The organism is Desulfomicrobium norvegicum (assembly GCF_900114595.1).
Classification (GTDB): Bacteria; Desulfobacterota; Desulfovibrionia; order Desulfovibrionales; family Desulfomicrobiaceae; genus Desulfomicrobium; species Desulfomicrobium macestii.
In genome coordinates, this window is record NZ_FOTO01000010.1 from 56,409 (window position 1) to 169,071 (window position 112,663).

The following is a 112,663-nucleotide window of genomic DNA, read 5'->3' on the forward strand; positions in this document are numbered from 1 at the left end:
GCTCGGACGTCCACACGACAGCGCGCAGGCGCGTCGTGCCGTGCACGCCGCCAGGGCTGCCGGTTTCTCGAACCTGAGCCTTGACCTGATCTGGGGCCTGCCCGGTCAGACTCTGGATCGCTGGATGAACGATCTGGCTGCGGTCGTGGAGTTGGCACCCGAGCATCTCTCCTGTTATGGGCTGAGCCTGGAGGACGGCACGGCTCTGACGCGCAAGGTCGAGGATGGGGCGCTGGTCCTGCCGGACGAAGAGACTGGAGCCCGGATGTATCTTGACGGATCGGAATTTCTGGAATCGAGCGGATACGCTCACTACGAAATTTCAAGCCATGCCCGTCCGGGCCGTGAGAGCCGCCACAACCAAGGCTATTGGGCCGGGCGTGACTATCTGGGGCTTGGCCCTGCGGCGGTTTCCACCATTGGGGGCCGCAGATGGTCGAACCCTTCGGCGTTTGAAGAGTATGCAGAGGTTGTGGCCAAGGGCGAGGCGCGAGACGAGGTGGAGGTTTTGTCGGCGCTGACCCGCCGGCTGGAAATGGTCATGCTGACCCTGCGCACGGGCGCCGGGCTTGACCTGGATAAATTTAAGGCAACGACCGGAACGGAATTTCCGTGGCGCCACCCGGCTGTCGAGCAATTGCGCTCCAGCGGGTTGGTTCGCCTCCGGACCGGTCATCTTCAACTGACACGTAAGGGCATGCTGGTCAGTAATTCCGTCATCGAAATGGTGCTAGGAGTTTTGGATCGCATGCACGCAGACACTGTGTAGGACACGTATGACAGACAACAATGATTTTGGTGACGCCCAAAACGAGGGCTCCCAAGCCGAGAATTTCGAAGGCAAGGCATTTTCCATGGCCGACCTGCCGCAGACACTGCAGGCTGCCGCGACCCGTTTGAACTGGGCCGAGCTCATGCCGGTGCAGGTGCAAACCATTCCGCACATGCTTGGCGGACAGGACGTCATGGTCCAGTCCCAGACCGGCAGCGGGAAGACAGGGGCCTTCTTGCTGCCCATTCTGGACCGCATCGACACCGGTCTTGGCGCGCCGCAGGCCCTGGTCCTGGTTCCCACCCGCGAATTGGCCGTGCAGGTCACTCGCGATGCCGAGGAACTGGGCCGGGAAGCGGGCATCAAGCCGCTCTCCATTTACGGCGGCGTGGGCTACAAGGGCCAGATCCAGGGACTGGAAGACGGGGCGCAGCTCATCATAGGCACGCCCGGCCGCATCCTGGATCATCTGCTCAAAGGGAACCTCAATCTGGACCGGTTGAAAATCCTGGTCTTCGACGAGGCCGACCGCATGCTGTCCATGGGTTTTTATCCGGACATGAAACAGCTTCAGCGCTACCTGCCGCGCGGGCTGCAGTCGACCATGTTCTCGGCGACCTATCCCGGGCACGTGAAACGTCTGGCCCAGCAGTTCCTGAAGGATCCGATCTTCGTGTCCCTGAGCCAGTCCCAGGTTCATGTCAGCGACGTCCTGCATGTGGTTTACAAGGTTCCGGCCATGCAGAAGAGCCGCATCCTGGTCAAGATCATCGAGCAGGAGAACCCGGCCTCGGCCATCATCTTCTGCAACACCAAGGCGGACGTGCATTTTGTCTCCACGGTGCTGCGGCGGTTCGGATACGACGTGGGCGAGATCAGCGCCGACCTGACCCAGGCCGCGCGGGAAGAGGTGCTTGAGAAACTGCGCCTGAACAAGCTCAAGTTCCTGGTGGCCACGGATGTTGCCGCACGAGGTATCGACATCCACGAGCTGTCCCATGTCTTTCAGTATCAGCCGCCCCAGGATCACGAGGCCTATGTGCACCGCACCGGTCGCACCGGACGGGCCGGCGCCGCCGGGGTCGCGATATCTTTTGTGTCGGGTATGGAAGAGATTGAGCTTGAGCAGATCGCCAAGAAATTCTCCATCCCGATGATCGAGCAGCCCCTGCCCGCCGACGAGGAGCTTGAAGCGCTCATCTCTCAGCGGGCCGTGTTCCTGCTTGAAGCCCGTCTGCGCAAGGCCGACAATATCCAAAAGGAGCGGATGCAGCGGTTCATGCGCACCGTGGGCGAGCTTGCCGCCAATGAGGAATCCCGCGCACTGTTAGCCATGCTGGTGGATGAATTCTATCAGGGTACATTTCATGCCCCGCTGGAGCAGCCCTCGGAAAAACTGGTCGACATGGTACGTCCCGCCAGGCCCCAATCCCGCCCTGCCCAGCCTGCCGCGCCCAGAGCGCCTAGGCAGCCCGCTCCCCAGCCGCAGTTGCGGGACGAGGCTGTCCAGGCCGAGCAGCCCGGAGATGAAGCCGTTCTGCCGGCCGAGGGCGTTCGGCCAGAAGGCGAGAAGCGCCGACGCAAGCGGTCCCGCAAGAAACCGGCCGGTGCCGCTGATGCCGCCCTGCGCGATCAGGCCCGTCCTGAGAAGTCATCGGAAGCGCCGGGAGTTCGGCAGACTTCATCCGAGCCGGTGGCGGCCTCTGAACCCGTGACGGCCTCCGAGCCGGTGGTGCCCTCCGCGCCTGTCTCGGCTCCTGCGGTTGCTCCCGAGCTGACCGCTGAGCCTGCGCCCTCTGCGCCGGAAGCCCGCCCGGAAAAGAGCCAGGCCCCCCGGACTCCCCGGCCGCCGAAGCCCGCTATGCAGCCTGCGCCCGCTCGGGTGGAACCCAAGGACGAGGCTCCGGCGGAGGACTCCCCGGCGCCTGTCGCGGCCACCGAAAATGTGGCTGGAGACGAGCAGCCGGCGGCCGCACCCAAGAAGCGTCGTCGCCGCCGTCCGCGCAAGCCCGCCGCTGCAAAGCCCGAGGGTGGCAATGATGTCGCGGCTGATGCGGGCTCATCCTCCGGGACTCCCGCCGCTGCGCCAAGCGTTGCGCCGGCTCCGGTAGCTCCCGCGCAGACTCCTCGCCCACCACGAGCGGAACCAAGGCCGAGACCTGCGGATGCTCCGGCCGAAGAAGGCGCCTCGCGGACCAGGGAGGTCCCACGCCCAAGTCGCAAGAAACCGGCCGAGGCCAAGACCGAGCCGCCCAGGCCCAAGAAAAAGATATTCCTGGAATAAACGTCAGCCCCGGCCAAGCTCCGGGGCTTTCTTTTGGGGGCCTGCGCGGCTGGTGCGACCGGTCGTGCGGTCATCCTTGTTGGCAGTTGCGCGAGGCTCGGGGTTGGGTGTCGACGAGGAGTTTAAATTCGCGTAATTGGCTTATGGTGTTGTCCGCGATGATTCAGCGGAAATTGCCGCATTCGCGGCCGACAAATCCGGATTTTTAGAGATGGTTCATGCATGGGCGGGAGGGAGCATGTCAGAAGAGCGACGTAAACGAAGCCGGGTCAGCCTTGAATTTCCGCTGACAATAGCATTTGAGGGCAAAAGAGTCCGGGGGAAGGTTCACGATTTGAGTCTGAAGGGCCTCTCGTGTTCCACGGAAGAGTGGATTCTGCCGGGCAAGGAATGCGATATCACCCTGGAACTTGAGTCTGGATTGCGCATGCACATCCATGGGCGAATCATCCGTGCCGGACAGGACGGGGCCATCGATTTCATCAGCATGGACGAGACGAGCTTCGCGCATCTGCGCAATCTGGTCAGGCTCTACGCCGAAGATGCGGATCAGGTCGACGAGGAGTTGCGTCGCCCTGCGTTCAAGTCGGAAGAGGAACCTTTTCCAGAGTGAGCAGGGTCTTTTTCAGTTCGATGCCGGGGCCGAATCCGCCAAGCCCCAGATTGGCCGCCAGCACCCGATGGCAGGGATAAAGCAGGGGCCACGGGTTTCTGGCCATGACCCCGCCAACAGCTCGCGCCGCCCGGGGCGAGCCGCAGAGGGCGGCCAGTTGCCCATAGGTCATGACAATCCCTCTGGGCGCGTGCAGGCGCAGGTTGTCCAGCACCTTCATGGTGAATTCGCTCAAGTTTCGGCTGTCCAGGGGCAGGTCCGGCCATTCGTCGACATGAAGGTCTCCGTACTGGGTCACTATTCGCTCCAATACGCTTCCGTAGGGTGATTTTGGCGGGGTGGCGGCCTTGAGTTCGGCGTTCAGGTCTGTCTGGACCAGAAGCCCGTCCTTCCAGACGAAGGTGACCGAAAACCAACGGTTTGCAAAGGTTTCTGAAAAATCGTTCATGGTTGTTTCCGTTTCTTCGGGGGGTTCATCCATTCCGGGCGATCTTGCCCCAGAGCCTTGCCTTGCCATGTGTCCGTGTCATGCAGGAACTGTGTGACCGCGTTCAGATACGCGGTTTTTTTGTTGGCCCATGCCGGGGCGAGCAGTTCGTCGTGCTCGGGGTCGCTGTTGATGCGATGGACGACCACGTCCTGTCGCAGGAGGGCCAGTCCGCGCACGAGCCAGGTCTGGGATTCTTCCTGCGAGAGGAGTTCGATCTTCCCGGCGCGCCAGGCTGATTCCAGCGGCGTGTCCCGGCAGACGTACAGATTATGTATTTTTATGCCGGACACGGGCAGACTGTTGACAAAGAGAATGGTTTGTTCGAAGTCCGCCAAATTCTCGCCCGGCAAGCCCGTGATGACATGGGCGCAGACCTTGATCCCCCGCTCCGCGGCTTTTCGTGCCCAGGTTGCAAAGCACTCTGCGTCATGCCCCCGGTTGATGCGTTTCAGGGTGGCGTCATGGGCCGACTGAAGTCCCAGGTCCAGCCAGATTTCCTCGAAGGGCGAATTTTGCAGGATGTCGAGTTTTTCCTCATCGAGACAATCCGGCCGGGTACCGATGGCCAGTCCGATGAGGTCCGGGACTTCCGCCAATTCCTCCAGCAGCGTCCGCAGTCGCGCGGCGGGTCCGTGAGTGTTGGAGAAGGACTGGAGATACCCCAGAAAACGCGTGCCTGTGTCGCGGTCCCTGGATAATTCCCGGTACGCGAAGTACTGCTCTCGCAAGGACATGCCGGTTTCGGCAAGGCCCGTCCCGGTTCCTTTCTGGTTGCAGAAAGCGCAACCGCTCCGGGAAAGGGTGCCGTCCCGGTTTGGGCACGAACTGCCGGCGTCCAGCGGTATTTTGCGGATTCGCTGACCGAAGCGTTGCTTGAAGTAGAGAGACAGTCGGTAGAATCTGTATGGAGACATGCTTGGTATGATTGAGGTTTGTGCATGGTCGCGGTGCGGGTTGCCTGCGCGTTGAAATTCAGATAAACAGTGCGGCTCATTACACATCTTTTTCGGGATCGCTCCATCCGTGTCCCGTGGTGGTCCGTGCTCCGGAACGGGCGACGCTTTTTCCAGCCTACAGCGCTGAACATGATAAAAGAGGAACTATATGTCCAGGATTTTGGATAAGATTTTGGGGTTCTTTTCGAACGATCTGGCGATCGATCTCGGCACCGCCAACACCTGCGTATACGTCAAGGGCAAGGGGATCGTCCTGAGGGAACCGTCCGTGGTCGCCGTCAAGCGCGACAATCGGGGCAACAACAAGGTTTTGGCCGTGGGCAGCGAAGCCAAGCGGATGCTCGGCCGTACCCCCGGCAACATCGTGGCCATCCGTCCCATGAAGGACGGAGTCATCGCCGATTTCGAAGTCACGGAAGCAATGCTTCGCCATTTCATATCCAAGGTGCACAACAGCCGGCGGCTGGTGCGGCCCCGCATAGTCATCTGCGTGCCCACCGGAATCACCCAGGTCGAAAAGCGGGCCGTCCGCGAATCCGCCCAGAGCGCTGGCGCGCGTGAAGTTTTCCTGATCGAGGAGCCCATGGCCGCGGCCATCGGCGCGGATCTGCCCATCACCGAGCCGACCTCGAACATGGTCGTCGACATCGGCGGTGGAACCACCGAAGTGGCGGTCATCTCCCTGGCAGGCATCGTCTATTCCAAATCCGTGCGCATCGGTGGCGACAAGATGGACGAGGCGATTCTTCAGCACGTCAAACGCAAATACAATATGCTCATCGGCGAGAGTTCCGCCGAGGACATCAAGACGACCATCGGTTCCGCGTATCCCATGGACCCGGAATTGGTCATGGACGTCAAGGGCCGCGACCTGGTTTCAGGCATCCCCCAGAACATCACCATCACCTCGGAGGAGGTCCGCAAGGCCATTTCCGAACCCGTCGATTCCATAGTTCAGGCCGTGCGCATCGCTCTGGAGCAGACCCCGCCCGAACTGGCGGCGGACATCGTCGACCGGGGCATCGTGCTGACCGGCGGCGGCGCTCTCCTTAAAGGGCTCGACAGCCTGCTGCGCGAGGAAACCTCCCTGCCCATCACCGTGGTCGATGATCCCCTGTCCACAGTGGCGCTGGGTTCCGGCAAGGTCTTGGACAATCTGGATGTCCTGCGCGAGGTAACCATCGAGTAGAGTGATGTCCCCTCGCTTCAAACGTCTGGTCCTGTTTTTCTTCCTCCCCCTGTTTCTCTATTTTTCCATGTACACATGGAACTGGAAGACGGGCTACCTCGATCGCCTGGCGGCCTTGACCGGGCTGGAGTTGACCGGATGGGTCCTGGCCCCGGGGAGATGGCTGCAAAACAACGTCGATGAATTCTGGTCGCGCTACGTCTATCTGGTCGGAGTGCGTCAGGAGAACGAGGACCTGGTCTTGCGGGTGCGGGAGCTCGAACAGGAGCTGACCCGCGTTTCCGAGAAGGCCAAGTCCGCCGATCGCCTGACCTCGCTTTTGCGTTTCAGCCCCGAGGCCTCCTGGGAGATGCGCGGAGGGCGGGTCATCGGCCAGAAGCTCGGTCCCAACGCCATTCTTGAAACCATACTTGTCGATGTGGGGCTGCGCCACGGCGTGGGACTCAACGACCCGGTCATCTCGCCCAAGGGCGTTGTCGGAAGAATCGCCAAGCCGGGTCTTCATTTTTCCTCCGTGGTTCTCCTATCCGATCCTTCCAGCCGGATTCCCGTGATCACCAGCGAGGGGCGTGTCCCGGCCATCGTGCAGGGGCAGGGCGCCGGAGCTTTCCTTGAAGTCAAGTTCATCCCCCGCAACGATCCGGTCAGCCCCGGGGAGATATTGCTCAGCTCCGGGCTGGGCGGTGTCTTTCCCAAGGGCATACCCGTGGCCCGGGTGGTGGAAGTCACTCCGGCGGATGTCTCCCTGTTTCAAAGGGTCTACGCCGAACCTCTTCTCGCCCTGCGCTATTACGAGGAACTGCTGGTCCTGAGCCGCACCGACGGATTCGATGCCGGCCAGCCCGTCATGACTCCGGCCGTGACCAATGCGTCCTCCCCGGATGTTCCCCCGGCGGACGAAAAGAGCCCGGAAGACAAGCCCGCTGCCCAAGCTCCTCCCGCGGCCGGTCCGTCTGTGACGCCTCCGCCCGTCCCGGAGCCTTCCACCATTACCCGGCACCCTGTGCGCAAGAAGCCGTGAGACTCTCAGCCGCGCATCCCTCGACTTCTAAAAAGGGTCAAATCCCCGCGATCATCTGGTGGACAGACTTTCTGATCATCGCCCTTTGGGCGCAGGAACTGTCCGGTGGACTTGATTTCCTTTCTCCCGGCGTGCTTATTTGCCTGCAAACCGGACAGTGGTGGACCGCGCTCTGGATGGGGGCGCTGTGGGTTCTTGTTCAGGAGGGAGGGGGAAATCTGGTTTTTGGCGTGAGCATTCTATTTTATGCCGGTATGTTGGTCTTTTTTCTGCTTTCGAAATGGCTCCTTGAGCCGGAGAATCCTCTTTTCATAATCCTGTTTTCCTTGCTGCTGGCCTGCTGGTCCTGGGTGGTGCTCAGCGGGGCGATCAGCTTTCAGGAACTGCCGGCCCGGCCGTATTCTCCCTGGTCCTGGATTGCCAGGCAGTGGGCCGCATACGTGTTTTTCTGGGGTACGGCCCTCTTGATTTACAGGCGCGGAGGCAGAAATGGGCGCGTTTAACTCCCCGGAGCGGCCCCAGATATTTTCCGGCCCGCCGCTGTTGCTCGTTTTTCTGGTGATCCTCTTTTGCATCTTCGGTATCCGGCTGTGGTACCTGCAGATTTACAAGAGTGATTTCTATCAGGGACGCGCCCAAGAGAACAGAACCAGACAAAGCACCATGTTTTCCCCAAGAGGCATCATCCGGGACCGTACCGGAGTGCTGCTGGCGGAAAACAATCCCGCCTACGCCCTGGCGCTGGTGCGCGAGGACTGTCCGGACATTCCTAAAACCCTGGACCAGATCAGCCGCTGGACCGGTCAGCCCCGGGACGAACTGCAAAAAGCCTTCGAGATCGGCCGCAAGCGGGTCAAGCATTTCGACGAACAGGTCATCGTGCCCAACATTCCGTTTGAGCTGGTGGCCCTGGTCGAGGCGCACCGGCAGGACTGGCCCGGGCTTGTCATTGCCGTGCGGCCCAAGCGTTCCTACGCCCATGGGGAGACCCTGGCGCATGTCCTTGGATATGTGGCTCGGGCCAACGAAGAAGAACTCAACAACGACCCTGATCTGCAACTGGGCGACAACGTCGGCAAGCAGGGCGTGGAGCTGATGCTCGAACGCAGGTTGCGCGGGACCAAGGGGCTTCAAGAGTTTGAAGTCGATGCCTCGGGCCGAGTGCTGTCCTCGCGGATTGTTTCTTCGCCGGTGATGGGCGAGGACCTCAATCTGAGCATCTCTTTGCCCTTGCAGGAAGTCGCGACCAAGGCGCTGGACGGCCGGGCCGGATCGGTCGTGGCCATGGACGCCGACACAGGCGAGGTGCTGGCGTTGGTCAGCCTGCCCAGCTACGATCCCAACGAGTTTGTTGTCGGCATCAGCCATGCGAAATGGAAGGAGCTGCTGGAGGATCCTTTGCATCCCCTGCAGAACCGGCCGGTGCAAAGCACCTATCCGCCCGGCTCTATCTTCAAGCTCGCAGTGGGCGGGCTTGGGCTTGAGAGTGGCACGGTCAAGCCTTCCTCGACGGTGTTTTGTTCCGGCAGCTACAAGCTCGGCAAGCGTGTCTTCAGGTGCTGGAACAAGGGCGGGCATGGAACCACAGATTTCAAGAAATCTCTGCGCGAGTCCTGCGACGTCTATTATTACCAGTTGGGAGAACAGCTCGGGGTGGAGGCTATCAGCGATTTTGCGACCCGCTGTGGGTTCGGGGCCAAGACCGGCGTGGAGTTGCCCCACGAGCGGGCCGGCAACATGCCCACCCCGGAATGGAAGTTGAACCGCTTCGGAGAGAAGTGGCAGGGCGGCGAGACCTTGAACTTCGCCATCGGCCAGGGATACACCTTGACCACCCCCCTGCAGGTGGCCAGATTTGTTGCGGCGCTGGTTAACGACGGGAAAATTTTGCGGCCGACGCTCCTTTTGTCCGAAGAGCCTGACGTGCTGGGTGAACTGCCCATGCGACCCGCGACCAGGAAGCTGGTTCTCGACGCCATGGTGGCCACGGTGGAGGAAGAACGGGGCACTGCCCGGGTTCTTCGCAGGCCCGGCCTGAGAGTCGGAGGCAAGACCGGCACGGCCCAGGTCGTGAAACTGCAGGAAAAATACGAGAAGAAAAAGACCCAGGAGATCCCCTACAAATACAGGGATCACGCCTGGATGGCCAGTTTTGGTGAAAAGGACGGAAAGCGTTTTGTGGTCGTGGCCATGGTGGAACATGGCGGTCATGGAGGCTCGGACGCGGGGCCGGTGGCCGGGGCAGTGCTCGATGTGCTTCTGGATGTGCGATCAGGGGACTGACCAGGAAAGAAAATGTTCGATAGACGACTCATATTTCATATCAATTGGGGTCTTTTGATCCTGACGGCGCTCCTTTTTCTTGTCGGGGTCATGAACCTCTATTCGGCCAGCACCCTGCGCCTTGCTTCCGGCCTTGAAATCGACACGTATTTCAACAAGCAACTGCTTTGGGGCGGGGTCGGCCTGTGCGTGATGACTGCGTTGGTGCTGATAGACTATCGTCATCTGAAATCTGTTTCGTGGCCGTATTTCATCCTTTGCCTGGTTCTGCTGCTCGGAGTCAGTGTTGCCGGGAAAACCATCTACGGAGCCAAGAGATGGCTTGATCTCGGGTTTTTCAATCTCCAGCCCACGGAGCTGACAAAAATCGCGGTCTTGATCCTTGGCGCCAGACTGATGGCGCGTATGGAAGGCAAGCTGGGCTGGCTCAACCTGGGTAAGGCGCTCCTTGTCGGGCTGGTGCCTGCTGTCCTGGTGGTCAAGCAGCCTGACCTCGGGTCGGCCTTGAACATCCTGCTCATTCTGGGGGGCATGATCCTTTTCAAGGGAGTCACCGGCTCCGTGTTCAAGGTGCTGGTTGTCGTGCTGCCGATCATGATCCCATTTGGCTGGTTTTTTCTGCACGACTACCAGAAGCAGCGCATAATGACTTTTCTTGACCCGGGTAATGATCCGCTCGGAGCCGGTTACCACATCATCCAGTCCCAGATTGCGATTGGCTCAGGAGGGTTCTGGGGCAAGGGCTTTTTGGAAGGCACCCAGAGTCAGCTGCGCTTCCTGCCGGAAAAGCATACGGACTTCGCTTTTGCCGTGTTCGGCGAGGAGTGGGGCTTCTTCGGGTCCATTATGCTGCTCATTCTATTCTGTTCCTTTCTCTATCAGATTTACATCGTCACCATGGAAGCCAAGGACGATTTCGGGAGCTACCTCGCGGCCGGGGTCTTCTTTTATTTCTTTTGGCAGATCCTCATCAATATCGGCATGGTGCTCGGGATCATGCCTGTCGTCGGAATTCCACTGCCCTTCATCAGCTATGGAGGCAGTGCATCCGTGGTCAACTTTTGCATGGTCGGACTCGTTCTCAATGTGGCCATGCGCCGTTTCGTTTTCAAAAAAGGCTGACAGTTTTTGGTGTTTTCATGCGGCCAGATTTTTTTTGGCCGCCAATCCGAAAGAAGGCGTGGACGCGACGTGAGCGACCCACTTTTTTTTCGAAAAGAAAAGCGCGAGCTAGACACGTGAAATTCCGAACAAACTACGAAAACCCATGCCATGCCAATCATTTTGCTGATGCTTTGTCCAAAAAGATTTTGACACGAAAATGGGAATCAGATAGAGGCCCTGTGACTTTGAACAAAAATTCACATACTTTTTAGGGGGCGGCATGATTGATCTAGATTACACTTTTTTTGTTCAGCTCGTGAACTTTATGGTCATCCTGACGGTCTTGAATTTGATCTTGTATCGTCCCATCCGAGGGATCATCAAGAAACGGGCCGAGGTCATGAGCCAGAAGCTGGGATCCATCGAGGATTTCGCCGCCAAGGCGGAGGCCAAGCTTGAGAGCTACAAGGTCGCACTGAGCGGAGCCCGTGTTGAAGCTCAGCAGATGCGGGTAGCCCTGAAGGCTGAAGGCGTCGCGGTGGAGTCTTCCGTTTTGGCCGAGGCCGGAGCCGAAGCCGCCGAAAAGATTGCCGCCGCCCGAAAGGAGATCGACGGTCAGAAGCAGACAGCCCTCAAGGCTCTGCGCCAAGAAGTCGCCACCTATGCCAAGAACGTCGCCAACAAGGTGTTGAGCAAGGCTTGATAGGTTCGGGATTTTCTTATGTGTCATAGATTTACTTTTTCATATAAGGAGGGCGGAATTTTGAAAAAGTTCAAGACTGTCGGATTGGTGACGGCAGCACTGGTTCTCTGCGCGGCGATAGCTTTCGCCAGCGAGGGAGATGGCGGGGGGCACAACAAGCTGCTCGACCTTCTCTATCGCGTAATCAATTTCGGCATTGTCGCGTTCTTGATCTATAAGTTCGCGGGCAAGCGTATCGCGGACCTGCTGTCCGGGCGCACCAAGCAGATCGAGACGGACCTTGCCGATCTCGACGAACGCAAGGAAGATGCCGAAAAGCGTTTGCTTGAAGTTGAGGCGAGTATCGCGAATCTTGAGGCGGAAAAAGCCAAGATTCTGGATGATGCAAAGGCTCAGGGTGAGGCCATGCGTCAGGCGATTATCGACAAAGCGGAGGCCCAGGCTACTCAGATCAGGGCTCAGGCTGAAGTATCGGCGGCCCAGGAAGCCAAGTTGGCTATCGACGCCATCCGTGAAGAACTGGCCGAAAAGATTACCACTGCCGCTGAAGATCTTGTCAAGAAGCAGCTCAAAAAGAAAGATCACGAAGATTTGGTCAACGAATATCTTAAAAAGGTGGTGCTCAATTGACTGGGAATATCGTAGCAAGACGGTATGCCAAGGCTTTGTTCGCCGTTGCGCAAGCGCAGTCCGACAAGGGTGCGATGGCGAAATACGGTGACGACTTGGCCAGGCTGGCTGGACTCCTGGGGAATGCGCCTGAGCTCACGAAGATCTTCCGCAACCCCATTTTTGGTGTGGAAGAAAAGAGAGGGGTAATCATCAAGATTCTGGACAAGGTGGCGCCCTGCGCCATGGTTCGGAATTTTTGTCTGCTGCTCGCGGACAAAAACAGATTGTCTTTTCTCCCCGAGATCAACGCATCCTATGGAACGCTTTTGGATTCAGCCCAGGGTGTTCTTCGCGGCAAGCTGGTGACGGCTGTAAAGCTTTCCGATGTTGTGCAGAAGAACGTTGTCGATAAATTGCAACGCGAGTCGGGCCAGCAAGTGGTCCTTGATTACGAAGTGGATCAGGAGATTATTGGCGGGCTTATGCTCAAGATCGGTGACAAGATCCTTGACGCCAGTATTCGCGCTCAGCTGCAAATTTTGAAAGAAAATATCAAAAGGGGTGAGTAGAGGCTATGCAGATTAAAGCAGAAGAAATTAGCCAGATCATCGAAGGCCAGATCAAGAATTACGAGAAAAAGGTTGAGATGAGCGAAACTGGCGTGGTCTTGTCAGTGGGTGACGGTATCGCCCGCGTTTACGGCTGCGAAAACGCGATGGCAATGGAACTCCTCGAGTTCCCCGGTAACGTCATGGGAATGGTCCTTAACCTTGAAGAAGATTCCGTAGGTGTCGCCCTGCTCGGCGAGACGGAGCACATCAAGGAAGGCGACATCGTCAAACGTACGGGCCGGATTTTCCAGGTTCCCGTCGGTGACGCTGTCCAGGGCCGGGTCATCGACCCTCTGGGCAACCCCATCGACGGTCTCGGACCGATCCAGACGGATCAGTTCCGTAACGTTGAAATCAAGGCTCCCGGCATCATCGCCCGTAAATCCGTACATGAGCCCATGTACACGGGTCTGAAGGCCATCGACGCCATGACGCCCATCGGCCGCGGCCAGCGCGAACTCATCATCGGCGACCGTCAGGTCGGCAAGACCGCGGTTGGCGTTGACGCCATCATCGCGCAGAAGAACAGTGACATTCACTGTTTCTACGTCGCCATCGGCCAGAAGCGTTCCACTGTCGCCCAGGTGGTTGAAGCCCTTCGTCAGAACGGCGCCCTGGAATACACCACCGTCATTTCCTCCACCGCCTCCGAGCCGGCTCCGCTGCAGTTCATCGCTGCCTACTGCGGTTGCACCATGGCGGAATTCTACCGTGACAACGGCAAGCATGCCCTGATCGTTTATGACGATCTTTCCAAGCAGGCCGTCGCTTACCGGCAGATGTCACTGCTTCTGCGCCGCCCTCCGGGACGCGAAGCTTTCCCCGGCGACGTTTTCTATCTCCACTCCAGACTTCTGGAGCGCTCCTGCAAGGTCAACGACAGCCTGGGCGCCGGTTCCCTGACCGCCCTGCCTGTAATTGAAACCCAGGCCGGTGACGTTTCGGCGTACATTCCGACCAACGTTATCTCCATCACCGACGGTCAGGTCTACCTTGAGCCCAACCTGTTCATGGCCGGCATCCGCCCCGCCATCAACGTCGGTCTGTCCGTATCCCGAGTTGGCGGCGCCGCACAGATCAAGGCCATGAAGAAGGTTGCTGGCACGCTGCGTCTCGATCTGGCCCAGTATCGCGAACTTGCCGCTTTCGCGCAGTTCGGTTCCGACCTGGACAAATCCACCAAGACCAAGCTGACCCGTGGCGAGCGTCTGGTTGAACTGCTCAAGCAGCCTCAGTACCAGCCAATGCCCGTCGAAGAGCAGGTTGCAGTTCTTTACGCCGGTACCCGCGGTTTCCTCGATGACATCGCAGTGACCGACGCCATCCGCTTCGGTGCCGAACTGGTTGACTTCATGCGCAACCAGAAATCCGACGTCCTGGCTGAAATCGTTCAGACCAAGGACCTTGGCAGTGAAACCGAAAAGAAGCTGGCTGATGCGATCAATGAGTTCAAAGCCGGTTTCAAAGCCTAGGATCGTTTAAGGAGTCGTAAATGGCATCACTCAGGGACATTCAGAACAAAATCGTCGGTGTAAAGAAGACCAAGCAGATTACGAAAGCGATGAACATGGTCGCTTCCGCAAAGCTGCGCGGTGCTCAGAGCCGCATCGAGCGCTTTCGTCCCTATGCTGATAAGTTCAATGACATTCTTATCGATCTGGCTTCCCGCGCCGACGCCAGCGCGCATCCCTTGCTTGAAAAGCGCGAGGTCATTCAGAACATCGGAATTGTACTGGTGACTTCGGACAAAGGGCTGTGCGGCAGTTTCAACGCGAACTTGTGCAATGCCGCCAACAGGCTGGCCAAGCAGAAGGAAGCAGAAGGCAAGACGGTCAAGTTTATCTGCATTGGAAAGAAAGGCAGAGACTTCATCCGCAAGACAAAATTCGAGATTACTACTGCTTACGCTGAAAACATGACTCATTTTGATTTTCAGTTGGCAAGCGAAACAGGAAATCTCGTCATTGACGGATACCTCTCTGGACAGTTTGACGAAGTGCACATTGTTTACGGAAAGTTCGTAAACATCGCGAAGCAGGAAGCGACATGGTCGCAGATTCTCCCCGCCGAAACGCCAGAAGTTGAGGCTACGGCCGGTGCTTCGAGCGAATACATCTTTGAACCGTCAGTGGAAGGCCTTTTGGCCGAACTGCTGCCTAGGTATGTCAAAGTTCAGATGTATCGCGGCCTGCTCGACACGTCGGCCAGTGAGCACGCAGCTCGCATGTCGGCCATGGATAACGCGACAAAGAACTGCGACGAAATGGTCGGCAGCCTGACCAAAGTCTACAACAAGGCGCGCCAGGCAAGTATCACCACCCAATTAATGGACATCGTAGGCGGTGCCGAGGCACTGAAAGGATAAGGGGGCATAACGCATGAGTGCTGTTAATACCGGTAAAATAGTGCAGGTCATCGGACCTGTTGTTGACTTGGAGTTTGCCGAAGGCAATCTTCCGAGTATTTTGAACGCTGTTCTCATTACGAACCCGACCATTGACGCCGAGGAAGACAACTTGGTTGTCGAAGTCGCGCAGCATCTTGGCAACAGCGTCGTCCGCTGCATCGCCATGGACAACACCGATGGTCTTGTTCGCGGTCAGATCGGCAAGGACACGGGCAAGCCCATTCAGGTGCCCGTCGGCAAGGCTTCCCTGGGACGAATCCTGAACGTCGTTGGTCGCCCCGTGGATGAAAAGGGTCCCATCTCCTCCGAGAAGATGTACCCCATCCATCGTCCTGCTCCCGGTTTCACGGAGCAGTCCACCAAGATTGAAGTGCTGGAGACCGGCGTCAAGGTTATTGACCTGCTCGTTCCCTTTCCCAAGGGTGGAAAGATGGGCATGTTCGGTGGTGCCGGCGTCGGCAAGACCGTTATTCTCATGGAAATGATCAACAACATCGCCAAGAACCACGGTGGCATCTCCGTGTTCGCCGGTGTTGGTGAGCGCACACGCGAAGGAAACGACCTTTACCATGAAATGATAGAAGCTGGCGTTCTGGATAAAGCCTGCCTCGTCTACGGTCAGATGAACGAACCTCCGGGAGCCCGTTCACGCGTTGCGCTGACCGCTCTGGCCGCTGCGGAATATTTCCGTGACGAAGAAAACCAGGACGTGCTGCTGTTCGTCGACAACATCTTCCGTTTCACCCAGGCAGGCTCCGAAGTCTCCGCGCTTCTTGGCCGCATGCCTTCCGCTGTTGGTTACCAGCCGACGCTGGGTACCGACCTTGGTGAACTGCAGGAACGCATCACCTCTACCAAAACGGGTTCCATTACCTCGGTTCAGGCCGTTTACGTCCCTGCTGACGACTTGACCGACCCCGCACCTGCAACGACCTTCTCGCATCTTGACGGAACCATCGTTCTGTCCCGTCAGATCGCGGAGCTTGGCATTTATCCTGCGGTGGATCCTCTTGACTCCACCTCCCGCATTCTGGATCCCAACGTCATCGGCATGGACCACTACATGACTGCCCGTGCCGTGCAGCGTCTGCTCCAGAAATACAAGGATCTGCAGGACATCATCGCGATCCTGGGCATGGACGAGCTGTCTGACGAAGACAAGCTGTCCGTCTCCAGAGCGCGCAAGATTCAGCGTTTCCTGTCCCAGCCGTTCTTCGTTGCCGCCCAGTTTACCGGCAAGGAAGGCCGCTATGTTAAGCTTGAAGAGACCATCAAGAGCTTCAAGGAAATCATTGAAGGCAAGCACGATTCTGTTCCGGAGTCCTGCTTCTACATGGTAGGCGGACTTGAAGAGGCATTGGAAAACGCCAAGAAACAGTAATTCTTGCTCTGGGGTATTGATATGGCTAAAACAATTACGCTTGAAATAGTGACACCAGACAAGATGGTGCTCAAGGAAGAGGTCGATTATGTCGGCGCTCCCGGCATCAATGGCGAATTCGGTGTCCTGCCCAATCATATCCCGTTTCTCTCTGCACTTGGTATCGGGAGCCTTTACTACAAACTCAACGGCAAGAAGTACTTCGTTTTTGTTGCCGGCGGTTTTGCCGAAGTCTCCCCTGCAAAGGTGACGGTTCTTGCCGAAGTTGCGGAAAGAGCTGAAGACATCGATCTGGAAAGAGCTCGCAGAGCTCAGGACAGAGCCGAGCAGCGCGCCAAGCAGCAACAGGAGAAATTGGATCACGCAGCCGTGCAGGCTGCATTGGCCAGAGCACTTCATCGCATGAAATGCCGGCAGACAGCTGTAAGTGAAGGCACTTGCCGCATGTAATGACCGACAATCACGGTATCTAGAAAGCAGGCTCTTCGGAGCCTGCTTTTTTTTACGACTATTCAATCTTGAGAATAATATAATATACCGATATCAAAGATTAAGAATTTTTGGACAGTTATCGAGAAATGGGCTCTCAGGGAACTTTGGCATTGAGCGCTTTTTTGTTGGTTGCGTGGCTCCAACGCCTGCGAGAGCATTATTTGAAAGGACAGAGCCGAATACTTTTTCGAGGAAAATCATGAAGCCAGAACTGGGATACGTCATCTTGGCCGCGGGCAAGGGAACGCGCATGCATTCCGATTCCCCAAAGGTTTTGCAGCAGGTTTTGGGAAAGCCGCTTCTTGGCTATGTATATGACGCCTTGACGCACGTGCCTGCGGCTCAGGTCTGGACCGTGGTCGGTTTTCAGTCCGCAAAGGTTGAAGACTGCTTTCCGGGGCAAAAGGGACAGTTTGTCCTGCAGGAGCAGCAACTGGGCACGGGACATGCGGTCATTCTCTCGTGGGAGCGCGTTGCCGCCTCCGGCATTTCATATCTTTGCGTACTCAACGGAGACACCCCGCACGTTCCGGTTGATGCCATAGCCGATTTGGTTGAATTATGCGCTGCCCAAAACGCGGGCATGGGTATGTTGACCTTGCGGCTTGAAAATCCCTTTGGGTACGGCCGAGTCATCCGCAATGCCGAGGGCTGCGTGGAGCGGGTGGTGGAAGAAAAGGATTTCTGTGCAGCGGATCATGGCGGTGAGGTTTTTGAGGTCAATTCAGGGGTCTATGTGTTCGACGTTATGCGCTGTGGGCCTCTGCTGGAAAAGATGGACCGCAACAATGCCCAGCAGGAATATTATCTGACCCAGATGATCGCCATCTGCGCTGCCGCAGGGTTGCCGGTCGCGGGATTGCCGTTTGGCAGCTCGGACCTTTTGCGGGGGATCAATTCGCCACGAGAGCTGGTTCGTTTTGAAGATTCCCTGCGTCGCCAGATCGTGGAAGGCTTGCTCGATTCAGGAGTCATCCTTCGTAATTGCGAGACAATTTTCATCGGGCCCGACGTTGCCGTCGCTCCCGGTGCCGAAATAATGGGGCCATGCGAAATTTACGGCTGTTCGCGAATCGAGCGCGGCGCGTTTATCTCTTCTCATTGCTGGATCAAGGATTCGATTCTTGGTCCTTGCCAAGTGAAATCCTTTTCTCATATTGAAGGATCTCACATCCGGGCGGGAGCGAGTGTTGGCCCGTACGGTCGGATCAGACCCGGCTCCGATATCGGAGAGGACGCGCGCGTGGGCAATTTCGTCGAAGTCAAGAAATCCGTGCTCCATGCCGGCGCCAAGGCTGGGCATCTTTCCTACCTGGGCGACAGCGATATCGGTCCTGGAGTGAATATCGGCGCGGGAACCATCACCTGCAATTATGACGGCGCGAAGAAACATCGCACCGAAATTCATGAAAACGCCTTTATCGGCAGCAACACGGCGTTGGTCGCTCCCGTGGTCGTGGGAGTCGGCGCTCTTGTCGCCGCCGGTTCAGTGGTTACTAAAAATGTTCCGGATGGTGCCCTGTGCGTGGCCAGGGCCAGACAGTCGAATTTGGACCGCAAGAAAAAATCACTTCAATCCTAGGATAACTTATGGATATTCTTAATCAGTTGACAGAGAAGATAACCCTCCTACTGGAGCGCCAGGAAGCCTTGAAACTTGAGAATATGCAATTAAAGGAGTCCCTTGAGCAGGAGCGGCAGACCAAGGAGGCCGTTCTGTCCAGGGTGGAAAATATCTTGAACAGCCTGCAAGAGGTTGATAGAAACTAAGTAATGCCAGGATACAATTTGACAGTGCTCGGCCTCGATCTTTCCTTCGCGGCCGACGTCTCGCCCGAGCGGATTCATAAAGCTGTTGACCTGGTTCATCAGCGCTACAAGGATCTCGAAGGGCGGGTCAGTCACATGAGCAAGGAGCGGCTTCTGACATACCTGGCGTTGAGTCTGGCCGACGATTATTTACATGATCAAGGGAAGATGTCGCAACTTGAAGGCACGTTGCAGCAGCTTCTTTCGAAGATAGATAGTCCTGAAGAATAGTGAACAAGTACCCTGGAGGGTCAGTGATTGGTGATGCGTTTTTGAGCCAATAAAGCGCAATACGGGTAGCTTACAACGGTCTTGTGTGCACGCTTCGGGCAGCCGAAGAAGCCTGATGGGCTGTAGCCAACCCCCTCTTAACTTAAGAGGTTCAAAATGATTCCCAACACTGCCTTCCGGGGCTTTTATCTGGTTCGCCCCTTCCAACAGCCAGTCTCTCATACACTCCTTGCCGATCGTAATTAAGCGCTCGCGCTGTTGTCTCGTCAGTCCGATTTAAGGACAGGGACGACGTATCATGGTCGTTGCGCAGCCATCTTAAATATATTGTGCCAAGGAGTTTCCATGACCAGCCAGATCATAATCACCGCTTTCATTTGCACCGGAATCGGTGCGGTTGCGGGTTTTTTGTTCAAAAAATACATCACCGATCAAGAGAACGACGACGCTCGCAAATTGTCCGAGCGGATTCTGGATGAAGCCAAGAAAGATGCGCAGGCGCACAAGAAAGAGGTTTTGCTCCAGGCCCAGGACGAGGTTTTTGCCCTGAAGAAGGAAGTCGAACAGGATGCCAAGGACCGTGAGCGCGAGCTGAAAAAGAACGAGGCCAGGCTGCAGGCCAAGGAAGAGCGTCTGGAAAAGAAGGTGGAGTCCCTGGCCTTGAAGGAAAGCGAGCTGGTCAGCCTTGAAAAGAAGGTTGCCAAGCAGGAGCGCGCCGTCGAGGAGAAGGAGGAGGGGCTGCAGGAGCTGATCGTTGCCCAGCAGACTCGCCTGGAGGAAATTTCCGGATTGACCGCCGAAGAGGCACGCGCCCGCCTCATGCAGGAAATTGAGAGCAAGGCTCGCCATGAGGCGGCCAAGATGGTGCGGGTGATCGAGGTCGAGGCGCAGGAGACCGCGCATCGCAAGGCGCAGATGATCATTGCCAGCGCGGTTCAGCGCTACGCAGGCGATTATGTCTCCGAGCATACGGTCAGTTCGGTGGAGTTGCCCAGTGAAGACATGAAGGGCCGCATTATCGGCCGTGAAGGTCGCAATATTCGGGCCATTGAAGCGGCTACGGGTGTGGACCTGATTATCGACGACACGCCGGAAACGGTCATTTTGTCCGCATACAACCCGTTGCGCCGCGAGGTGGCCAAGCGTTCGCTGGAGAGGCTGATCAGCGATGGCCGCATTCATCCCGCGCGTATCGAGGATATCGTCAAGAAGGTCGAAAAGGAGATGGATGTCCAGATCCGTGAAATCGGCGAGCAGGCCACTTTCGATCTCGGCGTGCACGGAATTCATCCCGAGATTGTCCGCCTGCTGGGGCAGCTGCGCTTCCGCACCAGTTTTACCCAGAATGTTCTGCAGCATTCACTTGAGGTTGCTTTTTTGTGCGGAATCATGGCCGCCGAGCTTGGGCTGGACATCAAGAAGGCCAAGCGGGCCGGCCTGCTGCATGATCTGGGCAAGGCCGTGGACCACGAAGTCGAGGGCCCGCATGCGCTCATCGGTGCCGATCTGGCCAAGAAGTACAACGAGTCCGCCGAAATCGTGCACGCCATCGCCGCGCACCATGAGGATGTCCCGCCAAAGTCCGTCTATGCCGTGCTGGTCCAGGCCGCTGATAGCCTCTCCGGAGCACGCCCCGGAGCGCGCAAGGAGCTTTTGGAGAGCTACGTGAAGCGCCTTGAGGAGCTCGAAGGGATCGCCACCGGATTTACCGGCGTGAGCAGGGCCTTCGCCATTCAGGCCGGCCGCGAAGTTCGCGTCATGGTGGATTGCGAGGCGGTCAACGACGACCAGATCTACATGCTGAGCAAGGATATCGCCAAGCAGATAGAGGAAAAGATGACCTACCCCGGTCAGATCCGGGTTACGGTCATCCGCGAAAAGAGGGCCGTTGGCATTGCCAAATAGTTCCCGAATGCGGATTCTCTTTCTTGGTGACATCGTAGGAAATAGCGGGCGGCAGATGGTCAAGGATCATCTGCCGCGTTTGCGTCGGGAATTGGAGCTGGACGTGGTCCTGGCCAACGGCGAGAACGCTTCCGGCGGACTTGGGCTCTCGGCCAAAAGCGCCCAGGAGCTGCACAGATGCGGCGTTGATGTCCTGACCACCGGCAACCATGTCTGGAAATTTCCCGACATCCGCCCAGCGCTTGAGAATGAACCGTGGCTGCTGCGTCCGGGCAATTATCCCGCAGTGGCGCCGGGACGTGGCGCGGGCGTTTACGAACTGGGTGAAAACCTGCCGCCGCTCATGGTCGTCAATCTGCAAGGCCGGACCTTCATGGAAGCCATCGACTGCCCGTTCGCGGTTGCCGAGACTCTGGTCGCAAAGGCTCCGCCCGAGGCCGTGATCGTGGTCGACATGCATGCCGAAGCCACCTCGGAGAAGCGCGCACTGGCCCATCTGCTGCGCGGGCGGGTTCAGGCAGTGGTCGGCACGCACACCCATGTTCAGACCAATGACGCACGAATTTTGGACGGAATGACCGGCTACATCTCCGATCTTGGGATGTGCGGTCCGGAAGACTCCTGCCTGGGCATGGACAACGACATAATTTTGCGCAGATTTCGGACAGGACTACCCCAGCGTTTTGAACTGGCCAAGGGGCCGTGCATGCTGAACGGGGCGCTTATGGAAGTGGATAACGGCCATTGCCGCGGCATTTCGGCATGGCAATACAGGGCATCTTAAAGAACAGGAACCGTCATGACAGATATGGAGCTTGCTCGGCAGCTTGAGCAGATCCGGCGCGGAAGCGTCGAGATCATCAATGAAGAGGAACTGATCACAAAACTGCGCAGCGGCACTCCGCTGCGGATCAAGGCCGGTTTTGACCCCACCGCTCCGGACCTGCACCTTGGGCATACGGTACTGATCCAGAAGCTCAAGCATTTTCAGGAACTCGGACATCAGGTCATTTTTCTGATCGGTGATTTCACCGGCATGATCGGTGATCCCTCCGGAAAATCCGAAACGCGCAAGAAATTGACCCGCGAAGAGGTTCTCCGCAACGCCGAAACCTACAAGAAGCAGATTTTCAAGATCCTGGATCAGGAACGAACCGAAATCGCTTTTAACTCCACCTGGATGGACACGTTTTCCGCTGCGGATTTCATTGAGCTCTGCTCGCGTTACACTGTGGCCCGCATGCTTGAGCGCGATGATTTCGAGAAGCGCTTCAAGGGTAACCAGCCCATCTCCATCCACGAATTCCTGTACCCGCTGGTCCAGGGATACGACTCCGTGGCCCTCAGGGCCGATGTGGAGCTTGGCGGGACGGACCAGAAGTTCAATCTGCTCATGGGCCGCCACCTGCAGCGTGAGCACGGTCAGGCATCGCAGATCGTTTTGACCATGCCTATTCTGGAAGGCCTCGACGGAGTCCAGAAAATGAGCAAGTCGCTTGGCAACTACATTGGCATAGACGAGGCTCCGGGCGACATGTTCGGCAAGCTGATGTCCATCTCCGATGAGCTCATGTGGCGTTATTACGAGTTGCTTTCCGACAGTTCCCTGGACCGGATTTCTACCCTGCGGGAGCAGGTTGCCTCCGGGGCCCTGCATCCCAAGACCGCCAAGGAGGATCTGGCCCAGGAGATCACGACACGGTTTCACGGGGCAACGGCCGGGGCGGCAGCGCGGGAGGCTTTCAACGCCGTTTTCGCCAAGCAGGGCATTCCTGAGGACATCGAGGTTTTCACGGTTCAGGCCGGGGCGCTGCTGGTGGATGTTCTGAGCGAGAGCGGCGTGTGCTCTTCCAAGGGCGATGCCCGCCGGATGTGCAAGCAAAACGCCGTGACCATTGACGGACGCAAGGAAGACGACGCTTCCTTCGCATTCGCGCCGGGGGAATATGTGCTGAAGATCGGCAAGAAAAGATTCCTGAAGCTCGTGGCGGCTTAAGGGGGCAGTCTGATGTTTTCGATCTGGCGTAAAACCGTTCTGCTGGCGCGCATGGTCAAGATAGAACATTCGATCTTTGCCCTGCCGTTCGCCTATCTCGGGATGCTCTGGGCTGCGGATGGCTGGCCGGGCTGGAAGATATTTCTGGCCCTGACCGTGGCCATGGTGGCCGTGCGCTCCTTCGCCATGGCCGTCAATCGCCTTGCGGATCTTCCCATTGATTCCAAAAACCCGCGCACCCTGACCCGGCCCTTGGTGACGGGCGAACTCAAGGTTTCTGAAACGCTGGTTTTCATAGCCGTCAGCGCCCTTGTCTTCGTCGGGGCGTGCTGGCAGCTCAACGCCCTCTGTCTGGCGCTTTCTCCCTTGGCACTGGTCTGGTCCGCACTCTACAGCTTTACCAAACGGTTCACCTTTCTGTGCCATTTTTTTCTGGGCACGGTGCTTGGGCTTGCACCCCTGGCGGGATGGCTCGCCGTGTCTCCGGAGATTGCGCTTGCTCCCGTCCTTTTGGGCCTTGGAGTGACATTCTGGGTGGCCGGATTTGATATCCTTTACGCCTGTCAGGACGCCGAATTCGATCGGGCCGAGGGCCTGCATTCCTTGCCGGCAGGCAAGGGGGTGCCGATCGCGCTGGCTCTTTCGACCTTCAGCCATGTGACAACAGCCCTCTTTTTTCTTCTGGCCGGCTGGTCTGCCGGGGCCGGGCTTGTTTATGCGGGTTTTTGCCTGGTCGTGGCAGTGATCCTGCTTTTCGAGCACCGCCTGATAAGTGCCGATGACCTGAGCAGGGTCAACCTGGCTTTTTTCACCTTGAACGGTTTTGTAGCGGTTTTCTTGTTTGCGGGCGCGGTCATCGACACGACGCTTGGGTAATTAATCTTCAGGGAGCATCTCATGCGCGAAGCCAACGTTTTTCCCACCTACAGAGGGGAAATGGAATATGTCTGCCTCGGTTGTAAGGCTAGGTACCCCATCGACGAATTGCATTACACGTGTCCCAGCTGCAAGGGTGTTTTTCTGCTGGAGGATACACGCTTTTCCGAGTTGGAAAAGACACCCGGCACTGCCTGGCGCGATATCTTCGACCTGCGCGCGGCGACAAAGAATCCAGCCCTGCGTGGCATCTTCCGGTTTTACGAGCTGATGGCCCCTGTCGTGGGCGAAGAGGACATTGTCTACCTCGGGGAGGGTAACACCCCTGTGACCCGCTCCTCGTCCGCCCTGGAGCGTCTGGTGGGGCAACCCATGGCCTTCAAGAATGACGGACAGAATCCGTCCGCATCATTCAAGGATCGCGGCATGGCCTGCGCCTATTCGTACCTGCGCCATCTGGTTGCCAGACACGACTGGGACAATGTTCTGACCATCTGCGCCTCCACCGGCGACACCTCGGCCGCTGCGGCGCTCTATGCGGCGTATGTGGGGGAGCCTTTGACCTCGGTCGTGCTTTTGCCGCAGGGCAAGGTCACCGCACAGCAACTGTCCCAGCCTCTGGGCAGTGGGGCGAAAGTGCTCGAAATCCCCGGCGTTTTTGACGACTGCATGAAGGTGGTCGAATATCTGGCCGATCATTATCGGGTGGCGCTCCTCAATTCCAAGAACGCCTGGCGCATCCTCGGGCAGGAGAGCTATGCCTTTGAAGTGGCGCAGTGGTATGATTGGGATCTGCGCGGCAAGGTTATTTTCGTGCCCATCGGCAATGCCGGAAACATCACGGCCATCATGAGCGGCTTCCTGAAACTCCTGCGGCTTGGGATCATAGAGACCCTGCCCCGCATCGTCGGAGTACAGTCCGAACATGCGGATCCGGTTTTCAGGTACTATGCCCAGGAGGCGGCGCAGCGCCGGTTTGAGGCGGTGAAGGTACGACCGTCGGTTGCCCAGGCGGCAATGATCGGCAATCCGGTGTCGTTTCCCCGGGTGGCGTATCTGGCCGAGCAGTACCAAAAGCTGGGTGGCGCGGGTTCGTTCCAGGTCGTGCAGGTCAGCGAACAGCGCATCATTGAGTCCATGCTGCTTGCCAACCGGCATGGCCACATCGCCTGCACCCAGGGCGGCGAATGCTTGGCCGGACTCCTGAAGGCCAAGGAACTCGGACTCATGGAAGAAGGCGAGCTTGCCGTGCTTGACGCCACGGCGCACGCTTTGAAGTTCGCCGGATTTCAGGACATGTATTTTCATGATGGCTTTGGTCCCGAATTCGAGATCACGCCGGACAGAAAACTGGCCAATGTGCCGCGCCTGGTCATTGATCAGGATGAGAAGGCGCGTCTGTCCGAGGATGCGTTTACGGTTCAGGCCGCCCAGAATGTGGTCGGCATACTGGGGCTCGACAAAAAATGACGGCGTGTGTCTGAAACGCTCGAAAACAAAAAATGGCCGGTGTGCGTAACCGGCCATTTTTTTTGAGGTAAGCGTATCTGCGCTAGATTCCAGGCGGAAGGCCGAGCAGGGCGATGCCGCGAGCGTTGGCAAAAGCCAGGGCCTGGTCCTGTTCGAAAAAGATGCACCCGCCAGCCTCAAAGGCCAGGCACGTCGCGCCGACATCGGCCATGGCTTGCAGCGTCTTCAGGCCAAAAGCCGGAAGGTCGAGCCTTTTATCCTGGGTCGGCTTTGGCCGCTTTACGACCACCGCGCCGGGGCCCCCGAGTTGGCCACCGCGTCGTATGGCTGCATCGGTGCCTTCAATGGCCTCGACGGCAAGAACGATTTTTTCCCGCACGACCAGGCACTGGCCGATGTCGAACTGTCCCAGGGATTGGGCCAGTTTCCATGCGAATTCCACATCCTCGCGTTCGGCCTGCGTGGGTTTTCTCTTGGTTAGCACCCCTTCGGGAGCGAGCAGGTCCGGCGAGTAGTGATGAGGCGCGACGACAGCGAGGCCTTCGCGTTCAAGTTCGGCAGTGAGCGCGCGCAGCAGGACGTCATCCCCGCGGGTCTTGATGGAAAAAAGAAGCCGTGCCGCTCGCCAGTCGGGCCGAAGATCAAGAGCCCTTGGTTTGTTGATGGGACCTGCCATGACCACGTGCGTGACGTGGTTAGCGGTGAAGAAATCGATGAGTTTGCCAAGCTGGCCAAGTTTGAGCCAGGAGAAATTGTCGCAGTGGGCTCTAAAGGCAGGGTCGGTGTCGGATGCGAAGCCGACACCGATGACGCGTTCGCCGCGTTCTTTAGCCGTATTGGCCACGGTGATGGGAAATGAGCCGCCGCCCGCGATGATGCCAAGCGTTCTGGTCATGGCCTGTCTAGATGCGTTCAGGCGTTATCGTGCCTCGTTTGCTGCTGCGGATGAAGTCGAGGAGCTTCATGACCTGGGAGAAGTTGCCAAGCTCCGTCTCGACCTGCTGCATGACTTCGTTGCGTTCCTGGTTGGAGCGCCAGATCAGCTTGTATGCGGACTTCAAGGCGTGAATCTCCTCGGAGGAAAACCCGTGCCTGCGCAAACCGATGAGGTTGAGTCCGCGCAATGTGGCGCGCTCGCCAACGGCCAGCATGAAGGGCGGTACATCCTGGGCGACACCGGTTTTCCCGCCGATGAATGCGAAGTCACCGATGTTCACGAACTGGTGCACGGCCGAAAGGCCGCCCACGACCACTTCATTGCCTACGACGACATGACCGGCAAGGGTCGCGGCGTTGGCCAGGACGTTGTTGTCACCAACCACGCAGTCGTGCGCGATGTGGGAGTAGGCCATCATCAGGTTGTCCGACCCGACCTGGGTTATTCCGCCGCCACCTTCCGTGCCACGGTGGATGGTTGAAAATTCGCGGATTCTGTTGCGGTCCCCGATGACGAGCCTGCTCTCTTCTCCGCCGAATTTGAGATCCTGTGGCTCACCGCCGACGCAGGCCATGGAATGGACATGATTTTTCGTGCCCAGGGTAGTAAAGCGCTTGATCTGGGCTCCGGCGTCGATGACTGTCTCGTCACCTATGTGAACCCCGTCTTCGATAACGGCAAAAGGGCCGACCGTGACTCCGGTGCCAAGGTACGCATCCGGATGAACTACCGCTGAAGGGTGTATGTTTGTTTGCATCAGTCTTCCCTCGGAACCACGGAAGCGGTCAGGATGCCCTCAGCCACGACCTTTCCGTCGACCATGGCCTTGCCGTTGGTTTTCCACATGCTCATCTTGTGACGTTCGTAGGTGACGTGCAGGTGCAGCTGGTCACCGGGAAACACGGGGCGGCGGAAGCGAACTTTCTCCATTCCGGTGAACAGAAAAATCTTGCCCACGGTGTCCGCCGGAGGAAGACTCTTTATGACCATGATTCCACCAGCCTGGGCCAGTGCTTCAAGAATGAGCACTCCGGGCATGACCGGATAGGACGGGAAGTGACCCTGAAAAAAAGGTTCGTTGATGGATACGCTTTTGATGGCGTGCACAGATTTCATGGGCTCGAAGGAGAGCACCCGGTCAACCAGCAGGAAAGGATAGCGATGTGGAAGCAGATCCAAAATGTCACGGCTTACGATTTCGCCATTCTCAGGTTTGTTGATCATATCATTTTCCTTTGTTCGCAAGTTCTTCCCGGAGTGCGGCCAGTTCCTTTTCAAGTTTGCCAAGCCGTCGCTTCATTTCCGGCAGCTTGGGCATGATGGCCGAGGTCCGAAGGAATGCTCCGTGGGACATGACTGGAATGCCGCTCAGGTCCTGGCCCGGCGGTACATCCTTGCCCACTCCGGATTTGGCGCCGATTCGGCATCCGTCGCCAAGATTGATGTGGCCGGCGACACCGACCTGCCCGGCCAGAACTACCCCGTTGCCCAGGGTGGTCGATCCTGCGATGCCGACTTGCGACACGATGATACAGTTTCGTCCGACCCGTACATTGTGGCCAAGCTGAACCAGATTGTCGATCTTGGTCCCTTGCCCCACACGGGTTTCTCCCAGGGCCGCACGATCTATGGTCGTGTTTGCCCCGATTTCCACATCGTCCTCGATCACGGTACGGCCAATCTGGGGAAATTTGGTCATCCCCGAGGCCGCCTGGGCGAATCCGAATCCGTCGCTGCCCAGAACCGTTCCGGCATGCAGAATGACACGTTTTCCGACCAGCGTGCCGGCCATGAGCGAGCAGTTGGGATAGATTATGGCGTCTTCGTCGACCACGCAGTCTTCGCCGATGTACGAGCCGCTGAATACGCGAACCCTCGCGCCGACCCTTGCCCCTCTGCCGATGAAAACAAAAGGGGCGATGGCGGCACTTGGGTCAATGCTTGCATCTTCATGCACAAAGGCCAGGGGGCTCATGCCTTCAAAAGAGCCCTGCGGCTTGGCAAAAAGCTGAACGGCGCGCGCAAAATCAAGATACGGATTGGCGCTGATCAGGCAGGATTTGGAATCCGGGGCCTGATCAGCGCTGACGAGGACTGCACCTGCGCCGGTCGTTTCGAGCTGCGGCGCGTATTTGGGATTGGCCAGAAAGGACAGTTCGGATTCTGAAGCCTCGGCCAGGGTGTTGACCCCGGAGATCTCCATGTCACTGCCCTTTAAGGATATACCCAGACGGGATGCGATTTCGGAAAGAAGCATTGCGGGCCCTGTTATTTGCCGCGCATGGCTTTGTTGAGTTCCGCAAGGATCGCATTTGTGAGGTCAACGCTGTCCTGCCCGTAAATCACTCCACTGGCCTGCTTGTCGAAAATGGCCGTGTATCCGTTTTTCTTTCCGTAGCTCTCAATGACTTCAAGGAGCTTGTCGATGATGGGCTTTGAGAGGCTCTGCTCGGCCTGCTGCAGCTTGCGCTGGTAGCTTTGGCCCATGTCCTGGAAGTCGCGCACTTTGCGCTTGTACTGGGTTTCCTTGTCCATTTTGGCTTCCTGGCTGAGCATCATGGACTGTTTCTGAAGTTCGTCCTTCAGTGTATCCAGGGCCTTTTTCTGGGTGTCGAGATTGTCCTTCATGTCCTTGAATTGGGACTTGAGCTGCTCCATGGCCTTGGAACCGGGCTCGGACTTGGCGATAACCGCCTTCATATCGATAAAACCGATTTTGGTTTCCGCTCCAGCCGTCAGGGCCATGCAAAATACGAGAAAAATTGTCAGGATAAATGCACGCATGTAAAACTCCTCACCAATAATGTGTAATTTGACTTGATGTTAAAAGAACTGTCCAACGGAAAATTCAAAGCGACCCTTTTTATCATCATCAACTTCGACCGTGTCCAGAGGATATCCATACTCCAGACGCAACGGTCCCAGAGGCGAGTACCAGCGCACGCCGGCACCGACGCTCTTGTAGAGATCCATGTCAATGGATTCGTCATCGTCCCACGTGTTTCCGGCATCAAAGAAGACCAGCCCCACGATGCCCATCTCCTTGTGCAGTGGCACCAGATATTCTGCGTTGAAGAAGAAGCTCTTGTTTCCGCCTTTCTCATCACCTTCATCATAGCCGTCCTGCCCTTCCTTTTGGTCATAGACGGGGGAGATGGTGCGTTCCTTGTAGCCGCGTACCGAATTCATGCCTCCAAGGTAGAAACGCTCGAAGGGCGGAATGCGGTCGCTGCCGTTCTGCATCACGTATCCGGCCTGTGCATGCAGGTGGATGATGGTTTCCAGGAAGATCGGAAAATAGTGATTGGCGTCGGCAATGTATTTGACGAAATCGTCATCGCCTCCAATCAGGCCGCCGGCGTATTCCACGGAAAATTGGTGGGTGACGCCCTTGGAGGGATTGATGCGCCTGTCGGTCGTGTCGCGCTTGATGGATGCGAACAGCGCACTGGCCCAGTTCTGCCCTTCGATGTCTTTGATGACCTTGTCGGCGTCATCGTCGACGTTTTCGATGGTGTAGCGCTCAAGTCGGTAGTTCCAGGACAGGTTGGTGTATTCCCCGAGCGGGTATCCGAAGAGCAGCCTGGCTCCCATGGCCTGCTTGTCGTAATCGGAGTACTCGTTCATCGTGTTGTAGAGGCTCATGCCGACGCCAAGGTCCGTGTCGTCGTAATGGGGGTTCCAGAACGTGGCGGTGTAATCGGCAGACTTTGCGCTGATGGTTCCCTTGAAACCAAGTTGGTAACCCATGCCGAAGAGATTGCGCTCCAGCACCTGACCCGAGAAGAACACCTGCGAATAGCTGGAATAGCCTACGCCCGCGGAAAACTGCCCTGTGGGTTTCTCCTTGACCTTGACGCGCAGGTTGAGGGCGCTGGGATTGGCCGTGGGTTCCGGGGTGATCTCGACGGTCTCGAAGAAGTCGAGCCTGTTGAGGCGGGCATTGGACCTGCGCAGCAGTGATCCATCAAAGAGGTCGCCGTCGACGAGACGCATCTCGCGGCGGATGACGTTGTCCCTGGTCTTGGTGTTGCCCTCGATCAGGACACGGTTGATGGAGATCTTGTTGCCCTTGGACAATATGTAGGTGATGTCCAACTTCTTTTCTTCTTCGTTGCGGGCCATGTTCACATCGGCTTCGGCGAAGGCGTATCCAAAGTTGGAGTAGTGTTCCACGAGCTTCTGCATGTCGGAGCGCAGAACCGAGCGGTCGAAAAATTCATTTTCGGCGGCCAGATCGTCCAGGGCGATGACGCTGTTCAGGTCTTCAGGGGTGGCGATCATCTCCCCTTCATATTTGACGGAAGCCACCGTGTAGCGCTCGCCTTCCTCGACCTGGAAGGTGACGGTGATGCCGTCGTCCAGGTAGCTGACTTCGGGCTGCCCCACCTTGGCGTTCAGGAAGCCGCGGTTGCCGTAATAGGCTTCCAGGGCCGCCGCGTCGCGGTCCAGGATTTCCTCGCGCAGCACGCCCGTCCCTGTCATCCAGGAAAGCATGCCGCGTTCGGTCAAGGCCAGTTCGTCCTTGAGGTCGGAAGGATCGAGCTGCTTGGCACCCTGAATGACGATGTCCGTCACGTAGAGCTTCTTGCCTTCCTTGACGAGGATGTTGAGCCGTGCGCGCTTGGCGTCGGCCTGGGTCAAGGTGTAGTCGATCTCGGCGTTGTAGAAGCCGTCTTTGCGATACAGTTCGCGTATCTTGCCCATGTCGTCAGCCAGGACCCGGGGGTTGAGCACCGCGCCGGTCTTGGTGGCGATGGTGGCCAGCAGGTCGTCGGCGTCAAGCTCTTCCGCACCCTCGACGCTGATGGCCGAGATGAGCGGTTTTTCCTTGACGGTTATGATCAGGCGCTTGCCTTCGGCCGTGTCTTCCAGCGCGATGGCGATGTCGTCGAAATATCCAAGTTCGTAGAGGCTCTTGAGCTCCGTGTTGACGGCTTTGGGGTCGTAGACGTCACCGGGCTGGATCTTGAGCCGCATCAGGACCACGTCGTCGTCGAGGATTTCGTTTCCGCGGACGTCGATGGACGCGATCCTGTCTTTTTGCTGCACGCCGGTCTGGATTTTGGCCGCCGTGTCTTCAATGGCCGGCAGGATGTTGATCACACCCTCCTTGACCACGAAAAACGGTTTCGGCTCACGGACGCCGTAGGCTTCCACAAGCCTGGTGTCGATGCTGATGGTCTCTCCGACCTGGCTGAAGCTGCCGTAGACGGCGTAAGCCGCGCCGGAGAGCAGCGCCATGTCCCTGGCGACTCCAAGATCCAGGTACTCGACCTGCTGTTCCTGGAGGAGACGCGTGGTTTCCTCTTGCGGAATCACTTCCAGGCCCAGGGCCACCAGGCGATCCTGAAGCAGCTTGGGCAGGCTCTCCTCCAGATAGGCCAGATCCGGCGCCGCGTTCACGGCAAACGGAAGCACGATGACCTTTTTCGTCGGTTCGGCGAACCCGGGAAGGGTACAGAAGAGACTCAGGATGACGATCAGACACAGCAGGGCATTACGCTTCATACAATTCTCCGGAACGCAGCTCCAATGTGCGGTGCATGCATTGGGCAAGTTCAGCATTGTGGGTAACGATGACCAGGGTGACTCCCTGATCCTTGTTCAGATGCAATAAAAGATCATTGACTTCCCGGCCTGTCCGTTCATCAAGGTTCCCGGTAGGTTCGTCGGCAAGCACCACGGCGGGTTCAAGCAGAATGGCCCGGGCAATGGCCGCCCTTTGTCTCTCTCCCCCGGACAGGGTGGTTACCCTGTGATGGCGTCGATGCGCAAGCCCCACCCGGGACAAAGCCGCATCGGCCTTTTCAAGGGCCAGGCTTCTGGCCATGCCGCCGATGATGCCCGGCATGGCCACGTTTTCGCGAGTCGAGAATTCGGGAAGCAGATGGTGGAACTGGAAAACAAAGCCCATGTTCCTGTTGCGGATACGGGCCCGTTCCTTCCAGCCAAGGGTTGAGATGTCCGCCCCGTTGAAAAGGATGGAGCCGCTCGATGGCACGTCAAGCGTGCCCATGAGCTGCAGCAGAGTGCTCTTGCCCGATCCCGAGGCTCCGACGATGGCCAGGGAATCTCCGCCGAGCACAGTGAGGTCGACGCCGGAAAGGACGGTGATGGTTTCCTCGCCCTGTTCATAGGCCTTGCCGACGCCTTGCAGACGGTAGACTTCACTCATAGCGCAGCGCCTCTGTCGGATGCATTTTCGCGGCCTGCCTGGCCGGGTACAACGTGGCCAGGAAGCATAGCGCCATGGCCGCGACGGCGATGAGGGACATGTCGAGAAATTCTATTTTCACGGGCAGATGGTCCAGATAATAGACATCCGCGGGAAGTTTGATGAACTGGTACTTCTGGAGCAGGGAGCAGATGGCAAGTCCCAGCCCGAATCCGATGCTCGTCCCTACGGCACCTATGAGCGAGCCCTGCAGGATGAAGATGTTGCGGATCTGGGGGGGCGTCGCGCCAAGAGCCATGAGCACGGCGATGTCCTTGGTCTTCTCCATGACCATCATGACCAGGGTGGTGATGATGGAAAAGGAGCCGACCAGCACGATCATGATCAGGATGACCGCCATGGCCGTCTTTTCAAGCTTCAGCGCCGCAAAGAGGTTCTGGTTCATCTCTATCCAGTTGCGCGAATAAAGGGGAAATCCGCCCAGCGCGCGGACCAGCGCTTCGCCGATCTTCTGCACGCCGTCTATGTCCGAAACCTTGTATTCGATCCCGGTCACGAAATCTCCGTCAAAGCCCAGGATTCTCTGTGCCTCGGGGATGGACACGAAAGCCAGCGACGAGTCGTATTCGAACATGCCGGAACTGAAGATGCCGACCACGTTGAAGAAAACGATCTTCGGAGAAAATCCGGCGGCCGATTTCTTTCCGCTCGGCGCAAGCAGACTTACCCTGCTGCCGATGGTCAGGCCCAGCCGTGAAGCCAGTTCCTTGCCGATGACGATGCCCGGGATGTCGCCCGTGTTGCCCAAATCCGCGAGGCTGCCGCTGATCAGATCCTTTTCGACGGTCAGGACCGTCCCGGCGCTTTGCGGGTCCACGCCACGCAGCACGACGCCTTTGACCCCCGAGGGAGTGGAGAGCATGACTTCGTAGTAGATGAATGGCGTGGCGGCGACGACGCCCTCGACCTTCAGGCTTTTTTGCACCAGACGATCGTAATCGCCGATGGTCTGTTTGACCGAGCCGAGGATGAGGTGGGAGTTGATGCCCAGAATCTTGTCGCGCAGGTTGTCGCTGAAGCCGTTCATGACCCCGAGGACCACGATCAGCGAGGCCACGCCAATGGCCACGCCCAGCACGGAGATGAGCGAGATGACGGAAATGAAGGCCTGCTTGCGCCGGGCCAGGAGATACCGCAGGGAAACGAACAATTCAAAGTGCATGGGTTCTCGCTCTGAAAGACCGGTGCCACACCGCGCCCAGGCCAGGTCGGATCTAGCCGACGATTTCAGGCCGTAGCAGCGGGAAGAGAATGACTTCCCGGATGGACGGAGAGTCCGTCAGCAGCATGACCAAACGGTCAATGCCGATACCCTGTCCGGCTGCCGGAGGCATGCCGTATTCCAGGGCGCGGATATAGTCTTCGTCCATGGCGTGGGCCTCGTCATCGCCGGCGGCTTTTTCCCGCACCTGTTCCTCGAAGCGATCCTTCTGGTCGTACGGATCGTTCAGCTCGGAAAAGGCATTGGCCATTTCTTGCCCGCAGATGAACAGTTCGAATCGGTCCGTGATTTCGGGATTCTGGTCGTTCTTGCGGGACAGGGGGGATATGTCTGTCGGGTAATGATAAATGAAATGGGGCTGGATCAGCTTGGGCTCGACCAGATTGTCAAAGAGCTTGGCCTGGAGTTTGCCGAGCTTCTCCTTGGGGTGCACGGCCTCGCCGAGCTTCTGGGCCAGATCCTTGCACTTGCCGTAATCGAGGTAGATTTCCGGGGATACGCCGCCGATGGTTTCCAGGGATTCATGAAAGGGCATGCGCACCCAGCCATCCTGAAGATCGATGACATTGCCCTGGTATTCAACCAGATGCGTCCCGCAGACGGACTTGGCCAGGCCGCAAAGGAGTTCCTGGGTCAGGTCCATGAGGTCGACGAAGGTTGCATACGCCCAGTAGAATTCGATCATGGTGAATTCGGGATTGTGGCGGGTGTCGATGCCTTCGTTGCGGAAGTTGCGGTTGATCTCGTAGACGCGGTCAAATCCGCCCACAAGCAGGCGCTTGAGGTAAAGCTCGGGAGCGATGCGCAGAAAAAGGTCCATGTCGAGCGCGTTGTGGTGCGTGCGGAAGGGCTTGGCCGTGGCGCCGCCGGCGATGGGCTGCATCATGGGCGTCTCCACTTCCAGGAACCTGCGTTCGTTCAGGAAGTCGCGGATGAACTGCACTATAGCCGTGCGTTTGCGGAAGATGTCGCGAGCCCGGTCATTCACCAGCAGGTCCACGTAGCGCTGGCGATACCTCGTCTCTACATCCTTCAGGCCGTGGTATTTTTCCGGCAGAGGACGCATGGACTTGGAAAGCAGCCGCACCTCGGAGGACTTGATAGTCAGTTCCCCGGTCTTGGTGCGGAAAAGGGCGCCGGTGACACCGACGATGTCGCCGATCTCGAATTTCTTGAATACGCCGTACTGCTCGACTCCCAGATCATCACGCTGGGCGTAGACCTGAATCTTGCCGCTGGTATCCTGAACATGGAAGAATGTCGCCTTGCCAAAGGAGCGATGGGCCATGATCCGGCCGCTCAGGGCAAAGGTCAGTCCTTCCTGTTCAAGGACGCTCTCGTCCTTTTCGCCGTGCGCTTCGAGAACGTCGCCAATTTCCGCGGAACGGCGAAAATCATTGGGATATAAGGGAATGCCCGCATCAAGCAGAAACTGCGCCTTTTCCTTGCGGTGGCGCAGCAGTTGCTTCTCGCTCGGGGCATTGGTCTGGTCTTTTGTCAAGGAAAGTCTCCGTTTCGGGAATGATAGCGTCAAACAAACAAATTCGGGTATTGGAAATTGGACCTATCGTCAAGAAAAGTCAATGCCCGGGAGGTGGCGCTAGATCTGGAAATCCGCCGGTTTGGAGTCTCCTTGCCAGGCTTGCGCCGTTTCTGAAGACCTTTTCGGAGGGCATGCCGATCTTCGCCAAAAGTCGACCCAGGGCTGCCTGCTGCTTATCGGGGGCGAAGAGTGGGTAATCGCTGCCGAAAAGAATCCGTTCGGGATCATGCCGCTTCAGGATTGCCGCGAATGCCGGTTCGGGAACCACCCCCGGGCAGCAGGACGTGTCCATGTACAGGTCGAGACCGGCGAGGTGGGCGAGAGTCTCTTCCCAAAGGTAAAGTCCGCCCAGGTGCGCGGCGATGACCGCAAGGCCGGGGAAGCGTTTCAAGATCACGGCCAGGTCGCGGGGGCGGGACAGGGTCGCGCCGTTCTCCCTGATCGGGCCCATGTGGATCATGAGCAGGAACCGCCCTTGCGCGGCTTCCCAGACAGGATTCCAGCGTGGAGAATCCAGCGCGATGCCGCAGAGGTCGGGGTGGATCTTGAGGCCCCGGATGCCGTTTCGTTCCAGCCGGTCCAGTTCGGTTTCCCAGGACGGATGGTCCGGGTGCACGGTGCCGAGGGGAATGAGCCGGGAGTGCGCGCGGCGCAGGGAAAGCATCCATGAATTGGCCGGAATCAGCTGGTCCGGGCGCAGTGCGGCGGTGAAGCACAGAGCATGGGACAACCCGGCGCGGTCCAGGTGCTTGAGGAGATCCTCTGCCGAGCCGTCTCCGGCCGGGTGTGTTCCAAACTCGTGGCCAATGGCCGCGGCAAGCTTGGGCGCAATCTTCGGCGGGAACACATGGGTGTGGCAGTCGACCATGCGCCGCTAGCCGAACAGGGCCGAGAGCCAGTCCGGAATGCGGACAGGCCTGCCCTGGGCGTTGACCACCGCATGCTGGGTCGAGCCACGGGTCAGGACCGCGCTCTGGTCCGCATTGGTGATTTCATAGACAAAGTTCAGGCTGGCCCGTGACTGACCAGCCAGACCGGTGCGGATGTGGATGATCTCGTCGTAGCGGGCGGGAGCGAGATAACGGCACGTGGCGTCGCGTACCGGCAGGAAGATGCCGCGTTCCTCCACGGTTGCGTAGCTGAAACCAAGGCCCCGGATCAGTTCTCCCCGGCCGCGCTCGAAGAGATGCAGGTAATTGGCGTAGTAGACCACGCCCATGGCGTCGGTTTCACCGTAAGAGACGCGGTGGGCGAGCCAGCACGAAGGCTGTGGAAAATCAGCCTTCATGCGCCGGGTTCCAGGCAGAAGTTCAGCAGATCGCGGCCTTCCTTCAGAAAAAGGCCCGCGCCCTGCGCCGTGTCCTCATTGAAGACGGCGGGTCCGTCGGTCCTTGGCGTCTGTGTCCTGTAGACCAGGAAGGGCACGGCATCCTCGGTGTGCGTCCGGCGGACGACGGGGGTGAAATGATCGCAGGTGACCACGATGGTCGCGTCCTCATGCGCAAGGGCGGCCAGAACCGGGGCCACGATGCGCTGGTCGAAAAGCTCGATGGCGCGTTTTTTCAATTCCGCGTCGCCCATGTGTCCGCATTCGTCCGGGGCCTCGACGTGCAGATAGACAAAGTCGCCGTGCTTCAGAAAATTCAGCGCAGCCTCGACCTTGCCCTCGTAATTGGTGTCGATGAGGCCGTTTGCGCCCTCGACTTCAAGAACATCCATGCCTGCGGCCCGTCCAAGTCCCTTGACCAGATCCACGGCCGAGACCACCGCCCCGCGCAGGCCGAACCGGTCGGCAAAGGCGGGCAGGGTCAGCGGCCGTCCCTGTCCCCATGGCCAGATCGATGTGGCTTGGGAGGTCGTGTCGGCGCGCAGATATTCGTGAGCCGACCGCATGAATTCAAGCATTTCCGGGAAGGATGCGTACGCATCAAGGTCCTGGGCGATGTTCTGGTCCAAGATGTCGTGTGGCGGACGAATGGCCAGATCCGCCGCATTCGTCAGCGCTCCGCCCCGTTGCACCAGAAGATGGCGGTACTGGATGCCCTGCACCGGCTGGAAAGAGCCGCCTTCGGCCATTGTCGCCAGTCGGGCGACCAGGGGGGCGGCCGTGGCGGTGTTTATATGTCCGGATGAATAGTCCTGCATCACGCCTTCGCCTGCGAGTTCAGTCAGGCGAACCAGGTTCATGCGCCAGACCAGGTCGTTTGGGTCGAGGGTCAGTCCCTGGGCGGCGGCTTCGATGGGCCCGCGTCCGGTGTGATGCGTTCGCGGGTCGTAGCCCAGCAGGCTCATGTTGGCCACGTCGGAGCCGGGCGGCATACCCTGGGGAACGGTCTGGCAGAGGCCGCAGCGGGATTTGGGCGCAAGAAGGTCGAGCGTCGGGGTGCTCGCGGCCTGCAGGGAGGTGCGCCCTCCCAGAATGTCGAGGGGCCAACCGGCCATGCCGTCGGCCACCAGAAAAACGGTTTTTGACATCAGATGATCCTGTAGTGCACCGGCGGGTCGAGCACGAAGCTGAATTTCTTGATGGTGTCCAGGGCCGCGGTCACATTCTGCATCTGCGCCGAATGGCTGATGAACACTATCGGAACGCCGTCGTTGGGCGCGTACTGGCGCTGCACGACCTGGGCGATGCTGATGTTGTACTCGCCCATGACCCCGGCGATGGAGGCCATGACACCGGGACGATCGACCACCGTGAAGCGGAAATAGTGGCGGAACACGGTCAGTTCGGGGGCCAGAATCTGCGCCTGGGGCAGCCTGGTCTCCAGGAAGCCCGTGTTGTTGGGTACGCAGTTGGTGCGGGCCAGGGCCAGAATGTCGGCCAGGACCGCGCTGCCCGTGGGTAGATCGCCCGCGCCCTGTCCATAGAGCATGACCGGTCCCACGGCGTTGCCTTCGAGCAGGATGGAATTGAAGGGGCCGTCGACCTTGGCCAGGATGTGATCCTGGCGCAGCAGGGCCGGGTAGACCCCGGCGTGCAGCATGCCGGACTTGTCGCGGACCTGGGCCAGGAGTTTTAAGCGGTAGCCGAATTCCTTGGCCAGGATGATGTCGAACTGCTCGACCTTGGAGATGCCTTCCACCGTGAGCTTGCTCATGGGGTAGTCCTGGCCGTAGGCCAGCCGGATGAGGATGACCAGTTTGTGGGCCGCGTCGATGCCTTCGACGTCCAGGGTCGGATCGGCCTCGGCGTAGCCCTTGGCCTGCGCCTTGCCCAGGACCGTGGCGAAGTCCTCTCCCTTCTCGGACATTTCGGACATGATGAAGTTGGCCGTGCCGTTCAGTATGCCGGTCAGTGCCTTGATGCGGTTCCCGGCCAGGCTCTCCTTGAGGGTCTGGATGATGGGAATGCCGCCCGCGACGCTGGCCTCGTAATAGAGGCCGAGGTTTTTGGCGGCAGCCAGCTCGAAAAGTTCCGGGCCGTGTTCGGCCAGAAGCGCCTTGTTGGCCGTGACCACGGATTTGCCGCTGCCGAGGGCGCGGGTGATCAGGGTGCGCGGAAATTCGATGCCACCGGCCAGCTCGACGATGATGTCGATTTCGGGATCGTTTATCAGATCGTCCATGCTGGTCGTGAAGGTCGTGTCCGGGGATGGGATGACGTTTCTGGCTTTGTCCAGATCGCGGACCATGATGGTTTTGACCTTCAGGGTTTTGCCAAGTCTGCGTTCGATCCAGTCGTTGTTTTCCTGGATGATCTTTATGAGCCCGGAACCAACGGTGCCAAGGCCGGCCAAGCCGAGATGGATGACAGAGTCTTTCAAGGAATTCCTCCACGCCGTAGCATTGAGAAAAAGATTGTGGAGCCAAAAAAAGCTATTTGCCGCATCCTTCACGCGCTGTCAAAATGACAAAGGTGCGAAGTCGGGTCATTTTTTGTTGACGCCCCATGTGCTTTTGGATAACTAGCCACTTCTTCAACGGACGGAGAGGTGGCCGAGCTAGGCTGAAGGCGCTCGCCTGCTAAGCGAGTATAGGGGCTTAAACCTCTATCGAGGGTTCAAATCCCTCCCTCTCCGCCATCCCCTGGAGGGTTGGCAGAGCTGGTTGATTGCACCGGTCTTGAAAACCGGCATGCCTTTGCGGGCATCTGGGGTTCGAATCCCTAACCCTCCGCCATTTGCACTTGTTCCGCTGGAATCCCAATGATTTCGGCGGTTTTTTATTTGGTTTCTCGTCCAATTGATAAATTGATAAAAGGTTCGGCTTTGCAGCCGGGCCTTTTCCTGTTTCTGGGGTGAAAATTCGGTGAGTCCGTTTTGGCCGATGCTGGACAAGGCGCTTGATACGCGTATTTTTTGGCGTCCGTCTTTTTTTGTCGGCCTGTCTGTGAGTTTCGGGTTTTGACGTGCGGGGTTGCGATCCTGGATGGCATTGTTTTCCGGTTGCGCTTGCGATACTTCAAAAAGCTCTCAATCTCCGACGACAAGGATGGCCGTATTATGGATGTGACCCGGACGAAGATTCCAGGAGTGCTGCTTTTTGAGCCCAAGGTTTTTGGCGATCACCGAGGTTATTTTTGCGAAACCTACAGCCGTCGCCAGTTTGCCGCGCATGGGTTGGATGTCGACTTCGTGCAGGACAACGAGGCTTTTTCCGCTCAGGCCGGGGTGTTGCGCGGACTGCACTTCCAGGCTCCGCCCATGACCCAGACAAAGCTGGTTCGGGTGGGGCGGGGCGCCGTCTATGACGTGGTGGTCGATATGCGCAAGGGCTCGCCGACCTTTGGCCAATGGCAGGGGTTCACTCTCAGCGCAGCCAATTTTCTGCAGTTGTTCATTCCGGCGGGGTTCGCCCACGGGTACATGACCCTGGAGGCGGACACGCAATTTCTCTACAAGGTCGACCAGTTTTACTCGCCCGAGCATGATGGCGGGATCTCATGCCTGGACCCGGATCTGGGCATTGATTGGCCCGGTCTTGCGCCGATCATGTCGGACAAGGATCTGCGATTGCCGCGTTTTGCGGATTTTGATTCTCCGTTCTCCATGTAGGGCGCTGAGCGATTGCCGAGCGGATTGGTATGGTAATACCCGCGCCGGCCGTGAATTTTCATGTATTGCGAGGGGGTTAGCTTGCGATGGAAGATCGTGATTTTTTTCATTATCTCTTGACACAGGATGACCCTCTTGAATACAGGTTGGCAATTATTCCGTGTCTGTTTTTTTCAAATTTCATCTCAACGCGGTAGGAGGAGAGGACTGTGGCAAAATGCAAAAGCTGCGTGGTGTTGCCATTCCTGGTCGGTTTGGTGGCATCGATCGTGCTTGGTTGGTGGGGCTTTCCCAAAGTCCTGTACAGTCAGAAGACCCAACCCATCCGGTTCGATCACGTCGTGCATGTGGAAGATCAGGCCATGGCATGTGAAGATTGTCATGCGTTTCGGGATGATGGCTCTTACGCCGGCATGCCCACCAACGCGAACTGTGTCGGATGCCATGAGGATGTTCAGGGGGAAGATCCTGATGAAGCTCGCTACGTGGCCGAGTATGTGCAGCAGGAAAAGGAAGTTGAATGGCTTGGTTATCAGAAACAGCCGGACAATGTGTACTTCTCTCACATCGCGCACAAGGAACTTGACTGCACATCATGTCATCCGGACGTGGCCAACATGAGCACCCCGCCTGTCTATTATGAAAACAGGCTTTCGGGCTACAGCAAGGACACCATGAAGATGTGGCAATGCGAAGAGTGCCATGCCCAAAGTGGCGCCAGCAACGCCTGTTTTGTCTGCCACAAATAAGAGAGGAGTGGATTTACGATGGGACTCGACAGAAGAAGCTTTATTTCTTTGGTGGCTGGCGGTGTAGCGGGCAGCCTCTTCACTCCCGTAATATGGAAAACCCTGGATGACGTGTCCATCTGGACACAGAACTGGCCCTGGATTCCGCGGCTGCAGTATGGCGAGGAACTGACGTTTCCCGCGCTGTGCAAGCTGGGCTCGGACGCCTACGGCGTCAAGGTCAAGACCGTGGGCGGAAGGCCCGTCACGGCCGAAGGCAATCCGGATCATCCGTTGAGCCTCGGCGGCATCTGCCCTCTGGGCGCGGCCAGCGTGCATCTTCTTTACAGCCCTTCCCGGGTCAAGAACCCCAAGCTCAAGGACGGCTCTTCCTTCAAGGACATCACTTGGGACGAAGCCGAAGAACTGCTTACCGGGAAGATCAGGGAAGCTGGATCGAACGTGGCCATGATCAGCGGTGACGAGACCGGTTCCGTGACGGATGTGCTGTCCGGTTTGGTCGGCAAGGCCGGTTCGGATAAATCTTTTTTCATGCCCGGCGAGAGCGCCCCGGCGGCAGCGGCCCTGGCCATGCTCGGTGGTGACGGCCAGGTCGGCTACGACATCGAAAACGCGAATTACGTGCTTCTGCTCGGCGCTGACGCGCTGGGTTCCTGGGGCAATGTGGCCCGCAACGGCAAGGCATTTTCCGCCAGTCGCGAAAAGGGCGTCAAATTCGTGTACGTCGGGCCTGCCCAGAACGGCACCTCCGCCGTGGCCGACAGCTGGGTTCCCTGCAATGCAGGCACCGAGCCGGTCCTGGCGCTGGGAATTGCGGCTGTCATAGCCGGCACGAGCCGTGACCGTTCGTCCTGGCCCGGTTTTGCCTCTTTCGCAAAATTTGTGCAGACGGCCTATCCGCTGGATAAGGTGGCCGAAATCACCGGTGTCAAGGCGGCGGTCATCACTGGCTTGGCTCAGGAACTGGTCCGGGCCGGACGGCCGCTGGTTCTGACGGCCGCCGAGGCCGGACAGGGCCTCGGTGCGTTCGAGCTTGCCGCCGGGATGAGCCTGAACATGCTTTTGCAGCGCGTCAACGCGGTCGGCGGCGTTCGGATTTTGCCCTGGGCCCCCAAGGTGGTCGAGGCTGCCGCGGACAGAAAGACAATGTTCGCCAATGATCTTGTCGCATACCTGAGCTCCGTGGCCGACGGCGGCGCCGAAGCTCCCGCGCTGCTCATGGTCTATGGCGCCAACCCAGCCTACGCCCTGCCGAATCTGACCAAGGCGCAGGCCGCCATGGACAAGGCCGGCTTCGTGGTTTCCTTCAGTTCGTTCATGGATGAAACGGCGGCCATGGCCGACCTGATCATGCCTGACAGCTACGCCTTTGAACGCCTTGACGACGCCTATTCCCCGTATGGTTCGGGCCAGCCCAACTATACCGTGGTAGCACCTGTCATCAAGCCGGTTTTTGACACAAGACCCGCCGGCGACGTTCTCCTGGCCGTGGCCGCCAAGGCCGAGCTGGACCTGGGCTTCGAGTCTTTTGAAGACGTGGTCAAGGCCAAGGCCGAAGCGCTGGGCGCGGACTTCGACGAGATGGTCGAGGGCGCGGCCTGGGTTTCGGAAGAGTTTCCGGCTCAGGACCTGGCGTTGTGGACGACTCCTCTGCAGGAACTGGCCGTTGCGGCCAAGGACGGCAAGAGCCTGGCCCTCGCTCCTGTGCAGCGGCTCAAGATTGGCAGCGCCAAGATAGCCATTCCTCCTTTCAACACCAATGCCATCCGCTTTGACGAAATGCTCGGCAACGACATGTACGTACTGCTCAACGCGGCCACGGCGAAGAACCTTGGGTTGAAAAAGGACGATGCCGTCAAAATCGCCAGTTCCGGCGGGGAATGCAAAGCCCGTGTGCGCATTTTTGAAGGCGTGATGAATGATACCGTCGTGGCCCCCCTGGGTCTTGGCCATACCGCCTGGGACGCTTTTTCCAGAGACAAGGGAGATAACGTTTACAAACTGCTGGCTGCCGATACCGAAGCAGAGTCCGGGCTGTCCCGGTTCGCAACGGTGCGTGTCACTGTCAGCAAGGCGTAGCACTTCCTTTGGGCACCTGGAGAAAATAAGAGGATATTCACAATGCAAGCAAAAGAATTCAAAGTAAAATGGGGCATGCTTGTCGACCTTGACAAGTGTACCGGGTGCGGTGCCTGCACCGTGGCCTGCCGGGCGGAAAACAACCTTCCCCCCGAGGCCGACGCAGCCAACAAACTGCGCACCAACGACTGGATGAACATATACGAACTGTCCAACGAGAAGCCTTTCCCCGACCATGAGGTCGCCTATCTGCCTCGGCCATGCATGCAGTGCGGTCATCCGTCCTGCTCCACGGTCTGCCCGGTAGTGGCCACCCTCAAGGACGAGGAAGGCGGCATCGTCAGCCAGGTCTATCCCCGCTGTATCGGTTGCCGGTACTGCATGGCGGCCTGTCCTTACCATGCACGTTATTTCAACTGGTTCGATCCAATCTGGCCCGAAGGCATGGAAAAGGTCCTGACTCCTTATGCTTCGGCCCGTCCGCGCGGCGTTGTCGAGAAGTGCACGTTCTGTCACCATCGATTCATGGCTGCCAAGGAGCAGGCTCGCATGAACGGCGAGGATCCGACGGAATTGGCCGAGGACGCATACATCCCCGCCTGTGCCGAGATTTGCCCGACGGGTGCGATCAAATTCGGGAATCTGAAGAATCCCGAGCATGAAGTCAGCAAGCTGGCCGCAAGCAAGTACGCTTTCCGCCTGCTGGAGAAACTCGGCACCGATCCGCAGGTCTATTATTATTCCAAGCGTGAATGGGTGAGGAAGCTCGGGGACAATTACCTGAAGAATGCCAAGGGGGGCGAACATGTCTGATAGAGCGTACTGGCCCGAAGGGGTGGAGCGTTGTTCTGTTGGGAAGTTCCTGGCCTGGTTGGGCGTGATCAGCATCTTCCTCGCGTGGGGAGGGTACGGCGCGTTCAAGGTCCTGGGAACCGGTATCGGCGTGACGGGCCTGGACAACTATTTCGGGTTCGGCCTGTGGATCACCTTTGACTTGGCGGTCATCGCCCTGGGCGCCGGAGCCTTTTTCTCCGGATTTCTGCGGTATATCGTCCGTATCGACGAACTCAAGAACGTCATCAACCTGGCTGTCATCGTCGGATTCCTTTGCTACTCCGGCGCCATGCTGATTCTGGTGCTCGACATCGGCCAGCCGCTCAGGGCCTGGTTTGGCTACTGGCATCCCAACGTTCACTCCATGCTGACGGAAGTCATCTTCTGCATCACCTGCTACTGCACGGTGCTGATCATCGAATATGTGCCGATCGTCCTGGAAAACCGCAAGATCAACCAGAACAGGTTCTGTCATCATCTTGCTCACAACTTCCATGTCTACATGCCGCTTTTCGCCGGCATCGGCACTTTCCTGTCCTTCTTCCACCAGGGTTCCCTGGGCGGCATGTACGGCGTGCTCTTCGGCCGTCCGTTCGTGTTCCGTGAAGGCTTCTTCATCTGGCCCTGGACCTTCTTCCTGTTCATCTCTTCGGCCATCGCCGCCGGACCCGGTTTCACCATGCTGTGTGCCGCGATGATGGAAGGCATCACCGGGCGCAAGCTTGTCAGCTATGACACCAAGAAGCTCCTCGGCAAGATCTCCGGTCTGCTTCTGTGCGTCTACATCTTCTTCAAGATCATCGACACCTACGCTTGGGCCAAGGGCATCCTGCCCGGCATGGGTCTGACCTTTGACGAGATGTTCAGCAGCGAGCACGGGTACGGCAAGATCTTGCTGTGGCTCGAACTCTTCTGGTTCGGCGTGATTCCGGCCGCGTTGCTGGTCACTCCTGCAGTGCGCAATCGTCCGTGGCTCATGTACAGCGCTGTCGTCATGGCCGCCATCGGCGTCACCATCAACCGTTTCGTCTTCACGGTTCAGGCCCTGGCCATCCCGGTCATGCCTTTCGACCGTTGGACCACGTACGTACCCAACTGGGCAGAATGGTCCACCTCGCTCATGATCGTCGCCTACGGATTCCTGGTCATGAGTATCTCCTACCGCTATCTGCCGATCTTCCCGCAGGAAGTGAAGCTCAATAAGTAGAGATGGTTGTCACAAGAAAAAGGCCCTTCGGGGCCTTTTTTTTTGGGGGATGACAAATGCTTGGCATCTGTGTTCATTACCTGTGTGCTGTCGAAATTTGATGGACCGGACATGAGGCGGCAGCCTCAAGGAGTTGTCATGAAGGATGCGGAAAACGGGCGCCAGGTCGCCATCGATGTTGCCAGGGCGCTTGGACTCTTGCTTGTCTATTACGGACACTTCGTCGAACAGATCATGTATCTGAAGAATCCTGCCGCCGCCGTGCATTACAAGTGGATCTATTCGTTCCACATGATTCTCTTTTTTGTCCTTTCAGGGTGGGTTAAGGGCGCGCGGCCAAGTGTTCCGCCCATTCGGAAATTCGTGCAAACGACCTTGGCCGGGAGGATCGCGCCTTACCTTTTTTTCAGCATCACGCTGGCGGCCTTGTCGCTGGTGTTCTCGGGCTGGTTCCCCATGCTCGATCTCTCCGGCGTGCTTGGTTACTTCAAGGCCGCCGTGTCCACGGCCCTGGGCTTCCCCCTCTTCAACATCCCACTGTGGTTCGTGGCTTGTCTGGTCAGCGTGGAGTGCCTGCATCGCCTTTTACAGCCGTATCTGGATTCTCCCTCGCGGATCATGGCGGTTGCCCTTGTCTGTTATGTCGGCGGTTTCGCCCTCAATGAGCAGTATTTCTTTTTCGGCCAGAACTTGAGCTTCTGGCTCATGCATGAAGTCCCCGTGGTGTATGCGTTCTATCTCGTGGGTGTGCTGCTTGGCAGGAGTGGACTTCCGGGTCGCGTTTCGGTGGGTGCGGCAGCGGCGATTTTCGTGGTGGCGCTGGCTGCGGTTCATTTCACCTATGACCTCAACCAAGGCCCGTTCAGGTACCTGCAGGCCGTGATCATCCTGCTTTCGGGGCATGGGCATTTCCTGTGGTTTCCTTTCACCGCCTTGGCCGGAACCGCCATGATCATGGCGTTGGGGCGTGTGCTGCACAACGTCTCCCTGCTCGCTTTTTTTGGGCGCAATGCCATCATATTGCTCGGTTTGAACGGGGTGTTCTATCATTTTGTCAATCCTCCCGTTGCCGCGTGGAGCGTTGCCAATCTTCCTCCGGATGGCTGGAGCGTATTTCTAGTGAGTGTCCTGGTGACGCTCGTGAGCTTTGGACTCAGCCTTCCGATCATTCACGCACTCAACCATGCCTTGCCTCAGCTGGTGGGCAAGCCTCGTACGGCGGGTCGTTTCTTTGGCCCTCTGATCAGGGAGTAGAGGCTCGTGCTCTTGCGTGGCAGGACGGGGAACGGCCATGGGCAGGACAGCGAGGATGGACTGCGGCGCACGCTGCTGACCCTCAACGTCTTCGCGGCGCTGAAGATGACCCTTTTCCCCATGGCCATCATCACCTTGTTCTGGAAGGACGAGATCGGCCTGACCCTGACCGAGATCCTGACTCTTCAGGTGTTTTTCTCGCTGGCCAGCGTGATCATGGAATATCCGTCCGGATACGTCAGCGACCGCCTGGGCTATCGGTGGGCGCTGATCACGGCCTGCGTTTTCGGCATTGTCGGGTGGGGCTGGTATCTGGTCGCGGCGACCTTCTGGGGAGTGCTTGTCGCCGAGTTGCTGCTGGGCGTCTCCTACGCCTTCATCAGCGGATCGGATACGGCGCTGCTTTTCGAGACCTTGCGCGCCAAGGACCGGGTGGACCTCTACACCCGCTGCGACGGGCGCATGGTCGGATGGGCCCAAGGGGGAGAGGCCGCGGGCGCGCTCTTTGCCGGACTCATGTACGCGCACTGGCCGCTGTTGCCCTTCGTCGCCCAGATCGGGATCTGGACCCTGGCCCTGGGTTTGTGCCTGACCTTGAAAGAGCCCAAGGCGGAAAGCGGCGGGCCGGTGGTATCGCATCTGGCCGAAGCTTTGGGCGTTTGCAGATTCGCCTTTCGGGAAAGCTCGGCCATCCGGGCGACCATCATGAACGGCATGCTTCTGGGGCTGGCTTCCTTCTACATGGTTTGGCTCATTCAGCCCTATATGCAGGAATGCCTGGTTCCCGTGACATGGTTCGGTCCGGCCTGGGCCGGGGCCAATCTGGTTGTGGCCCTGGCTGCCGCAAACAGCCATCGGGTCGAGGGCAAGCTGGGCGCGGGCGGCATGCAGACGCTCTTTTTCGTGCTGATCGTCGTGGCGTATCTTGGACTTGGAACCGTCACGGCCGTGGGAGGTTTTTTGTTCTATTATCTGCTTACGGCCATGCGAGGGCTGCAAGGGCCGCTCATGCGCTCGCGGTTGCAGGCCTTGAGCAGCCGGGCGAACAGGGCCAGCATTCTGTCGTTGCACAGCCTGGCCTTCCGAACGGGGTTCGTGGCCACCGGCCCGCTGGTAGGTTTGCTTGCCGACAGCTTCGGTCTGTCAACGACCTTCCTTGTACTGGCCGTATTTTTTTCGCTGGCTCTTCCCGTGGCAGGACTGAATTTTTTACGCCATAACCGCTCGCATTCATTGACCTGAATTCTTCTTCCACACGGTAAAGACGCCCCTGTGGAAAAGGTTTTGGTTGATCCCGATGTCTCGATGTCCTAATACTCGACCTGTTCTGCGAAACTACTTCAGGAGCAAGGGAACCCGGTGCGAGTCCGGGGCGGTCCCGCCACTGTAATCCCGATTTCGCGCGTTAAAGGCTGATCCCGCAAAGGGAGACGCCGCGTGCGGGGGCAAGCCAGAAAACCTGCCTGAAGCAATTCTCTTAACCCTCTGCACGCGGATGCAGGGCGTTGAGTTGTTCAGAAAAACGTCATCACAACTTCGAGCGAACATGACTGACACGATTCCTTCATGGGAACGCGTGCGCGGCATGGTGCCGGTGAGTCTTTGCGACTGGCCGGGCAAAATCACGTGCGTGCTTTTTGCCGGCGGCTGCAATTTGCGCTGCCCGACCTGCCACAACGCATCCCTGGCCTGGAAATGGGCCTTGTTGCCGAGTCTCGACCGGGACATTGTCCTGTCTGACCTGCGCCGCCGCAAGCGCTGGCTGGACGGGATCACCCTGTCCGGTGGAGAGCCGACCTGCCTGGCGGATCTGGACGGGCTGCTTGAGGATCTTTCCTCGACCGGCCTGCCGGTCAAGCTTGATTCCAACGGCTCCGCCCCGGATGTCCTGGAGCGCGTGCTAGCGGCGGGGCTTGTCCAGGCCGTGGCCGTTGACGTCAAGGGACCCTGGTCGATGTATCCGGAGCTGACCGGGCAGGCTCTGGCGACCGATACGGCCCGCGACGCGCTGGAAGAGGTTTTTGGCCTGGCCCGCGCGTATCCCGGACGCGTCTATTTTCGCTGTACCAAGGTCCCGAGCCTGACCCCCGAAGATCTGGAGACGACCCGGGCCCAGATGCCGCAAGGCCTGTCCTTGCATTTTCAGGAATTTGTGCCGCCTCGAAGCGATGATGATTTTTCCTGATTCTCAATTCGACCGAACTTTATTGGAGTATTCATGCCTCAGCAGATTGTGAAACGTGATGGCCGTGTTGAATCCTGGTCCGTGGACCGGATAGCCCAGGCAATTTTGAAATCCCTCAACGCCAGCGGCATCAAGGATCCCATCCTGGCCAAGCGTCTGGCCGGAAAGGTCGAGTCCAAACTCGAAGCCGAGGTCATGCCCGAGCAGGAGCTGGTTCAGGACACCGTCGAGCAGGTGCTCATGGAGTCCAGGCTTTATCAGGTCGCAAGGCGCTACATCGTGTACCGCGAAAAGCGTCGCACGATCCGCAGCCAGACCGAAACCTTCCTGGACGTGACCGAGACCATCGACAGCTATCTGGACAAGTCTGACTGGCGTGTCAGCGAGAACGCCAACATGGCTCATTCCTTTCAGGGCCTGATGCTGCATCTGTCCGGCTCCGTTCAGGCCCGCTATTCCCTTGAGAAATATCCCGAGGAAGTCCGGCAGGCCCATGAGCACGGCTATTTTCACATCCATGATCTTTCTTTTGGCCTGGCCGGGTATTGCGCCGGTTGGTCCCTGCGCGACCTCTTGCTTGAGGGGTTCAATCTCGAAGGGCGCTGCTCGTCCGGCCCGCCCAAGCATTTTGACGCGGCCCTTGGACAGATGGTCAATTTTCTGGGCACGCTGCAGAACGAATGGGCCGGTGCGCAGGCCTTCAACAACGTGGACACCTATCTGGCCCCGCTCGTCCGCCATGACAATCTGACCTACGAAGAGGTCAAGCAGGCCATGCAGAAGTTCGTGTTCAACCTGAATACGACCTCGCGCTGGGGCGGGCAGAGCCCGTTCACCAACCTGACCTTCGACCTGGCCCCGCCCACGCACATTGCCTCGGAGGCCGTCATCATCGGCGGCAAGCTTCAGGACAGCACCTACGGCGAATACGCGGCCGAGATGGAGATGATCAATCGGGCCTTCCTTGAAGTCATGTTGGTCGGCGATTATCACGGGCGGATTTTTTCCTTCCCCATTCCAACCTACAACATCACCCCGGACTTTCCCTGGGAGACGGAGGTTGGCGAGCTGCTCCTCAAGCTCACGGCCAAGTACGGCGTCCCGTATTTTCAGAACTTCATCAACTCCGACCTGAAGCCCGAGGACGTCCGTTCCATGTGCTGCCGTCTGCAGATGGACCTGCGCGAGCTGCGCAAGCGCACCGGCGGCCTTTTTGGCGCGGGGGATCTGACGGGATCCATCGGTGTCGTAACGCTCAATCTGCCCAAGCTGGCCTATCTGGCCCAGGGCGAGGAAGACTTTCTGGACCTGGTGGGCGAATATGCCTCCCTGGCCAAGGATTCCCTTGAGTTCAAGCGCAAGATGGTCACCGACAACATGGACAAGGGCATGTTCCCCTTTTCCAGCCGCTATCTCAAAAACGGCTTCCGCAGTCATTTCAGCACCATCGGCATTCTGGGTGGGCACGAAGCCTGCCTGAATCTGCTCGGCAAGGGCATCGATACCGAGGCCGGGACGCGACTCATGGTCCGGACCCTTGAACATCTGCGAGAGATCACGGTGCGCTTTCAGGAGGAGACGGGCAGCCTCTACAACCTTGAAGCCACTCCGGCGGAAGGGACCAGCTACCGTTTGGCCAAGATCGACAAGAAGCTTTATGCGGACATCCAGGCCTCCGGAAACGGGGTGCCCTACTATACCAACTCGACCCTGCTTCCCGTTGGGCACACCACGGATATCTTTTCCGCCCTGGAGCACCAGAACCGGCTGCAGCCCATGTACACCGGCGGCACCGTTTTCCATAGCTTCCTCGGTGAATCCGTGCCGGACACGCAGGCCCTGAAGAGTTTTTTGGTGCGCGCCCTGACCGAGACCAAGATTCCCTACGTGTCCATCACGCCGACCTTTTCGATCTGCAAGGATCACGGCTATCTGACAGGCGAGCAGATCACCTGCCCGCACTGCGGCCAGGAAACGGAAGTGTATACCCGCGTGGTGGGCTACTACCGTCCGGTCAAGATGTGGAATCGCGGGAAACAGGCGGAATACAAGGATCGAGTGGAATACTCCCAGGCCTCCTGCTTCGGGCAATAGGGGGGAGAGGCTTTTAACGCCAAAACGGCCGGACTGCGATGCAATCCGGCCGTTTTTTTTGCGACTTCAGGGCGTGGGTGGTCTTATTTTCCGAGCGCCGATCTGCGCAGCCCGTTCAGGACGCCGAGCGCCGAGCGCAGGCCGCCGGCCAGGCTCATGATCGCGGTGGAGATGATCGGTTTCGGGCGCTGGATTTTTTGGGAATGCAAAAACAATGTGATTTCACGCATGGCGTACCTCTATATTCGGAAATATGGCAAATTCTACGAACTTCGTTTTGAAACGAAAGCTAGCTAGGCGCGAAAAGTCTGTTCGTCAAGCAAAATGCTGACGATTATTTCTTGTGGATTAATTTTTTCGGCAGGGGCTGGCGCGGGGTCAGGAAGCGGGCAGCAGGGCGGCCTGGGTGGCCGAATCCCATTCGGCAGTGGCCGGCATGGCCAGGGAGGCGCGGAAGCGTGTCAGGGCGGCCTTGGATCTTTTGCCCCAGATGCCGTCGACTTTGCCTTTGTAGAGCCCCTGGGCGGCCAGGGCATGTTGTACGCGCTTGGCGTCGGCCTTAACCTTGAGGTCCAGGAGCACGGCGGGCAGGGTCAAAGCGGCGGGCGTGGGCTCGACTGTCGCAAGCAGGCTTCGGATTTCCTCCGACAAACGCAAGCGGCAACTGGCGGTGGCGAGAACGGCGTGATCCGTGGGCTGGACCAGGCGTGCGGAGATGCGCAAGCCTCCATCGGCCATGGCATAGGTGCCGGTCAGCATGGTGTGCAGTCCGGCCGTGGCTCCGGCCTGATCGGGTTCCGCGGAAAGGGCCGTCTCGCCCTGTTCCTTCAGCGAATAGGGCGTAGGCATGAACACGCGGGTGTCCGCCAAACGGTATCCGTGGAGGGTGAGCGCGTTGCCCAGTTCTTCGGCCAGAATCCGGCCCAGGGGGGAAGTACTCTTGACGTCATGCAGGTCGGCGAAGGGGGCGGTCATGATCAGCCCGGAGCGGTCCAGCCTGACCTGCAGGTTGGAGACCAGCTCCGCGGCCAGGGAGTCGCAGAGCATGTCGATGCGCGACGCTCCACACTGCGCCTGCCCTGAAATGGGGAAGACGCACAGGAGAAGGGCCAGGAAGATTGCCGGGCGGATCATCAGTTCACCAGGGAGTAGCGTTTGAGTTCCACGCCGCCCTGCGGCGTCTGCGGCTGGTAGTGGGCCCAGTCGGGGCTGCTGACGTAGAAAATGCTTGAGTCGCGGTACAGATAGGCGCCCTGATGGACCAGGGCCGAATTGATCTGGACTTCCGAGTCCGGAGTAGGTGCGTCAAAATAACCGCTTTCCTCCCCGATTTCCGGTACGGGCACGTAGTGCCCGGCACTGTTTTTGGCCTGTCTGAAGCCCGGCTCCGGAGCACGCCGCAAACCCTTGGACGTTTTGTCGAGGACTCGTCGGTGCGTGACGAGGCCCAGATTGGCCTCTAGCACGGCGGCTCCTTCCGGGGCAAAAGCCACCGGGACGCCGTAGTCAATGAGGTGGGTCAGCAGCGCTTCCCTGTAGGCCTTGGCGAAGGGCGTCGTGCCAAGAGGCGCGACATACACGCGTACATCTTGCTCGGGAAAGAAGTGATCAAGAGCTTTGCCGCAGTTTCGCGCTACCTTGTCGGCCAGCAGGTCCCAATGGGCCATGGCCTGCATCTTGGGCTGGGTGCTGAGCAGGTAGCCGCTTGAAATGGGCGCCTGAGCCGTGACCAGCTGGGAGGATTGGTCGGAATTGACGCTGACCGAAGAGCAGCCGGTCACGAGGCCAAGTGTTATCAGTGTGAGCAGGGCTGCGATGCGCATGGCGTGGTCCTTGATGTTGATTCTTTCCATGATCAGATTATCGGCCGCGGTCTGGAAAACTTAAGGCCGTTTGGGGAAATGTTGGCACGCGGCATGCTTCGCATTCTGCAGTCGGCATTTTTCTCCGGAGGATCGGCAATGTCCAAGCTCTATGTCCTGCTTTTTTGCGTTTTCATCGGCGGCTGCGTGCAACTGCCCCCCTTTTACGAGGTGGGTTCGCGTACCAAGACGCCGCCGCTCATCCCCTTGTCCTACAAGGCGGGCGATCACCTTCACCGGCAGCTTTCCGGGAGCGGGGTCGCGGGGTATCCGATGCTTGCGGCGTCCTTTGTCGATTCCACCAATGTGGAAAACACCAATGATCTTGGGCGGCTTCTCTCGGAGCAGGTTTCGTCCCGGTTGAGCCAGCTCGGATATTCCGTGACGGAAGTCCAGCTGCGTTCCGACGAGTTGCGGGTGCTGCCCGAAGGCGGAGTGCTCGCGCTCTCCCGGGACTTGTCGCGGATCAACACCGATGTGCCCGCCTATTCAGTGCTGGTCGGAACCTATACGGTCATCGAACGCCAAATTTACGTCAACGCAAGAGTGCTGCGCACGGGCGATGGGGTGGCTCTGGCCTCTTCGGATTTCACCCTGCCGTATGTGCGTCCGAAAAAAAATGACGGAGGCGGGAGCGCGGCTCGACCTTCCGTCAAAACCAGTCTCGATTGAAGAATAAGTAGGTCCTTCCTTCTTGTCCTGGTGTCATGTTTGACATATGGGAGTTCCGATATGTCGCTTTTCACTTAATAGGAGGAAGTATGAAGAAATTCCTGGTGTTGTTTGTTTTAATGGTCTTGCCGTGCGTGGGGCTTGCCCAAGACAAGGTGCTGAGCATGTCCACCACGACCAGCACGCAGTCTTCCGGCCTGCTTGATATTCTGCTTCCGGAGTTCAAGAAGGACACGGGAATCGAGGTCAAGGTCCTGGCCAAGGGGACGGGCGCGGCCATACGGGATGGCGTGGACGGAAATGTGGACGTGATTTTCGTGCATGATCCGGCCCGCGAGGAAAAATTCGTGGCCGATGGCTTCGGGACCAAGCGTTACTATGTCATGTACAACGACTTTTTGATCATCGGCCCCGAGGCGGACCCGGCTGGGGCCAAGAGTGGCGACGCGACTTTGGCCATGAAGAAGATTGCCATGTCGGAAGCAGTGTTCGTTTCCCGTGGCGATGACAGCGGCACCCACGCCAAGGAACAGGATCTTTGGAAATCCAGCGGCTTGGCCTTGAAGGAAGAGGATACCGTTTTCAAGTCCAAGACCAAGGAAGTGACCTTCAAGACCGTCCATCCGGAAGGGATGAAGAACTACATGTCCATAGGTCAGGGCATGGGCAAGACGCTTACCTTCGCCGAGGAGAAGCAAGGCTATACCATCACGGATCGCGGCACCTACGTTCAGTATAAGTATGGCCGCCCCGAGGGCTTGCAGCTTGTGCCCATAAGTGAAGGCGACAAGACCCTCTTCAATCCGTACGGCGTTATCCCGGTCAATCCGGAAAAACACCCCCATGTCCGTTTCGACCTGGCCGACACCTTCGCCAAGTGGCTGGTGTCCGAACGCGGCCAGAAGGTCATTGGTGATTACAAACTCCTTGACAAGCAGCTCTTCTTTCCGGACGCAAAGTAGCTTCGAGCGGATGTGAAGAGTCGACCCCGGGCCGTTTTTTTTGAGTCTTGGGGGTGCTCAACGTGAGGTTTGAGACGGCCCGCTCCGACAGCGGGCCTTTTTTTCAACGCCTTCTTGATTCGGGGGCTGCATGTTTTTTCTGGACAGTCTTTGGGCCGCGCTCAGGCTGCTGCTCGAGTTCGATGCCGAACTCCTGCATATCGTCGGCGTGTCCCTGAACGTGAGTTTCTGGTCCACGGCGGCCGCGTGCATTCTTGGAGTCCCTGCGGGATTTCTGATCGGGGTCGGGCGTTTTCGCGCCAAACAGGCCGTCATCACCTTTTTCAACACCATGCTGGCCCTGCCCACCGTGGTCATCGGCCTTTTGGTCTATTCCCTGCTTTCGCGGCGCGGCGTTCTGGGCTCCCTTGGCTGGCTGTACACGCAAAAGGCCATGATCTTCGGTCAGATCATCCTCATTACTCCCATTGTCATTGCCTTCACCATTGCCGCCGTGGGCCGCATCGATGACCGCTATCGCCGTACGGCCCTGACGCTGGGCGCTTCACCATGGCAGGTCGCGCTGGTGATCCTGCGCGAGGCGCGTTTCAGCATCATGGCCGCCATTGTGGCCGCCTTTGGCCGGGTCATTTCGGAGATAGGCATCTCCATGATGCTCGGCGGCAACGCCAAGGGTTTCACCCGGACCATGACCACGGCCATGGCCCTGGAATACGACAAGGGCGAATTCGTCCTCGCCCTGGGGCTGGGCATTGTGCTGCTGGCCATCAGCCTGGCCGTGAACGTACTGATGGGCTACGCACAGGGGAGGACCCAGCGATGAGTCTTTTCGAACTGCACGATGTGCGCGTTGTCTACGACGGCCGGGTAGTGCTCGATCTGCCGGGGCTGTGTATCAAGGAGGGCGAGGCCTATTCCCTGCAAGGGCCCAACGGTGCCGGAAAGTCGACCCTGCTCGGCATCCTTTCCTTCTTGAATGCTCCGCATCAGGGGCAGATCCGCTTCGAGGGCAAGCCCGTGGTCTGGAAAGAAACCGCGCTTCGCTCCCTGCGCCGCAATGTCGGCCTGGTCGAGCAGCATCCGGTCATGTTCAGCCGAAGCGTACGCGAAAATGTGGGCTACGGGCTCGCCATCCGGGGAGTGGAGAAGGGCCGACGCGAACATCTGGTCCACGAGGCCCTGGACCTTGTGGGCCTTGCCCATCTGGCCGACAGCCATGCTCCGCGCCTGTCCGGGGGAGAAACGCAGCGCGTGGCCATTGCCCGCGCCCTGGCTAGTCGTCCCAAGGTTCTGCTTCTGGACGAGCCCACAGCCAGCGTCGACACGCAGAACCGGGTCATCATCGAGCAGATCGTGGCCGATCTGCGCGACCGGGGCGACACCACCATCGTGCTCTGCACTCACAATCGATCCCAGGCCGCGGCTCTGTGCCCCGAGGTCATTTATCTGGAGGACGGCCGCCTTGCCGCCCGTCCCCTGAGCAACTCCTACGCCGGACAGTTCGCGGATGAAAACGGCCAGACCTGGTGTCGAATCGCCGCGGGCTTTCGCGTGCCGGTTCCACAGTGCGGACCGGGCCGGGCTCGGGTGGTCATTGAGCCGGGCGCGGTGCGTCTGGGAGTGGCCAGGGAGCCAGGGCCGAACCGTGGGATATTGACCCGGATCCGGCTTGAAGGCGACATGGTCAGCCTGAGCGTTGATTTGGGCAGGCCGCTGCATGTGCAGATGGCATTGAAGGAATTTTGGGGGGCAGGTCTTGAGATCGGGGCCTTGGTACGTGTCGACATACCGTCTTCCGCCGTGGAGTGTTTTTTGGACTGCCCGGGCCGGATGTCCGAGACCGCATGAACACGAGTCAGGAAGAAAGGGACGGGAACACGGCGCATTCGGAGTCTCAAGAAAAAGCCCTCGAAGCGCAATGGCGGGAACTGTGCCGCCGCTGCAACGAACTGCGCCGGGATCCCCGGAGCTGGTGGGCGCGGATCGTCGGGGATGCCGAGACGGTTCCGCGTGTGGATGAAACCGGGATCACCGTGCGTCTGCGCGGCAACGTCTTTGCGGAAGTATGCCTTCACGGCCCGGCGTTGCAGTGTCGCATTGCGCCGGAGCATCTGCTTCTGTCGCATCCCGGGACGAGGGCCGTGCTTGGCGATACCGACGCCGTGCCTCGTCAAAGGCAGGTCGAGTGCCTGGCCGATCTCGCCCGGTTCCATGACCGCGTGCGGCGCCGGGTCTGCCGGCATGAAGATCGGCGGGCGGCCATCCTCGACCGGCTCTTTCTGAGACATTCCTGCGTCCTGGCCGTGGACGCCGCCTTGCCTTCGGGACGGGCCGACCTGGTCGTTCTCTCTCCCAGGGGCACGGCCGTTTTTTTTCTGCTTCGCCGTTACCAGGACGGTGATCTGCGTCTTGCGGGGCGAGGCGGAATCGTCTGGCGCATGCACGAGCTCGGTCGCCTCCTCGCTGACAAACCGGTCATGGACTCCTGGTTTCATGATTTCCTTGAACGTTCCCGAGCACTTGAAACGCCGCACTTGAAACGGTATCGTTTCGCCGGGAATCCCGTCATCCATCCCCGTGTCCGTCTGCTGATCGTCGATTTCGATCATGCCCAGCGTCTTGGCGGATTGCCGTCCTTGCGCGCCGATCTCGAAGTCGGACTTGACCACACCGCCGCCCGGGGTGATATTCACTGCATTGGCGACGCCGGAAACATTTCGTACACTACCTTGTTTTCCGGCATTTGATTGGCCCACTTTTTTGCGGAGGGAAATATGTCCGATCTGCATTTGTGGCACCGCACCGAACTCGGCAAGCTCAAACAGGACATGGAGGAGCTTTTCGATTCCTTTGTGCGCGATTTCTGCAGTCCCATGGACCTGCGGCTGCTGCGTCACGAGCCGGATGTGCGCGTGCTCAACGAAAAGGATGCCGTCATCGTCTCGGCGCATGTTCCAGGCCTTGATCCGCAATCCATCAAGGTTTCGATCACCGGCCATCAATTGTCCCTGGCCGGAGAAAAGATCGAGGAGGTCCGGGACGGGCGGGGGCTGAGCATTTCCCATCAGGGATTTTCAAGCTCGGTGCGCCTGCCCGCGCCAGTGCAGACGGATCAGGTCCGCGCCAGTTATTCGGGTGGCGTGCTGCGCGTTGTCTTGCCCAAATGCAAGGACTGCACGCCCGTACAGGTGAGTACGGAAGAACACGAGCGAGGTAGGAATGAGTGAATCCTTACGATTGACGCCTGATGAGCTGCGGTGGACCCTCGACACCTCCACCCTGCCTTTTGCCACGACGGACGAGCTCGAACCCCTGGATGAAATTTTGGGGCAGGATCGGGGCGTGGACGCGCTCAGGTTCGGCATCGGTATCAAGCGCCCGGGCTACAACATCCTGGTCACCGGAGCTCCGCGCACCGGACGCATGGATGCGGTGAAGAAGGTTCTCGCCAAGGTCGTGCAGGACGGGGAAATCCCCGGCGATCTCTGCTATCTGAATAACTTCAAGGACCCCGAGGCGCCCATTCTGGTGCGTCTGGGCCCGGGCTTTGGGGCGAGACTGAAGAAAAACATGCAGCAGCTGGTCGAGGAGCTCAAAAAAGAGGTGCCCAAGCTCTTCGAGAGTTCGGAATATCTGGCGCGCAAGAACGAGATCAACGAGGTTTACGAGAAAAAGACCGCCAGTTTCTTCATGAACCTCGAAAAGCAGGTCAAGGAGGCTGGCTTTGCGCTGGTCACCTTTCAGGGCCGGCAGGGGCAGCAGCCGGAGGTCATGCCCATCGTCGACGGCGAGCCCACCCCGATCCTGAAGCTTGAACAGATGGTTGAAAAGGGGCGTTTTCCCAGGGAAGAATTCGACCGCATCAAGGCCAAGCATGTCGAGATCAAGACCGAGATAGATTCCATTTTTCTGCAGATCCGCGTTTTGCAGAAGGAAATCCAGGAGAAGAACCGGCAGGCCGACAAGCTCATGTTCTCAAACCTTGCAGGCGACCTCATCGCGCCGCTCAAAGCCGAATTCGCCTGCGCCGAGCTTGATGCCTATTTCCGGCACATGATCGACGACATGGTCGACAACATCGCCATCTTCTTCAACCAGGAACGCCCGCCGCACATGCCCGTGGGTGACCCTTTCGAGCAGTATTCGGTCAACGTGCTGGTCGACAACGGCGAGCAGCAGGGCCCGCCGGTCATCATCGAGGAGTATCCCACCTACCGCAATCTTTTCGGCAGCATCGAACGCATCGTGGATCGCAGCGGAGTCTGGCGCACGGACTTTTCCCGCATCAAGGCCGGCTCCTTCGTGCGCGCCAACGGCGGATATCTGGTTCTGAACCTGCTTGATGCCATCATGGAACCGGGCGTGTGGCAGTCTCTCAAGCGGGCGCTCAAAAGCCGCAAGATGGAGATTCAGACCTACGACCCTTTCTATCTGTTCACCACCTCATCCATGAAGCCCGAGCCCATCGAGATGGACATCAAGGTCATAGTTCTGGCCGACACTTATCTGTACCATCTGCTGCAGCATCATGACGACGATGTACCCAAGATTTTCAAGGTTCGGGCGGATTTCGACTCCACCATGGACAAGACCGGCGAGTCCGTGCTCCGCTTTGCACGCTTCATCCACACCCAGTCCGGGGAGCATGGCCTGCGGGCCTTCGACCGCTCCGCCGTAGCCGCTTTGGTGGAAGAGGCCGTGCGCATGGGCGGGCGACAGGAAAAGATGGCCGCAACCTTTCCGAAGCTGACCGACCTGCTCATGGAAGCCGATTATTTCGCCGGGCAGGACGGCCGCGAGACGGTGCTTCGCGACGACGTTGTCCGGGCCATCGAGGCCCGCATTCATCGGTCGAGCCTCATCGAGGAAAAAATCCAGGACATGATTGACCGCGGCTCGATCATGATCGATACCGACGGGGCCAAGGTCGGGCAAATCAACGGCCTGGCCGTGTACAACATGGGTGACGTGATGTTCGGGAAACCCAGCCGCATCACCGCCGCCACGTCCATGGGCAAGGCTGGAATCATCAACATAGAGCGGGAAGCCGATCTTTCGGGAAGCACCCACAACAAGGGCGTGCTCATCCTTGGCGGATACCTGCGCAAGATGTTCGCCCAGGACAAACCCCTGGCCGTCAGCGCATCCGTTGCCTTCGAGCAGAGCTATTCCGGCGTGGACGGCGACAGCGCCTCCTCCACCGAGATGTACGCGCTGCTCTCCAGTCTTTCGGGGGTGCCAATCAAGCAGGGCATCGCCGTGACCGGTTCCGTGAATCAGAACGGCGAGGTGCAGGCCATAGGTGGCGTCAATCACAAGATCGAGGGGTTTTTCGCCTGTTGCAAGGCCAAGGGGCTGACCGGAACGCAAGGCGTGATCATTCCAAAGGCCAATATCCCGGATCTCATGCTCAAGGCGGAAGTGGTCGAGGCCGTGCGCCAGGATCGCTTCAACATCTGGTCCGTGGCCAATATCGAGGAAGGCATCGGACTTTTGACCGGCAAAAAGGCCGGCACACGCAGAAAGGATGGCTCCTATCCCAAGGGCAGCATTTACGCCCTTGCGGACCAGCGGCTTAAAGAACTGGCCGAGGGCATGGCAAAATTCGGCAAGCAGGAAGATAAACAGGAACAGGCCTGACCAGGGGGCAACCTTGGGGCCAACCTTGAAGGAGAATGTCTTGGAAAACGAAATGTATGATCTGGTTATTGTCGGCGGTGGCCCGGCCGGGCTCTCCGCGGGAATCTACGCCATGCGCGCGGCTTTGCACACGGTTCTGATAGAAAAAGGCATGCCGGGCGGCCAGATCGCCCTGACCAAGGATGTGGAAAACTATCCTGGCATTGAAGAGGTCGGCGGTTTTGAGTTGTGCGAGAAATTCCTGAACCACGCCAAGCGGTACGATCTGGAAATTCGGGAAAACGAAGTCGCCCGGGTCGAGCCGGGGGTGGATTACCATGAGGTGGTCCTGAGCGACGGCACGCGCCTGCACGCGCACTCGGTCATTCTTGCTCCAGGCGGATCGGCCCGCAAGCTGGGCGTGCCTGGCGAGATGGAGCAGTACGGAAAGGGTGTGTCCTATTGCGCCACCTGCGACGGGTTCTTCTTTCGCGGCAAGATCGTTGTCGTGGTTGGCGGCGGAGACACGGCCCTTGAAGACGCCCTCTACCTGTCCAAGATTTGCGCCAAGGTCTATCTGGTGCATCGCCGTGACGAATTTCGCGGCAGCCGGATCCTGCAGCAGCGCGTTTTCGCCGAGCCGCGTATCACCCTGGTGCTTGATTCCGTGCTGGACGACATCGCGGCCGATGATCAGGGCGTGACCGGAGTGACCGTCAAGAACGTTAAGACCGAGGAGACCCATAAGATCGCCACCGACGGCGTGTTCATCTTTGTGGGCTTTATGCCCAACAACGCCCTTGTCCCTGCGGGCGTCAAGATGAACGCTGCCGGTTACGTCGTAACCGACGAGAAATGCGAAACCAGCCTGCCCGGCATCTTCGCCGTGGGCGACCTGCGCCAGAAGTACGCCAACCAGATCGTCCTGGCCGCGGCCGACGGCTGCGTGGCTGCGCTGGCCGCCGCTCACTATGTGGAAGCGCGGAAAGCCCAGGCTGCACGCAAATAGCGGTACGGACAAGGCACGCTTAACGGCGCGGGCTTCGGCTTTGCGCCGTTTTTTTTGGCTAGCCGCTCCTTGCGGGATTTTATGGCGACGCAGGCAGGCGTTTGTGAGGACGACAGTGTTTGCCCATGTGGTGGCGGTTGCAAGAATCGGGAACGAAAGTCTGGAAGGCAGTGGGCCTGATCCTGGCGGACATGTGACACGGCCAACAAAAAACCCCTTGAGAATTCAAGGGGTTTTGTCGCCGTATGGGCGGGAAATTCGTGGCTCCCCGGGACAGATTTGAACTGCCGACACGGTGGTTAACAGCCACCTGCTCTGCCAGCTGAGCTACCGGGGAACAAGAGCCAGAAAGCGCTTTTATGGAAAGGGAGGCGGACTGTCAACCATGTAGTTTTCCACTTCATTTCCAACAGGTTTCGTATCTAGAATGGTCGGGGATGGAACAATTCCCGGCGCTCCTGAGGATACAGCTTGCCATACGCGGGCAGGGTGAGGTGCGCTTTTCCGGGGGTGAGTTCCATGATGCGGACCAGCGTCGTGTCCACGGGCAGCCTGTCCAGAACCCGAACCCTGTACTCCGGCGCCGGAGTGAGGCCTGCCGCGCGGATTTTTTCAAAATACTGTCCGTATTCCGGATCGGTCGAATCAGAACTCAGTCCATAGGCGGCTTCGCGGTAGGGGTAGCCCTCGATGTCCTTCTTGTTCCCGCCAAGGTAACGGAAAATGTCGACCTGGCTGGTCTTGATCACCCGGGACAGGATCAGGATCGCGGGAGGCTCCTGCCCTTCACGCACAAAGATGAGGGACCTGACCTCATCCACCGGGGTCAGGATGGAATCCTGGATTTCGCCGCGTACGAAGACCTTCGCCTCGTCAAGATATCTCCACTCCGGTTCCAGGGGGATGGGTTCGTCCCGCCACAGGAAAATCGTCTCGGCTCCGGGCTGGTAGCGTTCGTTGAACGGAGTGTGCGAGCAGGCCAAGATCAGGGTCAGTACGGCCGACATCGCTGCGTATATGAAAATTTTGCGGGATGAGAGAATGTTCATGGCTCCTCCAGGAAAGAAATCAGGGAAAGCGGTTTTTTTCAAAAGTACACGCCAAGGCCCGGCGTGATCCATTCGCACGATTCCTCAAGACTGGGCTGATGGAGGCCCGCCGTGGCCGGATCCGCTCCGGGATGCTCGGCGAAGGTGTCCGCTGTCGGTCTTGCGGGATGGCGTTCCAGAAATACGGCAAAATCCACGGAGATGCGTATCTCCCGGTGCTGGAACTCCGGGTTGGCCAGGGGGCGCACAAAGGCGGCCGCGTAGGTCGGGCTGCCTGCACGGTTCATTCGGAGCAGCCTTTCGTCCTCCGGAGCCTGCGGGTTCGAGCCGGTCTCCGCTGTAGCCACGGCCGTCTGAGGGGTGCGAATGAAGCCGTTCTCGGTCAGCAATTCGCCGTTTTCAAGCAGGCGCACGCCAAATCGCCTGCGGCTTGCCGCAGCCTGAAAACGGTATTTGTAGACAAAAGAGCAGTAATTCACGGCCAGTTCCAGCTTGTGCGCGGCCGCATGGGCCACGAGCCCGAGGGCGCAGAGTTCCGACTCCAGCACCGTGACCTTGGGGCCATGAATGTACGTATAATCATGTTCAAGCAAATGTCTGGCATTGTGGGGAGTGAGGCGCAGCTGGTGCAGGTTCAGATGCGAAACTCCGATCGCCGACAGTTCGGGCAGCAATGCTTCAAGGAGTCCGGCTTCTTCCGGAACGGCGGGAATTTCCACCGTGACCGTGCCCACGATGCCTGCTGCCTGACGCACGAATTTGAGGTCATAGTCCGTGGCTCCGATGTCGAAACGGATCTCGTTCAGCCCGGCGGCCGCAAGTCTGGCGAGTTTCTCTTCCGTGACCAGCATGCCGTTGGTGTAGAGCCAGATGTGCAGCGCCGGGTCGCAGGTGCGGCGCAAGCTCTGCACGAAGGCGAGACTCTTGTCGAAGTCCAGAAAGGGTTCGCCGCCACTGACGCTCGCTCCTCCAAATCCGAAAAAGCGGACATAGTCGGCGTAGTCCTGGGCGCGATGAAACGGCACGCTCCCGGACATGGGCGGATCATCCATGTTTTGGGGCGTCGGGCAGTAGAAGCACCGCCCGTTGCATCGCCCGCTGATGAACAGGCAGGACCATGCCATTCCCGAGCACTGCAGGCATCCCGGCGACAACGCGCCGTGATGGATCTTGGTCCCAAGGCATGACACGCTGACGCCCGGCGCTTGCAGGAGCTGAATCCGCTCCTGATTCGCCAGCCTGGCGCGTTCCTCGGTGATCCAATTGATGTAATTGAAGATGGGGCCGTATTCACGGGCGTTCATCTCGATAAAGTGGTCTCTCGTCCGTTCATCGTTCATGGAATCAATGTCTCCTGGTTAAGACGATGCGACCTTGGACGGGTCAATCGACCCGCAGAATGGTGGCGTAACTGCCGAAAACTGCCCAGACAGAGTCCCTTTCCTGCAACTCAAGACGGCGCAGGCTGTCAGTGGTCGTGATCACGCACAGCTCCGTGTCCGGGCCGATGCGCAGCACGTACTCGGTGTTGACCCTGCCGCGCTTGATGCGGGTGATGACGCCGGGGATGCGATTTTCAGCGGTGCAGAGGGGCTCTTTTTCGGTCTTGTACAGGGTCACCCAGGGCGCCTTGACCTCCACCGTGGCCAGCCGTCCGGTCTTGAGCCCCAGACGGTGCAGGCTGTCCAGGGTGATGACCGAAGAGATGATCTGGCCGTCAAGGGTGGTGAGTTCCACCTCGGCCTGGATGTCGGCGGGACGGATGCCCGTGATTTTACCGAAAAATGAATTGCGCGCGCTGGTCTTGCGATGGCTTTCCCGTTGCAGGAAGGAAGAGGTGATGGCGCGGATCTCGTCTTCGGAAAAGGACACGAAGGCGGAGGTCAGGTTGGGCGTGGAGTGTCCGAGATACATTTGTACGGCGGGCAGGGGCATGTTGGACTGCATCAGCTCCACCCCCCTGGATTTGCGGATCATTTCCGGACTGCCAAGGGTTTTTGGAAAGCCGCAGGCCAGGGCCCGTTCATAGAATTTGCGCCTAACAAAGGCCGGGTCAACGCCGAGCGCTTGCCCGGCCGTGTTGCGAAAGGCGTCATCGGCAAACATGTCGCGGATTTCCAGGGCCAGGGGGTGCGCCAGAGGCACGGATCTGACCTGCTCCGGAATGGACTTGCCGAAAGTCACGATCAGGCGGTCATGGTCGATGTCCGCCAGGGGGTTAAGGTCCAGGACCTCGTGCAGTTTGGCTCCGGTGTGGCGGATGAGCAGAAAGATGAGCAGGATGCGCTTGCGGGATATGGTCACGTCCGCGCGTTTGGAATCTTTGGCCCAGGTCCGGAATTCGCGTTCCAGGTGTTCAAGCTGCAGGGAGTCGAGGCAGGGCTGGCCTTCCTCGACGATTCTGCCATGGTCGGCGTGTCCGGAGGAGGGGCGGGGGGCTGGAGTGTGCGAGGCTTTCATGATCTCCATCATGAACCGATGGGTGGCTTGAAGGCAAGCGTCTATTTTGGGTATTGCGCTGTGTTGTTTTTGCGGAACTACTCCGCGCCATCCCCTCGGCAATGCCACGTTAGCCTTTTGGCATAACGATGCGTCTGCTCCCGGTAGGTTCATGCGTCATCCCTCCGGTATGGCGACGTGTCATCCCCGCGAAGGCGGGGATCCAGGTTTTGTGTGTGGTTGGTTTTTCTGCTGGCCTGAGTGGCGGAGCGGGTTGGTCCGGTCAGGCCGCCTCGAAACTCCCTCGCGGGCCTCGTACGGCTGAATCGTTGCGTGCAGGGCGAATGAGGGTGGCGGAGCGGCCAGCAACGATTCCGCCAACGATGTCTGGCTCGGTCAGACAGTCGAGGCAACCTGCCCGGACCAACCCGCCCCACCACGGCACTGCGTGATATTGTCGGTATTGTGCTGAGGCGTGGGCGTGGAAAGCTGTGCGCGATCTCTTGGGTATTACCGAGGTGTCATCCCCGCGAAGGCGGGGATCCAGGCTTTGTGTGGAGGAGATGCTCGGTTTTTTCGTCTGGCCTGAGTGGCGGAGCGGGTTGGTCCGGTCAGGCCGCCTCGAAACTCCCTCGCGGGCCTCGTACGGCTGAATCGTTGCGTGCAGGACGAACGAGGGTGGCGGAGCGGCCAGCAACGATTCCGCCAACGATGCCTGGCTCGGTCAGACAGTCGAGGCAACTTGCCCGGACCAACCCGCCCCACCACGGCACTGCGTGATATTGTCGGTATTGTGCTGATGCGTGGGAGTGGAAAGCTGTGCGCGATCTCTGGCATTAGCGACGTGTCATCCCCGCGAAGGCGGGGATCCAGGCTTCATAGGGGAAGGCGTGCTTTTTTTGGGAGGCGAAATAGGAGGGCGTTTTATTGCGATTCGGCATAAAAAAAGGCCCTTCGAGTGAAGGGCCCTGAAAAGTCTGGCTCCCCGGGACAGATTTGAACTGCCGACACGGTGGTTAACAGCCACCTGCTCTGCCAGCTGAGCTACCGGGGAATGCGCGTGAGGAGCCTCTTTAGGCAAAGAGGGCTGCTCTGTCAACAGGTTTGAGCGGCGGCTCGAATTTTTGTCTGGTTCGCCTCTTCGGTTTTGCCTTGCTGTTCCAGGGCCGTGATCAGCACTTCCCAGAAGGCGGGGACGTCGGCTTTGAGGTGCACGCTCTGCCGGGCCAGGGACTCGGCGATTTCCGGATCGTCGCCGCGCTCCAGATAGATCGTGGCCAGAAGATGGAACGAGTGGGCGTCCTGGGGATTGGCGGTGATGGCCTGGTGCAGGTATTCGCGGGCCGTGTCGCGGTCGTCGCGGCGGAAAGCCAGCCTGGCCAGGTAGCGGTAGGCCAGATTGTGCGTGGAGGCGAGGTGCTCTCCGTCGGACATGGCCCGGACCTGCTCGTAGAGGTTCCAGGCGCGCTCGAAGTTCCCTTCCTCCTCCGCCATGAGGCCGAGCCGGATCATGGCGTAGACATGGTCGGGCTGGATTGTAAGCACCTGCTCGAAGGCCTGCCGGGCGGCCACGGGATCTCCATCCTTGAGACAGGCGCAGCCGAAATTGTAGAGCGGCATGATGTGGTCTGGATGGAGGGCGATGAGGTCTTGAAAGATGGTTCTGGCCGTGGCGTATTTGTTCAGCCTTGCATAGCAGACTCCAAGGGAGTTTCGGGCCAGCAGGTTGCCTTCGTCGACGGTCAGGGCTTTCTTGTACTCGGCGATGGCGTCGTAGGTTTCGCCCTGGGCGAAAAGGCGGTCGGCGCTGATGTTCAGCGAGACCGAGTCGAAGCAGGCGATTCTCTCCTCGTGCAGGAATTCGGCGTGGTCCAGGGCCTTGCGCGCATTCTCCAGGATGTCGGAGCGTGTGTAGTCCAGAAAGGGGAAGGCCGCGATGCCGACGGATTTCTCCAGTCCGGCGAAGCGTTCGTCTTCAAGCAGTTCGCGTACGATGCGTAGGCATTCTTCCTGGTCCAGCCCCGGCACATGATAGATGATGCAGTTCACGCTGAACCGTCCGCCAAGGGCTTCCGGACCGAACAGGGTTTCGACCCGTCCGGCGAGGGTCTGGAAGAACTGTTCTTCCTTCATCTTGTCCATGGGCGTGCGTTCCGCATGGGGAGTTTCGAGGCGCATGAGCACCATGCAGAAACTCTTTGCCTGGCCGCGGACGGATTGCCAGGCCTGCAGAAAATCCCGGTAGGGATAGAGGCCGGTGAGAGGGTCTTTTTGCGGGGTGCGGTCGCCGGGCTGGACTTCGCGCTGCTCCATGCGTCCGGCGTGGTCGTCGAGCAGGGTCAGCTTGTCGCCTTTCTCCACGGTCCAGTTCGGATCGCTCTGCACCAGCACTTCGGCGATGGACATCTCGTCCTGCACCTCGACCAGCGAGACCTCGGCCTTGTACATGGGCGGGTAGTGGCCGAAAATCGCATCGCCCTGCGTTCCGACAATGGTCTCGCTGCCGTTGAACCTGCGGGACCAGATCAGGAAGCGTTGCCCTTCGTGGGCGTCCATGCTCCGCCCGAGGTTTATGATCAGGCGGTTCATGGGCATCACGTCAAGGACCACGCCGCCCTGGGTGAGGATCTGCCGGAAGGAATAGATCTGGGAGCGGCCGCCGGCCTTGGCGGTGCTCAGGGCTTTTTCGGCCTTTTCCAGAACCAGCCAGGCCTGCTCCTCGGGAGCTTTTTGGAACTGCGCACCCTGAAGATCCTGCGGATAGTTGACGTATCCGATGCTGGCCGAAACGCCGACATCCTCGCGCAGGGGCGTGAAGCGCGCCGTGACCCGGGCCAGTTCGGCGCCGAGGCTCAACGCCAGTTCGCTCATCCTGGCGCGGGAGGCCTGCGGCCAGAGCACGCCGAAGGAGTCTCCGTCCAGGCGGCAGACCAGGGTCTGTTTGGGGCAGACGGCCCGCAGACGCTCCGCCGCCAGAACCAGGATCCTGTCTCCGAAATTGTGTCCGAAATTGTCGTTGATCTGGCGGAAGCGGTCCAGGTCCAGGATGATGAGGCCGAAACAGGCGCTGTGTCCCTGCAGGGAGTCGTCGGCCATGGCTTCTGGGCCGGGCATGATGGCGCCGACGATGCCGGAAATTTCCCGGATCAGGGCCTGATGCATGCAGTGGCGGTTGAAAAGGCCGGTCAGGGGGTCGGTGATGGCCGATTTGCGAATCTTGATCTGCTCCAGGCACAGGGAAGCCATGTGCGGCAGAAATGGCAATGCCCGGGCCGTTTCCTCGGGGTTTACGCCCCTGGCTTCAAAGACCGCGAGCAGCCTGTCCGAATGCGTCAGAGGCAGCGAGAGGCGATCATTCTCCAGCGCCGCGCGCCCGAAGGGATGCAGCGGATCCGCTTCCATGTCTTCTGGGGTTTTGGCCGGAAACATGAGGCTGTAGGAGGAAAAGGGGATGATGGCCCTCAGGGCCGTCTTGAGCAGGGGCTCGTATTCTATGATGTCCTGTCTGCGCAGCGTGCCTGTCTCGATGGAAGTGGCCGTGTTCATAATTGACCCCGGTTGTTTTTGAAGCCATTGCCTCATGCCGGAATCCTTGTCCAGAAAGCAGAATTGTGTTTTGGACCGAAGCTGGCTACATCTTGGGTTCAAATGTTTCTAAGGGAGGAATTGATGCTCAAAGTTACCGTCATGCCGCTTGGCCCGCTGGATACAAACTGCTACGTCGTGCACTCGGACCGTGAGGCCGTGGTCATCGACCCGGGAGGGGAGGCGCAGGAAATCCTGTCTTTTCTCGCTTCCGAAAAAGTGAGCCTGGCCGCGATTCTGAACACGCACCTGCATTTTGATCACATCCAGGGCAACGCGGACCTGGTCGCGGCCACGGGACTCCCGGTCATGGCCAGCGCCAAGGACGGATTTCTCCTTGAAACGGAGCTGGGCGGCGGCGGAATGATGGGCTTCCCGCGCACTCCGTCCTTTTCATTCACGCCGCTGGAGGAGGGCGAATTGCCCCTGCTCGGCACGACCTGCCGGGTGCTGGCCACCCCGGGGCATAGCCCGGGCAGTCTGTCCTTTTATTTTGAGGAGCTGGGCGCGGTTTTTGTCGGTGATCTGCTTTTTTACCGCTCCGTCGGACGGACCGATTTTCCCGGAAGCTCGGAGCGGGAACTGATCCGCTCCGTGCGCGCCAATATCTTCACCCTGCCCGAGGAGACCGTGGTGTATCCCGGTCACGGGCCCGAAACCACGGTCGGGCAGGAAAAACTCAACAATCCGTTTTTTACCGAATTCACCCGTTAGGAGTGGCCATGATCCCCGAAGGCGAACACGATTTCCGGGACAAGTGCTGACACGTGGGAGTGGATGCCAGTTGGCAGCTGCGTTTCAGCCGGACGGACAGGCAGGTTTTTTGGGTCAAGCCGAGCGTGGTGCCCCAGCTTGAGAACGCCCTTTATGTGGAAACCGATTGGACCCTCAGCCTGAGCGAAGTCGGCGAATTCGTACGGGCGGAGTTCGTTCGCAAGCCTCGCCCATGACTGAACCTCTGATCATGTCCATGAGCCCCCGGGCGGGCGGGAACAGCGATCATGCCGCCGCTCTTTTCGCACGCAGTCTGGTCCGTCCGTCCCGGCCCGTTTTTCTGCGCGATCACCGGATGGAGCCCTGCACCGGATGTGGATGCTGCGCTGAGGACGGCCAGTGCAGGATTGGCGCGGACGGGGCGGAGGAACTTTTTTCGCGGCTTGACCACGCCTCCGGACTGGTCCTGACCGCGCCGGTCTATTTTTATCACCTGCCAAGTCAGGCCAAGGCCTGGATCGACCGTTCCCAGTCCAGATACATGGCCAGGCAAAGCGGTCTGCGTGCGCCTGGCGCCGAGCGTCTGGCCTACGTCGTGCTGGTAGCGGGGCGGACTCGGGGCGAAAATCTTTTCACGGGAATCATGCCGACCTTGCGTTATTTCTTGCAGATTTTTGATTATCGCATCGAAAAGGCCCTCTTTCTGCGCGGTCTGGATGGCGCCGACGACTTTTCCCGGGACCGCGCGGCCGAGAACGCCGTGCGCGACCTGGCCGGGTGCAGCGGATGGTAGGGGCGGGACTGGCGCGCGGTCTGGCCGCCGTGCTGCATGTGGCCGGTCGCCGCTGCCAATTTTGCGCGGCGGTGCTCGAACATGCAGGCGACTTTCCTCTGTGCCCAGCCTGCCGGGCGCTCCTTGCCCCGCGTGTCGGGGGCTACTGTCCCGACTGCGGAATCTGCTACGCGGACTCCTCAGCATCCGCATATTCATGCCTCGCCTGCCGTCTGGGCAAGCCGCCGTGGTCGGGAGTGGCTTTTCATGGGCCCTACTCCGGAGCCCTGCGCGATCTCATCCATCAATACAAGTTCAGTCACGATCACGGCCTGGGGCTGCTGCTGCGCGACCTGATCCGTCAAGCCTGGGACAGGCACCGTCTGCCCCGTCCCGACTGCGTCGTGCCCGTGCCCATGCTGCCCGCAAGGGTGCTTGACCGGGGCTTCAACCAGAGCGCCGAGCTGGCGCGCATGCTCGGCAAGGTCATCGGCATCGCTCCCCTTCTTCGCGGTCTGTGCAAGATCCGGGATACCAGGGCCCAGTCGAGCCTGGGCCGGGCCGAGAGGCATCGCAACGTCGCGGGCGCGTTCGAGGCGTCCATGGACCTGTCCGGCCGGCATGTTCTGCTCGTCGATGACGTCATGACCACGGGCGCGACCCTGACCGCCTGCGCCAAAGCCTGCCTTGCCGCCAAAGCGCGGCGGGTGGACATTTTTTTTCTGGGCAGGGCGGTATGAAGAACCTTTCCTTCAGGAATTTCGGGCATCCGAATCAGCGGCGGGTTCTGGGGCTGCTGGCGCTCATGTTGCTCGGGATCATCTTGCTGGGGATCAAGGAAGCCTATCGCTACCGGGTCATTTGGGAACATCAGTTGCTGATGAAGGCCGAACAGGCCCATCTGGATCTGGTCCAGACTTTTCGCGTCGAAATGAGCGCGGCCCGTCTGGGTTTTGACCGTCTGCCTCACGTCTCGGACCTGCCTGGTCTTTTCACGCTTGAATCCGCGATCGACCGGGCGCTCATGCGCTCGCGGGGAGCCTTGGTCGTGATGCACCAAGGCGGCCGGCTCGGCGGGGACGATCCGGACGGACAGGTCGCGGATCAGGGAATACATCTGGCCCGGCCCATGCCCCCGGAACTTTTGAGCGAAGCCTCGAAGCTCGTCCCCGTGGTACGGGAAATTTCGGATCACGGGCATTTCATGGTCCGCAACCTCCTGCATGCCCTGGATGGGGCGGAAGCGGAGGAGGCGGACACCGACATGGCGCCCATCCACGAACAGGCCGAGGCCTTGTTCGATCAGGCGGAGACGACGGCCGACATTCTTCAGCGCGACATCAGGGCCCGGATCGCCTTGGCCATCGACAACCATAAGGCCAATGCCGACAGGCTTCTGGTCATGACCTGTGGGTTGGTCATCGTCCTGCTGACGGGCATGGTCGCGCTGTGCCTACGCATCATGTTCTCCTTTGCGGACATGCTTAGATCCCGGGAAAAAGACGGCGCGGCCGTGGTGGAAGCCAACGCGGGCATGGAAAGGATTCTGGAGGCTCTTCCGGTGGGCATTGCCATTCTGGGCCAGGATCGGATCATCCGCCGGGTCAACCTTGCCGCGACCAACCTCCTCGATATAGAGCCTGGCTGGTTTTTCGAGCGCCGCGTCCCGTGGGACATGTTTTATGAAAAACCGCAAGGCAGTGATCCCGAACGGCAGCCCCGAGTCGAGTTCGAGCACGAGGTGCGCATGCGCGCCCTGGAGGGGCGGACTCTGGACGTGATCAAGAGTTCCATTCCGGTCATCCTGCAGGGCGAGACCCTTATTCTTGAAGTTTTCATGGACGTGACCCAGCGCAAGCAGGCCGAGCGCGAACTTCTGCAGGAAAAATCGCGCCTTGAGTCGCTTCTCTCGGGGATAAACGAGGGTGTCGCACTGACCGACGAGCAAGGAGGCGTGCTTGAGGTCAACGACAGCCTGTGTCGCATTCTGGGCATTGAAGCCGCCAGCCTTCTGGGGCGGAACGTCCGGGATCTCTTTCCTGACGGGATTCTCGGGACGCAAATGGCGCAGGGCTTACGCGCCCTGCAGGAAGATCCTCGGACCCGCCTGCGGGAAATCCAGCTGGAATCCTTCCGGGACATGGCCCTGGTGGTGCGCATGCAGCCTGTCCTTGGCGCGGAGGCTTTTGGCGGCATGATCGTCAGCGTCATCGAGGTTACCGAAATTGTCGATGCCCGGCGCAGGGCAGAAGCCGCTTCCCAGGCGAAAAGCATGTTTCTGGCCAACATGAGCCATGAAATCCGCACGCCCATGAATTCCATTCTCGGTCACGGGGAATTGCTTGCCAGGACACGGCTCGACCCCGAGCAGACGGACTGCGTGCAGGGAATCCGCGTCTGCGCCGAGAGTCTCCTGGTCATCATCAACGACATTCTTGATTTTTCCAAGATAGAGGCCGGAATGCTGCGCATCGTGTCCGAGGATGTCGAGCTGGGCGAGTTGCTTGCGCGTGTGCGGACCATGTTCAGCGATCAGGCGCAGAAAAAGGGGCTTGACCTGCGTCTGGTCACTTCCGGATTGCCACGGGTCGTGAGCACTGATTCCGGGCGACTGACGCAGATTCTGGTCAATCTGGTCGGCAACGCCATCAAGTTCACGGAACAGGGCGGTGTGGAGCTTTCCGTTCGCGGGAAGATTGGCGCGGGAGGAAAGGCCTCGCTTGGTTTTTCCGTGCGCGACACCGGGATCGGCATTTCTCCGGACCGGCAACAGGGCATATTCATTTCCTTTGAACAGGCGGATGGCTCCCTGACCCGCGAGTACGGCGGAACGGGCCTGGGCCTGACCATCGCCAACAGCCTGGTGCGCCTGCTGGGCGGTAGCGGCATCTCGGTGCAAAGCCGGGTCGGGCAGGGCAGCACTTTCGCATTCACTCTGGACATGAACGTGTCCGCAGCCGCTCCTGCGCGGCAGCTTGCAGCCATTGACTCCGATGAACGTTCCTTCGGACACGTCCGGGTCCTGGCGGCGGAGGACAATCCGTTCAACCGAAGTTTGCTGATGAAGATGCTGAGCAGTCTGAACGTGAAGGATGTCCAGCTGGTCGAGAACGGGCGTGAAGCGGTGGAGGTTCTGGGGGCAGGGCAAGTTTTCGACATAGTGCTCATGGACATCCAGATGCCGGTCATGGACGGCCTTGAGGCCACCAGGAAAATCAGGGCCATGGGGCTGAGCGTGCCGATCATCGCCCTGACTGCCCACGCCCTGGAGTCGGACCAGCTCAAGAGCCTGGAGGCGGGCATGAACGGGCACCTCTCCAAGCCCTACTGCTTGCAGGATCTGGTCGAGACACTGGGAACCTGGTGTTCTTGAATTTTTTGTTGACGCTCATCAGGTTTCGTTTTATTTGCATCCTCCCTCTCGACAGCTGTCCTGCTCCGGACGGCTTTATAGCGTTATGAAAGTCTTGACGGGGCGTCTCGGAAGAGGTAGCCACGTCGTTCAATATTTTGGAGGACGCAAGATGTTTGCAATCGTGGAAACGGGCGGAAAGCAGTTTCGTGTGGAAGAAGGCCGCAGTCTGAAGGTAGCCAAGCTTGACGTGCAGGCCGGTTCAGAGCTCACTCTGGACAAGATCCTGCTTGTCGGAACAGGCGCCGATGTCAAGATCGGCCAGCCTTTCGTCGACGGCGCAGCCGTACAGTGCGAAGTGGTTGAGCATGGTCGTGACAAGAAGATCATCATTTTCAAAAAGAAACGCCGCAAGGATTATCGTAGAACCCAGGGTCACCGTCAGGATTATACAACCCTGAAAGTGAAATCCATTCAGGCCTAGTGTCGGGAGGAAATAATGGCTCATAAAAAAGCAGGTGGTAGTTCACGCAACGGGCGCGACAGTGCCGGTCAGCGACTTGGCGTGAAAAAGTTCGGTGGCCAGACGGTTTTGGCGGGCAACATTCTTGTGCGTCAGCATGGCACCAAGGTTCATCCCGGCGTTAACGTTGGCGTGGGCAAGGATTTCACTCTTTTCGCTCTGATCGACGGAGTCGTGAAGTTTGAGAAGTATACCCGCAAGAACAAGGTCAAGACCAGGGTCAATATCGTTCCTGCTGTCTAGGCTTTGTCCAGCACAAGCCTTTTTCAAGCCGCTTCAAGAGAGTGCTCTTGGGCGGCTTTTTTTGCTGTCCGGCGGTCTTGCGCCCCGGACTTGGAGAGAACATGAGATTTGTAGATGAGGCCAAGATCATCATCCGTTCCGGAAGCGGTGGTCAGGGCAGTGTTTCGTTCCGCCGGGAAAAATATGTGCCTCGGGGTGGTCCCGACGGAGGGGACGGGGGCAAGGGCGGCGACGTGATCATGCGCGCCAACAACAACCTGTTGACCCTTTACGATTATCGCCACGCTTCCTTCCAGGAAGCCGAAAGCGGGCGGCCCGGTGGCGGGCGGCTGTGCTACGGTCGCGCCGGCGAAGACAAGATCGTCGAGGTGCCCGTGGGTACCCAGGTTTTCGAGGAAGTGGACGGCCAGGAGCGGCTGATCGCCGACTTCACCAAGGACGGCCAGGAGATCGTCGTGGCCGAAGGCGGGCGTGGCGGCAAGGGCAATGCGCATTTCAAGTCGTCCGTCATGCAGGTGCCACGTTTTGCGCAGCCTGGAGAACCGGGCGTGGAAAAATACATTCGCCTCGAACTCAAGGTATTTGCCGATGTCGGCCTCCTGGGGTTGCCCAACGCGGGCAAGTCCACCCTCATTTCCCGCATCTCCGCGGCCCGGCCGAAAATCGCGGCTTACCCCTTCACCACGCTGGCACCCAACTTGGGAGTGGTCATCGACGAGCATGAGCGCAAGCTTGTCGTGGCTGACATTCCCGGCCTCATCGAAGGCGCCCATACGGGGCAGGGTCTGGGGCACACCTTTTTGCGCCACGTGGAGCGGTCCCGTTTTCTGGTTCATATCCTGAGCATCGAAGACGTGAACGTGGAAGATCCATTGTCCGGGTTCCACATACTTGACGACGAGCTGCGCATGTTCGATCCGGCGCTTGGCGAGAAGCCCCAGATTCGTGTCATCAACAAGATCGACCTGGTTGACGAGGCGCGTTTGGCCGAGGTGCGGGCAGCTTTTGACCAGCTTGGGCTCAAAGTGTACTTCATGTCGGCGTTGGACGAAACCGGAGTGGACGTGGTGCTGGATGCCATGTGGAATCTGCATCTGCAGACCGTCAAGGATGAAACCGAACATGGAACTATCGACTGATTGGCGCGAGCAGCGCCGCCGGATTCTGGAGAAGGCCAAACGGGTCATCATCAAGATTGGCAGCGCCGTGTTGACCACGGAAAAGGGTCTTGACCCGCGCGTGGTCAACCGTTTGGCCGATCAGATCGCGGGGCTTCATGACCGGGGGCTTGAAATAGTCCTTGTGACCTCTGGCGCCGTGGCCGCGGGCCGCTGCGTGCTTGGCGCGGACAAGGCCGCCGGGTGCATGGTCCACAAGCAGGCCGCCTCGGCCGTGGGCCAGAGCCGCCTCATGCACAGCTATGACGAAGCTTTTGCCCATTATGAGAAGATCACCGCCCAGGTCCTCCTGACCAAGGACGATCTGCGCAGCCGGGAGCGATTCCTGAACGCCCGCAACACCATGTGCCGATTGCTTGACTGGAAGGTCATCCCCATCGTCAATGAGAATGACACGGTGGCCGTGCAGGAACTCAAATTCGGCGACAACGACGCCCTTTCGTCCATGGTCGCCAACCTGGTCGGGGCCGATGTGATCATCAACCTGACCTCCGCCGATGGAGTCTTCGACGACAATCCGCTGGAAAATCCCGCCGCCCGCTTTGTGCCGATCATCGAAAACATTTCCGAGCTCAATCTGCAGTCCATGTGCCGGGGCAAGACCGGGGCCGGGACCGGTGGGATGCTGAGCAAGCTCATGGCCGCTCGCCGCGCCGCCACCATCGGCGTCCCGACGCTTATTGTTTCGGGTCGGCAGAAGCACGTGCTGGAGCGGGTGTTCGATCTGGAAGACCTGGGCACCTGGATCGCGCCGACGCAGAAGATGCTCTCGGGCCGCAAGTTTTGGCTGGCCTACCATCTGGACCCGGCCGGAACCATCGTGGTTGACGACGGGGCCGCGCGGGCGCTGACGGGCAAGGGCAAGAGCCTTCTGGCCGCAGGCATAGCCGGGGTGGAAGGCAACTTCGGCATGGGCGCCCTGGTCAGAATAGTGGGGCTCGATGGCGGCGCAGTGGGTGTGGGCCTCACGAACTTCAAGGCCGTGGAGTTGCGCAAGATCCAGGGCCTGAGCAGTTCCGAAATCGAAAAGATCCTGGGGCCCTGTCCGCATCAGGAGGTTGTGCACCGCGATAACATGGTGCTCGACAGTTCGCTCTGAAGAAAAAGACGAAGCGCCGCCGCGCTCCGGGAGAGAAGGCTTCTGCATGTTGCATGCACGAAGCCTTTTTTTGCGCGCGTCGGGCTCCCTGCGCTCCGTGCCAGTCGGTGCCGGTCCGTGTCAGTCCCTCTGTTCAGGTCCTGCGGGACAGTTTTGAGCAGGGCGGCTCAGGATCTGAAAAGATGGAACACGAATAGGCGACCGCTACCAATGGTTACGGTGACCCGGTTTTCCACAAAGACGTTGCTCATGCCCCAACTTGTGCCGAAGGTGAGTGTGGCGTCATGGAGCGGGTATTCAAGCCCCGTCAGGCTGACCCCGCGCGCCTCGGGCGTGGCGGGGAGCAGGGACAGGGTGTCGCCAACGGCGCCATCCAGGGTCAGGGTCTGGTCCGTCAGGTGAATGCATTGCTCCTGGTCCATGATGCAGGCCGGAATTCCGCCCGGCAGGCAGCGGGCCAGAAGAAAGAGATTGCCCAGGGTATGGTCGAGCCTGCCTCCGGTCCCGCCCAGTATCGAGATGCGCTTGGCGCCTCTCTCCAGAGCCAGTTCCAGGGCCAGTTCGAGATCCGTGGCGTCTTTTTTGGGAGGATGGAGATGCATCTCCACACCCTCGCTGCGATACTGCGCGAGCAGGTCGTCCGGGATGGAGTCCATGTCCCCGACGGCCAGATGCGGGAGCACGTCCATGGTGCGCAAATGCCTGCTGCCGCCATCGACTCCGATCAGCCTCTCGGCGGAAGAGATGAATCGGCGGATTGCGGGTGAGAGAGCGAGCGGCCCGTTGGCCATGAGAACCCAGTGCATTGTGCCTCCACGATCGAAAAGTGGCGTTCTTGCTGTTTCGGGCGCGTCCCGATAGGAAGCCCCTAGTTAATCATGCGTGCCGAACAAGGCAAGGCGCCGGATGGGCTGCCTTGGCGCGTTTTGGCGCCTTCTCTGTTCCGACAACTGGAAAGGAGCGATCCATGTTCGATTCCTCTGTCTACGCGGCCCGCCGTGCGGCGCTGGCCCGACTCGTAAGAAGCGGCTGCATTCTGCTGCCCGGAAATGATTTCATCGGCATGAACTATCGCGCCAACACGTTTCCCTTTCATCAGGATGGCTCTTTCCTATATTTCACGGGGCTTGATAGGCCTGGGCATTGCCTGTGGCTGGACTGCGAGAGCGGCGAGGAGATCCTTTTTGGTCCCGAGCCTGGCATTGAACACACCATCTGGAGCGGAGCGGCTCCTTCTCTTGCGGAGCTGGCGGATCTTTCCGGCATCGCCGTGAGCAAGGCCACGGAGAAACTGGCGCATACCGTCAGGCAGGCAAAAGGCCAGGGGCGCAGCATTCATTACTCCCCAACCTATCAAGGCGAGACGGCCCTGCTCTTGTCCGGCGTCCTGGGCATCCCGCCCTTGGAGTTGGAGGCTGGTTTTTCTAGCATCCTTGTGCAGGGCATCGTTGAATTGCGCAGCGTCAAGAGCGCGGCGGAAGTGGCGCAAATTCGTCAGGCCATCACGATTTCCGCTGAACTTTACGACAGCCTCATGCAATCCTGTGTTCCAGGCGCCAGCGAGATGGAACTGTACGGCCGCTCTCAAGGGCTGATTTTTTCGCATGGCAGCCGGGAAGCATTCCCCATGATCCTGTCCCGACGCGGGGAGGTGCTGCACAATCACACTCACGATCAGATTCTGCGCGACGGGGATCTGCTCCTGGTCGATTCCGGGGTGGTTTCGCCCTTGGGGTATGCCTCGGATATTACACGCACCCTGCCTGTTGGCGGGAGTTTTTCCAGCCGGCAAAAGGACATTTACGAGATTGTGCTCGAAGCGCTGGTTGCCGGGACCTTGAACATGGCTCCGGGCGTCCCCTTTGTGGAATGTCACCTTGCTGCGGCAAGGGTCGTGGCCAGGGGCCTGACGGACCTTGGGCTCATGCTGGGCGATCCGCTTGAAGCCGTGGACCGGGGCGCGCACGCACTCTTTTTTCCGCATGGGCTCGGGCACATGCTGGGGCTCGACGTCCATGACATGGAGGCGCTGGGTGAGGATTTCGTGGGGTATGACCATGAGTTCAAGCGTGCGGCCCAGTTTGGACTGTCTGGATTGCGCATGGCCCGCAGACTCAGGTCCGGTTTTGTCATGACCGTGGAACCGGGCATCTATTTCATCCCAGCTCTCATCAGACAATGGCGGGAGCAGCGGCGGCTTGAAGAGTTCATCAATTACAAGGCGCTGGATGCCTATCTGGATTTTGGAGGCATTCGCATAGAAGATGACGTGCTCGTTACCGAAGATGGCAGGGATGTCTTGAGTAAGGACATTCCCAAAAGCGTGGACGATATTTGCAGGCGAATGGGAAAGGCGTCGTGAGAAAGATCAGCCTGCACGGCGGACACAGCGGGCAATACTGCGATCACGCCCGCGACACACTGGCGGATATCGTGGCGGCCTACCATGAAGCCGGCTTTGAGTGTATCGGCCTAACCGAGCACATGCCGCCTTTTGGCGACTCCGGTATGTATCCCGATGAAATCGAATTGGGCCGGACAACGGGTTGGATGGAGGCTCGGTTTGACCTGTACGTGGCCGAAGCCAGATCCCTTGCACGCGCTTACCAGGATCGGATGCGGATTCTGGTGGGCATGGAGACTGAATGGTATCCGGGTTGCGCAATGTGGGTGAGAGAACTGCGCCAGTATCACGCGCTTGATTACGTGGTGGGCTCGGTCCACCACGTTCAGGGTGCTTGTTTTGATTTTTCCAAGGAAGCCTACGACAAGGTAGCCACAATGTGTGGCGGAACCAGCCGGATGTATGCGGCCTATTTCGACGAGCAGTTTGAAATGTTGCGGGAGATCAAGCCGGAGGTTGTGGGGCACTTCGATCTCATCCGGCTCCACGACCCGGACTATTTGCAAACCATTACGGAGCCGGAGGTCTGGAAACGGATCCTGCGCAATCTGGAATGGATTCGAGGTGCCGGCGGCATCCTTGATATCAACGCGCGGGCCCTGCTGAAAGGCCAGCCCGAACCATACGTTTGCGCCCCGATCCTGGACGCTGCGGCAAAACTCGAGATTGGCGCAGCCTACGGAGACGACGCTCACGGGGTGGCGGATGTTGGGTACGGGTTTGGGCAGGTAGAAAAATTGCTTTCAGTGCGAAAGATGATGCAAGGACCGGAGGCTTCAAGCGCCCTGATTTTAGGGAGTCTTTGCGGCTGAGTTCTTCCATGCACGCCAAAGAAGCCTGCTGGAATAGGCCAGGCCGCTGCCGACCATGACGTAGAGGCCGGTCTTTATTCCCGCTTCGATGGGTAGGACGCTCAAGGTCCGTCCGAATATGATCATGACCGCGATAAGCAACCAGTTCCGAACGGAAAAAAGCCCACCCAGGCAAGCCCGTGTGGGCTTTGCGCCAATATGAAGAATGATCTTGGCCGCGACCCGGTCCAAGATGAATCTGCCTTTTACCATCCCGAGCAGCAACCCGATCAAAATCACGGGTGCTACAATAGCCAAAGACCCTTCCCGAGAAAGATACACTCCTTTGACTGTAAGAAAAAAACCAACCGTCGCCCATACAATGGCTGCGGTCAGGAGACGGGTACGGGGATAGGCGCGGGGAGTGAGGCGGTCTAGGAAGCGGGATGGCATGTGAGGGGTGATAGGGAGGGAGCGGGGCAAAGTCAAATCCTGAGCGAAATCACTTGACCTGCCTTCGCAATAACGGACACGTTTGTCTTCCTGGGCGGCTACCTTGATAAACAGCTGGTCATATTCTTTAGGCGTCATATAGCCCATCGACGAATGCCTGCGCCGACGATTGTAAAAACTTTTTTTTAGGAGAGATGCGGCCCATAAATGGCGAGTCGTGATGGGCTCGATGCTTCTGCACCTAACCCGTCAAGCCGCCACACGTTATCGAGACTGTGTTCAACCACTCGAACGTCCATTTCATTTTCGACAACAAGCCGTACAGCCTTTCGCTTGAAGTCAGCAGCGTATAAGCGTTGACTATTTATAAACACACCTCTCCTTACAATAAGGATAATAGATGTGTCGGCAAAATGAAAATAGATTAATTTACAGAGCCAAGGTTTGACTTTGTTGTCATAAACATCGTGCGATCATGGAAAAATTCGTTCAAAGTCTAACAGATCTTGGTTAATTTTTTCCATCAATGGTAGCTCTTCATTGGGTTTGACAATATCAATATAGTAGCAATCTCCAAGTTCATCGCAGGAGTAAGAAATAGTCACCTCTGAGCCATGTATAATCCAGTTGGGAAGAGAAGATGCATATCCAGATGGGCTGAATTTTGTGTTTTTGATGATAATGGACCTGTCAAAGACTCGTTCAACTGTGCCGCTTTGTTGAAGGACTGGAAATGCATAAGCATGGATATGTATCAGTAAAACTAGAATAATTATTAAAATTTTTGACATGAAGAATCCTCCTTCAGTTGTAATCCCACCAGATAAGGCTAAGTCCTGAGGGGATTTCAATCGGGATATTGATCAGCTTGGACCCGACGCTGATTTTGCCTGCGGCCACGCCTTCTTTGGCCATGATACGCCATGACGAAGCCAGCGGACTGTTTTTGTGCAATTGGTAGCGTGTTGGCTTACCTGAACTGTCGACCCACTCGTAAGCAGGCATTCCGGAACAATATTTAATAGCATAGAGAAATGAGTCGCCATTGGGCGCGCAAACATCGTCAAAAGTAGGCTTGTAGGTAGAGAAGAAAATAATTTTATTGAATAATCGGGGCGAAGAAGTCATTTTCTCGCCAGTGTGATTAGACGCGTCATTTTGTTCGTCAAATTTTATGTACCATCCCTGAGCCGTAGCGTTGTATTCATCTCCAAGTTGTCGAGTTGGGTTAGAGCTATTGCTGGATACGTCACTGACATTTAATAAATCCGCTTCATTTAAAGCAAGATTATAGTATATGCTGTTCGTGTCATTTGTAGACATGTCGTATACAGCATAAAACCTGTGACTGACGGTAGTGTCAAGCGGATTTTCTCTGTCACCCGTCCCGAAATATATAACGGGATTGTCTGTTGCGCAGTCTCCTGCATACGATACGTCAGGTTGCGAAAAGCTTTTTCGGCCAATATCGGTTGAATCGAGTAAAGTTGCTGAATCAAGACCAGTATTTTCAAGTTTAGCTGAAAGGCCGCTGGCTACGTCTGCGCCGCCTTCAGTGTTGGTTGGGCCATTACTGTTGAATATCCTGTGCACTTGCCATTGTGGAGAGGCGTCTTTGTCGTAAAGCATTTTCCAAAGTTGACTGGCAACATCGACAGCGTAGATGACAAGATCGCCATCCTTATGCCCTTCGGGGAGCCTAATAACTCGAGGGTCCGCCGGGAAGGAGTACTTCATGTCTGTGCGGGTAAATGCTGTTGGGTCAGAGGTGCTGTTGGTTGTGTCGAAAGTGCACTTGAATACAAGTGAGCCATCGGTAGCGTTGACAACAAAAATGCCTCTGCCTTGCGAATCGCCTTGTGGGAGAAATGAGGTCGAGTTAGAGTCTTCCGTAGGGTCATATCCCCCTGTGAACACCCCAATGTCCAGGATGGTTCCGTTAGTCTGGGGCATGGTCGAGAAGTAAACTTTGGACCATGTTTGTCCCAATTCAGAAAAACCGGGTGTTTCGTTGTTGATCGACCACGCCATATCCCATGTGGAGGTTGCAGGATTCGAAATGTCAATGGCGTAATAGGCTCTACCGCCACGACGAAGCCCAAATACCATGAGGTCCGGGTTTCTGCCTGTCTGGAACTTGGCGATCTGGCCGTCAATACCGTAATAGTGTGTGTCAGAGAGTTCCGCAAAATATTTGAGCGAAGGTAAAAGGTTGGGTGGTATGAACCCGAATAGTTCTTCACCGGTTTCAGTGTCGAAAACGTGAAGCACACCGTGATTCGAGCCGATAACAATATAGCGGTTTGTCAAAACACGTTTTGGGCTGGAGTCAACGTAATCAATTACAAGGGGTTCCGAGTGGATGATATCGCCAAGAACCCAGTCTCTCACTGCCGTTGGGTTTCCTGAGGCGTCTGCGTCGTATGTATACCCGTAGATGAAGTTGATGATTTTCGCTTCTTGTTCATCGGTTGAAACGCCCAAGTCGGCGGGATCCATATTTAGTTTTGTAAGTGCTGTTAGCGCCCCGCCTTTGTGGGTATAGAGCATTCTATCGTATGGATTTGAAATAAAGTTGGCGGTAACTTTGTCTTGCAGGACACCACCGGCTCCTCCCCTGTTGATTTGTCCGCCGTCGTTTTCTGTTGACCAGTAAGATCTAGACGATTCTATGAAAGAGCCATCTGTGTCGGTTACGTCATTGCCAAATTGATCGACAATAGTTTCTTTTGTAGCGTTCCAGGAAATTTTGAAGCGTTTTAAATTGCCTTGCCAATAGTCTGCACGAGTCGGCCTGAAGAAAGCCATATAGAGCTCATCGCCGGCTTGCGCTCTATTCTCTTCGTCGACAGAGATCGCAGGTGCTGCAAAAGAGATGGCGTTTGTCATGGAGAGGCCTAAAGAATAAAAAGCATTCATGAGTTGCTCTTCATTGAGTGCAGTTATGTAAATTCCATTACTTGACTCTGCAATATCATTAAGCATTGGGTTGTCTAGTCCAAATGCTATAGAGTGTGTAGTATGAGTAAAATCAGCGCAATTATACATCCAATGAGCTACATCGTCGGTGAAGTTGTTTAAATTTCCATCTGAGTCTGGCCAAACATCAGCATCTCCGTAATTAGAAGCGCCACATAATGTTTGCCCTGAACTGATCTGTTTGAAGGTTTTGCCAGAAATCTTGCTCCAATTACCATCGTCTGATGGAAATCCGTCTGTTACAATAAGCATGAAATTTGCTGAGCACTCTGCAGCGTCTGGATTTGTTGAGAGGTATGTTTTGTTAAAATTGTATGCATCTTGAAGTGCCTCTCCTAGTGGAGTAGCTCCGCCTGGTTCAAGGTTTTCTAGATACTGCGTGACTGTTGTGGGAGACGTTCCAAGTGGTGCAAGTTCGGTTGCCCCTGCGCCTCCGTTAAATCGTGATAAGCCCCAATTGATCGTATCTTCAGTTTGTTCGACTGCGTTTATCATAGCAGCTTTGGCCACATCCATGCGTGATTTGATTTTGTAACCGGTCCCATCTGGGCCGCCGCAGCAAGTATAGCCTTCCCCTTTTGGAGTGTATTTGTATCCGGATATTTTAAATCCGAAATGTGGGGCGCCGAGCGAAATGTTTTTTATAGAGCCGTTACGCCATCTGATCCGCACTTTTTTTGTATTGAGTGTTGGTGTATATCCTTCGCTATCTAAAAACGAGTTGTTCAAGGTCCATCCGTAACGATCATCCCAAAGGTAAGTGTCAATGGAATTGCCTATTGTTCGGCCAGATATTTCATATAGAATTTTATTTTTGTCTAGATCATAGATTTCAATGTAATCATTTCCGGACTTATTTGTGTTTAGATCAAAATCAATATAGTCAAATTTGATTTTAATATTTTTTGCATAGGGGCCAGCGTCTATTGTGCCTCTTTCAGACCAACCCTCTGGACTGTTGCTGTAGTCCGAAGTTTGCTCAGTATTGTGAGACATTATGAGCTTCGGCTGAAAGTTTTGCGCTATAGTGTCTGTGAAGCAAATATATTTCCATGCGACATTGTTTAAGTAAGAGTAAGGCTTGTCGGTCGTTGTGCAACTGTAGTTGCTAGTTATGCGAAAGTCTTCTACAAGTTTAATAAAATTTAACCAGTTTCCAGTTGCAAAAATGTATACAGTGTCTGTGACCATGTTAGAGTGCAATGTAGTGAAATCAATGTCGCCATATTTTTTTTCAAATAATCCAGAAAAATAAAAGCCAGACGATTTCAAAAAGCCTATGAATCCATGGTCGAAAGTTTGGCCTGTGAGAGGGTCTGTGTAGGTCTTGCTAAGTTCTATGTCTTGATTGTTTTTAAGCCGTCCTGAAATTTCTGAGCCCACAGTTACTGATCCCGTAGGTATTAGATTGCTCAATGTCCCTTTAGGGAATACAATAAATTTTTTCCCTGCCAGCTCTTCTATATCTATGCTATCTGGTTCTGAAATTTTCCATTTTCCATTAGAATTATTTTTGCATTCAATTATCGCTCCTTGTAGCCAGTCGTCGATAAAGTTGTAATAATCCGCGTACATTTTGGTCATTACGTCGCCAATTGCAGACGCCTGTATGTCAGTGCCATTTTGGGCTTTATAGTTAATAAAATTATGGCCTACGGGCGATTTGACTAGATATATAGCATTTGGGTCAAGTTTGGTATAGTCATTATTATTTCCCCACCAATCATCAGATTGTGCATTTTCAGCATCTGTAGCGAGCCCGTTGCTTCTCATCCAACGCATAAACTCAGCGTAATCGATGTTTGGGTCATATACAGGCCATGACATGCTCCCTGATGTATCCATTATGATCATAGCATTGCTTTTTGCCAATTGTTTAAATGCATTTAAGTCGTCGGCATGACAAGGAATTGATGCCCCGAGCATACAAATAACTGTTGCTATAATTAGTGCTGAAAATCTCATAATGCCTCCAATTCCTTACATCCCGGTTGTCGTGCGGAAAAAACCTTCCCCGCGAACGGCGTTTGCTGCGTTTCTCTGAGTAAAAATACGATAAAATATGATGTCGGAAGACTCACCTTTGACGATCACAGGTTGTGACCTGCCACGAAAATCGATGGCGTAGTCGTAAAAATTGTTGATTACAAAATGATCGTCCCCAAGAGTAGCATTTGTGCTGGTGCAATTTCCATCAAATGGGCAGTCAGGGAATGTCCCGTTTGCAGCAAGTGCAATCCGGAAGGGGTCCATGACTCGCTGCTCTTCCGGTGTTGGATAAAGCGGGTAGCCAAGAGCGGATATGATTTCTCGGTTTAAGCCGCCGTCGGAAATGAAGAAATTTTCTTGGAAGTCTCTGGTGTTTCTGCTGGAGAAAAGCTCAATGTCGGTGGTGTTTAGAGCTGCAAAGCCAATCACCGCCAAAAAGACGAGCACAACTAGGGAAATGACAAGAGCGGATCCTTTTTCATTTTTCATATTTTAGTCTGCTCGCAGAATATACGGAAATTCTGCAATTCTGTTGTTATTATAGGTTACAATGACATTAATGGTTTTAACGTCGTCTATTGGATCATCTTCAGCGACATTTACGAATACGTTGAATGTGTGTCCGTTTTGCGTGTATGCAATGCTATCATCTGCGTCGTTTCCAATGTCAAACAATCCTCCTGCGCCGTCATTGTCGCTGTCTGTCGCATTGCTGTAGTCTATTCCGGCGCGGCGTTCTATTTCTCCGGAAGCAAAAAAAACGGATGTGCTGATCCTCTTGGAAATAAAGTTTCCTCGAATTGATTGATCTTGCATTTTTGCTGTTGCCATAATTCCGATACTTAATATGGCAACAGCTATGAGTGCTTCAATGAGGGTGAAACCCATTTGTTTTTTTCTCTTTATAGACCTAAATTTCTGCATTGCACTGTCTCCGAAAACATCATTCGGACTAAATTGTCATTTTGTGGGGGAAGAATTTCCGTTCCTTGGAGATTTATGAAGGCATTATTGTTCGTATATCTTGGGATCGGACGTTGCGATCTTCCGACAATGGAAATTTGGATGGTTCTTATTGCCCCTCTGTTGTTTACCAAATCGGCCACGACGTTTCCATCGCGATCAAGATACGCAAAATTTAAAGCTTCGATATTTTCAGCAATTGTTTCCCAAGCTCCTGTGCTTCGTTCTTCCAACTGGTTGCCCTGAACACGAAATGCCTTGATTTCTGAATTGGGTTCGAGCACCCCGGTTAGCCCGGTGTCTACCGTGTCAAAGCTGAATTCGATTGAGCTGTTTGTCGTGTCCCTTAGGCCAAAGAGTCCCGTTTGTTCAGGGTCTAGACCAGCTATACGAATAAATCTGCCCATGTATTCCGCTGCCGGGCGAATAGTTTGTTGAATACTAATAAGTTCGTCTTGCATCAAATATGTTCTTTGATTGCCAAGAAAGAGCATATATGCTGCTGTGATGATTATGCCGCCAACAACAAGCGCTACAAGAAGTTCAATTAAGGAAAATCCTGCGTTTTTCATTAATTCCACCCGCCTCCAGTCCATCTTCTAAGGAATATATTTCCAAATTTATTTGTTCCCACTGCATAGGATTCATTTCTGTTGTTCTGTATGTATATTTCCCCGTCGTTACTTATTCCTCGTGCATTGAACGTAAGGATGTCGTCCGCGTATGTAACGTCTTCTGCGCCTATAGCTCCGCCGATGACGCGAGTAGTGGCTGTCCCGTGGCCAATGGCGATTCCATATTTTGATGTGCTAAGGTTTATTGTTTTGTAGAGTGTATTGTCTCCAGTCGTGCTGAAGTCATTGTCTGGGCCACTTGAAGAGTAGATTGCGCATATGGATGCTGCTTCGTTGCATACAAACCCCCACGGGTTGCCTGTTCTGATTGCGTTTATTTTGGCGTTTTGCATTTCCGAGTAAAATGTCCTGGCGTTTGCGCGAAGCTCATACATCGGTCCATACTTAAATAAATTCAGACCAGTAACGCCAGCTACTATTCCAATTATTGCGATCACGACCAAGAGTTCAACTATGGTCATGCCTGCTTGATTATTGTTTTCAAAGTGCAAATCTGCCTCGCTTGTTTGTACTACAAATATCTTCAGGATAAATCTTCCATTTAGAACGTACTCGAGTCCTGATTCTTTTACGGATATTTTAGGTCAATAAATGGTACTTCTTTGTCAAAAAGCGTCACCCTGTGATGTTCACTCGTCAATGAGTTTTTCCATTCGGGAGGATCTATTCGGGTTCTCAAGAACTCCTTTTTGTCCTGTGCCCGATCCGCTTCGGGAAATCTGCGCAGTTCTTGATACTTTGTGCGCAATTATTTTCTCGGTTCAAGTTTGTCCTTAAGTATTTTATCCTTTTTAGTACCATAATATCGTATTTTAAAGGTGTCAAAGCCTAGTGTCTTCCAGTAGTGATCTTTTGGATTTATTATCAGCAGGAAGTATGCCGTGTCGAATGGCATGGAAACGTGTTTCGATATGCCGTGCGGATCGATTGGTATTACTTGGAAATACTAGACTGCGTGTGGCTAAGGCATGATCTTGGAATTGTTCGTGGATTTTGGGAAGAAGGGCGAATGTTTTTCGCAGGATGATTGGTTTGTTTTTCTAGTCCGTGTTTTTTCTCCAGAACAGACTGCCGGATTTGATGGCGAAAGGTGTGGTTATCTCGGACTTCAGAAGCGTGCTTGAGCTTGTATTGGTGACGGCCGTGACCGTTGCTTTTTCTCCGAGGTGCAGGGTTGGGTTTGAGGCCGGGCCTTGGCCGAGTTCGATAGCGGTGGGGAAGTCGCCGTTGTGGTTTGCCAGGATCGGCCAGAAATATGGCGTGCCCGTTTTGTAGTAGAGCGCCCACAGACGGCTTGATCCCTTGGAAGAGCAGGCTTCGCTCGATGGGGCGTAGCTCGTGAATATGACGGATCCCCCAAGAATGGCGGCCGGACTCAGAACCCTTTCGGTCGCAGCCGCGAACGTGTGTTTCCAGCCTGACGCTGAATTCATGCTGCTGCTCAGCCACGTCCAGTTCCTGGTGGAATTCGAATCCTCGTTTGTCTGAATTATCCTGACGCAGTTTTCAGAAAATTCTCCTTCGCCGCAGGTGCCTTTTGTCACGGCTATTTTGTTGCTCTCGAAGAGGTTGTGGCTCGCGATAGTTTCCCAGCTTTTGACTCCGTTCGTTTCGGGTTCCCTGACCCCATAGAAACTCATGGGCGAAGATTGCGGAATGTCGGCGCGGTTCAGGAAGCTTCCGGTACCAAAAAATATCCAGAGTCTGTCGGTCTCGTCCAATGCTGCCGTCGGGGCCGCGCTTACGGGGCCTGCCGCGTCGATGAGCGTCGAGGTTGCCCAGTCCCAGGGCTCTTTGTTCCCGGTTTGAAGCCTGTGCACTCTTCCGGCCGCAGAGGTTTGATCCCCGCCAACCGTTCCGTAATAGACAATGTCGGTCTTGAATTTTCCGGCTTGGCTATTGGGCCCGATGTCCAGATCCAGGCAAATGGGATCACTGATGAATGAGTTCTCTTCCGCGAAGGCAAAAGGTTTTGGTGTGGCCGTGATCACTCCGTCGCTGTCCACGGTCTTGACGACTTTTTCCGTGTAGAGCGCGCTGAGATCCAGGACGAAGAGCTGGCCTGGCTGCTCGCTGGTCTCGGCCCCGAGCTTTGACTGGGCGGCACGCCCATTGGAATCTGCCGGGCCGGAGCCGAAGACCATGTACCATCTGTTCTGCTCTGCGGCGCTTGCATCGGGGGTGCTCATGGGCATGACCGCAGGGGCGCAGGTCGTGAAACCCTGTCCGGGCAGGGAGATCTCAGCCAGCACTCTTGGCGGGGATTCCGGGTCGGTGATGTCCATGATCACGTAAGCCGAGGTCATGGTCCGGTCGATGTCCGCATTCAGGCCGTTGCCGTCGGTCTTGTCGATGTCCGCCTGGATGGCTGATCCGCCAAGGCGCATGCCCGCAACCAATATGGTTCCCCAACCGCCGGGGTAGGTTGTCTCGTCCACGGGCGTCACACCGTCGGACATGAAAAAAATCCGGGCATCGAAAATTTTGGGCGTAAGGTCCATGTAGGCGACATGAAGCTTCTCGCCGTAGTCCGGGTTCATGAGCCATTTGAGATGTGGCAGAAGATTGTAGGGGACGTAGGCCCAGAGTTCCATGCCCAGTGGAAATTGCGTTTGCGCGCCCAAAGTCAGGTCAAAGCTCCTGGTCTTGCGGTTCCAGAATCCTCCGTTGAAAGCGTGAAGCATGCCGTCATTGGCCCCGACATAAATGACCTGACGGCGGTCCAGGTATTTTTTCAGAAATTTTTCGTAGCTCATATCATTATAAATAAGGTGGTAGTTCTCGGCGGGTTGCCCTGCCACGATGGGCGAAGAGGAGATGATGTCGCCCAGTCTCCAGGTGGTATTGCCGTGCGTGCGGCTTCGCGCGGTATCGGCAATTCCTTCGATGGTCGCGTTGCCGACTTCTGCTCCGCGAATGAAGTCTACCTGCCGTTTGGCCAGAGTTGCCTGCAAATTGGAGAAGCCGGATGGATTGTCTTGCCGCAAGGCATTGATCGCACTCTGGCGCGGATCGAAAAGATCAAACCCGATCATCCCCGTTGCCGACTCGTACAGAGTCAGGAAATTGTAAAAAAATTCCGGAGAATTGAGCGTTGTCTCCACAGGTTTGGCGGCGAGTTCGAAGTGCTGGATTTCTCCGGCGCCTGCATCCGCGATCATGTCCTGATTCTTGTCCGCGAAGGTCATGATGTATCGGTTGGGCGCTACGCTGGCGTAACGCCCACGTTGCGTCACCACCTGCTGGTCGGTCAGGCTGCTCAGCCATGTGCTTGATGACCAAAGAGATTCAATATCCCCGATGTTGCCAAGCGCTGTGGCGTTTTTCTCTCCCGCATCGATTACCCCGTCGCCGTTGGCATCGACATGGGCATGGATCAGATCTTCGCCAAATTCGATAATCCTGTCGCTGGTCGGGTCCAGGCGCTGGTTGGCGTTGGTGTCCTCGCGCAGATTGCCTTGGGCGTCGATCAGGAAGGCATGCACCTGTCCTGCCCACGAAGGGGCGATTTTGTCTGTTCGACTCGGGGGAAAATAGATGGCCTGATAGGCGGCCCCCTCTCCGCCACGCGCGTGGGAAGAAATGGCCGTGGCCGTGCCGGATGCAATACTCCCCGTGCTCAATCGAAGGACGCGGGTGATTTGCGTTTCCAGGTTCCGCCCGGACCGCGCCGTGAAAAAGTTGTCAGGCAGGCCGTTTCCGTCGGCGTCGAATTCCGCCTGAAGGGAGGGCATCAGATCCCCGTCCAGATCGTTGAATTTTCCATGACGGGCGGCATCCTTCACGAGATAGCCGTCGTCTTCACCAAGGCAGACCGCGTAAAAATCCCAGTTCTGAACGCCTTTCATGTCGGGCTCGGGGCGCAAGTCCGTTGTGTGCCCTGTGTAGGCGACGTCGATGAGGAACGTGCTCCCGTTTGCGGACAGGTCATAGTCTTTGTCGGGGCGAGGGCGCGGCACAATGTTTTTCAAAAAGGCCGGGATGTTCTGATCCTGTGAACTCTTTCCGGCAGTCACCAGGATGACGTTTTGTTTTGAGCATGGCACGTTCTGCCCACGGGAAGGATCGTGGAATGGATCCGGCGCTTGAAGCCCGGTCTGGTCGTCGTGACCGAGATAACCAAGCACCTCATGTAGCGCCGTCGCCAGCGGAGCCCACCCCGTCGGTCGGACATTGTTTATTGTAATGATCATGTCATTGAAGCTTGCCTCGTCATCGCTCATGGGTTGCAGGATTCTGCTCGTGCCACCGAACGCGAAAAGAGCAATGCGCGCCTTGTTCCTGATGGAATGGAACAGACCCCTGTCCGGTTCACCTTTGACGCGAAGCGCGTATGCCGCTCCGGTATCGGGTCCGGACACCAGCATCATGTCGTTTTCATCCTGCTGCGTCATGGTGAGTTGGTGGTGATGGGGCGTCATGTGTGCGATTCGTCCGTCAAGATCGCTCTTGGGAGTCGTGTCGTCATATTCAAGGTGCTGCGCGTTGCCTTGAGTGTCTGGCGGCTCCATTTCAAGGCAGCCGTTTTCGGGATTGTATTTTCCGCCAGTCATCAGTTTGCGCGCGAGATCCATGCGCCGCATCGTTGCCCAGTTCAGAAAATTTCCATTCCACCGTCCCGTAACGTTGTTTGGATAAAAATGGGGAGCGGCCGCGTCAGCATCATGGCTGTAGTACGATCTGGAATCAAAATATCCGTAGTATTCGTCTGTCGAGTTGAACGGACCGGCATATGCCCGCTCAAGCATGTTTGCCGAAGTGTCCAGGACGAAGGTCACCGAGGGTTTTTCCTCCGTGGCCAGAAATGGAGGAACCCAATGGAAATCGCCGGCTTGGAAGGGGGCGCCCGTTGCCGGGAAAAGCAGGCACGCCGCAATGATCAGCAAGAATAATTTCTTCACGGCAGGCATCCCTCTGCTGCTTAATGGTTTATGTGCCACCAGCCCAGATCCACTTCGGCCGCGCTGCCGCGCAAACCTTGTCTGTGCGAGCGGACAAGATAAGTGGCGAAAGTGCCGCCCGTGGCCGCTCCCCTGCCGGTGCTTTCGTATCCCGAGGCCATCTGCATGGCGCTGCCCGGAACAATGCCCGTCGCAATGAGCCCGGCCCGGACATGAGTGGCCGCAGCCCCGTGCCGGTGCCATTTGATGGGATAATCATCGGGGTTGAAGGAGTTCTTTTTTTCCCAGACCGAGGCGTTGGTGGCGGAGGTTCCGTCATCGTAGAATGTCGAATTGGCGTCAGCGATGGCTCTTTCCAGGAATTCATGCCCTGCGTTCACGCCCGACTCCGCCAGGAAAAAGGCGCTTTTGGAGTCGCGGTCATTGGCGGCGATCAGGCTGTTCAGATGCGCGGTATCATGGGTCGCGAGTCCAAGGACTCCAAGCAGGGCAAGGGTGACGATGGCCAGGATGAAAACCATGCCGGATTCGTGGGCGCCGGATCTAGAATTTTGGAGATAAAACATGAATGTATCGGATGGTTGAGTGGTGTCCCTTGTTGTTAAAAGACAGATCGCAGGTCATTTGCCTGCACCTTTCCACGGGAGTGTCTTCGGCCAGGGCGCAGGTCATGGAAAATTGAATGCCATCAATGACGGTGCTTGCGTTCATGGCCGTGAGGGCGCGGAATGCTTGGGGCGAATATTGCGCGCGGGTCGCTTTTTCCAGAACGTCCTCGACCAGCAGGCTGCCTCGTGAGGCATGGTAAGCGCGACTGTCCTGGATGGCGGCGCGGCTGATCAGGGTTGCGACGGCCATCAGCCCAACACCCAAAATGGCAGTGGCTACCAGGACTTCGATCAAGGTGAAGCCCTGACTGCGTCGTTCTTTTTGGGTGCTGCCGTTCATGGCTTTCGGGGCGGCGATCCGATCACGGCGCATGGGCTTCGCTGCGCGAAATTTGGGCCTGTGCATTTTTCTGGCTACTCCGTCACCACGCTGCCCGAAGGCCGCACGATCACCGAACGGGACAGTCCGGCGCTGTTGTGGATGGTGATCGTTCCGGCCATGGAGGCTCGGCCCCGATCGTTGAAGTGGGTCGTGTAGGATCTTTCAAGGAAGTGCTGATGTTTCAACTCGGTGAGATTGAAGCGCCGCAGCAGCGAATTGTCTTTCTTGATTCTGACTTCGCATGTGTTTTGCCCCTTGTCGCATTGGAGGCGGATCTGTTCGTTTCGTTTTATGGCTTCGAATCTGGCGTGTCTGCACATGGAGACAATGGTCCTGGTTGCACGGTTCATGCTCGCTTCCGGCAACAGTCCAAGAAGCGTCGTGCCCGAAACGGCCGTGAGTACGGTCACGATGGCCAGGACAACCAGGGCTTCGACCAGGCTGAAGCCCGAACAGTCTCCAGGATGCAGGCCTTTGCGCACGGACAGTTGTGACACTGCGGGCAGTGCCGGGTCAGTATGCGCGGTCATGGGGCGCTGCTCGAAGCGACGACAGCCATGGCCGCATCCACGGAGCCGGTGCTCAAGGGATTCCTCTTGTCTGTTCCGAGATTTCTGCACCACACCATCGTGGACATGGTGCGATTGCCTATCTTGAGGCTGGCGCGCAATGGCGAGGGTATGGCCGTGATTTCAACCTTGACGCCGCGAATGATCCCGGGGTTTGCTTGCGGATCGGGGATGACAGCGCCTTCGGCGTTGAAATAGGTGAAACGCAGGGCGCCGATGTTGGTGCTGATCGGCTGCCAGCGTACGGCGCCCGTGTCGTATTTGCGCAGCACATTGTCGGCGACTGCTTTTGCGGAGCCATCATTGGCGACATTGAGCCTGAAGCCCGAGTGTTCGCGAAGGCTGCCGCTGCCGCTCTCGTTTATGAGGCCGTCATTGTTCCAGTCCCGGCGGCAATAGACGGCTGTCTGGTTCGTGGCTCGCCCATGATCCGGTGCGCCCGCCTCTGGCCTGTGCAGAAAACCGAACCCCAGCGTCCCTTGCGCCGAGTAACCGCACATGCGCAGCTCTTCCGAGATGAGCGACATGGCGGAAAGCAGCTCCTGCTGCATGAGGCTTGTCTGTTCCTGTTTGGCGGCGATGCGCTGGTGGGATTGAAAAATGGAGTAGATGGCGCCCATGACAAGGCTCGAGATGGCCATGGCGACCAGGACTTCGATGAGAGTCATGCCGTATTGGCCGGGGAGGCTTTGTTTGTTTTTGATCATGCATCGTACCTTTGAACGAGAGGGGATTTTGTTCAAAATCGAATGCACGATAGGCGGTGGATAATAAAAATCCAATAATGGTAAGAACTAGTATTGAAGGCTTGAGGTGTTGGTAGGGCTGGGGGGCAAAAAAAATGCGGTCTGGGCATCTTCTGCCCAGACCGCGCTTTTCTTGCCGTACGTGACAGCTATTTGTCCACGACCGCGCAATCCGGATTGGGACACCACCATTCCTCGCCTTCACCGGTGATGGCCTTGACCTCGTTTGATTCAAGCATGGCGGCTGTATGAGAGTCCAGCTCCTTGCATTTGCGGCCACTGAGTTTTTTTTGGGTGTCGCCGACCAGGGGCAGGGTGTTTTCCTGTTTGTCCGTCATGGTGGACCTCCTTTGGTTATTTCTGACAATATACCCGTGAGCGCGGCGACTGACAACAACCAGACCGGGGCAGTGCCGCACGGGAGCGCGAGTCGGCCCCCGGAACACGGCGCAAGGCCGTCCGCTCTTGTTTGAGTCTTCTTGAAGTTTCGGATATATCGGCGAAATGGAGATAATCGAACCTCGGATATTGATCGGGCTTTCAACGACTTGTCGCGTGGGCCGTGCTGTGGGCTCCGGCGAGCTTCTGCGGTGAATGCCGAAAAAATCGTTCTGGTCGTCGATGCCGATCAGGTCCGGCGGCAAGCCCTCATCGACCTGCTGGCCGCGGACGGTTACGCCGTTCCGGTCGCGTCCGATGGCGAAGAGGCCCTGCTTAAGCTTGAGGGCGGGCAGATCGACCTGGTCATCGCCGAAGAGGACATTCCGGGCATGACCGGCAGAGAGCTTTTGTGGGAGTGCGTCCGGCGCTGGCCGGGCCTGCCGTTCATCATGCTGACCGGCAACGGAACGGTGCGGGGCGCCGTCGCGGCCATCAAGGACGGAGCTACGGATTATCTGACAAGGCCCGTGGACGGACAGGATCTGCTCCGGGGAATTGCCCGGATTTTGGCCGCAAGCGGAGGGCGCGCCTGGGCTCGCGGCGGCAACCTGCTGACCGAGGAGCTTTGGGGCGGGAAAAGTCCTTCCATGCAACGCCTCTACAAGTTGATCGAGCGGGTGGCCCCGACGGAGGCCACGATCCTGCTTCTGGGCGAGAGCGGCACGGGCAAGGAAAAGATCGCCGGGCTCCTGCATCGCCTGAGTCAGCGCTCGCGGGGGCCGCTCGTGATCGTCGATTGCGGCTCAACTCCCTCCTCCCTGCTTGAGAGCGAGCTGTTCGGACATGCCAAGGGTTCCTTCACCAACGCCTACAAGGACAAGAAGGGGCTCGTGGCCGAGGCGCATGGCGGAACCCTGTTCCTTGACGAGATAGGCAACATCTCATCGGAAATGCAGCTGCGACTCTTGCGTTTCCTGCAGGAGCGAAAAATCCGGCGGGTTGGCGATCTGGCCGAGACCGCCATCAATTGCCGCGTCATCGCCGCGACCAACGCGGACCTGGCCGAGTTGGTGCGCAGCGGCGAGTTTCGCGAGGACCTGTACTACCGGCTCAAAGTCATCACCATTCAGGTGCCGCCCCTGCGCGAGCGTAAGGCCGACATCCCCGTTTTGGCCGAGCGTTTTCTCCAGCTCTTCGCCGAGGACGGGCCTTTGTCCCGGCTCGACGCAGAAGTCTCCGAGGCCATCCTCGACTACCCCTGGCCCGGCAATGTGCGTGAACTGCGCAACATGCTGGAAGCCGCGGTCATTTTGTCCTCTGACGGACTTATCCGGATGGAGGACATGCAGTTCGAGGACAGCTTTGATGACACGCCCCTTCCCGGCAATCTTCTTTCCCTGGCCGGAAGCGAGAAGCAGGTGGTCCTGAACGCTCTCGAGCGAAGCTCCTGGGTGGTCAAGGACGCCGCCGACCTGCTCGGGGTCAGCCGGCGGACCATGCACTACAAGATCAAGAAATTTCAGATTGATACGGCAAAACGATCAGCCTGACGAAAAGTTCCGTTTTTCGTTCTTAGCGTAAAGCCCAGCCTGGGCTCGGCAATCAAATTCCGACGTCCGGACGCATCGGTTCCAAGCCAGGGGTCTCTTTTTCAGGCCAATTCCCTTTTTAACGTTTGTCATCCCGTCCACAGTGATTAGCATGGGAAAAGACAGTTGAAGATGGGAGGGCCTATGAAGAATATGAATACCTTGTTGCACTTCATGCGTTATTTTGAACCGTATTGCATAGAGAAGAACGGTGAAAGAATCTGTTACGTCTCGGCTCTTGAGTATCCCGACGAAAACGAGGCGCTCGAAGTTCTGGGAGGAAATGGATTCTTTGCCCATGGACCGAAGAAGGTGATTCTGAGGTATGCAGGACGGAAAAATGTCGACGGAGAAGATCAGTGGAGGTTGTCTGATGAGCAGCTTCCAGAAACTTTTCCCGTTTGGGAAGCACGTTGAAGTATGTTATGATCCTGGTTTGAAGGGAGGGGAAATGAGACGTCTCGCGTTGTTTCTTGTAGTTTCTTTTTTTATTGCGATTTCCGGATGTGCCCATTTTGGGCAAAAAGTGGAGTCCCCAACGGTGAGACTGGTCAATGTGGTTCCCGCAAGCAGCACTCTCTTTGAGCAAAGAGTTGCTTTGACTTTGCGGATAGTAAACCCCAATCCTTTTGCATTGACCTGGACCGGAGTCAGGGTCAATGCACGTTTCAATGACATGAATCTTCTGCCCGCAGTGTCTTCGGAGAATGGGCGGGTGGAGGCTTTGAGCGAGGCGGTTTTCAAAGTCGAGGCCTCCGCCTCGACACTGGACCTGTTGCGTCAGATCATGACCTTTCAGAACGGTCCGGGCAAGCTGACCTACGCCCTGGACGGGGTTTTGTATCAGGGCGGGCTGAGTTCCGGAGGGATTCCTTTCCTTGCGGAAGGTGCGCTCTGGGATTCTGGAACGGAACTGTAAGGACGACACTGCAAAAAAGTCGCAAAAGAACCCGAGTGTCATTCCCGCGAAGGCGGGAATCCATTCTTTTCAGATAGTTAAAAAGGCATGGACCCCCTTCTTCAAGGGGATGACGACTTTTTGCAGTGACATCTGTAAGGAGGCCTCATGGGAAAATCATTGATTCTGGCCCTTCTGATTTCAGGCTTGTTTGGAGGTAACGTGGCTGCACAGACAAAAGAGGCGGTATTCGCGGGTGGATGTTTCTGGTGCCTTGAAGGACCCTTCGACGCCCTGCCCGGTGTCCTGGAAACCGAGGCGGGATACACGGGCGGACAGATCCCGAATCCGACCTACGAACAGGTTTCGTCCGGAACCAGCGGGCATATTGAGGCCATGCGGGTGAAGTATGATCCGGAGCTGGTCGATTTTGGGAAACTCCTTGACGTTTTTTGGCGCAACATAGACCCAACCGATGCCGGTGGCCAGTTCTGCGATCGCGGTCCTCAGTACCGGTCCGCTGTATTCTTTGCGGACGAGGCCGAGGAATCCGCCGCGCGGGCTTCCAAGGCCCAGCTTGAAGAGGCCCGGGGATTCAAGATCGCAACCGAGATTCTGCCCAGGGCTGAATTTTATGCCGCCGAGGAATATCATCAGGATTACTACAAGAAAAATCCCCTGAGATATCATTTCTATCGCCAAGGCTGCGGTCGCGACCAGCGCCTGAGGCAGCTCTGGGGAGCGGAAGCCAAAAAGTAGCCTAGGGGCACACCAAAAACGGGAAAGAAAACCCGACCGTTGCAATTCGCAATGGCCGGGTTTTCTTGTGTGCGTGTGGCAGCGTTCTTTAATCTTCCCGGAGTTCGGCTTCGCTCATGAAGTTGCGGTCGTAGCGCTCCCAGATGTCCAGCGCGATGCTGAGCGGTTTGACCATCGGCACGGTGTAGGTGTGGAACCGTTTGGCGTAGAGGGACTCCCGGAATCTGGTCACATGCGTGCACAGCCCGCGTGGGGAGACGATGAAGGGCTTGTCGATGGAACGCCTGAACTCGACCAGTCGTTCGGCCAGATACTCTGAAAGGTAGGGCACCTGCAGGTAGATGGCGGCCACGATAACGTCGGTGTCCGGGTCATCGGCGATGATCTCCAGCGCACGGATGAGCCTGCGATCATCGCAGTTGCCCAGAAGATCAAGTGGATTGTTGCCGACGTTGACGAGCATCTGCTCCAGATCGTCGGGATTCGAGGCCTTGATGTTTTCGCGCAGCAGGTCCTGCAGGCGTCTTCTGGTTTCCGGGGTGAACCGGGCCAGCTCCAGGCCTTCGGCCGTGATCTGGTCGGCCAGCAGCACCGCCGCGCCGCCGCCGACGCTGACCACCGCCGTGCGCTTGCCCTTTGCCTTGGGCTGCGTGGTCAGGATGGAGAGCACGTTGACCATGATCTTCGGGTCTTCGGTCAGGTCCTCGATGAGGTAGAATCCGGCCTGGGAGCAACAGGCCCGGAAGGCTTCGTGACTGCCCGCCAGCGATGCCGTGTGGGACATGGTCGCCTCCTTGCCGCCACCCGAGCCGCCCTTGATGATGACCACGGGCTTTTGGGCCGCCACCTGCCGTCCGATTTCCATGAGTTTGAGCCCCTCGGACAGCCCTTCCAGATAGATGGCGATGACCTCGATGCGCGGGTCCTGGCCCATGTGCGCCAGGATCTCCGCCACGCCGACGCTGCTGGAGTTGCCGCAGGACACCCATTTGCCCATGCCCACCCGGTCGGCTTCGAGCATCTCCATGAGCTCCATGCCGATGCCGCCGCTTTGGGAGATGATGCCGATTCCGCCCTGCTCGCGGATGACTCCCGTGCGATGGGGAGGAATGAACATGGTGTTCACTCCCGAAAAATTGTCGATGATCCCGAGACAGTTGGGACCGATGTAGCTGACTCCGTACTCCAGGCTGAGGCTGCGCAGCCTCTCTTCAAGCTCCCGCCGTCCGGATTCGGCAAAGCCGTCGCTGATGATGATGGCGCCCTTGCCTCCGGCTACGCAGAATTTCTCGAATTCGCGGACCACCGTTTCCGAGTTGATGACGAACACCGCCATCTCGGGCACCTCGGGCAGGCTTTCAAGGCTTGGGTAGCAACGCATGCCATGCAGCGTGGTCGTGCGCGGGTTGATGGGATAGATGCGGTCCAGGCGGCGCAGGTTCTGGAGCACGATGCCGCCCACCGTGCCGGTGTTGGAGGCGCCGTACAAAACCACGGATTTGGGATTGAAGATTGTGTGCAGGCTGCTCATTTTTTGCGGCGAGACATCGGTCTGACGGGGGTAATGGACCGGTTCGCCGGCAATGAGACGGGCGTCGACAATGGCGAAGCCTTCTTCGTAGACGATGACGGGATTCAGATCGAGCTCATGGATTTCGGGGTGTTCGGCCATGAATCGCGACACGTTCACGGCCAGCCGGATGGCGGCCTTTTTGTCCAGGGCCGGTCCGCGAAATCCGTCCAGAATGCGCCCGGCGCGAGTCCTGTCCAACATGGCCATGACCTCGCCTTCCTCCAGAATGCCGATGCCCGGTGCCACATCGCCCAGCAGTTCGACAAAGCGCCCGCCGGATCCGATCATGGTCATGGGTCCGAAGCTGGCGTCCTGGGTGGCGCCGATGAGCACCTCAAGACCTGGCCTCACCATGGGTTGGATCAGGATGCCGTCGATTTCCGTCACTCCGGCGGCGCGGACGTTGTCCATGAGCTGGGCGTATCCGGCTTCAAGCTCGGTCTGATCCTTGAGGTTCAGGAGCACGCAGCCCAGATCGGTCTTGTGGATGATCTGGCTTGAGACCGTTTTCATGGCCACCGGGAAACCGAGTTCCTGCGCGGCGTCCACGGCCTGTTCCGGTGTGCGGATCATGCGGCCCAGGACGGGGATGTCGTACGCATCCAGAAGGGTTCGGCTTTGTTCAAATCCAAGCTGTATCGGTTCCATGGGGGCTCCTGAGGTGCGGGTGTCGTTTTCGATTTTCATCATGAGGGGCGCGGCGTTTTTTTGCAAGAAGGTCCTGGGTGTGGCCAGGAGTGTGGCTGGGGATGCGGCGGGTCGGGTTGGCCCGGTCAGGCCGCCTCGAAACTCCCTCGCGGGCCTCGTACGGCGGAATCGTTGCGTGTAGGTCGCACGAGTGAGGCAGTGCGGGCGGCAACGATTTCGCCAACGATGCCAGGCTCGGTCAGACAGTCGAGGCAACCTGCCCGGACCAACCCGCCCCGCCACGGCACTGCGATGCTATGAATTACCGAAAGAACACTGCGATCCAAGCGGTACTTCCATGCTTCGGTCCTTCGGCATCACGATGCGTCATCCCCGCGAAGGCGGGGATCCATCCGGCGTTGTTGTGAGAGGGCGCGGTTTTTCGCTTGTTTGGAGTGTGACGGGTCGGGTTGGCCCGGTCAGGTCGTCTCGAAACTCCCTCGCGGGCCTCGTACGGCGGAATCGTTGCGTGCAGGTCGCACGAGTGAGGCCGTGCGGGCGGCAACGATTTCGCCAACGATGCCAGGCTCGGTCAGACAGTCGAGGCAACCTGCCCGGACCAACCCGCCCCGCCACGGCACTGCGATGCTATGAATTTCCGAAAGAACACTGCGATCCAAGCGGTACTTCCATGCTTCGGTCCTTCGGCATCACGATGCGTCATCCCCGCGAAGGCGGGGATCCATCCGGCGTTGCTGTGAGAGGGCGCGGTTTTTTGTTTGTTTGGAGCGCGGCGTGGCGGGTTGGCCCTCGCAAGGCTTCCGTTGAAATTACGGGAAACGTGCCGGTAATCCAGAGATTGTGCGAAACAGCGCTTCTTTTGCGAAAAAAACGCCGGACTCCCTTGACCTTGGCTTCGCTTGGGGGAAGAAGGGCGGCAAGGTTTTTTATGTTTTTTAGCCTCGAATGAGTACAGACCGAACATGCCTGCAACAGCTTACTTGCGGAGGACTTTCATGAGCATGGAGATTCTTGAACTGGTCAAGCGGCGGGACCCGGGCGAAGTGGAATTTCATCAGGCCGTGACGGAGGTCATGGAGTCCATAGAACCGGCGCTTGAGCGCAATCCCGAGTATCGCCGGGCAGGGATTGTCGAACGCATGGTCGAGCCGGAGCGCGTCATCATCTTCCGGGTTCCATGGGTTGACGATCACGGGGATGTGCACGTCAATCGGGGGTTTCGGGTTCAGATGAACAGCGCCATCGGGCCCTACAAGGGCGGTCTGCGTTTCCACCCTTCCGTAAATCTCGGCATTCTCAAATTTCTGGCCTTCGAGCAGGTCTTCAAGAATTCCCTGACCACCCTGCCCATGGGCGGGGGCAAGGGCGGTGCGGATTTCGACCCAAAGGGCAAGTCCGACAATGAGGTGCAGCGGTTCTGCCAGAGCTTCATGCTCGAACTCTTCCGGCATATCGGGCCGAACACGGACGTGCCTGCCGGAGACATCGGCGTGGGCGCGCGCGAAGTGGGCTTCATGTTCGGCATGTACAAGAAGCTCAGAAACGAATTCACGGGCGTGCTGACGGGCAAGGGCGCTTCCTGGGGCGGCAGCCTGGTCCGGCCCGAGGCCACGGGGTACGGGGCGGTCTATTTCGCGGGCGAGATGCTCGCGGCCCAGGGTAAGACGCTGGAGGGGACGCGCAGCCTGGTCTCCGGCTCGGGCAACGTGGCCCAATACACCATGGAAAAGCTGTTGCAGCTGGGCAGTTCCCCGATCACGTTTTCGGATTCGTCGGGCTACATCTACGACGAGGCCGGAGTCACGCCCGAAAAGCTCGCCTTCATCAAGCACCTCAAGAATGTGCGCCGGGGCCGGGTGCGTGAGTACGTGGACGCATACCCCGAGGCCGTCTTCACTCCGGCGGACTATGGGCTTGGATACAATCCGCTCTGGGCGCACAAGGCCGACTGCGCCTTCCCATGCGCAACGCAGAACGAAATAGGCAGGCTCGATGCGGAAAACATGGTGGCCGGCGGCGTGCGGGTCGTGACCGAGGGCGCGAACATGCCTACCTCGAACGAGGGCGTGCATATCTTCCTGGACAACGGCGTGCTCTTTGGCCCCGGCAAGGCCGCCAACGCGGGCGGGGTCTCGGTCTCTGGCCTGGAGATGACCCAGAACAGCATGCGCCTGAGCTGGACCCGGCAGGAAGTGGACGACAGGCTGAAGCTGATCATGAAGACCATCCACAAGGTCTGCATGGACACCGCGGCGGTCTACGGCAAACCCCTCAACTATGTCGTGGGCGCCAACATCGCCGGATTCGTGAAGGTGGCCGACGCCATGCTGGATCAGGGCGTGGTGTAGCCCTCGCTGGTCTATTCGCAATTCAAAGCCGGTCCGCCGGCTTTTTTCTTTGCCTTGCCGCGTTGCCCCGGATGAGCGCTTTGGTTACGTTTGCGTCTATCCAAGGAGACTTTCATGCCCAACACGCCGGATTTGCAACTTGTGGCCCAGGATTCGGAATTCAGAAAATTCCATGATCTCATGGCCAGGAAAGTCCAGAATATTCTGCTTGTGTCCACAGCCTATGACGCCTGGGTCATGGAGGAGGATTGCAAGCTCTCCGAACGCATCGTGTCCGAGTATCAGGGATTGAACCTGAGTCGGCCGCCGCGCCTGACGTGGGCGTCAGGCGCCGAGGAGGCCCTGGCCTTTCTGCGGCAGCGCCCGTTCGAGCTGGTCATCCTCATGCCGCAGCTGGCCGAGCGCGAGGCCTTGATCCTGGGACAGAAGATCAAGGAATTCGGGCTTGGCATCCCGGTTTATCTCCTGACGCACCGTGAGGTCTTTCTGCCGGGAGAGAACCCGGCCGACGGCATAGACCGCCAGTTCGTGTGGACCGGCAACGCCGATCTTCTGGTCGCCCTGGTCAAGAACGCCGAGGACGCCATGAACGTGGACTTCGACACGGTCAGCGTCGGCATCCGGGTCATCATCGTGGTCGAGGATTCCCCCCGCTATCAGTCCTGCCTGCTGCCCATCCTGTACCGCGAGCTTGTCGTCCAGACCCAGGACGTCATCCGGGAAGGGCTCAATCAGGAACACCGTCTGCTGACCATGCGCTGTCGGCCCAAGATTCTATTGGCCGACAACTACGAAGACGCGCTGGCCCTGTTCCAAAAATTCGAGCCGTATGTGCTGGGCGTGCTTTCCGATGTGCGCTTTCCCCGTGGCGGCAAGCTCGACGCCTCGGCCGGTGTTGATCTGCTTGGCGCCATCAAGGCGCAGCGTTTCGACATTCCGCTGCTCCTCATGAGCAACGAACCGGACAACGCCCGCAGGGCCATGGAGATTCCGGCCAGTTTCGTGGATAAGAACTCTCCCAGCCTGCTTGCGGATGTGCGCGCTTTCGTTCTGGAACGTTTGGGGTTCGGCGATTTCATTTTTCGCGGCCCGGAGGGCGAGGAGATCTCCCGGGCCGGGAGTCTCTATGCGCTGGAGGAGCGGCTAAAAACCATTCCGGCCGAGGCCCTGGTCCATCATTCCCGTCACAATGATTTCTCGCGTTGGTTTTTTGCGCGCACTGAATTTGAGCTGGCCAACCGTCTGCGGCCCATGAGCGAGTCGGACTTCGCTTCACCGGAGTTCCTGCGGCGCGGCGTCATCGAGATGATCCGGGACAGGCGGCAGCAGCGCCAGAAGGGCATCGTGGCGAATTTCAACGCCAAGGATTTCGATCCGACCACGGATTTCTTCAAGATCGGCCAGGGCTCCATGGGTGGCAAGGCGCGCGGGCTGGCGTTTCTGTTTTCGATCCTGAACAGGATTCCGGCCCTGGCGGTAAAATATCCCGGGGTAGATTTTTTCATGCCCAAGACGCTGGGTATTTCGACTGAAGGGTTTGATTCGTTTGTAAAAATCAATGATCTTAAATATTTGTCCAGTACGGATCTTGCCGACGACGAGGTCTTGAAGATCGTCGAAAAGGCCCGTTTCCCCAAGTGGCTCAGCCATCAGCTAAGGGCCTATCTGGCGCAGGTCCACCATCCTTTGGCCGTACGCTCGTCAAGCCTCCTTGAGGACGCCCAGTATCAGGCCTATGCCGGGCTGTACTCCACGATTATGGTCCCCAACAATCATCCCGACCCGGACGTGCGCCTTCAGGAATTGATCCTGGCCATCAAGCAGGTCTACGCCTCCACGTTCTATCAGGCGCCCAAGGCCTTTTCGCGCCGGGTCAGCCAGCGCACCGACGAGGAGAAGATGGGCGTGCTGGTGCAGCAGGTCATCGGGGACAAGTACGCAGGGTATTTCTATCCGGCCATTTCCGGAGTGGCTCAGTCCTACAATTACTATCCTTTCGGGCGCATGAAGCCCGAGGACGGGGTGGCCACCATCGCTTTCGGATTCGGCAAGATCGTGGTCGACGGCGGGCAGACCCTGCGTTTTTCGCCGAGATATCCGAACATCCTGCCCCAATGTCCGACCGTCGAACTGGCTTTGCGCACGGCACAGACCGAATTCTACAGCCTGTCTCTGGAGCATTGGCCTTGGGCGCGCACGGATTTTTCACTCTCCCGCCGCAACATCACCGAAGCCGAGGACGACGGGCCCCTGGCGCTGGTGGCCTCAACCTTTCTGCCGGAGGAAGGACGCATCCGCGATACCGCGTCCATCCCCGATCGGCCGCGTGTTCTGCTTTTCGCGCCGGTGCTGAAGCACAAGATTCTGCCTCTGGCGGAGATCCTGGCCGACGTCCTTGGAATCGCGGAATCGGCCATGGGCTGCCCCGTGGAGATCGAGTTCGCGTGCAGACTTCACCCGGACAAGGAGCACAGGCCCGTATTCTCCCTGCTCCAGTTGCGGCCCATGTCCGCCCGGGCGGATCTCAATCGGGTCACCATCACCGAGCATGACCGCGGGCGTGCCTTTTGCCTGTCCACCCACGCGCTTGGCAACGCCGAGAAGAGCGACGTTCAGGATGTCGTCTTTGTGCGACCCGATGCTTTCGAGGTCGAGAAAACAGTGCAGATCGCGGGGGAAATCAGCCGCATCAATGCTGCGCTCGTGGCCGAGGGGCGCAAATATCTGTTGGTGGGTCCCGGGCGATGGGGCACGGCGGATCGCTGGCTGGGCATTCCCGTGGCCTGGAACGACATCTGCGGGGTTTCGGCCATCGTCGAGACCGCTTCGGCGCAACTGCGCGTGGAACCGTCCCAGGGTTCCCACTTCTTCCACAACATCACCACTCTTGGGATCAATTACATTATGATGTCGGGCAAGGAAGGCGAGCGTTTCGACTGGGAGTGGCTTGAGGGGCACGACGTCGTGGCCAGGGAGGAGCATGTGGTTCATGTGCGCCTGTCGGCACCAATGATCATCAAGGTCGATGGCCGCAGCTCGCACTGCGCGATCACTCCCGGAAACGGGGCGGCGCAGGGGCGTGAGGTGGACCCGGAACCGCAGGGTGCTGGGTGCTGCACTCTGGGTTCCGGGGGATCAGGTTCGCCCGGGCAGTGCGCACTATGATTTCGGCGATGCGCCGGGAAAGGCTGCTCTGCAGGCTCCAGCACTGATAGAAATGGGGGACGCGCAAGGTTTCTCCCGGGGTGAGATCGACCAGCTCGCCTTTCTTCAGATACGGTTCGGCCAGGATGCTGGAGACCATGCCGTACGCTCCGCCTTGGAGGATGAGCCCCTGGAAGCTGATGTTGGACGGCATGACGTGTGCGGGCGGGGTGATTTCCTCACCGAAGTGCTGGCGCAGGAATTCGTGCTGCAGCGCGTCCTTGTGGTTGAAGATGACGATCGGCGCGGTGTCCGCGGTCTGTCGGTCGAAACCATGTGGGCAGTGGCGCGATCTGAACGCAGGTGTGGCCACGCACAGGTATTCCATGTCGCCAAGGTCGTGGGTGAGCAGCCCCTGAAAATTCGCCGGCGTCGAGGTGATGGCACCCTGGACTTCCCCCGAGCGCAGGTAGGCGTGGGTCACGGACTGGTCGTCGACCACGAGATCAAGGAGTACGTTCTCTTCCGCGAGGATGTCGGGAATGCTGCGCAGGAACCAGTTGTCCAGGCTGTCGGCGTTGACCGCCAGGGTCACGGTCGCCGTAGTGCTGCTTTCGCCCGGGGCCAATTCCTCGAAGAGCGATTCCTCCAGAACGGAAAGTTGCCGGAAGTGGCGCAGCATGGCCATCCCCGCTGATGTGGGCCGGATCGGCACCGAGCGCACCACGAGCATTTGCCCCACGTGCTCCTCAAGCTGACGGATGCGTTGGGAAATCGCGGACTGGGTCAGAAAGAGAGAGCGGGCGGCCTTTTCAAAGCTTTGCTCGGTGATGACAGCGGCCAGGGCCTGAAGGTGTTTGGTATCGATCATTAGTTTTTCTTATGGCTCAATAAAATTATTCGTTTTCCTTATGACCCATCCTCAATTATTCCCCGGTTCAACGTAACACAAGGGGAACCTGATGATTTTCACGCCATTTTTGCAGGGTCTGGGAACAGGCGCCGGTCTCATTATCGCCATCGGTGCGCAAAATGCCTTCGTGCTCAATCGGGGTCTGACCCGCAACCATCATCTCACCGTGGCGCTGATCTGCGCCTTGAGCGACGCCCTGCTCATAACCCTTGGACTGTCGGGGATGGGAATTGTCCTGGCGCACAGCGAGGCGCTGGCGGTATGGGCCACCTGGCTCGGAGTGGCATTTCTTTTCTGGTACGGGCTGCGCTCTTTTCGTTCGGCCATGCGCTCGGGAAGTCTCGAAGCCCAGGAACGGGCGCGGATGGGGCTTGGGGCCACGGTGGCCGCGACCCTGGCCGTGACGTTCCTCAATCCGCACGTTTACCTCGATACCGTGCTCCTGCTTGGCTCCATCGGTGGGCGCTATCCCGAGGCGCAGCGCTTTTTCTTCGGCGCGGGCGCGGTCACGGCTTCCCTGCTCTGGTTTCTCGCCCTGGGCCTTGGCGCGCGTCTGTTGCTGCCTTTTTTTCGTCATCCCAGATCATGGGCCGTGCTCGATGTTCTGGTGGGCCTGACCATGTGGAGTGTGGCCGCATCGCTGGTGGCGTCCGTATTTGCGGCCTGATTTGGGGTGTCTGAACTCTTTACCCCGCACCGTCCCCCGGCTATCAACCTCTCATCGGAGGAACGATGGCCAAAAATTACGATCCGCGCATGCACACGGCGGAGCACATTCTCAATCAGACCATGGACCGGCTTTTTGCCTGCGGGCGGTGCTTTTCCGCCCATGTGAACCCGGACAAGGCCAAGTGCGACTATCATTATGATCGTGATCTGACCGAGGCCGAGGCCCGGGACGTGGAGGCAAGGGTGAACGCCGTCATCGCCGCCGATCTGCCGGTCTTCGCCCAGGCCATGTCCCGCAATGAGGCCGAGGCACGCTTCAATCTGGAACGCCTGCCGGAAGACGCGTCCGGGGAATTGCGCATCATCCACGTCGGGGATTACGACGCATGCCCATGCATCGGTGAGCATGTGGACCGCACCGGTGCCCTGGGCACGTTCCGTCTGACCACGCATTCATTTGAGAACGGGGTGCTCAGACTGCGCTTCAAGCTCGGGAAAAACGCCTGATCATGGCGAATCTCCCCTCACACGGCGGCAATATTCGTTTCATGGCCGCGTCGCTTGGCTGTGCGCCCGAAGACATTCTGGACTTTTCGGCCAACATCAACCCCCTGGGGCCGCCCGCATGGCTGCGCCCCGTGGTGGCTCGCGCGCTGGCCGGGACGGCGCATTATCCCGAGCCCCGGGCCGAGGGCCTGTGCCGGATAGCCGCCTCGCGCATGGGTGTGCAGCCTCTCAACGTGGTCGCGGGCAACGGTTCGTCGGAACTGCTTTACGCCCTGCCCAGGGTCTGTGCCTCTCTTGGAATCGAGCGCGCCGTTTTGCCCGTGCCCTGCTACGCAGATTACGCGCGGGCTTGCGCGGTCGCCGGAATTACCTGTCAGACATTGACGCTGCGTCCCGACAACGGCTTCGCCATGGATTGGGCGGGACTTGAGGATTTGCTTCAGGAGCGGGCCCTGGTCATTCTCGGGCAGCCCGGAAACCCGGCCGGGACCCTGCTCGAACCCGAGCGCATCCTGGATTTGGCCGATCGGCATCCGCAGAGCTTCTTTCTTGTCGACGAGGCTTTCGCCGATTTCGTCCCGCGACTTTCCCGGCTGGGCGCTACGATTCGACCCAATCTGTTTGTCCTGCATTCCCTGACCAAATTCTATGCCGTGCCCGGACTGCGTCTGGGCCTTGGGTATGGCGGCGCGGATGTGTGTGCGGCGATTTCGGCCCTGCTGCCGGATTGGAGCGTCAACGCGCTGGCGCAGGCCGTGGGCGAGGAGGCCCTGCGTGACGACGTCTACGCCGAGCGCTCCATGGATGCGGTGCAGCCTCTGCGCACTCGGCTGGAAGCTGATCTTGTGGGTCTTGGGCTCACGGTTTTTCCGGGCAGCGCCAACTATCTGCTCTGCCGCAGTGAGCACCCGGACGCCTTTGCCTTGCAGGAAGTGCTTGCCAAAAGCCGTATTCTGATCCGCAACTGCGCCAATTATGAAGGACTCGACGCCCATTATTTTCGGGTGGCCGTGCGCGGCACCGAGGAAAACAAGCGCCTGGTCGAGGCTTTTTCAAAGATTTTCGAACCGGCCAGGTCCCGCGGCCGGGCCGTGCGCAAAACCCCAGCCATCATGCTTCAGGGGCTTTCGTCCAACGCGGGAAAGTCGGTCCTCACGGCGGCCCTGTGCCGGATTTTCCTGCAGGATGGACTTGGAGTGGCTCCGTTCAAGGCCCAGAACATGTCGCTCAATTCTTTCGTTACCCGCAGCGGCGGGGAAATGGGCCGGGCTCAGGTCCTGCAGGCCCAGGCCTGCAGGCTGGAGCCGGACGTGCGCATGAATCCGGTGCTCCTGAAGCCCAACTCGGAGACGGGTTCGCAGGTCATCGTCCTCGGCAAGCCCGTGGGCAACATGAGCGTGGGCCAGTACATCCGCTTCAAGCCGCAAATTTTCGAGACCATCGCCACGGCTTACGACGAGCTTGCCGCACGGTCCCGGGTCATGGTGCTGGAAGGGGCGGGCAGCCCGGCCGAGGTCAACCTGAAATCCCATGACGTGGTCAACATGCGCATGGCTCGCCATGCCGGGGCCAAGGTGCTGCTGGCCGGAGACATCGATCGGGGTGGCGTATTCGCCTCATTTGTAGGCACCATGGAGGTCATGGAGGAATGGGAGCGCGCGCTGGTGGCGGGTTTTGTCGTCAACCGTTTCCGGGGCAGACAGGATCTGCTCGGGGACGCCATCGACTATGTGCGCCGCTTTACCGGAGTTCCGACGCTGGGTGTGGTGCCGTTTCTGCGGAATCTGGGATTGCCCGAGGAGGATTCGGTCAGCTTCAAGGATGCCCGGCCGCTTGGCAGGCAAGCCGAGTTGTGCGTCGTGGCCGTGGACCTGCCGCATATTTCCAATTTCACGGACCTTGATGCGCTGGGCCTTGAACCGGATGTGGAGCTGCGCATTGCCCGCGCACCCCGGGATCTGGCCGGAGCCGACGTGATCATTCTTCCGGGTTCGCGCAATGTGTTCGCGGATCTGGACTATCTGTGGAGTTCGGGCATGGCTCAGGCGATTCTGGCCAGTCAGGCCGAAATCGTCGGGATCTGCGGTGGCTTGCAGATGCTCGGAACCGACGTCACGGACCCGGCCCTTGTCGAAAGCGCGGGAGCGTCCGCCCGTCCCTTGGGCTTTCTGCCATTGGCAACGCAAATGGTGGTGGACAAGGTCCTGTGCCAGGCGAGCTGCGTGCATCTGCCTTCAGGGGAAACGATTCGCGGGTATGAGATCCATCATGGACGCACGCGCGTGCTGGATGGACAGGTCGAGCCGCTCATGACCCGCACGGACGGAACCGTGATCGGATGGGCCCGGGCCGACGGCATGGTCTGGGGCACCTATCTGCACGGAGTCTTTGATGCCGACGGGTTTCGGCGTTATTTCCTGGACCGAGTGCGGATGCGCAAGGGGCTCGATCCTCTGAAGTCGGTGCAGGTGGCCTATGACCTTGAAGCCGCGCTGGATCGCCTGGCCTCGGTGGTGCGGGAGAGTCTCGACATGGAGCGAATCTACCGCCTTCTGGATTGAGGGCGTCGGTCAGGTGCCTTTGATGACGCGCACGCTTGTCTCGTAGTAGGGCGTGCCGCGTCCCACTGTGCTTGAAATGTCCTGGGTCAGTCGGTTCAGTCCGTGCCCGGCTTTGAGCCAGCCCCCGCGTTCAGACACCAGGATGTCTCGCCGCTGTCCGGCCTTCACTGCAAGTTTTGCCCGGACAGTTCCAGTCCGGCTTTCCACCACCACGTCTTCTCCATTTTCAAGATCCAGGCGGCGCGCTTCCTCCTCGGCCAGGGTGACCACGGGCAACGGATCGTGTCCGGTCATGGTCCGCTCGGAGCAGATGAACCCGTGGGGGGCGATGGTCAGTAGCCTGTAGGGGTATGCGGGGTCGCGGCGGTCGAGGTCCTCGGGCCTGAACTCGGTCATGAATTGAAACCTGCCCGAGGGCGTGGGGAAGCTTTTGTCCGCAAAGGGGACCATGGGAGCGTTCAGGCGGAAGGCCTTTTTTCGCAGGTCCGCCATGGAGCATCCCTGTTCCCGGATGGGCGCGCAGAGGTCGTGCAGCCAGTCCGTGACGCTGCGCTGGAAACGATCGGCAAAATCAAAGCGTCCGGCCAGGTCGTGAAACATCCGGAACTCGCTTTTGCACTCGCCCATGGGCGCGATGGCCCGGTTGACGGGGCCGACATGGTTGTGGCCGTAGCTGGCCATGACGTCCTCTTCTTCCAGAAACGTCGTGGCCGGCAGAAAGACATGGGCCTGGTCGGCGGTGTCGTCCAGAAAGTGCCCGGAATAGACCACGAATTCGGCGTGCCGGAACGCGGCGATCGTCTTGGCCGTGTTCGGGGCCATACACACGGGGTTGGCGGCCGTGACATATATCATGCGGATTTCAGGATCGCGGGCGTTCATGATCTCTTCTGCGATGCGCGGTAGGAGCAGGGTGCGTCGGCGCGGGTTCAGATCGTCGCCCCAGAATTTCTGGTCGAAGGGGCCATATTCCTCGAAGCCCTGGCTGACTCCGCCGCCGGAGACGCCGATGTTGCCGCTGATGGCTGCGAGGGCGTCAATGGCCCGGATGGACAGGTGGGCCTCCCTGTGACGGTGCATGCCCCAGCCAAGCAAAGTGGCCGTGGGTTTTTGGAGCATGAGGATTTCGGCCAGGAAGTGCGCATCTTCCACGGCTGTGTCGCAGCGCACGCACAATTCTTCCACGCTGTGCCGGGCCAGAATACGCAGGTAGTCGTTTGCGCCCAGCGCATGGTTTTCCAGGAAGTCGCGGTCTTCGGCCTCCCGGGCCAGGATGAGCTTGGCCACGGCCATGGCCAGAAAGGCGTCGGAGCCGGGCTTGGGCGCGATGTGCCTGTCGGCGAGGGCCGCCGATCTGCTGGGCACCGGATCGATGAGCACAACCCTGCCGCCGCGCCGGCGGATTTTGCGGATGACGGGGACAAGGCTGATGTTGGTGGAAACGGGGTTGCGGCCCCACAGGATCATGGATCTGCTGTTGGCGTGGTCCAGGGGATCGTGGGACACGCGCCTGCCGAAATCGAGGTCCTGGGCGCGCTGCCCCGTTCCGCCGCACAGCGATCCCGCCGGCGTGGTCACCCCTCCCAGAAGATTGAAGAAGTAGCGGTTCAGGAGTTTCAGGGCCGTGCGCTCCCCGTATCCCTGATAGTAGAGAATGGCCTCGGGCCCGGACTCCGCTGCGATGGACTTCAAACGGCTGGCGACAGTGTCCAGCACTTCGTCCCATCCTGCCTTTCTCCACGGAAGCGAGCGCCGGTCGCGGATCAGCGGGTGGGTGATGCGCTCCGGACTGTAGACCCGCTTGATGTACCGCGCCGCCTTCACGCAAGTCAGCCCCCTGGTAATGGGGTGTCCGGGATCTCCTTTCAGGGTGACCAGACGGCTGTCGCGAATTTCGGCCAAAAGGCCGCAGGTATTGGGACAGTCTCGGGTGCAGGTGGTCACGATTGTTTCATTCATTATGTAAAGGGGGGGTGAAGATTTTGAAGGATGGCGCCCAGTTTTTCAGGACGTGCGGCATATTCCGCCACATGCCCGTCGTCGTCAACCTGGGTCCGGTCCGCTTGACAATTCTCATCCCCCGTGCTCCCGAAGACAGCCATGAAGTCCTTCGCTCCCAACCCCGAAACACCTGTGCGTGGGCGGCTTGCCCCCAGTCCGACCGGACATCTTCATCTCGGCAACGCCTGGTCCTTCCTGCTGTGCTGGCTGGCTGTGCGGTCTGCCGGAGGGCGACTTGTGCTGCGAATGGAGGATATCGACCCGGAGCGTTCGCGCCCGTACTTTGCCGAGGAGATCATGCGCGATCTGGCATGGCTCGGCCTGGACTGGGACGAGGGGCCGGATCTCGGCGGCCCGTATGCCCCGTACACTCAGCAGGAGCGACTGGAGCGCTATGCGGAGGTCATTGAGGCCTTGACCCGTCTTGGGCGCACCTATCCATGCTACTGCACGCGCAAGGAGCTCAGGACCATGGCCTCCGCGCCCCATCTTGAGAACGCCGGCCCCGTCTATCCGGGCACCTGCCTGGGGCTTGACGTTGCGGCATGCAGGGAACGGGAGGCGGAGGGCAGGCGCCCGGCTCTGCGCTTGCATGGCGCGGGGGAGACTCGCTTCGATGATCTGCTGCATGGCGAGGTCCGTCTGGATTGGGCGCAGTGCGGCGGAGATTTCCCGCTGCGCCGTTCGGACGGGGTCATATCCTATCAACTGGCCGTGGCCCTGGATGACATGGACCAGGCCATCAATCTGGTGGTCCGGGGCGCGGACATCCTGCCGTGCACGCCACGTCAGATCTTCCTCTTTGATCTTCTGCAGGCGCCGGTTCCACGCTATGCCCATGTGCCCTTGCTGTTTGATCATGAGGGGGTGCGTCTGGCCAAGCGTCATCAGTCGCTTGAGTTGCGCGCGCTGCGTGAGATGGGGATATCGCCGAGGGCTGTCGCGGGGTATCTGGGACATCTGGCAGGCTTGCTGCCCGAGGGCGTCGCGGTGGCACCAGCGGAGATCGTATCTGAATTTGCATGGGAGAAGATCCCCCAGGGACCCGTGGTCTTGCAGGATCAGGCCGAAATCGTATTGAAGGGTATTTTGTGAAAAGTCTTTAATTTCAGTATTTAAGAATGAAATCCGCGGATTGGTTTCAATAAATTTTATAAAACTGTGAATTTTTAGTTGACGGGCGTCGATGAGTTCACATAGAGGCTTCTTCCGCGATGAGGAACGCCTCTTCCGGACAAAGCAAAGTTCATTGATATTTTCATATATTTCGTCCTGGTGACCACGGCGGAGGGGAACCACCCGATTCCATTCCGAACTCGGAAGTTAAGACCTCCAGCGCCGATGATACTGCAAGTTCACTTGTGGGAAAGTAGGTCGTCGCCAGGACTTTTTTATTCTCTTCTCTAGGTTGGAAAGTCATTAAAAAAATGATTGACCTTTTGAAGACAGCGGGGTTAGAAGATTAACCCTGCCTTTGCGAAGAACGCTTCGCGAAGGAAATTTGAAAAAGCTTGAAAAAAGCGCTTGACGGTGGGTGAGGGAGTCGATAGAGACGTTTCCTCTTGCCGGAAGGCTAAAGGATCTTTGACAAATAAATAGCGAGTTGGAGCAAATAGAACTGATTTAGATA

General features: G+C 58.0%; 99 protein-coding genes, 4 tRNA genes, 1 rRNA gene, 1 other RNA gene and 1 riboswitch (1 of these 106 running past the window's edge). Of the genes, 64 read left to right on the forward strand and 41 right to left on the reverse strand.

Annotated elements, in window-relative coordinates:
- The 3 genes from hemW to BMZ24_RS13870 form a co-directional block, all read left to right on the forward strand.
- Positions 1 to 769, forward strand: partial view of a radical SAM family heme chaperone HemW gene (hemW, locus tag BMZ24_RS13860; protein ID WP_092193259.1) — the 3' portion only. 386 nt of this gene lie to the left of the window's left edge; the window shows 769 of its 1,155 coding nt (coding positions 387–1,155); its start codon lies beyond the left edge, outside the window; its stop codon occupies positions 767 to 769.
- A gap of 7 nt (positions 770 to 776) precedes the next feature.
- A complete protein-coding gene (locus BMZ24_RS13865) occupies positions 777 to 3,056 on the forward strand; it encodes a DEAD/DEAH box helicase (protein ID WP_092193261.1) in 2,280 nt (759 codons plus the stop codon).
- Between the two features lie 238 nt (positions 3,057 to 3,294).
- A complete protein-coding gene (locus tag BMZ24_RS13870) occupies positions 3,295 to 3,669 on the forward strand; it encodes a PilZ domain-containing protein (protein ID WP_161949166.1) in 375 nt (124 codons plus the stop codon).
- Here BMZ24_RS13870 and BMZ24_RS20380 read toward each other — a convergent pair.
- Positions 3,638 to 4,117, reverse strand: coding sequence for a methylated-DNA--[protein]-cysteine S-methyltransferase (locus BMZ24_RS20380; protein ID WP_279625541.1), 480 nt, complete (start codon positions 4,115 to 4,117; stop codon positions 3,638 to 3,640). The two genes, BMZ24_RS13870 and BMZ24_RS20380, sit on opposite strands and share 32 nt — an antisense overlap.
- A complete protein-coding gene (gene mnmL / locus BMZ24_RS13880; protein ID WP_092193265.1) occupies positions 4,114 to 5,073 on the reverse strand; it encodes a tRNA modification radical SAM protein MnmL/YtqA in 960 nt (319 codons plus the stop codon). Before mnmL ends, BMZ24_RS20380 begins: the two co-directional genes overlap by 4 nt.
- 190 nt (positions 5,074 to 5,263) lie before the next feature.
- Here mnmL and BMZ24_RS13885 point away from each other — a divergent pair, with 190 nt between their 5' ends.
- From BMZ24_RS13885 to thrC, 21 genes are all read left to right on the forward strand, one after another.
- A complete protein-coding gene (locus BMZ24_RS13885) occupies positions 5,264 to 6,304 on the forward strand; it encodes a rod shape-determining protein (protein WP_015775515.1) in 1,041 nt (346 codons plus the stop codon).
- Between the two features lie 4 nt (positions 6,305 to 6,308).
- The gene (mreC, locus tag BMZ24_RS13890; protein ID WP_092193267.1) at positions 6,309 to 7,325 is read left to right on the forward strand and encodes a rod shape-determining protein MreC; all 1,017 of its coding nucleotides are present in this window, start codon (positions 6,309 to 6,311) and stop codon (positions 7,323 to 7,325) included.
- Complete coding sequence (locus tag BMZ24_RS13895; RefSeq protein WP_092193269.1) at positions 7,322 to 7,828, forward strand: hypothetical protein; 507 nt, start codon at positions 7,322 to 7,324, stop codon at positions 7,826 to 7,828. The genes mreC and BMZ24_RS13895 overlap by 4 nt, the downstream gene beginning before the upstream one ends.
- Entirely contained in the window at positions 7,815 to 9,608 is a 1,794-nt protein-coding gene (gene mrdA, locus BMZ24_RS13900) for a penicillin-binding protein 2 (RefSeq protein WP_092193271.1), read from the forward strand. Before BMZ24_RS13895 ends, mrdA begins: the two co-directional genes overlap by 14 nt.
- Before the next feature lie 12 nt (positions 9,609 to 9,620).
- Positions 9,621 to 10,730 carry a rod shape-determining protein RodA gene (gene rodA, locus BMZ24_RS13905; protein WP_092193273.1) on the forward strand — a complete coding sequence of 370 codons (1,110 nt, stop codon included), beginning with the start codon at positions 9,621 to 9,623 and terminating at the stop codon, positions 10,728 to 10,730.
- Between the two features lie 262 nt (positions 10,731 to 10,992).
- Positions 10,993 to 11,415, forward strand: a complete 423-nt coding sequence (locus tag BMZ24_RS13910) for an ATP synthase F0 subunit B (RefSeq protein WP_092193275.1) — start codon at positions 10,993 to 10,995, stop codon at positions 11,413 to 11,415.
- Positions 11,416 to 11,475: 60 nt separating this feature from the next.
- Positions 11,476 to 12,045, forward strand: coding sequence for a F0F1 ATP synthase subunit B family protein (locus BMZ24_RS13915; RefSeq protein WP_092193277.1), 570 nt, complete (start codon positions 11,476 to 11,478; stop codon positions 12,043 to 12,045).
- Positions 12,042 to 12,596, forward strand: coding sequence for an ATP synthase F1 subunit delta (gene atpH / locus BMZ24_RS13920; RefSeq protein WP_092193279.1), 555 nt, complete (start codon positions 12,042 to 12,044; stop codon positions 12,594 to 12,596). The genes BMZ24_RS13915 and atpH overlap by 4 nt, the downstream gene beginning before the upstream one ends.
- A gap of 5 nt (positions 12,597 to 12,601) precedes the next feature.
- Positions 12,602 to 14,110, forward strand: a complete 1,509-nt coding sequence (gene atpA / locus BMZ24_RS13925) for a F0F1 ATP synthase subunit alpha (RefSeq protein ID WP_092193281.1) — start codon at positions 12,602 to 12,604, stop codon at positions 14,108 to 14,110.
- Positions 14,111 to 14,130: 20 nt separating this feature from the next.
- Positions 14,131 to 15,003, forward strand: a complete 873-nt coding sequence (locus BMZ24_RS13930; RefSeq protein WP_092193283.1) for a F0F1 ATP synthase subunit gamma — start codon at positions 14,131 to 14,133, stop codon at positions 15,001 to 15,003.
- 13 nt (positions 15,004 to 15,016) lie between these two features.
- Positions 15,017 to 16,426, forward strand: coding sequence for a F0F1 ATP synthase subunit beta (gene atpD, locus BMZ24_RS13935; RefSeq protein WP_015775525.1), 1,410 nt, complete (start codon positions 15,017 to 15,019; stop codon positions 16,424 to 16,426).
- 21 nt (positions 16,427 to 16,447) lie between these two features.
- The gene (locus tag BMZ24_RS13940) at positions 16,448 to 16,876 is read left to right on the forward strand and encodes a F0F1 ATP synthase subunit epsilon (RefSeq protein ID WP_092193285.1); all 429 of its coding nucleotides are present in this window, start codon (positions 16,448 to 16,450) and stop codon (positions 16,874 to 16,876) included.
- 241 nt (positions 16,877 to 17,117) lie between these two features.
- Positions 17,118 to 18,500, forward strand: coding sequence for a bifunctional UDP-N-acetylglucosamine diphosphorylase/glucosamine-1-phosphate N-acetyltransferase GlmU (gene glmU, locus BMZ24_RS13945; protein WP_092193287.1), 1,383 nt, complete (start codon positions 17,118 to 17,120; stop codon positions 18,498 to 18,500).
- Between the two features lie 8 nt (positions 18,501 to 18,508).
- Positions 18,509 to 18,688 carry a hypothetical protein gene (locus BMZ24_RS13950; RefSeq protein ID WP_015775528.1) on the forward strand — a complete coding sequence of 60 codons (180 nt, stop codon included), beginning with the start codon at positions 18,509 to 18,511 and terminating at the stop codon, positions 18,686 to 18,688.
- A gap of 24 nt (positions 18,689 to 18,712) precedes the next feature.
- Positions 18,713 to 18,958 (forward strand): cell division protein ZapA, encoded by a 246-nt coding sequence (locus BMZ24_RS13955; RefSeq protein ID WP_244150375.1) that lies wholly within the window; start codon positions 18,713 to 18,715, stop codon positions 18,956 to 18,958.
- Positions 18,959 to 18,964: 6 nt separating this feature from the next.
- Positions 18,965 to 19,145, forward strand: a non-coding RNA gene (gene ssrS / locus BMZ24_RS13960) — 6S RNA.
- Positions 19,146 to 19,303: 158 nt separating this feature from the next.
- A complete protein-coding gene (gene rny / locus BMZ24_RS13965) occupies positions 19,304 to 20,863 on the forward strand; it encodes a ribonuclease Y (protein ID WP_092193290.1) in 1,560 nt (519 codons plus the stop codon).
- Positions 20,864 to 20,870: 7 nt separating this feature from the next.
- Positions 20,871 to 21,647 carry a TIGR00282 family metallophosphoesterase gene (locus BMZ24_RS13970; RefSeq protein ID WP_092193292.1) on the forward strand — a complete coding sequence of 259 codons (777 nt, stop codon included), beginning with the start codon at positions 20,871 to 20,873 and terminating at the stop codon, positions 21,645 to 21,647.
- A gap of 15 nt (positions 21,648 to 21,662) precedes the next feature.
- Positions 21,663 to 22,859 carry a tyrosine--tRNA ligase gene (tyrS, locus tag BMZ24_RS13975; protein ID WP_092193294.1) on the forward strand — a complete coding sequence of 399 codons (1,197 nt, stop codon included), beginning with the start codon at positions 21,663 to 21,665 and terminating at the stop codon, positions 22,857 to 22,859.
- Between the two features lie 12 nt (positions 22,860 to 22,871).
- On the forward strand, positions 22,872 to 23,735 hold the full coding sequence (locus BMZ24_RS13980) for a UbiA-like polyprenyltransferase (RefSeq protein WP_092193296.1): 864 nt from the start codon (positions 22,872 to 22,874) through the stop codon (positions 23,733 to 23,735).
- 21 nt (positions 23,736 to 23,756) lie between these two features.
- A complete protein-coding gene (gene thrC / locus BMZ24_RS13985; protein WP_092193298.1) occupies positions 23,757 to 25,205 on the forward strand; it encodes a threonine synthase in 1,449 nt (482 codons plus the stop codon).
- Positions 25,206 to 25,287: 82 nt separating this feature from the next.
- Here the strand turns inward: thrC and BMZ24_RS13990 are convergent, their stop codons facing one another.
- From BMZ24_RS13990 to BMZ24_RS14050, 13 genes are all read right to left on the reverse strand, one after another.
- A complete protein-coding gene (locus BMZ24_RS13990; protein WP_092193300.1) occupies positions 25,288 to 26,100 on the reverse strand; it encodes an LpxI family protein in 813 nt (270 codons plus the stop codon).
- Positions 26,101 to 26,107: 7 nt separating this feature from the next.
- Positions 26,108 to 26,899, reverse strand: a complete 792-nt coding sequence (lpxA, locus tag BMZ24_RS13995; protein WP_092193302.1) for an acyl-ACP--UDP-N-acetylglucosamine O-acyltransferase — start codon at positions 26,897 to 26,899, stop codon at positions 26,108 to 26,110.
- Positions 26,899 to 27,363, reverse strand: coding sequence for a 3-hydroxyacyl-ACP dehydratase FabZ (fabZ, locus tag BMZ24_RS14000; protein WP_371877443.1), 465 nt, complete (start codon positions 27,361 to 27,363; stop codon positions 26,899 to 26,901). The genes lpxA and fabZ overlap by 1 nt, the downstream gene beginning before the upstream one ends.
- A gap of 4 nt (positions 27,364 to 27,367) precedes the next feature.
- Positions 27,368 to 28,399, reverse strand: a complete 1,032-nt coding sequence (gene lpxD / locus BMZ24_RS14005) for a UDP-3-O-(3-hydroxymyristoyl)glucosamine N-acyltransferase (RefSeq protein ID WP_092193306.1) — start codon at positions 28,397 to 28,399, stop codon at positions 27,368 to 27,370.
- Positions 28,400 to 28,410: 11 nt separating this feature from the next.
- A complete protein-coding gene (locus tag BMZ24_RS14010) occupies positions 28,411 to 28,926 on the reverse strand; it encodes an OmpH/Skp family outer membrane protein (protein WP_092193308.1) in 516 nt (171 codons plus the stop codon).
- A gap of 39 nt (positions 28,927 to 28,965) precedes the next feature.
- Positions 28,966 to 31,653, reverse strand: a complete 2,688-nt coding sequence (bamA, locus tag BMZ24_RS14015) for an outer membrane protein assembly factor BamA (protein WP_092193310.1) — start codon at positions 31,651 to 31,653, stop codon at positions 28,966 to 28,968.
- Positions 31,643 to 32,320, reverse strand: coding sequence for an ABC transporter ATP-binding protein (locus tag BMZ24_RS14020; protein ID WP_092193312.1), 678 nt, complete (start codon positions 32,318 to 32,320; stop codon positions 31,643 to 31,645). Before BMZ24_RS14020 ends, bamA begins: the two co-directional genes overlap by 11 nt.
- Positions 32,313 to 33,542, reverse strand: a complete 1,230-nt coding sequence (locus BMZ24_RS14025; protein WP_092193314.1) for a lipoprotein-releasing ABC transporter permease subunit — start codon at positions 33,540 to 33,542, stop codon at positions 32,313 to 32,315. The genes BMZ24_RS14020 and BMZ24_RS14025 overlap by 8 nt, the downstream gene beginning before the upstream one ends.
- A 52-nt stretch (positions 33,543 to 33,594) precedes the next feature.
- The gene (gene lysS / locus BMZ24_RS14030) at positions 33,595 to 35,103 is read right to left on the reverse strand and encodes a lysine--tRNA ligase (protein WP_092193315.1); all 1,509 of its coding nucleotides are present in this window, start codon (positions 35,101 to 35,103) and stop codon (positions 33,595 to 33,597) included.
- A 79-nt stretch (positions 35,104 to 35,182) separates the two neighbouring features.
- A complete protein-coding gene (locus BMZ24_RS14035) occupies positions 35,183 to 36,013 on the reverse strand; it encodes an amidohydrolase family protein (protein ID WP_092193317.1) in 831 nt (276 codons plus the stop codon).
- Positions 36,014 to 36,019: 6 nt separating this feature from the next.
- Entirely contained in the window at positions 36,020 to 36,433 is a 414-nt protein-coding gene (locus BMZ24_RS14040; protein WP_092193319.1) for an acyl-CoA thioesterase, read from the reverse strand.
- Positions 36,430 to 37,620: a cofactor-independent phosphoglycerate mutase gene (locus BMZ24_RS14045; protein ID WP_092193321.1), complete on the reverse strand. Its 1,191-nt coding sequence runs from the start codon at positions 37,618 to 37,620 to the stop codon at positions 36,430 to 36,432. Before BMZ24_RS14045 ends, BMZ24_RS14040 begins: the two co-directional genes overlap by 4 nt.
- Positions 37,620 to 38,912, reverse strand: coding sequence for a homoserine dehydrogenase (locus BMZ24_RS14050; RefSeq protein ID WP_092193323.1), 1,293 nt, complete (start codon positions 38,910 to 38,912; stop codon positions 37,620 to 37,622). The genes BMZ24_RS14045 and BMZ24_RS14050 overlap by 1 nt, the downstream gene beginning before the upstream one ends.
- A 162-nt stretch (positions 38,913 to 39,074) precedes the next feature.
- Between BMZ24_RS14050 and BMZ24_RS14055 the strand changes: the two genes are divergently transcribed.
- The 11 genes from BMZ24_RS14055 to BMZ24_RS14105 all read left to right on the forward strand — a co-directional run bounded on the left by BMZ24_RS14055 (position 39,075) and on the right by BMZ24_RS14105 (position 50,544).
- Positions 39,075 to 39,170 (forward strand) — tRNA-Ser (locus BMZ24_RS14055).
- A gap of 6 nt (positions 39,171 to 39,176) precedes the next feature.
- Positions 39,177 to 39,267 (forward strand) — tRNA-Ser (locus BMZ24_RS14060).
- Positions 39,268 to 39,590: 323 nt separating this feature from the next.
- Positions 39,591 to 40,142 carry a dTDP-4-dehydrorhamnose 3,5-epimerase gene (gene rfbC / locus BMZ24_RS14065; RefSeq protein ID WP_092193325.1) on the forward strand — a complete coding sequence of 184 codons (552 nt, stop codon included), beginning with the start codon at positions 39,591 to 39,593 and terminating at the stop codon, positions 40,140 to 40,142.
- Positions 40,143 to 40,351: 209 nt separating this feature from the next.
- The gene (gene qrcA / locus BMZ24_RS14070) at positions 40,352 to 40,891 is read left to right on the forward strand and encodes a menaquinone reductase multiheme cytochrome c subunit QrcA (protein ID WP_092193327.1); all 540 of its coding nucleotides are present in this window, start codon (positions 40,352 to 40,354) and stop codon (positions 40,889 to 40,891) included.
- 18 nt (positions 40,892 to 40,909) lie between these two features.
- The gene (qrcB, locus tag BMZ24_RS14075; protein ID WP_092193329.1) at positions 40,910 to 42,970 is read left to right on the forward strand and encodes a menaquinone reductase molybdopterin-binding-like subunit QrcB; all 2,061 of its coding nucleotides are present in this window, start codon (positions 40,910 to 40,912) and stop codon (positions 42,968 to 42,970) included.
- A 42-nt stretch (positions 42,971 to 43,012) separates the two neighbouring features.
- On the forward strand, positions 43,013 to 43,783 hold the full coding sequence (gene qrcC / locus BMZ24_RS14080; protein ID WP_092193331.1) for a menaquinone reductase iron-sulfur cluster-binding subunit QrcC: 771 nt from the start codon (positions 43,013 to 43,015) through the stop codon (positions 43,781 to 43,783).
- Positions 43,776 to 45,011: a menaquinone reductase integral membrane subunit QrcD gene (gene qrcD, locus BMZ24_RS14085; protein WP_092193333.1), complete on the forward strand. Its 1,236-nt coding sequence runs from the start codon at positions 43,776 to 43,778 to the stop codon at positions 45,009 to 45,011. The genes qrcC and qrcD overlap by 8 nt, the downstream gene beginning before the upstream one ends.
- Before the next feature lie 138 nt (positions 45,012 to 45,149).
- The gene (locus tag BMZ24_RS14090) at positions 45,150 to 46,265 is read left to right on the forward strand and encodes an acyltransferase family protein (protein WP_161949168.1); all 1,116 of its coding nucleotides are present in this window, start codon (positions 45,150 to 45,152) and stop codon (positions 46,263 to 46,265) included.
- 6 nt (positions 46,266 to 46,271) lie between these two features.
- On the forward strand, positions 46,272 to 47,507 hold the full coding sequence (locus BMZ24_RS14095) for an MFS transporter (protein ID WP_244150370.1): 1,236 nt from the start codon (positions 46,272 to 46,274) through the stop codon (positions 47,505 to 47,507).
- An 83-nt stretch (positions 47,508 to 47,590) separates the two neighbouring features.
- Positions 47,591 to 47,746: riboswitch (cobalamin riboswitch) on the forward strand.
- Between the two features lie 65 nt (positions 47,747 to 47,811).
- Positions 47,812 to 48,450, forward strand: a complete 639-nt coding sequence (locus BMZ24_RS14100) for an anaerobic ribonucleoside-triphosphate reductase activating protein (RefSeq protein ID WP_092193337.1) — start codon at positions 47,812 to 47,814, stop codon at positions 48,448 to 48,450.
- Positions 48,451 to 48,483: 33 nt separating this feature from the next.
- Positions 48,484 to 50,544: a ribonucleoside triphosphate reductase gene (locus tag BMZ24_RS14105; RefSeq protein WP_092193339.1), complete on the forward strand. Its 2,061-nt coding sequence runs from the start codon at positions 48,484 to 48,486 to the stop codon at positions 50,542 to 50,544.
- 83 nt (positions 50,545 to 50,627) lie between these two features.
- Here BMZ24_RS14105 and BMZ24_RS19710 read toward each other — a convergent pair whose 3' ends face one another.
- The 3 genes from BMZ24_RS19710 to BMZ24_RS14115 form a co-directional block, all read right to left on the reverse strand.
- Positions 50,628 to 50,774 carry a hypothetical protein gene (locus BMZ24_RS19710; protein WP_153304614.1) on the reverse strand — a complete coding sequence of 49 codons (147 nt, stop codon included), beginning with the start codon at positions 50,772 to 50,774 and terminating at the stop codon, positions 50,628 to 50,630.
- A gap of 148 nt (positions 50,775 to 50,922) precedes the next feature.
- Entirely contained in the window at positions 50,923 to 51,678 is a 756-nt protein-coding gene (locus tag BMZ24_RS14110) for a FlgO family outer membrane protein (RefSeq protein WP_092193341.1), read from the reverse strand.
- Positions 51,678 to 52,397, reverse strand: a complete 720-nt coding sequence (locus BMZ24_RS14115) for a hypothetical protein (protein WP_092193343.1) — start codon at positions 52,395 to 52,397, stop codon at positions 51,678 to 51,680. Before BMZ24_RS14115 ends, BMZ24_RS14110 begins: the two co-directional genes overlap by 1 nt.
- A gap of 108 nt (positions 52,398 to 52,505) precedes the next feature.
- On the opposite strand from BMZ24_RS14115, the gene BMZ24_RS14120 reads away from it, so the two are divergent.
- From BMZ24_RS14120 to trxB, 8 genes are all read left to right on the forward strand, one after another.
- Positions 52,506 to 53,078, forward strand: a complete 573-nt coding sequence (locus BMZ24_RS14120; protein ID WP_143077921.1) for a FlgO family outer membrane protein — start codon at positions 52,506 to 52,508, stop codon at positions 53,076 to 53,078.
- An 89-nt stretch (positions 53,079 to 53,167) separates the two neighbouring features.
- Complete coding sequence (locus BMZ24_RS14125; RefSeq protein ID WP_092193347.1) at positions 53,168 to 54,040, forward strand: ABC transporter substrate-binding protein; 873 nt, start codon at positions 53,168 to 53,170, stop codon at positions 54,038 to 54,040.
- A 130-nt stretch (positions 54,041 to 54,170) separates the two neighbouring features.
- Positions 54,171 to 54,863 (forward strand): ABC transporter permease, encoded by a 693-nt coding sequence (locus BMZ24_RS14130; RefSeq protein ID WP_092193349.1) that lies wholly within the window; start codon positions 54,171 to 54,173, stop codon positions 54,861 to 54,863.
- Positions 54,860 to 55,888 carry an energy-coupling factor ABC transporter ATP-binding protein gene (locus BMZ24_RS14135; protein WP_092193351.1) on the forward strand — a complete coding sequence of 343 codons (1,029 nt, stop codon included), beginning with the start codon at positions 54,860 to 54,862 and terminating at the stop codon, positions 55,886 to 55,888. The genes BMZ24_RS14130 and BMZ24_RS14135 overlap by 4 nt, the downstream gene beginning before the upstream one ends.
- Positions 55,885 to 56,787 carry a hypothetical protein gene (locus tag BMZ24_RS14140; RefSeq protein WP_092193353.1) on the forward strand — a complete coding sequence of 301 codons (903 nt, stop codon included), beginning with the start codon at positions 55,885 to 55,887 and terminating at the stop codon, positions 56,785 to 56,787. Before BMZ24_RS14135 ends, BMZ24_RS14140 begins: the two co-directional genes overlap by 4 nt.
- A gap of 27 nt (positions 56,788 to 56,814) precedes the next feature.
- Positions 56,815 to 57,267 carry an Hsp20/alpha crystallin family protein gene (locus tag BMZ24_RS14145; protein WP_092193355.1) on the forward strand — a complete coding sequence of 151 codons (453 nt, stop codon included), beginning with the start codon at positions 56,815 to 56,817 and terminating at the stop codon, positions 57,265 to 57,267.
- Positions 57,260 to 59,680: a Lon protease family protein gene (locus BMZ24_RS14150; RefSeq protein ID WP_092193357.1), complete on the forward strand. Its 2,421-nt coding sequence runs from the start codon at positions 57,260 to 57,262 to the stop codon at positions 59,678 to 59,680. The genes BMZ24_RS14145 and BMZ24_RS14150 overlap by 8 nt, the downstream gene beginning before the upstream one ends.
- A 40-nt stretch (positions 59,681 to 59,720) precedes the next feature.
- On the forward strand, positions 59,721 to 60,668 hold the full coding sequence (trxB, locus tag BMZ24_RS14155; RefSeq protein ID WP_244150371.1) for a thioredoxin-disulfide reductase: 948 nt from the start codon (positions 59,721 to 59,723) through the stop codon (positions 60,666 to 60,668).
- 261 nt (positions 60,669 to 60,929) lie between these two features.
- Here trxB and BMZ24_RS14160 read toward each other — a convergent pair.
- From BMZ24_RS14160 to BMZ24_RS14185, 6 genes are all read right to left on the reverse strand, one after another.
- A tRNA-Asn gene (locus BMZ24_RS14160) sits at positions 60,930 to 61,005 on the reverse strand.
- Positions 61,006 to 61,090: 85 nt separating this feature from the next.
- Positions 61,091 to 61,717: a hypothetical protein gene (locus BMZ24_RS14165; protein ID WP_092193362.1), complete on the reverse strand. Its 627-nt coding sequence runs from the start codon at positions 61,715 to 61,717 to the stop codon at positions 61,091 to 61,093.
- Between the two features lie 38 nt (positions 61,718 to 61,755).
- Positions 61,756 to 63,057 (reverse strand): radical SAM protein, encoded by a 1,302-nt coding sequence (locus BMZ24_RS14170; protein WP_092193364.1) that lies wholly within the window; start codon positions 63,055 to 63,057, stop codon positions 61,756 to 61,758.
- 43 nt (positions 63,058 to 63,100) lie between these two features.
- Positions 63,101 to 64,177 carry a TOBE domain-containing protein gene (locus BMZ24_RS14175; RefSeq protein WP_092193366.1) on the reverse strand — a complete coding sequence of 359 codons (1,077 nt, stop codon included), beginning with the start codon at positions 64,175 to 64,177 and terminating at the stop codon, positions 63,101 to 63,103.
- Positions 64,178 to 65,134: 957 nt separating this feature from the next.
- Positions 65,135 to 65,210: transfer RNA gene (locus BMZ24_RS14180), tRNA-Asn, on the reverse strand.
- Between the two features lie 41 nt (positions 65,211 to 65,251).
- Positions 65,252 to 67,702, reverse strand: coding sequence for a diguanylate cyclase domain-containing protein (locus BMZ24_RS14185; protein WP_161949169.1), 2,451 nt, complete (start codon positions 67,700 to 67,702; stop codon positions 65,252 to 65,254).
- Positions 67,703 to 67,825: 123 nt separating this feature from the next.
- On the opposite strand from BMZ24_RS14185, the gene BMZ24_RS14190 reads away from it, so the two are divergent.
- The 8 genes from BMZ24_RS14190 (at position 67,826) to proB (ending at position 75,622) form a co-directional block, all read left to right on the forward strand.
- Positions 67,826 to 68,455 (forward strand): MBL fold metallo-hydrolase, encoded by a 630-nt coding sequence (locus BMZ24_RS14190; RefSeq protein WP_092193370.1) that lies wholly within the window; start codon positions 67,826 to 67,828, stop codon positions 68,453 to 68,455.
- Between the two features lie 232 nt (positions 68,456 to 68,687).
- Positions 68,688 to 69,248, forward strand: coding sequence for a flavodoxin family protein (locus tag BMZ24_RS14200; protein ID WP_092193374.1), 561 nt, complete (start codon positions 68,688 to 68,690; stop codon positions 69,246 to 69,248).
- Complete coding sequence (locus tag BMZ24_RS14205) at positions 69,242 to 69,967, forward strand: ComF family protein (RefSeq protein ID WP_092193376.1); 726 nt, start codon at positions 69,242 to 69,244, stop codon at positions 69,965 to 69,967. Before BMZ24_RS14200 ends, BMZ24_RS14205 begins: the two co-directional genes overlap by 7 nt.
- Positions 69,964 to 72,600 (forward strand): hybrid sensor histidine kinase/response regulator, encoded by a 2,637-nt coding sequence (locus BMZ24_RS14210; protein ID WP_092193378.1) that lies wholly within the window; start codon positions 69,964 to 69,966, stop codon positions 72,598 to 72,600. The genes BMZ24_RS14205 and BMZ24_RS14210 overlap by 4 nt, the downstream gene beginning before the upstream one ends.
- 151 nt (positions 72,601 to 72,751) lie before the next feature.
- Complete coding sequence (gene rplU / locus BMZ24_RS14215; protein WP_015775576.1) at positions 72,752 to 73,063, forward strand: 50S ribosomal protein L21; 312 nt, start codon at positions 72,752 to 72,754, stop codon at positions 73,061 to 73,063.
- 15 nt (positions 73,064 to 73,078) lie between these two features.
- A complete protein-coding gene (rpmA, locus tag BMZ24_RS14220) occupies positions 73,079 to 73,345 on the forward strand; it encodes a 50S ribosomal protein L27 (RefSeq protein ID WP_015775577.1) in 267 nt (88 codons plus the stop codon).
- Positions 73,346 to 73,446: 101 nt separating this feature from the next.
- Positions 73,447 to 74,484 carry a GTPase ObgE gene (gene obgE / locus BMZ24_RS14225; RefSeq protein WP_092193442.1) on the forward strand — a complete coding sequence of 346 codons (1,038 nt, stop codon included), beginning with the start codon at positions 73,447 to 73,449 and terminating at the stop codon, positions 74,482 to 74,484.
- A complete protein-coding gene (proB, locus tag BMZ24_RS14230) occupies positions 74,468 to 75,622 on the forward strand; it encodes a glutamate 5-kinase (protein WP_092193380.1) in 1,155 nt (384 codons plus the stop codon). Before obgE ends, proB begins: the two co-directional genes overlap by 17 nt.
- A 167-nt stretch (positions 75,623 to 75,789) precedes the next feature.
- Here the strand turns inward: proB and BMZ24_RS14235 are convergent, their stop codons facing one another.
- Positions 75,790 to 76,428 carry a thiamine diphosphokinase gene (locus BMZ24_RS14235; protein ID WP_092193382.1) on the reverse strand — a complete coding sequence of 213 codons (639 nt, stop codon included), beginning with the start codon at positions 76,426 to 76,428 and terminating at the stop codon, positions 75,790 to 75,792.
- A gap of 161 nt (positions 76,429 to 76,589) precedes the next feature.
- Between BMZ24_RS14235 and BMZ24_RS14240 the strand changes: the two genes are divergently transcribed.
- Both BMZ24_RS14240 and BMZ24_RS14245 read left to right on the forward strand, forming a co-directional pair.
- Positions 76,590 to 77,984 carry an aminopeptidase P family protein gene (locus tag BMZ24_RS14240; protein WP_092193384.1) on the forward strand — a complete coding sequence of 465 codons (1,395 nt, stop codon included), beginning with the start codon at positions 76,590 to 76,592 and terminating at the stop codon, positions 77,982 to 77,984.
- Positions 77,981 to 78,838 (forward strand): histidinol-phosphatase, encoded by an 858-nt coding sequence (locus BMZ24_RS14245; protein ID WP_092193444.1) that lies wholly within the window; start codon positions 77,981 to 77,983, stop codon positions 78,836 to 78,838. The genes BMZ24_RS14240 and BMZ24_RS14245 overlap by 4 nt, the downstream gene beginning before the upstream one ends.
- On the opposite strand, the gene BMZ24_RS14250 is transcribed toward BMZ24_RS14245, so the two are convergent.
- The 13 genes from BMZ24_RS14250 to BMZ24_RS14310 form a co-directional block, all read right to left on the reverse strand.
- Complete coding sequence (locus BMZ24_RS14250; RefSeq protein WP_143077922.1) at positions 78,818 to 79,408, reverse strand: hypothetical protein; 591 nt, start codon at positions 79,406 to 79,408, stop codon at positions 78,818 to 78,820. The genes BMZ24_RS14245 and BMZ24_RS14250 overlap by 21 nt on opposite strands.
- Positions 79,409 to 79,743: 335 nt before the next feature.
- A complete protein-coding gene (locus BMZ24_RS14255; protein ID WP_092193388.1) occupies positions 79,744 to 80,061 on the reverse strand; it encodes a hypothetical protein in 318 nt (105 codons plus the stop codon).
- 13 nt (positions 80,062 to 80,074) lie between these two features.
- Positions 80,075 to 84,214, reverse strand: a complete 4,140-nt coding sequence (locus tag BMZ24_RS14260) for a pilus assembly protein (protein WP_092193390.1) — start codon at positions 84,212 to 84,214, stop codon at positions 80,075 to 80,077.
- A 15-nt stretch (positions 84,215 to 84,229) separates the two neighbouring features.
- A complete protein-coding gene (locus BMZ24_RS14265) occupies positions 84,230 to 84,727 on the reverse strand; it encodes a pilus assembly PilX family protein (RefSeq protein ID WP_092193392.1) in 498 nt (165 codons plus the stop codon).
- Positions 84,728 to 84,730: 3 nt separating this feature from the next.
- Positions 84,731 to 85,162 (reverse strand): type IV pilus modification PilV family protein, encoded by a 432-nt coding sequence (locus BMZ24_RS14270; protein ID WP_092193394.1) that lies wholly within the window; start codon positions 85,160 to 85,162, stop codon positions 84,731 to 84,733.
- Entirely contained in the window at positions 85,141 to 85,773 is a 633-nt protein-coding gene (locus tag BMZ24_RS14275) for a PilW family protein (RefSeq protein ID WP_161949170.1), read from the reverse strand. Before BMZ24_RS14275 ends, BMZ24_RS14270 begins: the two co-directional genes overlap by 22 nt.
- Positions 85,773 to 86,327: a pilus assembly FimT family protein gene (locus BMZ24_RS14280; RefSeq protein WP_092193398.1), complete on the reverse strand. Its 555-nt coding sequence runs from the start codon at positions 86,325 to 86,327 to the stop codon at positions 85,773 to 85,775. Before BMZ24_RS14280 ends, BMZ24_RS14275 begins: the two co-directional genes overlap by 1 nt.
- Before the next feature lie 549 nt (positions 86,328 to 86,876).
- Positions 86,877 to 90,737, reverse strand: coding sequence for a pilus assembly protein (locus tag BMZ24_RS14285; protein ID WP_161949171.1), 3,861 nt, complete (start codon positions 90,735 to 90,737; stop codon positions 86,877 to 86,879).
- A gap of 20 nt (positions 90,738 to 90,757) precedes the next feature.
- Positions 90,758 to 91,303: a PilX N-terminal domain-containing pilus assembly protein gene (locus BMZ24_RS14290; RefSeq protein WP_092193402.1), complete on the reverse strand. Its 546-nt coding sequence runs from the start codon at positions 91,301 to 91,303 to the stop codon at positions 90,758 to 90,760.
- On the reverse strand, positions 91,281 to 91,751 hold the full coding sequence (locus tag BMZ24_RS14295) for a prepilin-type N-terminal cleavage/methylation domain-containing protein (RefSeq protein ID WP_092193404.1): 471 nt from the start codon (positions 91,749 to 91,751) through the stop codon (positions 91,281 to 91,283). Before BMZ24_RS14295 ends, BMZ24_RS14290 begins: the two co-directional genes overlap by 23 nt.
- Before the next feature lie 8 nt (positions 91,752 to 91,759).
- Complete coding sequence (locus BMZ24_RS14300) at positions 91,760 to 92,257, reverse strand: GspH/FimT family pseudopilin (protein ID WP_092193406.1); 498 nt, start codon at positions 92,255 to 92,257, stop codon at positions 91,760 to 91,762.
- Entirely contained in the window at positions 92,254 to 93,003 is a 750-nt protein-coding gene (locus BMZ24_RS14305; RefSeq protein WP_092193408.1) for a PilW family protein, read from the reverse strand. Before BMZ24_RS14305 ends, BMZ24_RS14300 begins: the two co-directional genes overlap by 4 nt.
- A gap of 188 nt (positions 93,004 to 93,191) precedes the next feature.
- A complete protein-coding gene (locus tag BMZ24_RS14310) occupies positions 93,192 to 93,380 on the reverse strand; it encodes a hypothetical protein (RefSeq protein WP_092193410.1) in 189 nt (62 codons plus the stop codon).
- 252 nt (positions 93,381 to 93,632) lie between these two features.
- Here BMZ24_RS14310 and BMZ24_RS14315 point away from each other — a divergent pair, with 252 nt between their 5' ends.
- From BMZ24_RS14315 to msrA, 4 genes are all read left to right on the forward strand, one after another.
- On the forward strand, positions 93,633 to 94,973 hold the full coding sequence (locus BMZ24_RS14315) for a sigma-54-dependent transcriptional regulator (RefSeq protein WP_208599859.1): 1,341 nt from the start codon (positions 93,633 to 93,635) through the stop codon (positions 94,971 to 94,973).
- Positions 94,974 to 95,156: 183 nt separating this feature from the next.
- Positions 95,157 to 95,429 carry a hypothetical protein gene (locus BMZ24_RS19835; RefSeq protein WP_161949172.1) on the forward strand — a complete coding sequence of 91 codons (273 nt, stop codon included), beginning with the start codon at positions 95,157 to 95,159 and terminating at the stop codon, positions 95,427 to 95,429.
- Positions 95,386 to 95,931, forward strand: coding sequence for an LEA/WHy family protein (locus tag BMZ24_RS14320; RefSeq protein WP_161949173.1), 546 nt, complete (start codon positions 95,386 to 95,388; stop codon positions 95,929 to 95,931). Before BMZ24_RS19835 ends, BMZ24_RS14320 begins: the two co-directional genes overlap by 44 nt.
- A 201-nt stretch (positions 95,932 to 96,132) precedes the next feature.
- Complete coding sequence (msrA, locus tag BMZ24_RS14325) at positions 96,133 to 96,669, forward strand: peptide-methionine (S)-S-oxide reductase MsrA (protein WP_244150372.1); 537 nt, start codon at positions 96,133 to 96,135, stop codon at positions 96,667 to 96,669.
- Positions 96,670 to 96,757: 88 nt separating this feature from the next.
- On the opposite strand, the gene BMZ24_RS14330 is transcribed toward msrA, so the two are convergent.
- Positions 96,758 to 98,890: an acetate--CoA ligase family protein gene (locus BMZ24_RS14330; RefSeq protein WP_092193446.1), complete on the reverse strand. Its 2,133-nt coding sequence runs from the start codon at positions 98,888 to 98,890 to the stop codon at positions 96,758 to 96,760.
- Positions 98,891 to 99,891: 1,001 nt separating this feature from the next.
- Here BMZ24_RS14330 and gdhA point away from each other — a divergent pair.
- On the forward strand, positions 99,892 to 101,238 hold the full coding sequence (gene gdhA / locus BMZ24_RS14335; RefSeq protein WP_167364147.1) for an NADP-specific glutamate dehydrogenase: 1,347 nt from the start codon (positions 99,892 to 99,894) through the stop codon (positions 101,236 to 101,238).
- Between the two features lie 114 nt (positions 101,239 to 101,352).
- Positions 101,353 to 104,403: a PEP/pyruvate-binding domain-containing protein gene (locus BMZ24_RS14340; RefSeq protein WP_143077924.1), complete on the forward strand. Its 3,051-nt coding sequence runs from the start codon at positions 101,353 to 101,355 to the stop codon at positions 104,401 to 104,403.
- On the opposite strand, the gene BMZ24_RS14345 is transcribed toward BMZ24_RS14340, so the two are convergent.
- Positions 104,288 to 105,253 (reverse strand): LysR family transcriptional regulator ArgP, encoded by a 966-nt coding sequence (locus tag BMZ24_RS14345; protein ID WP_092193420.1) that lies wholly within the window; start codon positions 105,251 to 105,253, stop codon positions 104,288 to 104,290. The two genes, BMZ24_RS14340 and BMZ24_RS14345, sit on opposite strands and share 116 nt — an antisense overlap.
- A gap of 91 nt (positions 105,254 to 105,344) precedes the next feature.
- On the opposite strand from BMZ24_RS14345, the gene BMZ24_RS14350 reads away from it, so the two are divergent.
- The 3 genes from BMZ24_RS14350 (at position 105,345) to BMZ24_RS14360 (ending at position 109,032) form a co-directional block, all read left to right on the forward strand.
- Positions 105,345 to 105,962 carry a LysE/ArgO family amino acid transporter gene (locus tag BMZ24_RS14350; RefSeq protein WP_092193422.1) on the forward strand — a complete coding sequence of 206 codons (618 nt, stop codon included), beginning with the start codon at positions 105,345 to 105,347 and terminating at the stop codon, positions 105,960 to 105,962.
- A 65-nt stretch (positions 105,963 to 106,027) separates the two neighbouring features.
- Entirely contained in the window at positions 106,028 to 106,471 is a 444-nt protein-coding gene (locus tag BMZ24_RS14355; RefSeq protein ID WP_092193424.1) for an alanyl-tRNA editing protein, read from the forward strand.
- Positions 106,472 to 106,473: 2 nt separating this feature from the next.
- A complete protein-coding gene (locus tag BMZ24_RS14360; RefSeq protein WP_092193426.1) occupies positions 106,474 to 109,032 on the forward strand; it encodes a cobyric acid synthase in 2,559 nt (852 codons plus the stop codon).
- A gap of 9 nt (positions 109,033 to 109,041) precedes the next feature.
- Here the strand turns inward: BMZ24_RS14360 and BMZ24_RS14365 are convergent, their stop codons facing one another.
- Positions 109,042 to 110,991: a molybdopterin-dependent oxidoreductase gene (locus BMZ24_RS14365; RefSeq protein WP_092193428.1), complete on the reverse strand. Its 1,950-nt coding sequence runs from the start codon at positions 110,989 to 110,991 to the stop codon at positions 109,042 to 109,044.
- A gap of 141 nt (positions 110,992 to 111,132) precedes the next feature.
- Between BMZ24_RS14365 and gluQRS the strand changes: the two genes are divergently transcribed.
- The gene (gene gluQRS / locus BMZ24_RS14370) at positions 111,133 to 112,128 is read left to right on the forward strand and encodes a tRNA glutamyl-Q(34) synthetase GluQRS (protein ID WP_092193430.1); all 996 of its coding nucleotides are present in this window, start codon (positions 111,133 to 111,135) and stop codon (positions 112,126 to 112,128) included.
- Positions 112,129 to 112,304: 176 nt separating this feature from the next.
- Positions 112,305 to 112,419: ribosomal RNA gene (gene rrf, locus BMZ24_RS14375) — 5S ribosomal RNA — on the forward strand.
- The last annotated feature ends 244 nt before the right edge of the window (positions 112,420 to 112,663 follow it).

Excerpts from the sequence above, each read along its gene's own strand:
- BMZ24_RS13865 (WP_092193261.1), top strand. The coding sequence starts at position 777 with ATGACAGACAACAATGATTTTGGTGACGCCCAAAACGAGGGCTCCCAA.
- BMZ24_RS13870 (WP_161949166.1), top strand. The coding sequence starts at position 3,295 with ATGTCAGAAGAGCGACGTAAACGAAGCCGGGTCAGCCTTGAATTTCCG.
- BMZ24_RS20380 (WP_279625541.1), bottom strand. The coding sequence starts at position 4,117 with ATGAACGATTTTTCAGAAACCTTTGCAAACCGTTGGTTTTCGGTCACC.
- mnmL (WP_092193265.1), bottom strand. The coding sequence starts at position 5,073 with ATGTCTCCATACAGATTCTACCGACTGTCTCTCTACTTCAAGCAACGC.
- BMZ24_RS13885 (WP_015775515.1), top strand. The coding sequence starts at position 5,264 with ATGTCCAGGATTTTGGATAAGATTTTGGGGTTCTTTTCGAACGATCTG.
- mreC (WP_092193267.1), top strand. The coding sequence starts at position 6,309 with ATGTCCCCTCGCTTCAAACGTCTGGTCCTGTTTTTCTTCCTCCCCCTG.
- mrdA (WP_092193271.1), top strand. The coding sequence starts at position 7,815 with ATGGGCGCGTTTAACTCCCCGGAGCGGCCCCAGATATTTTCCGGCCCG.
- rodA (WP_092193273.1), top strand. The coding sequence starts at position 9,621 with ATGTTCGATAGACGACTCATATTTCATATCAATTGGGGTCTTTTGATC.
- BMZ24_RS13910 (WP_092193275.1), top strand. The coding sequence starts at position 10,993 with ATGATTGATCTAGATTACACTTTTTTTGTTCAGCTCGTGAACTTTATG.
- atpA (WP_092193281.1), top strand. The coding sequence starts at position 12,602 with ATGCAGATTAAAGCAGAAGAAATTAGCCAGATCATCGAAGGCCAGATC.
- BMZ24_RS13930 (WP_092193283.1), top strand. The coding sequence starts at position 14,131 with ATGGCATCACTCAGGGACATTCAGAACAAAATCGTCGGTGTAAAGAAG.
- atpD (WP_015775525.1), top strand. The coding sequence starts at position 15,017 with ATGAGTGCTGTTAATACCGGTAAAATAGTGCAGGTCATCGGACCTGTT.
- BMZ24_RS13940 (WP_092193285.1), top strand. The coding sequence starts at position 16,448 with ATGGCTAAAACAATTACGCTTGAAATAGTGACACCAGACAAGATGGTG.
- glmU (WP_092193287.1), top strand. The coding sequence starts at position 17,118 with ATGAAGCCAGAACTGGGATACGTCATCTTGGCCGCGGGCAAGGGAACG.
- BMZ24_RS13950 (WP_015775528.1), top strand. The coding sequence starts at position 18,509 with ATGGATATTCTTAATCAGTTGACAGAGAAGATAACCCTCCTACTGGAG.
- rny (WP_092193290.1), top strand. The coding sequence starts at position 19,304 with ATGACCAGCCAGATCATAATCACCGCTTTCATTTGCACCGGAATCGGT.
- BMZ24_RS13970 (WP_092193292.1), top strand. The coding sequence starts at position 20,871 with ATGCGGATTCTCTTTCTTGGTGACATCGTAGGAAATAGCGGGCGGCAG.
- tyrS (WP_092193294.1), top strand. The coding sequence starts at position 21,663 with ATGACAGATATGGAGCTTGCTCGGCAGCTTGAGCAGATCCGGCGCGGA.
- BMZ24_RS13980 (WP_092193296.1), top strand. The coding sequence starts at position 22,872 with ATGTTTTCGATCTGGCGTAAAACCGTTCTGCTGGCGCGCATGGTCAAG.
- thrC (WP_092193298.1), top strand. The coding sequence starts at position 23,757 with ATGCGCGAAGCCAACGTTTTTCCCACCTACAGAGGGGAAATGGAATAT.
- BMZ24_RS13990 (WP_092193300.1), bottom strand. The coding sequence starts at position 26,100 with ATGACCAGAACGCTTGGCATCATCGCGGGCGGCGGCTCATTTCCCATC.
- lpxA (WP_092193302.1), bottom strand. The coding sequence starts at position 26,899 with ATGCAAACAAACATACACCCTTCAGCGGTAGTTCATCCGGATGCGTAC.
- lpxD (WP_092193306.1), bottom strand. The coding sequence starts at position 28,399 with ATGCTTCTTTCCGAAATCGCATCCCGTCTGGGTATATCCTTAAAGGGC.
- BMZ24_RS14010 (WP_092193308.1), bottom strand. The coding sequence starts at position 28,926 with ATGCGTGCATTTATCCTGACAATTTTTCTCGTATTTTGCATGGCCCTG.
- bamA (WP_092193310.1), bottom strand. The coding sequence starts at position 31,653 with ATGAAGCGTAATGCCCTGCTGTGTCTGATCGTCATCCTGAGTCTCTTC.
- BMZ24_RS14020 (WP_092193312.1), bottom strand. The coding sequence starts at position 32,320 with ATGAGTGAAGTCTACCGTCTGCAAGGCGTCGGCAAGGCCTATGAACAG.
- BMZ24_RS14025 (WP_092193314.1), bottom strand. The coding sequence starts at position 33,542 with ATGCACTTTGAATTGTTCGTTTCCCTGCGGTATCTCCTGGCCCGGCGC.
- BMZ24_RS14035 (WP_092193317.1), bottom strand. The coding sequence starts at position 36,013 with ATGGTCGACTGCCACACCCATGTGTTCCCGCCGAAGATTGCGCCCAAG.
- BMZ24_RS14040 (WP_092193319.1), bottom strand. The coding sequence starts at position 36,433 with ATGAAGGCTGATTTTCCACAGCCTTCGTGCTGGCTCGCCCACCGCGTC.
- BMZ24_RS14045 (WP_092193321.1), bottom strand. The coding sequence starts at position 37,620 with ATGTCAAAAACCGTTTTTCTGGTGGCCGACGGCATGGCCGGTTGGCCC.
- rfbC (WP_092193325.1), top strand. The coding sequence starts at position 39,591 with ATGGATGTGACCCGGACGAAGATTCCAGGAGTGCTGCTTTTTGAGCCC.
- qrcB (WP_092193329.1), top strand. The coding sequence starts at position 40,910 with ATGGGACTCGACAGAAGAAGCTTTATTTCTTTGGTGGCTGGCGGTGTA.
- qrcC (WP_092193331.1), top strand. The coding sequence starts at position 43,013 with ATGCAAGCAAAAGAATTCAAAGTAAAATGGGGCATGCTTGTCGACCTT.
- qrcD (WP_092193333.1), top strand. The coding sequence starts at position 43,776 with ATGTCTGATAGAGCGTACTGGCCCGAAGGGGTGGAGCGTTGTTCTGTT.
- BMZ24_RS14090 (WP_161949168.1), top strand. The coding sequence starts at position 45,150 with ATGAAGGATGCGGAAAACGGGCGCCAGGTCGCCATCGATGTTGCCAGG.
- BMZ24_RS14100 (WP_092193337.1), top strand. The coding sequence starts at position 47,812 with ATGACTGACACGATTCCTTCATGGGAACGCGTGCGCGGCATGGTGCCG.
- BMZ24_RS14105 (WP_092193339.1), top strand. The coding sequence starts at position 48,484 with ATGCCTCAGCAGATTGTGAAACGTGATGGCCGTGTTGAATCCTGGTCC.
- BMZ24_RS19710 (WP_153304614.1), bottom strand. The coding sequence starts at position 50,774 with ATGCGTGAAATCACATTGTTTTTGCATTCCCAAAAAATCCAGCGCCCG.
- BMZ24_RS14110 (WP_092193341.1), bottom strand. The coding sequence starts at position 51,678 with ATGATCCGCCCGGCAATCTTCCTGGCCCTTCTCCTGTGCGTCTTCCCC.
- BMZ24_RS14115 (WP_092193343.1), bottom strand. The coding sequence starts at position 52,397 with ATGGAAAGAATCAACATCAAGGACCACGCCATGCGCATCGCAGCCCTG.
- BMZ24_RS14120 (WP_143077921.1), top strand. The coding sequence starts at position 52,506 with ATGTCCAAGCTCTATGTCCTGCTTTTTTGCGTTTTCATCGGCGGCTGC.
- BMZ24_RS14125 (WP_092193347.1), top strand. The coding sequence starts at position 53,168 with ATGAAGAAATTCCTGGTGTTGTTTGTTTTAATGGTCTTGCCGTGCGTG.
- BMZ24_RS14130 (WP_092193349.1), top strand. The coding sequence starts at position 54,171 with ATGTTTTTTCTGGACAGTCTTTGGGCCGCGCTCAGGCTGCTGCTCGAG.
- BMZ24_RS14135 (WP_092193351.1), top strand. The coding sequence starts at position 54,860 with ATGAGTCTTTTCGAACTGCACGATGTGCGCGTTGTCTACGACGGCCGG.
- BMZ24_RS14140 (WP_092193353.1), top strand. The coding sequence starts at position 55,885 with ATGAACACGAGTCAGGAAGAAAGGGACGGGAACACGGCGCATTCGGAG.
- BMZ24_RS14145 (WP_092193355.1), top strand. The coding sequence starts at position 56,815 with ATGTCCGATCTGCATTTGTGGCACCGCACCGAACTCGGCAAGCTCAAA.
- BMZ24_RS14150 (WP_092193357.1), top strand. The coding sequence starts at position 57,260 with ATGAGTGAATCCTTACGATTGACGCCTGATGAGCTGCGGTGGACCCTC.
- BMZ24_RS14165 (WP_092193362.1), bottom strand. The coding sequence starts at position 61,717 with ATGAACATTCTCTCATCCCGCAAAATTTTCATATACGCAGCGATGTCG.
- BMZ24_RS14170 (WP_092193364.1), bottom strand. The coding sequence starts at position 63,057 with ATGAACGATGAACGGACGAGAGACCACTTTATCGAGATGAACGCCCGT.
- BMZ24_RS14175 (WP_092193366.1), bottom strand. The coding sequence starts at position 64,177 with ATGAAAGCCTCGCACACTCCAGCCCCCCGCCCCTCCTCCGGACACGCC.
- BMZ24_RS14185 (WP_161949169.1), bottom strand. The coding sequence starts at position 67,702 with ATGAACACGGCCACTTCCATCGAGACAGGCACGCTGCGCAGACAGGAC.
- BMZ24_RS14190 (WP_092193370.1), top strand. The coding sequence starts at position 67,826 with ATGCTCAAAGTTACCGTCATGCCGCTTGGCCCGCTGGATACAAACTGC.
- BMZ24_RS14200 (WP_092193374.1), top strand. The coding sequence starts at position 68,688 with ATGACTGAACCTCTGATCATGTCCATGAGCCCCCGGGCGGGCGGGAAC.
- BMZ24_RS14205 (WP_092193376.1), top strand. The coding sequence starts at position 69,242 with ATGGTAGGGGCGGGACTGGCGCGCGGTCTGGCCGCCGTGCTGCATGTG.
- BMZ24_RS14210 (WP_092193378.1), top strand. The coding sequence starts at position 69,964 with ATGAAGAACCTTTCCTTCAGGAATTTCGGGCATCCGAATCAGCGGCGG.
- rplU (WP_015775576.1), top strand. The coding sequence starts at position 72,752 with ATGTTTGCAATCGTGGAAACGGGCGGAAAGCAGTTTCGTGTGGAAGAA.
- rpmA (WP_015775577.1), top strand. The coding sequence starts at position 73,079 with ATGGCTCATAAAAAAGCAGGTGGTAGTTCACGCAACGGGCGCGACAGT.
- obgE (WP_092193442.1), top strand. The coding sequence starts at position 73,447 with ATGAGATTTGTAGATGAGGCCAAGATCATCATCCGTTCCGGAAGCGGT.
- proB (WP_092193380.1), top strand. The coding sequence starts at position 74,468 with ATGGAACTATCGACTGATTGGCGCGAGCAGCGCCGCCGGATTCTGGAG.
- BMZ24_RS14235 (WP_092193382.1), bottom strand. The coding sequence starts at position 76,428 with ATGCACTGGGTTCTCATGGCCAACGGGCCGCTCGCTCTCTCACCCGCA.
- BMZ24_RS14240 (WP_092193384.1), top strand. The coding sequence starts at position 76,590 with ATGTTCGATTCCTCTGTCTACGCGGCCCGCCGTGCGGCGCTGGCCCGA.
- BMZ24_RS14250 (WP_143077922.1), bottom strand. The coding sequence starts at position 79,408 with ATGACGCCTAAAGAATATGACCAGCTGTTTATCAAGGTAGCCGCCCAG.
- BMZ24_RS14255 (WP_092193388.1), bottom strand. The coding sequence starts at position 80,061 with ATGTCAAAAATTTTAATAATTATTCTAGTTTTACTGATACATATCCAT.
- BMZ24_RS14260 (WP_092193390.1), bottom strand. The coding sequence starts at position 84,214 with ATGAGATTTTCAGCACTAATTATAGCAACAGTTATTTGTATGCTCGGG.
- BMZ24_RS14265 (WP_092193392.1), bottom strand. The coding sequence starts at position 84,727 with ATGAAAAATGAAAAAGGATCCGCTCTTGTCATTTCCCTAGTTGTGCTC.
- BMZ24_RS14270 (WP_092193394.1), bottom strand. The coding sequence starts at position 85,162 with ATGCAGAAATTTAGGTCTATAAAGAGAAAAAAACAAATGGGTTTCACC.
- BMZ24_RS14275 (WP_161949170.1), bottom strand. The coding sequence starts at position 85,773 with ATGAAAAACGCAGGATTTTCCTTAATTGAACTTCTTGTAGCGCTTGTT.
- BMZ24_RS14290 (WP_092193402.1), bottom strand. The coding sequence starts at position 91,303 with ATGTTTTATCTCCAAAATTCTAGATCCGGCGCCCACGAATCCGGCATG.
- BMZ24_RS14295 (WP_092193404.1), bottom strand. The coding sequence starts at position 91,751 with ATGCACAGGCCCAAATTTCGCGCAGCGAAGCCCATGCGCCGTGATCGG.
- BMZ24_RS14300 (WP_092193406.1), bottom strand. The coding sequence starts at position 92,257 with ATGACCGCGCATACTGACCCGGCACTGCCCGCAGTGTCACAACTGTCC.
- BMZ24_RS14305 (WP_092193408.1), bottom strand. The coding sequence starts at position 93,003 with ATGATCAAAAACAAACAAAGCCTCCCCGGCCAATACGGCATGACTCTC.
- BMZ24_RS14310 (WP_092193410.1), bottom strand. The coding sequence starts at position 93,380 with ATGACGGACAAACAGGAAAACACCCTGCCCCTGGTCGGCGACACCCAA.
- BMZ24_RS19835 (WP_161949172.1), top strand. The coding sequence starts at position 95,157 with ATGAAGAATATGAATACCTTGTTGCACTTCATGCGTTATTTTGAACCG.
- BMZ24_RS14320 (WP_161949173.1), top strand. The coding sequence starts at position 95,386 with ATGAGCAGCTTCCAGAAACTTTTCCCGTTTGGGAAGCACGTTGAAGTA.
- BMZ24_RS14330 (WP_092193446.1), bottom strand. The coding sequence starts at position 98,890 with ATGGAACCGATACAGCTTGGATTTGAACAAAGCCGAACCCTTCTGGAT.
- gdhA (WP_167364147.1), top strand. The coding sequence starts at position 99,892 with ATGGAGATTCTTGAACTGGTCAAGCGGCGGGACCCGGGCGAAGTGGAA.
- BMZ24_RS14340 (WP_143077924.1), top strand. The coding sequence starts at position 101,353 with ATGCCCAACACGCCGGATTTGCAACTTGTGGCCCAGGATTCGGAATTC.
- BMZ24_RS14345 (WP_092193420.1), bottom strand. The coding sequence starts at position 105,253 with ATGATCGATACCAAACACCTTCAGGCCCTGGCCGCTGTCATCACCGAG.
- BMZ24_RS14350 (WP_092193422.1), top strand. The coding sequence starts at position 105,345 with ATGATTTTCACGCCATTTTTGCAGGGTCTGGGAACAGGCGCCGGTCTC.
- BMZ24_RS14355 (WP_092193424.1), top strand. The coding sequence starts at position 106,028 with ATGGCCAAAAATTACGATCCGCGCATGCACACGGCGGAGCACATTCTC.
- BMZ24_RS14360 (WP_092193426.1), top strand. The coding sequence starts at position 106,474 with ATGGCGAATCTCCCCTCACACGGCGGCAATATTCGTTTCATGGCCGCG.
- BMZ24_RS14365 (WP_092193428.1), bottom strand. The coding sequence starts at position 110,991 with ATGAATGAAACAATCGTGACCACCTGCACCCGAGACTGTCCCAATACC.
- gluQRS (WP_092193430.1), top strand. The coding sequence starts at position 111,133 with ATGAAGTCCTTCGCTCCCAACCCCGAAACACCTGTGCGTGGGCGGCTT.